This window comes from Serratia sp. 2C06 (assembly GCF_050037615.1).
Taxonomy (GTDB): Bacteria; Pseudomonadota; Gammaproteobacteria; order Enterobacterales; family Enterobacteriaceae; genus Serratia; species Serratia ureilytica.
This window is the reverse complement of record NZ_CP188299.1, coordinates 4,593,909-4,708,596: the sequence shown is the minus strand read 5'-3', so window position 1 is coordinate 4,708,596 and position 114,688 is coordinate 4,593,909. Positions and strand designations below refer to the sequence as shown.

Genomic DNA, 114,688 nt, shown 5'->3' with positions numbered 1-114,688 from the left:
TCGATCCACTCGGTGTTGATGTGGCTGGCCACGTAGTTCTGCACTTTCTCGATGCGCTGGTGGTCGTCCGCCGGCACTTCGAGGTTGAAGCTCTGCAGGCTCAGCGAGGTCTGCCAGGTGTTGGTGTCGACCATGAACACCGGCAGGCCGGTCTGGAAGGCGCGTTCGCACAGCTTCTTGATCGGCTCGTCGATGGCGTAGCCGCCGGTCAGCAGGATGGCACCGATTTCCACGCCGTTCATCGCCGCCAGGCAGGCGGAGACCAGCACGTCAGGGCGGTCTGCGGAGGTCACCAGCAGGGAGCCAGGGCGGAAGTGTTCCAGCATGTGCGGGATGCTGCGCGCACAGAAAGTCACGGACTTCACGCGGCGGGTCATGATGTCGCCTTCGTTGACCACGCGGGCCTTCAGGTGGCGAGCCATGTCGATGGCGCGGGTGGCGATCAGATCGAAACTCCACGGCACGCAGCCCAGAACCGGCAGCGGGCTGTTGGCGAACAGCTGTGCAGGATCGACGTGGGCGATGCTGGCCTTGGTGGAGTCGTCGAAGATTTCGGACAGGTCAGGACGGGTGCGGCCCTGATCGTCGACCGGCGCGTTCAGCTTGTTGATGATAACGCCGGTGATGTTTTTGTTCTTGCTGCCGCCGAAGCTGGTGCGCGCCAGTTCGATGCGCTCTTTCAGCTGCGCCGGGGAGTCGTTGCCCAGCGCCAGCACGAAGACGATCTCGGCGTTCAGGGTTTTGGCGATCTCGTAGTTCAGCGCGTTGGCGAACTGATGCTTGCGGGTCGGCACCAGGCCTTCGATCAGCACCACTTCCGCGTCTTTGGTGTTCTCGTGGTAACGCGCCACGATCTCTTCCATCAGCACGTCTTGCTGGTTGGAGCTCAGCAGGCCCTCAACGTAGTCCATGCGCAGCGGTTCGGCCGCCGGAATGGTGGAGTTGCTGCGGATGATGGTGGTGGTCTGGTCGAGTGCGTTGTCGCCGGTGCGCGGTTGAGCGATAGGTTTGAACACGCTCAGACGAACGCCTTTTTGCTCCATGGAGCGGATGACACCCAGGCTGACGCTGGTCAGGCCGACGCTGGTGCCGGTGGGGATCAACATAATAGTACGTGACACAGAATAGTCCTCTTCACGATTAACATGAGGCTAAAACAACACCGTCAGCCTGGGCTGACGGTGTTTTGAGAGCATTACGCGGTCAGGCGGGATGCGTCCTGCGCGATGACCAACTCTTCGTTGGTCGGGATCACCAGCGCCAGGCGGCTGCCGTCTTTGGTGATGGCGCCGGATTTGCCGAAGCGAGCGGCCATGTTGCGGTCGTGGTCGATTTCGAAGCCCAGCAGGCCCAGTTTGTTCAGGGTCAGCTCACGCACCATGCCGGCGTTCTCGCCGATGCCGCCGGTGAAGATCACCGCGTCCAGACGGCCTTCCATCAGCGCGCTGTAGGCACCGACGTATTTGGCCAGACGGTGGCAGAACACGTCCATGGCACGTTTGGCGTCGGCTTTGCTGTCGTAGTTGTCTTCAACGTAACGGCAGTCGCTGGTGACTTCGGTCAGGCCCAGCAGGCCGGATTCTTTGGTCAGCATCTTGTTGATCTGATCAACGCTCATGCCCAGAGAATCGTGCAGGTGGAAGATGATAGCCGGATCGATGTCACCGCTGCGGGTGCCCATTACCAGGCCTTCCAGCGGGGTCAGACCCATGGAGGTGTCAACGCACTGGCCGTTGCGCACTGCGGTGACGGAGCCGCCGTTGCCCAGGTGGCAAGTGATCACGTTCACTTCTTCTACCGGCTTGTTCAGCATCTTCGCGGCTTCTTGAGTCACGTAGAAGTGGCTGGTGCCGTGTGCGCCGTAGCGGCGAACGCCGTGGTCGCGGTACAGGCTGTACGGCAGGGCGTACAGGTAAGATTCTTCCGGCATGGTCTGGTGGAACGCGGTGTCGAACACGGCAACGTTCTTGTCAGCCAAGTGAGGGAAGGATTTCAGCGCTTCCGCGATGCCGATCAGGTGAGCCGGGTTGTGCAGTGGTGCAAACGGCACGGAATCTTTGATACCCTGCAGAACTTCGTCGTTGATCACGGCGGAAGCGGTAAACTTCTCGCCGCCGTGCACGATGCGGTGGCCGATAGCGGTCAGCTGCGCAGAAAGCTCTGGTTTTTGTGCCAGAATAGTATTAACAATGAAGTTCAGCGCTTCGCTGTGTGCAGCGCCGGCCCCCAGGGCAGCTTCGTGTTTGGCGCCGTCCATTTTCCACTTGATGCGAGCTTCAGGCAGGTGGAAACACTCGGCCAAACCGGAGAGGAATTCGTCGCCGTTAACGGCATCGATGATGGCGAATTTCAGAGAAGAACTGCCGCAGTTAAGAACCAGTACTAGCTTACTCGACATGGAAGTACCTACTTAAATAGTCGTGTTGTTAAAAGAAAATCGAACACACGTGGTGAATTAATCGTCAATCAGACAACAAGCGTAGCGCATAGTGCCGATGACATTTATGATTAACATCATGTGAAGTGCACAAATCACAGGATGATGGAAAAACCGATGATTTCTCTGCGGTTTAAATAATCTTGATTTTTATAGGGCTAAAAGTTGACAAAATTTACGTCATCTTCTACCGGCCACAAGGCCGGCTTAGGATACCGATAGCCCGGTGCAAACACAAAATAAATTTAAAGCTTCAAATTTTTTAGTATGGGCTCTGGCAGCACGCTTTTAGTTTCTTTACGTGACGTTGAGGTACGCAATGACGAGCAAACCGTCCGGTTCCGTAAGCTGGTTTCAGGTCTTCCAGCGCGGGCAGCATTATATGAAAACCTGGCCGTCAGACAAACGTCTGGCACCGGTCTTTCCGGAGAACCGCGTTGCGCGTGCCACCCGTTTCGCTATCCGTTTCATGCCGCCGTTGGCGATTTTCACGCTGACCTGGCAGATCGCGCTGGGCGGCCAGCTCGGCCCGGCGATCGCCACCGCGCTGTTCGCCTGCAGCCTGCCGATGCAGGGCTTGTGGTGGCTGGGGCGCCGTTCTGTTACGCCGCTGCCGCCGACGCTGCTGCAATGGTTCCATGAGGTGCGCAACAAGCTGACGGAAGCCGGGCAGGCGGTGGCGCCGCTCGAGGGCACGCCCACCTATCAGACGTTGGCCGATCTGCTTAAGCGCGCCTTCAAGCAGTTGGATAAAACCTTCCTTGACGATCTGTAAATGAAAAAGGCCGCGCTGATGCGGCCTTTCTCGTCAAAGCGCCAATAACCCCGGTTTAAATCAAAGAACGGTCGAGTTGTGATTTCCTGCGTTCTTGCGCTGTGCGATGCTCCCGCCATCATACAGAAATGAGGAAATCCTGATGGAAATGACCCATGCCCAGCGCCTGATCCTGTCGAATCAGTACAAGATGATGACGCTACTCGATCCGGACAACAGCGATCGTTATCGCCGGTTGCAAACCATCGTCGAACGCGGCTTCGGCTTGCAAATGCGCGAGCTGGATCGTGACTTTGGTGAACTGAGCGAAGAGGTATGCCGCACCATCATCAACGTGATGGAGATGCACCATGCGCTGCAGGTTTCCTGGGGCAATCTGAAAGAGAAACAGGGGCTGGACGAGCGCCGCCTGGCGTTTCTCGGCTTCGACGCCGCCACCGAGGCGCGCTACCTGAGCTATGTGCGTTTCCTGGTCAACACCGAGGGGCGCTATACTCACTTCGATTCCGGCAGCCACGGTTTCAACGCCCAGACCAAAATGTGGGAAAAATACCAGCGTATGCTGGCGATCTGGCTGGCCTGCCCGCGCCAGTATCACTTGAGCGCCGTTGAGATAGCGCAAATCATCAATGCTTGATTAAAAAGAGGTTTTCTGTGGAGTGTAAGGGTTTTCTGTTCGATCTTGATGGCACCCTGGTGGATTCGCTGCCGGCGGTAGAGCGCGCCTGGACGCACTGGGCCGAGCGCCGCGGCGTCGATCCGCAAGCGGTGCTGGACTTCATTCACGGTAAACAGGCCATTACTTCTCTGCGCCACTTTATGCCGGGTGAAAGCGAAGCGGAAATTCAGCGCGAGTTCCAACTGCTGGAGCAGGTGGAAGCGCAGGATACCGAAGGCGTTCGCGCGCTGCCGGGCGCCATCGCGTTGTTGGAGCGCCTGAACGCGCTCGGCATCCCTTGGGCGATCGTCACCTCCGGTTCGGTGCCGGTGGCCGGCGCTCGCCGCCAGGCCGGCGGTTTGCCGCAGCCGGCGGTGTTCATCACCGCCGAGCAGGTTAAACACGGCAAGCCTCAGCCCGATGCCTACCTGCTGGGCGCCGAACGTCTGGGGCTGGCGCCGCACGAGTGCGTGGTGGTTGAAGACGCGCCGGCCGGCATTCTTTCGGGGCTGGCGGCGGGCTGCCAGGTGATTGCGGTCAACGCCCCGGCCGACGCGCCGAAGCTGGAGCAGGTTGACCTGCGGCTGGATTCGCTGGCGCAGATCGCCGTTGATAAAACGGCGCAGGGCGCGATCGTTCGCCTACTGGCCTGAGTGGCATTATCTTCACCCTAATTGATTAGACCCCGCCTTTGCGGGGTTTTTTTATGCTATTTTTTAAGCCCTTGGACATTTGCCGGATGAGGCCGTTTTGAACAGCGAATTACTGTGGGTGCTGAGTTTACTGCTGATTGCCATCGTGCTGTTTACCACCAACAAGCTGCGCATGGACGTGGTGGCGCTGTTGGTGATCATCGCCTTCGTGCTGAGCGGTACGCTCAGCCTGCAGGAGGCGACGGTCGGGTTCAGCGATCCCAACGTGATTCTGATCGCCGCGCTGTTCGTGATCGGCGAAGGGTTGGTGCGCACCGGGGTGGCCTATCAGGTGGGCGACTGGCTGGTCAAAGTGGCCGGCAGCAGCGAAACCAAAATGTTGATGCTGCTGATGGTGACGGTCGCCGGGCTGGGGGCATTTATGAGCTCGACCGGCGTGGTGGCGATCTTTATCCCGGTGGTGCTCAGCGTGACGGCCAGAATGAAGATCGCGCCGGGGCGGCTGATGATGCCGCTCAGCTTCGCCGGGCTGATCAGCGGCATGATGACGCTGGTGGCCACGCCGCCCAACATGGTGGTCAACAGCGAACTGGTGCGTGAAGGCATCCATGGTTTCGGTTTCTTCAGCGTGACGCCCATTGGCCTGGCGGTGCTGGCGCTGGGCGTCGGTTACATGCTGATCGCCCGGCGTTGGCTGGGCAGCGGTGACACGGGCAAAGTCGGCGACGGCTGGCAGCGCCGCACCTTCCGCGATTTGATCCGCGACTACAAGCTGACCGGCCGCGCGCGGCGGCTGGCTGTCCGCAGCGCTTCGCCGCTGATCGGACGTTCGCTGGATGAACTGCATCTGCGTGCGCGCTACGGCGCCAACGTGGTGGGCATCGAACGCTGGAAACGCTTTCGGCGGGTGATGGTCAGCGCCTCCGGCAGCACCGAGCTGCGCGAGGGCGACGTCCTCTTGATCGACATGTCGGACAGCCAGATCGATCTGCGCGAATTCTGCGGCGAACAGCGGCTGGAGCCGATGGTGCTGCGCGGCGATTACTTCTCGGAACAGTCGCGCAACGTCGGCATGGCGGAGGTCTCGCTGATCCCTGACTCGGCGCTGCTGGGCAAAAGCCTGCGCGAAGCGGCGTTCCGCAGCCGCTACGATCTGAACGTGGTGGGCATCCGCCGCCACGGCGAGACGCTCGGCGGCAAACTGGTGGACGAGCCGCTGGAGCTGGGCGACATTTTGCTGGTGATCGGCGACTGGAAGGCGATCCGTCAACTGCAGGCCAAAACCCATGACTTTATCGTGCTCAACTTGCCGGCCGAAGTGGACGAAGTGGCGCCGGCCATCACACAGGCGCCGCACGCGCTGTTTTGCCTGGCGTTGATGGTGGCGATGATGCTGACCGACGAAATCCCCAACCCGATCGCGGCGCTGATCGCCTGTTTGCTGATGGGCAAATTCCGCTGTATCGACATGGAGAGCGCTTATAAATCGATCCATTGGCCGAGCATCATTTTGATCGTCGGCATGATGCCGTTCGCGCAGGCGCTGCAAAAGACCGGCGGGGTCAGTCTGATCGTCAGCGGGCTGATGGATGTCGCCGGCGGCGCGGGGCCGCGCGTGATGCTGCTGTGCCTGTTCGTCTTGTGCGCGACTATCGGGCTGTTTATTTCCAACACCGCGACGGCGGTGCTGATGGCGCCGATCGCCATCGCCGCCGCGCGCGAAATGGGGGTATCACCATACCCGTTCGCGATGATTATCGCCATCGCCGCGTCCGCCGCCTTTATGACGCCGGTCTCTTCACCGGTCAACACGCTGGTGCTGGGGCCGGGCAATTACAAGTTCGGCGATTTCGTGCGTCTCGGCGTGCCGTTCACCCTGCTGGTGATGGCGGTCAGCGTGATTGTGGTGCCGTGGCTCTATGGTTTTTAACGGCGCAGCGAGGCTGCGCCGGCGGGGTTACAGCGAACTGTCGAGGCTGATTTCGTCCAGCGACAGGCTGAAGCTGGGAATGAACACTTCCATGAAGTAGTCCATCTCCGGGCTGCGGCGCTGTTCCAGGGTTTTATCCAGCCTCGCCTTGGCCAGGGTGAATTCGTTGTTGCCGGCAGACAGCTCTTCCAGGCATTTCAGGTAGGCGCACAGCGCGTCAGCCTGCTTCACCACCTGCTTTTCATCTTCGCTGTAATAATGCTCATCGAGAATGGTGCGAAAATCGTTGCGCAGCTCCGCCGGGATCATGTCCAGCAGCTTTTGCTGGGCGATCTTTTCGATCTTCTTGTACTCATGGGCGATCTGCGGATTGTAGTATTTGATCGGCGTCGGCATGTCGCCGGTGATCACTTCGCTGGCGTCATGGTACATCGCCAACAGCGCAACGCGGTCGGCGTTGAGGTTGCCGTTGAATTTGCGGTTCTTGATCACCGCCAACGCGTGGGCGACAAAGGCCACCTGCAGACTGTGTTCGGAGACGTTCTCGGTGCGCACGTTGCGCATCAGCGGCCAGCGGTTGATCAGTTTCAGGCGGGACAGATGGGCGAAGAAATGGCTCTGACTCATGGTGCTCTCTTTAACGGCAAGTGAGGGCCCCATTGTGAAGCAGTGTCGGCGAATTTTGCAACCGGGCTGTGAGGGAAGGGCGCAGCGAGGCGCTGCGCCCCTGATGATTATTGGTGATAGCCTTCCAGGAAGCGGCCCAGCTTGCCGACCGCCATTTCCAGTTCGTCTACGCGCGGCAGGGTGACGATGCGCACGTGATCGGGGTAAGGCCAGTTGAACGCGGAGCCCTGCACCAGCAGCACTTTTTCCTGCAGCAACAGATCCAGCACCAGCTTCTGGTCGTCATGGATGTTGAAGCGTTTGGCATCGATGCGCGGGAACATGTACAACGCGCCCTGCGGCTTCACGCAAGAGACGCCCGGGATGTCGTTGAGTAATTCCCAGGTGCGGTTGCGCTGTTCGTACAGGCGGCCGCCGGGCTGAATGAATTCGCTGATGCTCTGATAACCGCCCAGCGCGGTCTGAATCGCGTGCTGCATCGGCACGTTGGCGCACAGGCGCATCGAAGCCAGCATCTCCAGCCCTTCGATATAACCTTTGGCGTGCTTTTTCGGCCCGTTCAGTACCATCCAGCCCTGGCGGAAGCCCGCCACGCGGTAGGTCTTCGACAGGCCGTTGAAGGTCACGGTCAGCAGATCCGGCGCCAGCGCGGCGATAGAGTGGTGCTCTGCTTCGTCGTACAGGATCTTGTCGTAGATCTCGTCGGCGAAGATGATCAGGTTGTGTTGACGGGCGATCTCGACGATCTGCTCAAGCAGCGCTTTGCTGTAGACCGCACCGGTCGGGTTGTTCGGGTTGATGATCACGATGCCGCGGGTGCGCGGGGTGATCTTGCTGATGATGTCGTCCAGATCCGGGAACCAGCCGGCCTGCTCATCGCACAGGTAATGTACGGCCTTGCCGCCGGACAGCGACACTGCGGCGGTCCACAGCGGATAGTCCGGCGCCGGCACCAGCATTTCGTCGCCGCTGTTGAGCAGCGCCTGCATGGACTGAACGATCAGCTCGGAGACGCCGTTGCCAATGTAGATATCCTCAACGGTCACGTCACGCATGTTGCGCGCCTGATAGTGCTGCATGATCGCTTTACGCGCCGAGAAGAGGCCTTTGGAATCGGAGTAGCCTTGCGCCGTGGGCAGATTGCGGATCACGTCGACCAGGATTTCGTCCGGGGCGTCGAAGCCGAACGGGGCAGGGTTGCCGATGTTCAGTTTCAGGACTTTATTGCCTTCTTCTTCAAGACGTTTAGCTTCTTTAAGCACCGGGCCGCGAATGTCATAGCAGACGTTGTCCAGTTTGCTGGATTTCTCAATGGGGGACATAAAAAGTTGAGCCTTTTGCTGGGATAGGGGCGCTCCTACCGTGGGACGCCGCAACCCGCCCAATGTACTCCTGGCGTAGTTGCTTTTGAAGGGTTTTGCACGCCTTTGGTGCAAATGCATGTCGTAACGGGGGATTTTAGTTATGATAAGCAAAGGTAAAGTTATTTTGTGGTTCATAATTTCATGAACTATAATTTTACTAGGGTTTTGTTCTGTGAAATCGAGCGTCGTTCAACGCGACGCGCTGGCGTCAGCGCTTGGGTGTGGAGAACTGATAAGCCGTAAGGGAGAATGGTTTTCAGTAACTGTAAAGGAACGATAATACCGGAGTTGTCTGATAGCGGGTTGTCAGATGACACACCACACTAAGAAAAATGGCATATTTACATAAGCTTTACTTTATATTTTATCTTAAGCATTGTTTATGTGGTTATGAGAATATTATTTAAAGTAAAAATCTTACTGATTGAATTTATTAAATTCATTGCGTGGTGACACGAAGTCGGTGCCGTTAATTATTTATATTTCTTGCTCGTAAATGCAGTCTGAACGCCAGTTGATAAGGGTTATCAGTAGCACGAATGGAGTGGAAATTAGGCAGTATGAATGAGTAAAATCTCAGGCCCGGTGGGGGTTTTCCCCGTATGCCGGCATTTAGTCCCCCGCGTTCTATAAGCAGCATCGATAGATCGCATTTCAAAAAGCGATAGAGGTAACGAATCATAAGTAATTTTTTTGCCCTCCACTTATGAGTGGGGTACTGTCATAACAGGCTCCGTCCTTTTTCAACGGCGTCTGAGAAACACACCAGGGTAGTAGTTCGTAAATTAGAATTTAAAAAAGTGAAGAATACACTATGACAACTGCAAATCGTCCGATACTTAATCTCGACCTCGATCTGCTAAGAACCTTTGTTGCGGTTGCTGATTTGAATACTTTCGCAGCGGCGGCTGTCGCCGTTTGCCGTACTCAATCAGCCGTCAGCCAACAAATGCAGCGATTAGAGCAACTGGTCGGCAAAGAACTGTTTGCCCGCCATGGGCGCAACAAACTTCTGACTGAGCATGGTATTCAGCTTCTCGGTTATGCCAGAAAAATCCTGCGCTTTAACGATGAAGCCTGTACCTCTCTGATGTACAACAATATTAAAGGTGTTCTGACCATCGGCGCTTCCGACGACACCGCCGATACCATTCTGCCTTTCCTGCTGAACCGCGTAACCGCCATCTATCCGAAGCTGGCTATTGACGTGCGCGTGAAGCGCAGCACGACGATGGTCGATCTGCTGGAGGAGGGCGAGATCGATCTGGCGGTGACCACGGCCGATCCCGAAGGGCATCCGCACATCGTGCTGCGCACGTCGCCGACGTTGTGGTACTGCGCCGCCGATTACCATTACCAGGCCGGCGAGCCGATCCCGCTGGTGGTGATGGACGAGCCAAGCCCGTTCCGTTCGCTGGCGATCAAGCAGTTGGACGAAGCCGGCATCCCGTGGCGCATCGCCTACGTCGCTTCCACGCTGTCCGCGGTGCGGGCGGCTTGCAAGGCCGGCCTGGGCGTGACCGCGCGGCCGATCGAGATGATGAGCCCTGACCTGCGGGTGCTGGGCGCGGCGGAAGGTTTGCCGCCGTTGCCGGATACCCAGTATGCGCTGTGCAAAAACGCGCAGTGCAGCAACGAGCTGGCGATGGCCATCTTTAGCGCGATGCAGGGCGGCAATGACGGCTATGGCTTCAACGGCGCGGAAGGCGGTCTCCAGAGCGATCAGGATGACGCCAGCCTGGTGGACGAAGAAGAATAACGCTGCGGCGCGATATCTGATGAAAACCTCTGCTTCGGCGGAGGTTTTTTTTGTCCTTTTTTTACCTAAAATTGTATTTATATGTGTTTGGTTTGTTTTTTTAATTGAGTTGGATGTTTTGTTAACTTTTAAGCGTTACTGAAAAGAGAGTTTGGCCGGGTTTAATACGCTAAGTTCGTTTTTTGAGCAATAAGATTGAATGGGTTAAAGGCATGGTAATAGCAGGGTTATTTTGTTAGCTTATAGCGGCCGTTTTTGCGGCTCAATTTGAGGAAAATTGTTAAAGGGCCACACTTTTTTTGAGGATTTATGCTGAAAACGTGTCCTGGATCAAAAAAATACCCCTAGGTAGTGAGTGGAAGAACAGGGAATTCCTGAGACAATGGTATAGTAAAACTGAAATGTGCATGTTGGTTTATATCTATCTGTTTCTACACAAAAATTAACTGACACGATTTAGCCTGTCCCTGGCGCATCAAATGTTAATCAAATGATACGTATGTAAACTAGTGTGTAGATACTTTTGTCAAAGTTGACAAAAGGTTATAGAAAGGAGTAAAAAGCCCACAGAAAAACGCTGCCTAACTCGCTGTAAAGGCAGTTTGTTTGTGTGGTTATTTATCCTTCCCTTAAATCGATGTGGCGCACTAACTGCCGGTGACAAGAGCAGTGCGATCGACGCCACTTTTGATGAGTAAGCATAGAGTATGTCAACAACCACTGAAGTTATCGCTCATCACTGGGCGCTCGCCGTATTTCTCGTTGTGGCTATCGGGCTCTGCGGCTTAATGCTGCTGGGCGCGTTCTTCTTGGGCGGGAGAGCCCGGGCGCGCGCCAAACACACCCCGTTTGAATCAGGCATCGACTCGGTCGGCACGGCGCGCATGCGTTTGTCCGCCAAGTTCTACCTGGTGGCCATGTTCTTCGTTATTTTCGACGTTGAAGCCTTATACCTGTATGCCTGGTCGGTCTCGATTCGCGAGAGCGGCTGGGTAGGCTTTATCGAAGCCGCCATTTTCATTTTGGTGCTATTGGCCGGTCTGGTTTATCTGGTGCGCATCGGCGCGTTGGATTGGACTCCGGCGCGTTCCCAACGCCGCAGCAAACCGAGCACGATCACTAACACCAACAGTCATCCGCAGTAACAGCGAGGCATTAAGATGGACTATACGCTCACCCGCATAGACCCGAACGGTGAGAACGACCGTTATCCCCTGCAAAAACAGGAGATCGTCGCCGATCCCCTGGAACAACAGGTCCACCGCACGGTTTACATGGGTAAACTCGAGCATGCGCTGCATGACATGGTGAACTGGGGGCGTAAAAACTCTATTTGGCCGTATAACTTCGGCCTTTCGTGCTGTTACGTGGAGATGGTGACGTCGTTTACCGCCGTTCACGACGTGGCGCGTTTCGGTGCGGAAGTGTTGCGCGCCTCCCCGCGTCAGGCTGACCTGATGGTGGTGGCCGGCACCTGCTTCACCAAGATGGCCCCGGTTATCCAACGCCTGTACGAGCAGATGCTGGAGCCCAAGTGGGTGATCTCGATGGGCGCTTGCGCCAACTCCGGCGGCATGTACGACATCTATTCCGTGGTGCAGGGCGTGGACAAGTTCCTGCCGGTCGACGTGTACATTCCCGGCTGCCCACCGCGTCCGGAAGCCTACATGCAAGCGCTGATGCTGCTGCAGGAATCCATCGGCAAAGAACGTCGCCCACTGTCGTGGGTTGTCGGCGATCAGGGCGTTTACCGCGCCAATATGCAGTCTGAAAGAGAGCGTAAACACGGCGAGCGCATCGCGGTGACCAACCTCCGGACGCCTGACGAGATTTAAGACGTTCATTTAACGTCCATCTTAGTGCGCTATTGGTTAACACAGCGAAAAGTGAAACTTGCGACGAATAACCCTTTAGTGTGGTGAAAAAAAATTATGACAGATTTGACGACGCACGACGCCTTGCCTGCCTGGCAGACCCGAGATCACCTTGACGACCCGGTGATCGGCGAACTGCGCAACCGTTTTGGGCCGGAAGCCTTTACTGTTCAGGCCACCCGCACCGGCATGCCCGTGGTATGGGTTAAACCTGACCAGTTACTGGAAGTAATGACGTTCCTGAGAAAACAGCCGAAGCCGTATGTCATGCTGTTCGATCTGCATGGCGTGGACGAACGTCTTCGCACCCACCGCGACGGCCTGCCCGCTGCGGATTTCTCCGTTTTCTACCATCTGATTTCCATCGAGCGCAACCGCGACATCATGCTGAAGGTGGCGCTGTCTGAAAAAGACCTGCACGTGCCGACGGCCACCAAGGTGTTCCCAAACGCCAACTGGTATGAGCGCGAGACCTGGGAAATGTTCGGCATCACCTTCGACGGCCACCCGCACCTGTCGCGCATCATGATGCCGCAGACCTGGGAAGGGCACCCGCTGCGCAAGGACTACCCGGCGCGCGCCACCGAATTCGATCCTTTCGTGTTGACCAAGCAGAAAGAAGATCTGGAGATGGAAGCGCTGACCTTCAAGCCGGAAGACTGGGGCATGAAGCGCGGCACCGAGAACGAAGACTTCATGTTCCTCAACCTCGGCCCGAACCACCCGTCTGCGCACGGTGCGTTCCGCATCATTCTGCAGCTGGACGGCGAAGAGATCGTCGACTGCGTGCCGGATATCGGTTATCACCACCGCGGCGCCGAGAAGATGGGCGAGCGTCAATCCTGGCACAGCTACATTCCGTACACCGACCGCATCGAATACCTCGGCGGCTGCGTGAACGAAATGCCTTACGTGCTGGCGGTTGAAAAGCTGGCCGGCATCAAGGTGCCGGAGCGCGTTGACACCATTCGCGTGATGCTGTCCGAACTGTTCCGCATCAACAGCCACCTGCTGTACATCTCCACCTTCATTCAGGACGTCGGCGCGATGACCCCGGTGTTCTTCGCCTTTACCGACCGCCAGAAGATCTACGATCTGGTGGAAGCGATCACCGGCTTCCGTATGCACCCGGCCTGGTTCCGTATCGGCGGCGTCGCGCACGATCTGCCGCGCGGCTGGGATCGCCTGCTGCGTGAATTCCTCGAATGGATGCCGAAGCGTCTGGATTCCTACGTGAAAGCGGCGCTGAAGAACAGCATTCTGAAAGGCCGTTCCATCGGCGTCGCGTCTTACAACGCCAAAGAAGCGCTGGAATGGGGCGTGACCGGTGCCGGTCTGCGCGCCACCGGCGTCGAGTTCGACGTGCGTAAATGGCGCCCGTACTCCGGCTACGAGAACTTCGACTTCGAAGTGCCGGTCGGCGACGGCAACAGCGACTGCTACACCCGCGTGATGCTGAAGGTGGAAGAGCTGCGCCAGAGCCTGCGCATCCTCGAACAGTGCCTGAACAATATGCCGGAAGGCCCGTTCAAGGCCGATCACCCGCTGACCACGCCGCCGCCGAAAGAGCGCACGCTGCAGCACATTGAAACGCTGATCACCCACTTCCTGCAGGTTTCCTGGGGCCCGGTGATGCCAGCCAACGAATCATTCCAGATGATTGAAGCCACCAAAGGGATCAACAGCTACTACCTGACCAGCGACGGCAGCACCATGAGCTACCGCACCCGGGTACGTACGCCGAGCTTTGCGCACCTGCAGCAGATCCCATCGGTCATCCGAGGCAGCCTGGTTTCCGACCTGATCGTCTATCTGGGTAGTATCGATTTTGTAATGTCAGATGTGGACCGCTAACTATGCATGATCAAAAAGACAATCACGCAGTCAACGATGCGCTCGAGCCCATCAATGCAGCCGCTCCTCAGAGCGGCGTTGATGCATTTGTACTGAGCGCGGAAGAACGTGATGCGATCGAGCACGAAAAGCACCATTACGAGGATCCGCGCGCCGCTTCCATCGAAGCACTGAAAATTGTGCAGAAGCAGCGCGGCTGGGTTCCGGACGGTGCGATTTACGCCATCGCGGAAGTGCTGGGCATCCCCGCCAGCGACGTAGAAGGCGTGGCCACGTTCTACAGCCAGATTTTCCGTCAGCCAGTAGGACGTCACGTGATCCGTTATTGTGACAGCGTTGTTTGTCACATCACCGGTTACCAGGGCATTCAGGCCGCTATCGAGAAGAAGCTGAACATCAAACCGGGTCAAACCACCTTTGATGGCCGCTTCACGCTGCTGCCGACCTGCTGTCTGGGCAACTGCGATAAAGGGCCGACCATGATGATTGATGACGACACGCACAGTCAGCTGAAGCCTGAAGATATCGAGACGCTACTGGAGCAGTATCAATGACCAAGCACATTGTACGCACTCCCGAAACGCATCCGCTGACCTGGCGTCTGCGCGATGACAAGCAGCCGCTGTGGCTGGACGAATACCGCAGCAAAAACGGCTATGCCGGCGCAGAGAAGGCCCTCAAAGGCCTGGCCCCGGACGAGATCGTCGGCCTGGTGAAAGATTCCGGGCTGAAGGGCCGCGGTGGCGCGGGCTTCTCCACCGGTTTGAAGTGGAGCCTGATGCCGAAGGACGAATCCATGAACATCCGTTACCTGCTGTGTAACGCCGATGAGATGGAGCCGGGCACCTATAAAGACCGCCTGCTGATGGAGCAGCTGCCGCACCTGCTGGTGGAAGGCATGCTGATCTCCGCGTTCGCGCTGAAAGCCTATCGCGGGTACATCTTCCTGCGCGGCGAGTACATCGAAGCGGCGGCGCACCTGCGTCGCGCCATCGCGGAAGCCACCGAAGCCGGCTATCTGGGTAAGAACATTCTCGGCACCGGGTTTGATTTCGAGCTGATCGTGCACACCGGCGCTGGCCGTTACATCTGCGGCGAAGAAACCGCGCTGATCAACTCGCTGGAAGGCCGCCGCGCCAACCCGCGTTCCAAGCCGCCATTCCCGGCCAGCGCCGGCGTCTGGGGCAAGCCGACCTGCGTCAACAACGTCGAAACGCTGTGCAACGTGCCGGCCATTTTGGCGAACGGCGTGGAGTGGTACACCGGCATCTCCGGCAGTGAAGACAAAGGCACCAAGCTGATGGGCTTCTCCGGCCGGGTGAAAAATCCGGGCGTCTGGGAGCTGCCGTTCGGCACCACCGCGCGCGAGATCCTGGAAGACTACGCCGGCGGCATGCGCGACGGTCTGCGTTTCAAAGCCTGGCAGCCGGGCGGCGCGGGCACCGACTTCCTGACCGCCGATCATCTCGATCTGCCGATGGAATACGGCGCGATCGGCAAAGCCGGCAGCCGTCTCGGCACCGCGTTGGCGATGGCGGTAGACCACGAGATCGGCATGGTGCCGCTGGTGCGTAACCTGGAAGAGTTCTTCGCCCGCGAGTCCTGCGGCTGGTGTACGCCTTGCCGAGATGGCCTGCCGTGGAGCGTGAAGATCCTGCGTGCGTTGGAAAACGGCGAAGGGCAGCCGGGGGATATCGAAACCCTCGAACAGCTGTGCCGTTCCCTCGGCCCGGGCAAAACCTTCTGCGCCCACGCGCCAGGTGCCGTAGAGCCACTGCAAAGCGCGATTAAATATTTCCGTGAAGAGTTCGAGGCGGGTATCGCCGTGCAGCACTTCGGCAACGCGCATGCGATTGGCGGCATTCAGCCGAACAATCTGCTGAAGCAACGCTGGTAAGCCGACTCGCCCGAACACGGCCAGAATTTTTGATTAACGCCTGCCGCAAGGCAGGCCACTTGGAAGCATGCTGACTATGGCTACGATTCATGTAGACGGCAAAGAGTATGAGGTAGACGGAGCGGACAACCTGCTGCAGGCTTGTCTCTCCCTCGGCCTTGATATTCCTTACTTTTGCTGGCATCCGGCGCTGGGAAGCGTCGGCGCTTGCCGCCAATGTGCGGTAAAGCAATACCAAAACGCGGAAGATACGCGCGGCCGTTTGGTGATGTCCTGTATGACCCCGGCATCCGATGGCACCTTCATCTCCATCGATGACGGCGAAGCGAAGCAGTTCCGTGAAAGCGTGGTCGAGTGGTTGATGACCAACCACCCGCACGATTGCCCGGTCTGTGAGGAAGGCGGTAACTGTCACCTGCAGGATATGACGGTAATGACCGGCCACAGCTTCCGTCGCTACCGCTTCACCAAGCGCACCCACAACAACCAGGAGCTGGGGCCGTTTATCTCGCACGAGATGAACCGCTGCATCGCCTGCTATCGCTGCGTGCGTTACTACAAAGACTATGCGGACGGCACCGACTTCGGCGTGTACGGCGCGCACGACAACGTCTACTTCGGTCGCCCGGAAAGCGGCACGCTGGAAAGCGAGTTCTCCGGCAACCTGGTGGAAGTGTGTCCGACCGGCGTCTTCACCGACAAAACGCATTCCGAACGCTACAACCGTAAATGGGACATGCAGTTCGCGCCGAGCATTTGCCAGCAGTGCAGCATCGGCTGTAACACCAGCCCGGGCGAGCGCTATGGCGAGCTGCGCCGTATCGAAAACCGTTACAACGGCAGCGTGAACCACTACTTCCTGTGCGACCGCGGCCGTTTCGGTTACGGCTACGTCAACCAGAAAGATCGTCCGCGTCAACCGCAGCAGCTGCGCGGCGACGACTGGATCACCCTGAACGCCGAGCAGGCGATGCAGGGCGCGGCGGACATCCTGCGTCAGGCGAAGAAAACCATCGGCATCGGCTCCCCGCGCGCCAGCCTGGAAAGCAACTTCGCACTGCGCGAGCTGGTCGGCGCCGAGAACTACTACACCGGTATCGCTCAGGCGGAGCAATCACGCCTGGCGCTGATGCTGAACGTGCTGAAGAACGGCGGCGTTCATACGCCGGCGCTGCGTGAGATCGAAGATTACGACGCGGTGCTGGTGCTGGGCGAAGACCTGACGCAAACCGGCGCGCGCATCGCGCTGTCCGTGCGTCAGGCCGTCAAGGGTAAAGCCCGCGCGATGGCGGCGGCGCAGCGCGTTGCCGACTGGCAGATCGCGGCGGTGCAGAACATCGGCCAGCACGCCAAGTACCCGCTGTTCACCACCAACGTCGACAATACCCGCCTGGACGACATCGCCGCCTGGAACTACCGCGCGCCGGTTGACGAGCAGGCGCGCTTCGGCTTCGCCATCGCGCACGCGCTGGATAGCGCGGCGCCGGCGGTGAACGATCTGGCCGAAGGCCTGAACAAGAAAGTCGACATCATCGTGCAGGCGCTGACCGGCGCACGCAAACCGCTGATCATTACCGGCAGCAACGCCGGCAGCGAAGCCATCATCGAAGCGGCGGCCAACATCGCCAAAGCGTTGAAGGGCCGCGGTTCCGACGTCGGCATCACCTTCGTGGCGGGCGCCGCCAACAGCATGGGCCTGGCGATGATCGGCGGTGGTTCGCTCGATCAGGCGCTGGAACAGCTGGCGAGCGGCGCAGCCGATACCGCCATCGTGATGGAAAACGATCTCTATCGCCATGCGCCGGCGGCGCAGGTGGACGCAGCGTTGGCCAAGGTCAGCAACCTGATCGTCGCCGATCACCAGCGCACCGCGATCATGGACAAAGCCAACCTGATCCTCTCCTCGGCCAGCTTTGCCGAGAGCGACGGTACGCTGATCAACCAGGAAGGCCGCGCGCAGCGCTTCTTCCAGGTATACGATCCGGCTTACTACGACGACGCTAAGAAGAATCAGTTCACCGTGATGCTGGAAAGCTGGCGCTGGATGCACTCGCTGCACTCCACCTACACCAGCCGCCATGTGGACTGGACTCAGCTCGATGACGTGATCGCCGCTTGCGTCGCCGCGTTGCCGCAGCTGCAGGGCATCGTCGATGCCGCGCCGGACGCGACTTTCCGCATTCGCGGTCAGAAGCTGGCGCGTTCGCCGCACCGTTCCAGCGGCCGTACCGCCATGCGCGCCAACATCAGCGTGCACGAGCCGCGTCAGCCGCAGGATAAAGACACCATGTTCGCCTTCTCGATGGAAGGGAACAACAGCCCGCTGGCCGATCGTCAGCAGATCCCGTTCGCCTGGGCGCCAGGCTGGAACTCACCGCAGGCATGGAACAAGTTCCAGGCCGAAGTGGGCGGCAAACTGCGCCACGGCGATCCGGGCGTGCGCCTGATCGAAGCGGGGGAGGGCAGCCTCGGTTACTTCGACCGCGTGCCAGCCGCCTTCAATCCGAACGACGGCTGGCGTGTCGCGCCTTACTACCACCTGTTCGGCAGCGATGAAATGTCGCAGCGCTCTCACGTGATCCAGCAGCGCATGCCGGAAGCCTACGTGATGGTCAACCCGGCCGACGCGGCGACGCTTGGCGTCAACGCGGGCAGCCTGGTGGAGTTCAGCTGTGCGGGCCAGACCTTGCGTCTGCCGGTGCGTCTGAGTGAAACCCTGACCCAGGGCCAGGTTGGTTTGCCGCTCGGCTTGCCAGGGATCCCGCCGATCTTGGTGGGTGCTAAGGTAGACAATCTGCGGGAGGCGGCACGATGAGCTGGTTTACCCCTGAGGTGATCGACATTCTGATCGCCGTTCTTAAAGCGGTCGTGATCCTGTTGGTGGTCGTGGCGTGCGGGGCGTTCATGAGCTTCGGCGAACGCCGCCTGCTCGGCCTGTTCCAGAACCGTTACGGACCGAACCGCGTAGGCTGGGGCGGCTCGCTGCAGCTGGTCGCCGACATGATCAAAATGTTCTTCAAGGAAGACTGGGTGCCGAGATTCTCCGACCGGGTGATCTTCACCCTGGCGCCGATGATCGCCTTTACTTCCCTGTTGCTGGCATTTGCCATCGTACCGGTCAGCCCGACCTGGGCGGTGTCCGATCTCAACATCGGTATTCTGTTCTTCCTGATGATGGCCGGCCTGGCGGTGTACGCCGTGCTGTTCGCCGGCTGGTCGAGCAACAACAAATACTCGCTGTTGGGCGCGATGCGCGCCTCCGCGCAAACCCTGAGCTACGAAGTGTTCATTGGCCTGTCGCTGATGGGCGTGGTGATGCAGGCGGGTTCGTTCAACATGCAGGCTATCGTTGAATCGCAGGCGCACGTCTGGAACGTCATTCCGCAGTTCTTCGGCTTCGTGACCTTCGCGATCGCCGGCGTGGCGGTGTGTCACCGTCACCCGTTTGACCAGCCGGAAGCCGAACAGGAACTGGCTGACGGTTACCACATCGAATATTCCGGCATGAAGTTCGGTCTGTTCTTCGTGGGGGAATACATCGGTATCGTCACCGTGTCCGCCCTGATTGTGACGTTGTTCTTCGGCGGCTGGCAGGGTCCGTTCCTGCCGCCATTCATCTGGTTCGCGTTGAAAACGGCCTTCTTCATGATGATGTTCATCCTGATCCGCGCCGCGCTGCCGCGTCCGCGTTATGACCAGGTGATGTCTTTCGGCTGGAAAGTGTGCCTGCCGCTGACGCTGCTGAACCTGCTGGCAACCGCCGCGGTCATTTTGTACAACGCTCAATAAGGGGTGAATAAACCATGACATTGAAAGAGTTAGTGGTTGGTTTCGGCACCCAGGTGCGCAGCATTTGGATGATTGGCATGCATGCCTTCGCCAAGCGTGAAACCCAGATGTACCCGGAAGAACCGGTTTACCTGCCGCCGCGCTACCGCGGCCGCATCGTGCTGACGCGCGATCCGGACGGCGAAGAGCGCTGCGTCGCCTGTAACCTGTGTGCGGTTGCCTGCCCGGTCGGCTGTATCTCGCTGCAAAAAGCGGAACAGAAAGACGGCCGTTGGTATCCGGAGTTCTTCCGCATCAACTTCTCGCGCTGCATCTTCTGTGGCCTGTGCGAAGAGGCTTGCCCGACTACCGCTATCCAGCTGACGCCGGATTTCGAACTGGGTGAGTACAAGCGTCAGGATCTGGTGTACGAAAAAGAAGATCTGTTGATCTCAGGGCCGGGTAAATATCCGGAATATAACTTCTACCGGATGGCCGGTATGGCGATTGACGGCAAAGCCAAAGGCGAAGCCGAAAACGAAGCCAAACCGATCGACGTCAAAGGTCTGTTGCCCTAAGGAGCCAGCAAGCATGGAAATTGCATTTTATCTGGCAGGTTTGATTGCGGTGGCCGCGACGATTCGCGTGATCACCCATACCAACCCTGTGCATGCGCTGCTGTATCTGATCGTCTCGTTATTGGCGATCTCGGCAGTCTTCTTCTCTCTCGGCGCCTACTTTGCCGCCGCGTTGGAAATCATCGTTTATGCGGGCGCCATCATGGTGCTGTTCGTGTTCGTGGTGATGATGCTGAACCTCGGCAACGTGCAGCAGCAAGAGCGCGACTGGATGAAGCCGACGGTGTGGATCGGGCCTGGCCTGCTGTCGCTGGCGCTGCTGGTGGTATTGATCGTCGCGATCCGCAGCGTATCCGATCAGGGTATCAGCGGTGAGATGGTCGACGCGAAGGCGGTGGGCATCAGCCTGTTCGGGCCTTACGTATTGGCGGTTGAGCTGGCCTCAATGCTGCTGTTGGCGGGTTTGGTTGTCGCCTTCCATATCGGCCGCGAGCACAAGCCTGGCGAGGTGCTGAGCAACGCGCCGGCGAGTGGCGAAATGGCGAGAAGAAAATCGGAGGAGCAAGCATGATCCCTCTTCAACACGGCCTGATCCTGGCGGCTATCCTGTTTGTGCTCGGGCTGACCGGGCTGCTGGTGCGCCGCAACCTGCTGTTTATGCTGATCAGCCTGGAAGTGATGATCAATGCTGCGGCGTTGGCGTTTATCGTGGCGGGAAGCTACTGGGGCCAGGCGGACGGGCAGGTGATGTACATCCTGGCGATCAGCCTGGCGGCAGCCGAGGCCAGTATCGGCCTGGCGCTGCTGCTGCAGCTCTACCGTCGTCGTCATACCCTGAATATTGATACTGTCAGTGAGATGCGCGGATGAACCTATTATATTTAACAATTCTGCTACCGCTGATCGGGTTCCTGCTGTTGGCATTTTCCCGCGGTCGTTGGTCTGAGAACACGGCGGCCACCGTCGGCGTGGGCTCTATCGGCCTGGCTGCGCTGGTCACGGTGTATGTGGCGATGGATTTCCTCGCCCAGAAAGCCGCCGGCGTGCAGCTGTTCGAGCAAAGCCTGTGGACCTGGATGGCCGTCGGCAACTTCAATATCGGCGTGACCCTGGTGCTGGACGGCCTGTCGCTGACCATGCTGTCGGTGGTCACCGGCGTCGGCTTCTTCATCCACATGTTCGCTTCCTGGTACATGCGCGGTGAAGAGGGCTATTCGCGCTTCTTCGCTTACACCAACCTGTTTATCGCCAGCATGGTGGTATTGGTGCTGGCGGACAACCTGCTGTTGATGTACCTGGGTTGGGAAGGCGTGGGCCTGTGCAGCTACCTGTTGATCGGTTTCTACTACAAAGATCCGGCCAACGGCGCGGCGGCGATGAAAGCCTTTATCGTGACCCGCGTGGGCGACGTGTTCCTGGCGTTCGCGCTGTTCATCCTCTACAACGAGCTGGGCACGCTGAACATCCGCGAGCTGATGATCCTGGCGCCGCAGAAACTGGCGGTGGGCGACACGGCCATCACCTGGGCGACCCTGATGCTGCTGGGCGGCGCGGTCGGCAAATCGGCGCAGCTGCCGTTGCAAACCTGGTTGGCGGACGCGATGGCGGGCCCAACCCCGGTTTCCGCACTGATCCACGCGGCGACCATGGTGACCGCGGGCGTCTATCTGATCGCCCGCACGCACGGCCTGTTCCTGATGGCGCCGGAAGTGCTGCACCTGGTGGGCATCGTCGGTGCGGTCACTCTGCTGCTGGCCGGCTTCGCCGCGCTGGTGCAGACCGATATCAAGCGCGTGCTCGCTTACTCCACCATGAGCCAGATCGGTTACATGTTCCTGGCGCTGGGCGTGCAGGCATGGGACGCGGCGATCTTCCACCTGATGACCCACGCGTTCTTCAAGGCGCTGCTGTTCCTGTCGTCTGGTTCGGTGATCCTGGCTTGCCACCACGAGCAAAACATCTTCAAGATGGGCGGCCTGCGCAAGAGCATCCCGCTGGTGTACGTCTGTTTCCTGGTGGGTGGCGCTGCGCTGTCTGCGTTGCCGCTGGTCACGGCCGGCTTCTTCAGTAAGGACGAGATCCTGGCGGGCGCGATGGCCAACGGCCACATCAACCTGATGGTTGCGGGCCTGGTCGGTGCGTTCATGACCTCGCTGTACACCTTCCGTATGATTTTCATCGTGTTCCATGGCGAAGAGAAAATCAAAGCGCATGCCGGTAAAGGCATCACTCACCACCTGCCACTGCTGGTTCTGCTGGTGCTGTCCACCTTCGTCGGGGCGATGATCGTGCCGCCGTTGCAGGGCGTGCTGCCGGATACGACCGAATTGGCGCACGGCAGCGTGCTGACGCTTGAAATCACCTCCGGCGTGGTGGCTATCGTCGGCATTCTGCTGGCGGCCGCGCTGTGGCTGGGCAAACGCAGCCTGGTCAACAGCATCGCCAACAGCGCGCCGGGTCGTTTCTTCTCGACCTGGTGGTTCCATGCCTGGGGCTTCGACTGGCTGTATGACAAAGTGTTCGTCAAGCCGTACCTGGGCATTGCGAAGCTGCTGCAGCGCGATCCGCTGAACTCGCTGATGAACCTGCCGGCCGTCTTCTCCCGCTGGGGGAACCGCGGTCTGACGGTGAGCGAGAGCGGTCAGGTGCGTTGGTATATAGCGTCTATGGGTGTGGGTGCAGTGGTCGTATTGGCTCTGTTGATTTTGGTTTAATTGAATAATTTAAACAGACGCATTTTTCGGGCGTAGCGCCGGGCAGGCGCTACGTACAAAGTTTGAAATTATTCGTATAAGGGACACAAAACGCCATGCTATTACCTTGGCTAATTCTTATCCCCTTTATCGGCGGTCTGCTGTGCTGGCAGCTTGAGCGCTTCGGTACTAAGGTGCCGCGCTGGATAGCGCTGATCGCAATGGGGCTGACGTTGGCGCTCTCTCTGCAGCTGTGGATGCAGGGCGGCTATACATTGACCACGCCGAAAGGCATTCCGCAGTGGCAGAGCGAATTCCTGCTGCCGTGGATCCCGCGCTTCGGCATCTCCATCCACCTGGCGCTGGACGGTCTGTCGCTGCTGATGGTGGTGTTGACCGGTCTGCTGGGCGTGCTGGCGATCCTCTGTTCCTGGCGTGAAATCCAGAAGTATCAGGGCTTCTTCCACCTCAACCTGCTGTGGATCCTGGGCGGCGTTATCGGCGTGTTCCTCGCCATCGACATGTTCCTGTTCTTCTTCTTCTGGGAAATGATGTTGGTGCCGATGTACTTTCTGATCGCGCTGTGGGGCCACAAGGCATCGGACGGTAAAACCCGCATCACCGCGGCGACCAAGTTCTTCATCTACACCCAGGCCAGCGGTCTGGTGATGCTGATTGCGATCCTGGGCCTGGTGTTCGTGCACTACAACGCCACCGGCGTGTGGACCTTCGATTACGAAGACCTGCTGCAAACGCCGATGTCCCACAACGTGCAATATATGCTGATGCTGGGCTTCTTCATCGCCTTCGCGGTGAAAATGCCGGTGGTGCCGCTGCACGGCTGGTTGCCGGATGCGCACAGCCAGGCGCCAACCGCAGGTTCCGTCGACCTGGCGGGCATCTTGCTGAAAACCGCGGCCTACGGCCTGCTGCGTTTCAGCCTGCCGCTGTTCCCTGAGGCTTCGCACGAGTTCGCGCCAATCGCCATGTGGCTGGGCGTGATCGGCATCTTCTACGGCGCCTGGATGGCGTTCGCGCAGACCGACATCAAGCGCCTTATCGCTTACACCTCGGTATCGCACATGGGCTTCGTGCTGATCGCCATCTACACCGGCAGCCAACTGGCTTACCAGGGCGCGGTTATCCAGATGATCGCGCACGGCCTGTCCGCCGCCGGCATGTTTATCATCTGCGGCCAGCTGTATGAACGTCTGCATACGCGCGACATGCGTCAGATGGGCGGCCTGTGGGGGCGCATCAAGTTCATCCCTGCGCTGTCGCTGTTCTTCGCCGTGGCTACGCTGGGGATGCCGGGTACCGGTAACTTCGTCGGCGAATTCATGATTCTGTTCGGCAGCTACCAGGTGGTGCCGGTGATCACCGTGATCTCCACCTTCGGTCTGGTGTTCGCTTCGGTTTACTCGCTGATCATGATGCAGCGCGCTTACTACGGTGCGCCTAAATCCGACCAGCCGCTGCAGGGCATGACCGCGCGCGAACTGTTCATCATTCTGCTGCTGGTGGTGTTGCTGGTTCTGCTGGGGGTTTACCCGCAGCCGATTCTGGATACTTCCAACGCGGCGATGAGCAACGTGCAACACTGGTTTGGTTCGTCAGTTTCAGCAATTTCAACAACAAGGCCGTAATTCGCCATGACAATAACTCCTCAACAACTGATCGCACTGCTGCCGCTGTTGATCGTCGGATTGACGGTGGTGGTTGTGATGCTAGGCATTGCGTGGCGACGCGACCACTTTATCAACGCCACCCTGACCGTGATCGGTCTCAACCTGGCGCTGCTTTCGCTGTACTTTGTCGGCCAGGCAGGCCCAATGGACGTCACCCCGCTGCTGCGGGTTGACGGCTACTCGATGTTCTACACCGGGCTGGTGCTGCTGGCGAGTCTGGCGACCTGCACCTTCGCGTATCCGTGGCTGGTCGGCTATCCGGATAACCGCGAAGAGTTCTACCTGCTGGTGCTGATCGCCGCCATGGGCGGCATCCTGCTGGCGAGCGCCAACCATCTGGCTTCGCTGTTCATCGGTATCGAGCTGATCTCGCTGCCGCTGTTCGGCCTGGTGGGCTACGCCTACCGCCAGAAGCGCCCGCTGGAAGCCGCCATCAAGTACATGCTGCTGTCCGCCGCCGCGTCGTCGTTCCTGCTGTTCGGCATGGCGCTGCTGTACGCCGAATCCGGCGATCTGTCGCTGGCCGGCCTCGGCAAGAGCCTGCAGGAAAACATGATGCACCAGCCGCTGATCCTGGCCGGCATGGGCATGATGATCGTCGGTCTGGGCTTCAAGCTGTCGCTGGTGCCGTTCCAACTGTGGACGCCGGACGTTTATCAGGGCGCGCCTGCGCCGGTCTCGACCTTCCTGGCGACCGCCAGCAAGATCGCGATCTTTGCGGTCGTGATGCGTCTGTTCCTGTATGCCCCGGCCGCCGACAACGAAGCGCTGCGCATGGTGTTGTCGATCATCGCGTTCTGCTCCATCTTGTTCGGTAACCTGATGGCCATCAGCCAGACCAACATCAAGCGTCTGCTGGGCTACTCGTCGATCGCTCATCTGGGCTACCTGCTGGTGGCGCTGATTGCGGTGCAAACCCATCAACTGTCGCTGGAAACCGCCGGCGTTTATCTGGCCGGTTACCTGTTCAGCAGCCTGGGCGCCTTCGGCGTGGTCAGCCTGATGTCCAGCCCATACCGCGGCCCGGATGCGGATTCGCTGTTCTCTTACCGTGGTCTGTTCTGGCACAAGCCAATCTTGTCCGCGGTAATGACGGTGATGATGCTGTCGCTGGCCGGTATCCCGATGACGCTGGGCTTTATCGGTAAGTTCTTCGTGATCGCGATGGGCGTCAGCGCGCACCTGTGGTGGCTGACCGGCGCAGTCGTGGTAGGCAGCGCCATCGGCCTGTATTACTACCTGCGCGTGACCGTCAGTCTGTTCCTCAGCGCGCCGGAATCGCTGCAGCGCGACACCCCGAACAACTGGGCGTTGACTGCCGGTGGCGTCGTGGTGCTGATCTCAGCCGCGCTGGTGCTGCTGTTGGGGGTTTATCCTCAGCCGCTGATTTCGCTGGTGCAGATGGCTCAGCCGACGTTCTGATAACGCTTCAGACGGTAAAAAGGTCGCTTCGGCGGCCTTTTTTTATGGAGAAACGGCACTCAGCCGTAATGGGCGCTAAACGACGTTTCCAGCGCCTGCACCACCGCGCGCACGCGAGCGGCGCGTTGCAAATCGGGGTGCAGCACCAGCCAGATATCCACCCAGTCTTTGCTCTCGGGAAAGAGGCGCACCAGTTCCGGGTCGTGGTCGGCCAGGCACGACAAGAGCAGCCCGATGCCCAGCCCGCTGCGGGTGGCCGAACGTAACAACAGCTGCGAATTGCATTGCAGCACGGCGTTGGGCTCGAACAGGGTCTCGCCGCCGAAATTGCTCCAGTGGCGCGGCACCAGTTCGCGCGGGAACATCAGCAGATCGTGGCCGCGCAGCTGCTCGCCTTTGACCGGCATGCCGCGTTGCGCCAGATAGTGCGGGCTGGCGTACAGGCCCATTTCGATAGTGGCTAAGCGTTTGATGATCAGCTCATCGTCATCGGGGCGCGCGCCGCGGATCGCCAGATCCGCGCTGTGGTAAGCGATATCGGTGATGTTCAGCGCCGTCAACAGCGTGACGGTGATGGCCGGATAGCGTTGCCGCAGATCTTGCAGCGCCGGTATCACGAAGGCTTCGGCCAGGGTATCGGTGGTGGCGATGCGCACGTTGCCGCACAGACTTTCGTCGCCGCCGGCGGCTTTGCGAGCGATCGCCTGCACGGCATTTTCCATCTTCATCATGTCCGCCAGCATGGATTCGCCCAGCGGGCTGAGGGAGAAGGATTTTGGCGTGCGGATAAATAATTTCGAACCCAGCGAGTTTTCCAGGGCGGTGAGACGTCGGCCGACGGTCGCTTGATCAACCTGCAGCTGGTTGGCGGCTTTACGTAACGTGCCGCAGCGTGCGACGGCCAGAAAGAAGCGCGCGTCATCCCAATTCATCATGCCATTTCCTCTCTGCAGATTTGTCGGCGCCAGGGGAGCAGTGCGGGCCGGGCGAACGATACCGGTATCTATCATAAAGCGTTGTTCCGTCTGGAGGGAGAGAAAGACGGTCAACGGCACGCACATCGGCGGTTATTTCTCCGGTGATGCAAGAATGCATCAGGGTGATTCATTCTTGACGATACTTCGCCCGTCGCCGTAACGCTATGATAAGCGCCGTTCCCGGCAGACCGGGTGAGGAAAGACGACGATGGCAGGCCGCCGCCTGCCGACTTTGGGAGTGGAAGCATGTCAGAAAATACCGCCATCCAGGACGCGGCGCCAGCAAACGCACAGGCGTCGCGCACGGCCATTTTACTGTTCCTGGCGCTGGCTTTGATGTCGGCATTGCTGAACAGCAGCGCGCCGACGCCGCTTTATCCGCTGTATCAGCAGCAGCTTGCGCTAAGCTCGGTCAGTCTGACCGTCATCTACGGCGCCTATGCCGCCGGCGTGCTGATCTCTTTGTTCGGCGTCGGCAATCTGGCCGGCAAAGTAAAGGATTTACGCAGCATGATCGTGCCGGCGTTGCTGGTGGTGTTGAGCGGCGCGCTGCTGTTCGCGCTGGCTGATACCTTTGCCATGATGCTGATGGCGCGGCTGCTGGCCGGGGTAGGCACCGGGGCGCTGACCGGCGCGGCGAACATCGCGTTGGTGCGGTTTGGGCCGCGCGACGGCGGTAAAAGCGCGGCGTTAATCGCAACGCTGTCATTCACCACCGGATTAGCGCTGGGGCCGATCTTCAGCGGCATCGCTTTGCAGACCGGTTTTCATCCCACGACGCTGCCGTTCGTTTTCATCATGGCCATTGCCGCCATGGCGGCGTTGGGCGTCATGCTGCTGTGGCCGCGTGGCCAGGTTGCGTCGCCGGCCCGCGCTGCGCCGGCCGAACAGGAAAAAAGCACGCTGCTCGATGGCCTGCGCGCTACCGGCGGTAAATTCTTTGTGTGCGCCGGCGCGCTGTTTGTCTGTTGGGCGCTGGCCGCCAGTATTTTGGCAATCGGCCCCGGCGTGGCGGAAACGCTGTTAGGCATGCACCAGCGTGGCGTCTTTGGCTATGCGATTGCGGTGTATCTGCTGATCGCCGGCATCAGCCAGATCCTGAGCCGCCGCGTTAACGCCCGTCATTCGCTGTTGTTCGGTTGCCTGGCGCAGGTGCTGGCGGCAGTGGTGTTCGCCATGGCGATCCAGTGGCATTCTCTGGGGCTGGCAGCGATGGGGCTGGTGGTGGCCGGCTATGCATACGGCGCCATTTTCGTCGGCAGCGCGACCCTGGTGAACTTGATTTCGCCTCCGACCAGCCATGCGCGTTTGCTTTCTCTGTTTTACGTTATCGCTTATATCGCCAACTGGGTGCCTATCTTGCTGGGCGTGGTGGTCGATCGCGTCGATCTGCAGCAGGCGACCCATTTGCTGTTCTTGAGCAGCAGCGCAGTGTGCCTGTTGCTGGCATGGAAAACGTCCCGGGTGGGGTTCCCTTGCTAATTATTTTGTGATGAATATCTATTTTTTATAATTAATGATTCTTTAATTACATTTATGATGTGATTTGTATCGCATAAATTGGCCTGATTTCGGGTAAACTGCGCGCTTTCTTTTTGCTGCAGGTCACTTTATGAACGTTCTTTTCGCCATTGCCGTCACCACCGGGATCCTGTCCGGCGTTTGGGGATGGGTTGCCGTCAGTCTGGGCCTGATCGGTTGGGCCGGTTTTCTCGGCTGCACGGCCTATTTCGCCTGCCCGCAGGGCGGCCTGAAAGGGCTGTTGATCGGCGCGTTGACCTGCTGCAGCGGCGTTTTCTGGGCAATGGTCATCATCCACGGCAGCGAACTGGCGCCGCAATGGAATTTGCTGGGGTATCTGCTGACAGGCGCCGTGGCGTTCTTGATGTGCATACAGGCCAAACAGCAATGGCTGGGGTTCGTGCCCGGCACCTTTATCGGCGCCTGTGCGACCTTCGCCGGCGGCGGCGACTGGCCGCTGGTGACGCTCTCTTTGCTGGTGGGCCTGCTATTCGGCTATGCGATGAAAAACAGCGGGCTGTGGTGGGCGGCGCGCAGCGAAAAAGCCCGCGCCGCACAGCCGGTCAGCCGGCATGCCGGCTCAAACGGTGCCGCCGAGTGAGAGGCGGTAGTGCAGATCGAGACGCTCGGCGCAGGGCTCGCCCGCGATCCGCTGCAGCAACAGTTCACTGGCGGCCTTACCCATCTCAAAGCGCGGCGTGATCACGCTGGCGATGCCCGGCGTGGTCGCTTGGCCGATATCCAGACCGTGAAAACCCGATAGCGCAACCTCCTGCGGCACGCGCACGCCGAGACGCAGGCAGGCCTGCAACACGCCTACCGCCAAATCGTCGTTGGTGCACAGGATACCGTCCAACTGCGGGTAGCGTTCGCGCGCCATTGCCAGCATGTCGGCGCCGATCGAAACCGATGAGACCCGATGCGGCGTGATCTGGCGCGGCGTTTGCCCCTGAGCCGCCATGGCGCGGCAGTAACCCTGGTAACGTTTAATGTCGCGGGCGTCGGACATGGCGCCAAAGTAAACGATATGGCGTTTGCCGCTGTCCAGCAGCGCGGCGGTCATGTCATACCCCGCCTGTTCATTGTCAAATCCCACCGCGATCCGCCCCGGCGGCGCGTCGAGATCCATCACCTGCGCGATGGGAATTTTCGCGGCGGCGAGATAGGTCTCAGCGCGCAAGGTGTGCGCCGAATCGGTGAGGATTAGCCCGGCGATTGGATAAGCCAGCAGCTGTGCAATCTGCTCTTCTTCCCGCTGCGGGCTGTAATCGTAGTTCACCACCAGCGTTTGATAACCCCGCGCCTGGGTGACGGATTCGATGCCGGCCAGCAGATCGGCGAAAATCTGGTTATTGAAAGAGGGGATCAACACGCCGATGCGCGGTTTTCTGCCGGCCTGTGCGGTATCGGCGTCAGTGATGTTCAGCTCCCGCATGACCTGCGCAATGCGTTCAGCGGTGTCGGCCGCCACTTTGTCCGGCGTGCGCAGAAAACGGCTGACGGTCATTTTGGTCACGCCGGCCAATTGCGCGATGTCCTGTAGCGTTACGCGGGGGTGTTTCATTCGGTAGCCTTAACGGGCGGCGCGGCAAGGGTGGATAGCGGTATGTTAACAAATCGATTTGGTGATAACAACGCATGCGATTTTATTGAAAGTGGCTATTTTTCAATTGGATAGATTGGCTTTGTTCTCTTGCTGTCTGCGTGAGTTCACGTTAAGGGTAACAGGGTTTCGTAACATTATTTTCAGTGATTTCCATCACGTTTTTACCGGTAACAATCGGCTGAGATAGAGGCCTGTCCGATTGGAGGCCTGAAGGCCGGGAATTACCATGAACAACCTGTTTTCTCTGGATAACAAAACCGTCTTGATCACCGGCGCCTCGCGCGGCATCGGTTTTCTGCTGGCGCGTGGCCTGGCGCAGCAAGGCGCGCATATTCTGGTCAATGCCACCACCGAAGAACATGCCCGGCACGCCGCCGATCGCCTGCGCGAAGAGGGGCTGCGCGCCGACGCGGCGGCGTTCGACGTCACCGACTCTCAGGCGGTGCATGCCGCCATCGGCCGTATCGAAACGGACATCGGCGCGATAGACGTGTTGATCAACAACGCCGGCATCCAGCGCCGTCATCCCTTCACCGAGTTCCCGGAGCAAGACTGGGACGACATCATCGCCGTCAACCAGAAGGCGGTCTTCATCGTGTCGCAGACCGTGGCCCGTTACATGGTGCCGCGCCGGCGCGGCAAGATAGTCAATATCGGCTCGATGCAAAGCGAGCTGGGGCGGGACACCATCACCCCTTACGCGGCGTCCAAAGGGGCGGTGAAAATGCTGACGCGCGGCATGTGCGTGGAGTTGGCGCGTTACAACATTCAGGTCAACGGCATTGCCCCCGGCTATTTCAAAACCGAGATGACGCAGGCGTTGGCCGACGACCCGGCCTTTACCGCCTGGCTGACCCAGCGCACGCCCGCCGCGCGTTGGGGGGATCCGCAGGAGCTGATCGGCGCGGCGGTGTTCCTGGCCGCTGACGCTTCCAGCTTCGTCAACGGGCAGCTGCTGTTTGTCGATGGCGGCATGTCCGCCGCGGTGTAATCCCTCTTTCGTGGAGTGTTGAGATGAAAATTCAAACCCAGTCCTGCATGGTCAACGGCAAACGAGACGTGGCGGTGATCGCGCAAGAAGTGAATTATCAGGGGCAGGGCACGCTGGTGAAAATCCGCCGCGGCGGCATCTGCGGCTCGGATCTGCATTACTTCCAGGAAGGGAAGGTCGGCAATTTTCAGGTACGCCAGCCGATGGTGCTGGGCCACGAGGCGATCGGCGAGGTGGTCGCCAGCGATTCACCGCAGCTGGCGATCGGGCAGAAGGTGGCGCTCAATCCCAGCAAACCCTGCGGGCGGTGCAAATATTGTCTGGCGCAGCAAAGCAATCAGTGCGTTGACATGCGCTTTTTCGGCAGCGCGATGTATTTCCCGCACGTCGACGGCGCTTTCACCCAATACAAGGTGGTGGATAGCGTGCAGTGCATTCCTTACGCCGCCGATCGCGACGACAGGGTGATGGTATTCGCCGAACCGCTGGCGGTGGCGATCCACGCGGCGAAACAGCCCGGCGCGGTGAAGGGTAAAACGGTTTTCGTGTCCGGCGTCGGCCCGATCGGCTGTTTGCTGGTGGCGGCGCTGAAAGCGCTGGGCGCCGCCGAGATCGTCTGCGCCGATCTCAGCCCGCGCTGTCTGGCGCTCGCCGGCCAGATGGGGGCGGATCGCTGTCTGCATGCCGCAGACGACGATTTCAGCGTATATCAGCAACACAAAGGCTATTTCGACATTGCTTTCGAGGCAGCAGGGCATCCGACGTCGCTGCAGCGCTGCCTGGAAGTCACGCGCGCCAAGGGCACCGTCGTGCAGGTCGGGATGGGCGGCAGCTTCCCTGATTTCCCGCTGATGCTGTTGATCGCCAAGGAGTTGAATCTGCTCGGCTCCTTCCGCTTCGTGGAGGAATTCGCGCTGGCGGTGGCCTGGCTGGCCGGTGATGTGGTCGATCCGCTGCCGCTGCTGTCGGCGGAGTTCGCCGGGGACCAACTGGCGCAGGCGCTGGAGTTTGCCGGCGACAAGCGCCAGGCCGCCAAGGTGCAATTAGTGTTTTAGGGTAAAAGTCCGATGGCCGCAGGTGACGATCGTTGTCTATAGTGTAGGAACGCTTAATTTTTCAACCACGGAGATCTCACGATGGCAAGACATACGGATGCTGAGCAAACTACGCTGGATGACGATCTGAGAATGCTGACCGAAACGCTGGAAGAAGTGTTGCAATACAGCGGCGATCGCGCGGATCAGGCCTACATCGACATCAAGTCGCACGCCGAGCAGGCGCTGAGTGAGGTCAAGGCGCGCTGGGTGAACACCGGCGAATCCTACTATGCCCGCGCCAAAGAAGCGGTGCACCGCACCGACGACTATGTGCGGGATAAACCCTGGCACAGCGTGGGCATCGGCGCCACCGTCGGGCTGGTGCTGGGGCTGCTGCTGGCCCGCAAATAAATCACGCCCCAGGGGCGGCGCAAGCCGCCTCGTTCTTTTCTGCAGACTGTGTGCTTCATCCCGCTGTTTCTCCGATAGTTCTTCCATATCCCGCCTATACTTTCCGCTAGCCGCCGCAGGCGGGGCGCTATTCCCCTGTTTTTTGTGCGGACGAATTGAGGCCATGTCGCCGCAGGTGTAAAGTGTTTGTGTATTTATTGTTTGTTTTTTGTTCTAAATCAAATAATTATCTGGTGTAAACACCCAGGGATATACGGCGTTTTTGCGCTGGCGCAAAAGCCGTGAAAATAACACCTCATATAATACAGAGCGTAACTACAGGCGCGGCGTCCGTCGGCTGCGCCGGGGACGATCTCTGCTAACTGACTTGTGAGCGAACTATGTCGACAAGTGTTTTTAATCGCCGGTGGGCGGCTGTGCTGCTCGAGGCGCTGGCCCGCCATGGGGTGCGGCATGTTTGTATCGCTCCGGGATCGCGCTCCACGCCGTTGACGCTGGCCGCTGCGGCCAACCGATCTTTTATCTGTCATACCCACTTTGATGAACGCGGGCTTGGCCATTTGGCGCTTGGGCTGGCGAAGGCGGCGCGTGAGCCGGTAGCGGTGATTGTCACGTCCGGTACCGCGGCGGCGAACCTTTACCCGGCTTTAATCGAGGCCGGCCTGACCGGTGAGCGGCTGGTGTTTCTCACCGCCGATCGGCCGCCGGAACTGATCGACTGCGGCGCCAATCAGGCGATCCGTCAAAACGGCCTCTACAGCAGCCACCCGACGTTGGCGATCGATCTGCCGCGTCCTACGCCGGATATTCCGGCCGCGTGGCTGGCCTCCAGCGTCGACAGCGCGATGGCGCGCCTGCAGCACGGCGCGTTGCATATTAACTGCCCGTTCGCCGAACCGCTGTACGGCGGCGATGAACGTCAGTATGCCGATTGGTCCGCCGCGCTGGGCGACTGGTGGCAGAGCGATCGGCCTTGGCTGCAGGAAAGCGAGACGCGTGCGGCGCCGTCGCCGCAGCCGGACTGGTTCTTCTGGCGGCAAAAACGCGGCGTGGTGCTGGCTGGCCGCATGAGCGCGGAAGAGGGCGCACAGGTGGCCGACTGGGCCGAGACGCTGGGCTGGCCGCTGATCGGCGATGTGCTGTCGCAGACCGGGCAACCGCTGCCCTGCGCCGATTTATGGCTCGCTCATCCGCAGGCGCAGCGCGTGTTGCAAGACGCGCAGCTGGTGGTGCAGTTCGGCGGCAGTCTGACCGGTAAACGCTTGCTGCAGTGGCAGGCGCAGTGTCGGCCGGAAGAGTATTGGGTCATCGACGAGCTGCCGGGGCGGCTCGATCCAGCCCAGCACCGGGGGCGGCGTCTGCGTGCCGGGGTGGCGCAGTGGTTGGCGCAGCATCCGGCGCAACCGCGCGCGCCGTGGGCCGCCGGGCTGGCGGCCTTGGCGGATAAGGCGCTGACGGCGGCGTCCACGCATCTGCACGATAACTTTGGCGAAGCGCAGCTGGCGCACCGCCTGCCGGAACTGCTGCCGGAGAACGGCCAGCTGTTTCTCGGCAACAGCCTGGTGGTGCGACTGATCGACGCGTTAACGACGCTGCCTGTCGCTTACCCGGTATTCAGCAACCGCGGCGCCAGCGGCATCGACGGTCTGATTTCCACCGCCGCCGGCGTACAGCGCGCCACCGCCAGGCCGATGTTGGCGGTGGTGGGCGACCTTTCCGCGTTGTATGACCTCAATGCGCTGGCGTTGTTGCGCCACTGTTCGGCGCCGACGGTGCTGATCGTCGTCAATAACAACGGCGGCCAAATTTTCTCGCTGTTGCCGACGCCGGACGAGGAGCGCCAACGCTTTTACTGCATGCCGCAGAACGTCGAGTTCAGCCACGCGGCGGCGATGTTCCAGCTTGGCTACGCGCGGCCGGAAAACTGGCGCCAACTGCAACAGGCGGTTGAGCAAGGCTGGCGGCGCGGCGGCGCCACGCTGATAGAACTGCAGGTGTCGCCGAGCGCAGGGGCCGAAAGCCTGCAATACCTGGTGCAACAGATGGCGGTGCAATGATGCTGGCGACGCGAATTTTGCAACAGGGCGAAGCGGGGCGTCCGTGGCTGGTATGGCTGCACGGCCTGCTCGGCAACAACAATGAATGGCGGGTGATCGCCGCGCGTTGCCCGGAATGGCCGTCGCTGGCCATCGATCTGCCCGGCCACGGCGATTCCGTGGCGGTGAGCTGCCGCGGCTTCGACGACATCAGCGCGCAAATCGCCGCGACCCTGCAACTGCGCAATATTGAACGTTATTGGTTGGTGGGCTACTCGCTCGGCGGGCGCATCGCCATGTATCACGCTTGCCACGGCCGCCATGACGGCCTGCAAGGCGTGATCGTCGAGGGCGGCAACCCGGGGCTTGAGGACGAACAACAGCGCCGCGATCGTTGCGAGCAGGATGCGCGATGGGCGGCGCGTTTTCGCAGTGAGCCGATTGCCGAAGTCCTGGCGGACTGGTATCAGCAGCCGGTGTTCAAAGAGCTTAGCCATGTGCACCGCCAGGCGCTGATCGCCGCGCGTTCGGTCAACAGCGGCCCGGCGATTGCCGACATGCTCGAAGCCACCTCGCTCGGGAGACAGCCTTATCTGGCGCCGCAGCTGCGCCAACTGACCGTGCCGCTGCGGGTGCTGTGCGGTGAGAACGACCCCAAATTTCAACGGCTGGCGCGCGACGCCGGGTTGCCGTTGCGCATCGTGCCGCAGGCCGGCCACAACGCGCATCTGGCCAATCCGCAGGATTTCGTCGCCGAGCTGCAGACCTTTCTCGTTAACCCTGGTTAAAGGAACCGAACATGCTTTATCCGAATGAAGAATACCTGTATGCCGCTATCGCCTGGCAGGATTGCACCGGCGATTTCGAAGACATTCTGTATCACAAGTCCGCCGACGGCATCGCCAAAATCACCATCAACCGGCCGCAGGTGCGCAACGCGTTTCGTCCGCAAACGGTCAAAGAGATGATCGACGCGCTGGCCAACGCCCGTTACGACGACGGCATCGGCGTCATTATTCTGACCGGCGCCGGCGATAAGGCCTTCTGCTCCGGCGGCGATCAGAAAGTGCGCGGCGACTACGGCGGCTATCGCGACGACAGCGGCGTACATCACCTCAACGTGCTGGACTTCCAGCGCCAGATCCGCACCTGCCCGAAGCCGGTGGTGGCGATGGTGGCCGGCTATTCGATCGGCGGCGGCCACGTGCTGCACATGATGTGCGATCTGACCATCGCGGCGGATAACGCCATCTTCGGCCAGACCGGCCCGAAAGTGGGCTCGTTCGACGGCGGCTGGGGCGCGTCTTACATGGCGCGCATCGTCGGCCAGAAGAAGGCGCGCGAAATCTGGTTCCTGTGCCGCCAGTACGACGCCGCCGCCGCGCTGGACATGGGCCTGGTCAATACCGTCGTGCCGCTGGCCGATCTGGAAAAAGAGACGGTGCGCTGGTGCCGCGAAATGCTGCAGAACAGCCCGATGGCGCTGCGCTGCCTGAAGGCGGCGCTGAATGCCGACTGCGACGGCCAGGCCGGTTTGCAGGAGCTGGCGGGCAACGCCACCATGCTGTTCTACATGACCGACGAAGGGCAGGAAGGGCGCAACGCGTTCAACGAGAAGCGCCAACCGGACTTCAGCAAATTCAAGCGTAACCCGTAATGAGCGGGGCAAACCGCAGCGCGGCGCTATACCGTTACAGCCTGCCGATGGAGGCGGGCGTGGTGCTGCGCAATCAACGGTTGAAAACGCGTGACGGATGGGTGGTGCAGCTGTGTCAGGGCGAGCGTGAAGGTTGGGGCGAGATCGCGCCGCTGCCGGAATTCAGCCGGGAAACGCCGGCGCAGGCCGAACAGGCCGCGTTGGGCTGGCTGCAGGCGTGGTTGGCGGGCAACGAACCGGAGCACAGCGCGCTGCCCTCGGTGGCCTTTGGGCTCAGCTGTGCGCAGGCCGAGCTGGAGCAGCGTTTGCCGATGCAGGCGGATTTTCGCAAGGCGCCACTGTGCACCGGCGATCCGGATGAGCTGTTCGAGACATTGAGCGCTTTGCCGGGCGAGAAAGTCGCCAAGGTGAAGGTGGGGCTGTATGAGGCGGTGCGGGACGGCATGATCGTCAACGTGTTGCTGGAGGCGCTGCCGGATCTGCGGCTGCGGCTGGACGCCAACCGCAGCTGGACCCGCGCCAAGGCCGACGGCTTCGCCAGGTACGTCAACCCGGCGTGGCGCGATCGCATCGCCTTCCTGGAAGAGCCCTGCAAGACCCGTGATGAATCGCGCGACTTCGCCCGGGCGACCGGTATCGCCATCGCCTGGGATGAGAGCGTGCGGGAGGCGGACTTTGTGGTGCAGGCCGAGCCGGGCGTGGCGGCCATCGTGATCAAGCCGACGCTGGTCGGCAGCCTGGCGCGTTGCCAGACGCTGGTGGCGCAGGCGCACGCGGCGGGCCTGACGGCGGTGATCAGCTCCAGCCTCGAATCCAGCCTGGGGTTGACTCAACTGGCGCGCATCGCCCATTGGCTGACGCCGGATACCGTGCCGGGCCTGGACACGCTGGGGTTGATGCAGGCGCAGGTGCTGCGCCCGTGGCCGGGCAGCGCGTTGCCGCTGCTGGATGTCTCGGCGCTGGAGTGCCTATGGCGCCGTTGAACGATTGGCCGTGGCGACACTGGGCGCGCACTCAGCCGCAGGCGACGGCGCTGATGCTCGGCGAACAACCGCTGAGCTGGCTGGCGTTGCAGAGCCAGGTGGATGAGCTGGCGGCGGATTTCCAGCATCAGGGCGTTGAATCGGGCTGCGGTGTGGCGCTGTGCGGTAAAAACAGCTATCCACTGCTGCTGGCCTATCTGGCGCTGTTGCAGTGCGGCGCACGCCTGTTGCCGCTCAATCCCGCCTTGCCGACGCCGCTGCTGGCGCAGCTGTTGCCGGAATTGGATATGACCTTTGTCTTCGGCCCGGACTCGTTGCCGGCGCTGCCGGAAGACGTGATTCGATTGACCCCGCCGTCGACCGAGCCGCGTTGGCCAGACCTGCCGACGTGGGATGCGCAGCGTCTGGCGACGCTGACGTTGACCTCCGGTTCCAGCGGCATGCCGAAAGCGGCCGCACACAGCTATGCCAACCATCTGGCCAGCGCCGCCGGGGTGTTGGGGCTGATGGCGTTTCAGCGCGAGGATTGCTGGCTGCTGTCATTGCCGCTGTTTCACGTTTCCGGACAGGGCATTGTCTGGCGCTGGCTGGCGGCGGGCGCCCGGTTGGCGGTGCGCGAGATGCACCCGCTGAACGAGGCGTTGGCGGGATGCACGCATGCCTCGTTGGTGCCGACCCAGCTGTGGCGGCTGCTGGCGCAACCGCTGGCGGGCATGGCGCTGAAGGCGGTGCTGCTCGGCGGCGCGATGATCCCGGTGGAACTGACCGAACGGGCGGAGGCGGCGGGGATCCGTTGCTGGTGCGGCTACGGGCTGACCGAACTGGCCTCCACGGTGTGCGCCAAGCGCGCCGATGCGCGGGCGGGTGTCGGCCTGCCGCTCGGCGGCCGCGAGGTAAAACTGGTGGATGAAGAGGTCTGGATCCGCGCCGACAGCCTGGCGCTTGGCTACTGGCGCCATGGGCATCTGCAGCCGTTGGCCGATGAGCAGGGCTGGTTCCCGACCCGCGATCGCGGCGCGATGATCGAGGGGGAACTGCGAATTCTCGGCCGGCTGGACAACCTGTTTTTCAGCGGCGGCGAAGGGGTGCAGCCGGAAGATATCGAACGCGTGCTGGCGGCGCATCCGCAGATCACGCAGGCGTTTGTGGTGCCGGTGGCGGACGCCGAATTCGGTCAGCGGCCGGTGGCGGTGATCGACGGCGATCCGTCGCTGTCGCTGGCAACGCTGCTCGCCTGGTCGCAGGATAAGCTCGCCAATTTCCAACGCCCGACGGCATTGCTTCCGCTGCCTGACGAGCTGAAAAACGGCGGCATCAAGATTTCGCGCCGCCGGTTGCAGGCGTGGGTGGCGGAGCGCCTGCGTCAGGCATAAAAAAAGCCGCCCGAAAGGGCGGCTGAGCGAATGATGACGGCGGGTTATTTCAGTCCCAACGCCTTGGCGACGCCGGCGCCGTAGTCCGGGTGCACCTTGGTGAACAGCTCGACCTGACGGCGCTGGATGTGTTCCGGCACCTGCGACAGTTCGCCGGCGATGCGGGTGAACATGCGCTGGTGCTCTTCGGCGCTCAGCAGGTTGAACAGCGCGCGCGGCTGGCTGTAGTAATCGTCGTCTTCACGATGATTCCAGTGGTCGGCCGCGCCTTCAATGCTCAGCGGCGGTTCGCTGAAGTCCGGCTGTTCCTGGAACAGGCCAAAGCTGTTCGGTTCGTAGGTTGCGCCGTTGCCGCTGTTGCCGTCCACGCGCATCGCGCCGTCGCGATGATAGTTGTGGAACGGGCATTTGGCGCCGTTCACCGGGATCTGGTGGTGGTTGACGCCCAGGCGGTAGCGGTGCGCATCGCCATAGGAGAACAGGCGGCCCTGCAGCATTTTATCCGGCGAGAAACTGATGCCCGGTACCACGTTAGCGGGGTTCATCGCCACCTGCTCAACCTCGGAGAAGTAGTTGTCGGGGTTGCGGTTCAGCTCGAAAAAGCCGACGTCGATCAGCGGGTAGTCGCCGTGCGGCCAGACCTTGGTCAGATCGAACGGGTTATACGGCGTCTGCGAGGCTTCGTGTTCCGGCATGATCTGGATCTGCAGTTTCCAGCGCGGGAAGTCGCCGCGTTTGATCGCATCGAACAGATCGCGCTGTGAGCTTTCGCGATCCTTGGCGATGATCGCTTCCGCTTCTTCATCCATCAGGTTTTCAATGCCTTGTTCGCAGCGGAAGTGGAATTTCACCCAGAAGCGCTCGTTGGCGGCATTGATAAAGCTGAAGGTGTGGCTGCCGAAACCGTGCATGTGGCGGTAGGACTTGGGAATGCCGCGATCGCTGAAGTCGATGGTCAGCTGGTGCAGCGATTCCGGCAGGTGAGAGAAGAAATCCCACTTGTACACCGGATTACGCAGGTTGGTATGCGGATCGCGTTTCACCACGTGATTAAGATCGGGGAATTTCAGCGGATCGCGCAGATAGAACACCGGCGTATCGTTACCCACCAAATCCCAGTTGCCTTCTTCGGTATAGAACTTCATGGCGAAACCGCGAATGTCGCGTTCGGCGTCGGCCGCGCCGCGCTCACCGGCGACGGTGGAGAAGCGGATAAACATGTCGGTCTGCTTACCGATTTCGGAGAAGATCTTGGCGCGCGTGTAGCGGGTGATGTCATGGGTGACGGTAAAGGTGCCGTAGGCGCCGGATCCTTTGGCGTGCATGCGGCGCTCGGGGATGACCTCGCGGTCGAAGTGGGCCAGTTTTTCCAGGAACCACACGTCCTGCAACAGCATCGGGCCGCGTTTGCCCGCGGTGATCACGTTATTGTTATCGACAACCGGGGCGCCGGCTGCGGTGGTCAGTCCTTTCTTGCTCATCACTTGCTCCTTATCGTAGTGCAGTTAAGTAAAGACTCGGGCGGTTTAAGCGTTCATCAGCATAGTCCTTTGGCGGGGCTTCTTCCCCTGACCTTGGTCAAAGCCACTACTAGTTGTAGCCCTATTGGCGAGCGACGGCAAATAGGTCTCGGTTATCGTTGGCATCGCCTTGACGAATATGGATTTTTGTTTGCAAATTTTTACATTTATTTGATTATTGAAGAATTTTTTCGCTTTTATCCCTTAAATACTCATTGCGCTTTGGTATAGACTCATGACGTTATTATTTTGCGTTGATTCGATCATTCGGTACGGATGACAAACCAGAGGGAAAGATGATGAAAAAGACTTGGGTCGCGTGCGCGGCAGGATTGCTGTTTGTGACCGGCGCGGCGAACGCCATCAGCGTGTCAGGCGAAGCCGGGCAACACTACACCAACCTGGGCGTTGGTATGAGCACCGGCTCTTCAGGTCTGGGCCTGACCGGCAACTGGGCGCGCAGCGACCATGACGGCAACGTCGGCAGCGTGGGGTTGAACTTCGGCGTGCCGCTGGGGCCGTTGACGGCGACCGTGGGCGCCAAAGCGCTGTACCTCAGCCCGAAAGACGGGAAAAGCGGCGGGGCGGTGGCGCTGGGCGGCGGCCTGGAGTGGGAAATTAACCGTTACTTCAGCCTGCACGGCGAAGGTTATTTTGCCCCTGAGTCTTTCACCAGCGGCGTGAAGGCCTATAACGAAGCCAGCGGCGGCCTGCGCTGGAAGTTCCGTCCGCTGAGCGTGGACGTGGGCTACCGTTACATGCAGATGGAAGGCAAAGACGGGCGTCGCGACAACACCCTGGCCGATGGCCCTTATGTCGGTGTCGGTCTGAGCTTCTGACGCTCAGCAAAAAGGGGCCATTGCGGCCCCTTTCTCTTTATCATTCTTTGTCTTTCGTCGCTTACCCGACCGCCGGCAGCATGCCGCTGGCGATGCCCAGTTGGATGGCGATCACCGTTACCCCACAGACAAACACCAGCGCCAGCGCAGGGGTGCCGCCCCAGACGCGGTACTGCGCCTGATGCTTTTGGCGAGTTTTCCACACCAGCAGCGAAGGCAGCAGCAGCGCCAGCACCGACAGGGCGATGGCGGCGAAACCCAACGCCAGCACGAAACCGCGCGGATAGAACAGCGCGAAGGCCAGCGGCGGCAGGAAGGTGATGGCGCCGGTTTGCAGGCGGCCACGCACGTTATCTTGCCGCTTGAACAGGTCAGCCAGGAAATCGAACAGCCCAAGCGCAACGCCGAGGAACGAGGTCGCCAGCGCCAGATCGGCGAACAGGTGCACCGCCAGTTCAACGTGCGGCGAAGCTACTGCATCACGCACCGCCTGCAACAGGCCATTCAGCCCGGCCTGCTGCGCCAGAATGCCGACGAAGGTGTCAGAGCTGATGCTGCCCAACGTCGCTAGCTGCCAGAAGATATAGGCGATCAGCGGGATGGCGCTGCCGATGATAAACACCCAACGCAGTTTGCGAATGTTGCCGCCCATGTAGTTGACGATGCTCGGCACGCTACCGTGGAAGCCGAATGAGGTGAAGATCACCGGAATGGCCGATAACGCCAGGCCTTGCTCCAGCGGCAACGTCATCAGATTGGTCTGGTGGATATTCGGCAACATCAGGCCGAGCATCACCACCAGAAACACCACTTTCGCGCTGAACAGGATGCGGTTGAACAAGTCGACCGAGTGGGTGCCGATGCACACCACGCCGCCGGCCACCAGGGTGAACAGCAGGACGCCGAGCGACACCGGGAAGTCCTGCGATGTCCATTGGCTGATGCTGGTGGCGAGCAGTTCGCCGGCGCCGCTAATGTAGGCGGCGGTGAGGGCGTACATCAGGAACATCATGCTAAAGCTGGTCAGCCACTGGCCGCCGCCGCCGAGATAACGTTTGGCGAGCGTGCCCAGACCGGTATCCGCCTGCTCATGCTGGTAAACCTCCACCAGTAACAGCGCGGTGTAACACATCAACAGCCACAGCCCGACCAGTAAGGCCAGCGTGACGCCGAAACCGACGCCGGCCGCCGCCAGCGGCATCGCCAGCATCCCGGCGCCAATGGTGGTGCCCGCCACGATAAAAACACTGCCAAGAGTGCGATTCTTCACGTTTTTTCTCTACCAGCCGAAAGATTTTGAAAATTATAGGTAACGATTTATGAGGATGGCAGGATAGTGGAAGCCCTAATTTGTGTCAAACCGGCGTTACGCGCATTGTAAATTAAAGTTTACAATCTTGCGGGCGGCATGGCGCATGATGAACGACGCGATGGCGGAAATAATCCGACGGCGGCTAGTGAAAAGTTATTTACGGGCTTCTATAGTGGAATGACCAAAAAATGTGGGAGAGATCAATGTTAAGGGTGGAGATGCTCAGCACCGGCGATGAGGTGCTGCACGGGCAAATTATTGATACCAACGCCGCCTGGCTGGCGGACTACCTGTTCCAGCAGGGCGTGCCGATGAGCGGGCGGGAAACGGTAGGGGACAGCCTCTCTGCTTTGATCGAGATCCTGCAGGAACGCAGCCATATCGCCGATGTGCTGATCGTCAACGGCGGCCTGGGGCCGACCAGCGACGATTTGAGCGCGCTGGCCGCCGCGAAAGCCTGCGGCGTAGAGCTGATTGAACGGTCTGACTGGCTGGCGCGTATGGAAGCCTATTTCGCCGAGCGCGGGCGGCCGATGGCACCTTCGAATCGAAAGCAGGCGCAGATCCCGGCCAATGCGGAAATGCTGGATAACCCGGTGGGCACCGCCTGCGGTTTCGCGTTGCAGCTGAACCAATGCCTGATGTTCTTCACCCCCGGCGTGCCTTCGGAATTCAAAGTGATGGTCGAACAGCAGATCGTGCCGCGTCTGCGCCAGCGCTTCACTTTGCCGGCGCCGCCGCTGTGCCTGCGTCTGACGACGTTCGGTACCTCCGAGAGCGATCTGGCCGCCGAACTGGACAGCCTGCCGCTGCCGCCGGACGTGGTGCTGGGTTACCGCTCGTCCAGCCCGATCATTGAGCTGAAGCTGACCGGGCCGGAAAACCGGCGCGCGGAGATGGAGCTGGCCTGGCGACGCGTGCGCGAGGTAGCAGGGGACAACTGCATCTTCGAAGGCACCGTCGGGTTGCCGGCGACGCTGACGCAGCGCTTGAATCAGCAAGGGCTGAAGCTGGCGTTGAGCGAGCAATTCAGCGGCGGCTTGATCAACCTGCAGCTGCAGAGCGAAGGCGCGCCGCTGGCGGGGGGAGAGCTGCTGCCGGCCCACTGCATCGAAACGCTGGAAACGACGCTGGCGCGCGCCCGCTCGCTGGCGGAATTGACCGGCGCGCCGTTGGCGTTGGCGGTCAGCGCCATGCGCGATGAGCAGGTGAGCATTGCGCTGCACACGCCGCGCGGCGGGATTGGCCAGACCGTGCGTTATCGCGCGTCGCGCCACGGGCTGCGGCTGCGGCAGGAGTCGGTGGCGATGCTGGCGCTGGATATGCTGCGCCGTTGGCTGAATGGGGGCCAGGCGTGCGGTAAAAACGCCTGGCTGGAGGTGGTGGAAATTATCGAGTGACGCTCATGGCGCTGAGTTGTCTGCCTCACTGTTTTGTTGTAGCCGTTCGGACGCCAGGCGTGAAAGACGTATTGCCGCCGCGCCTCGCGTTTGCAGCTCTGTACCGTAGTTCCTGAGCGCCTGCGCGGCGCTGTCTGAGTGCGCCAGATGCGCCGCCAGGCTGGCGGCGTCTACCAGCGCGGTGTTGGCGCCGAGCCCACCTGCCGGGCTCATGGCGTGCACGGCGTCGCCGAGAAAGGCGATGCGTTCGCTGTGCCATTCCGGCATCGCCGCCGTAACCTGCACCGTCCGCACGCTGAGCGATAGGGGATCCGCCAGCGCTAACGCCGTTTGCAAGGCGGGCGCCCATCCTTGCGAGATATGCCGTACGCGCGCCTGCAACGCGGTGTTCTCCTCCAGTCCCGGGGCTCCGCCGAGACGTTCAGCCGAACCGATACAGGCCCAATAGAGATAGTCGTCGACCGGCGAGAGGCGGCAATCGGGCGCGTAGTCGGCCGCCAGTTGCGCCATGGGGGCCTGAAAGCGCATCGGTTCAACCACCAGCGACACGCCGTCGGCGAAGATCACCGATACGCCGTTCAGCAGCTCAGGGGCCAATTGGGCCCGGGTCGCCGCATCGAGCGGCGTTTTGCCGTAGAGGGTGACCGCACCGCTGTCTTCTGGCCCCGCCTCGGGCAGGCAGCGCCGCCGCACCAGCGAGTTGACACCGTCGGCGGCGATCAGCACATCGACCCGCACGTGTTCGCCGTTGGCGAACTGAAGTTCCACACCCTGCGGCGTTTGTGCAAATTCACGCAAGGTATGGCCGAAACGCACCCGGTCTTGCAGGCCGGCAAGCAGGATCTCGCGCAGCGTTTGGCGATGAATGCCGAGATCGCCGCCCGGTTCTTGTGTTTGGCGCTGGCTGGAGGGCAACCAGTGCTCGGGGCGCCGGCCGGTGAGCGGGGCAAGCTGCGGATCCCATAGATTGCTCTCGCCGCTGTTTTGCGCGCTGCCGGCGCAGAGCAAGCGGTAGTGCGCCGGCGGCAGGCAGGCGGCCAGCGCCTGCTGCCCCGACGGATCGATGCGCAGCCGGTAGCCCTGATCGCGTGCTTGCGGTGTGGTGTCGCGTTCAAACACCGTGGCGTGGATGCCAAAGCGGCGCAGTCCCTGAGCCAGACACAGGCCGCCGGGCCCGGCGCCGATAATGCCAATGCTGAGTGTTGTCATCATGTTCCCTCGTGAGTCAGTGGCCGCAGACGGTCGCGGCCGGAAGCATTTCATTATGTCGGTGCAGGAAAAGGTTGGTATAACGGTATCTGGACTAAAAATAGTGATTAGTGGCCAATATGAATGCGAACCTTCACGCCCTCGACGCTGACTGCAGCGAATGGTCGACGGGCCCCTGGCTGATCGCCCTCGGCGGCCGCGACGCGGCAGGCCGGGAGTATCGGTTGGGCACGCGCGAATACGACTGGCATCAGCATGTGCGCGGGCAGTTGCTGTGCGTTGAAAGCGGTTTGCTGCATGTAAGCACGGCGCAGGGCGATTGGGTGCTGCCGCCTCAGCGGGCGGGTTGGATCCCGCCGGCGACGGAGCACCGGGTGCAGGTTTGCGGCGCGCTGAGCGGCTGGAGTTTACTGCTGGCGCCGGAGGCCTGCCACGATCTGTCGAATACACCTTGCGTTATCGGCATCAGCGCAGTGCTACAGGCGCTGGCTCAGCGTGCGGAAGGTTGGGACAAACGCAGCGCGCTTACCCTGGAGCAGGAGCGTATGGCGCAGGTGATGCGTGACGAGATACGGCTGGCGCCGACGGAGCCGCTGTATTTACCGATGTCGTCCCATCCGCGCCTGGCCGGCGTTCTGCAGGCCTTGCTGGCGCAACCGGGGAGCGAACGTTCACTGGAGGCGTGGGCTGAATGGGGGGCGATGTCGCCGCGTACCCTGCGGCGGCTGATGATCGGCGAGACGGGGTTGAGTTTTGCCCAGTGGCGTCAGCAGGCTCGGTTGTCATATGCGTTGGCGAAGCTGGCCGAAGGCGAAACGGTGCTGCAGATTGCGGAGGCGCTGGGGTATGCCTCGCCGAGCAATTTTATCGCCATGTTTCGTAAAGCCTTCGGCGATTCCCCGGCGCGTTATTTTTCCACATCGGCGGGAAAGGGGCGCTAAGCGAAATACTTTGAGGATAGTTATATATCCCTGATTAATCATAATCTTATAGGGGATATTCGCGGTGAGGGAATGCTGTTACTCTCTTGACGGGTGCTTGAGACTGTTCGTCTTGGGCATTGTGTGACAAGGCGGATAGATGAAAGCCCCAGACTGACTCTCAATCAGAATGGGGCTGCACATACCGCCTAGACACCGGTATGGTAGCCCCTTCACAGCAAGGAGGCAAGCATGCGCTTAAGGCATGTGTTTCACTCGCTAACCGTTGTAAGTATTACGGTTTTGTTATTTATCTGGATGATAAGAGACTCGCTGTGCGAGCTGAAAATCTACCAGGAAAATATCACTATCCTGATCAGGTTGGCGTGTGAGGTGAAGCGGTAATCCTAGGGCGGGGGCAACCCCGCCTTCTGGTCTCCAGGCGCGGTTTCCGGCACCCGACTTTACATTTCCAGCTCGATATCCGTCAGCGGCATGCAGCAGCAGGGCAGGATTTCACCGGCGTTGATAAACGCCAGCGGCTGTTGGCGGTAGGCCACTTCGCCTTTCACCAGCTTCAGACGGCAGGCGCCGCAATAGCCGGAGCGGCATTGGTACTCTACCTGCACATCGTGCAGTTCCAGCACGTCGAGCAGGCAGTTTTCACTGTTAGGGCAAGAGAGCTGCGTGCCGGCGGCGCGCAGCGTTACGGTTGGCGTCGCCATCGCTTACAGTTCGAAGTCGCTCAGGTCGTCGGCGTTGATCTCCGAGTCGATCTGGCCAACCAGGTAAGAGCTCACTTCCACTTCCTGCGGCGCTACCTGCACGTTGTCGGACACCAACCAGGCATTGATCCACGGGATCGGGTTGGAGCGGGTTTCGAACGGCAGACCGAGGCCGACCGCCTGCATGCGGATATTGGTGATGTACTCCACATACTGGCACAGGATGTCTTTGTTCAGGCCAATCATCGAGCCGTCGCGGAACAGGTATTCCGCCCACTCTTTCTCCTGCTGTGCTGCCAGCACGAACAGATCGTAGCACTGCTGCTGACATTCCTCGGCGATCTCCGCCATTTCAGGATCGTCGGCGCCGGAACGCATCAGGTTCAGCATGTGCTGGGTGCCGGTCAGGTGCAGCGCTTCGTCGCGGGCGATCAGTTTGATGATTTTGGCGTTGCCTTCCATCAATTCGCGCTCGGCGAAAGCGAAGGAGCAGGCAAAGCTGACGTAGAAGCGGATCGCTTCCAGCGCGTTCACGCTCATCAGGCACAGGTACAGCTGCTTCTTCAGCGCACGCAGATTGACGGTGACGGTTTTACCGTTCACCTGGTGGGTGCCTTCACCCAGCAGGTGATAGTAGCTGGTCATCTCGATCAGATCGTCGTAGTAGCCGGAAATGTCTTTCGCGCGCTTCTTGATCTCTTCGTTGGTGACGATGTCGTCGAACACCAGCGCCGGATCGTTGACGATGTTGCGGATGATGTGGGTGTAGGAACGGGAGTGGATAGTCTCGGAGAACGACCAGGTTTCCACCCAGGTTTCCAGCTCAGGGATCGAGATCAGCGGCAGCAGGGCGACGTTCGGGCTGCGGCCCTGGATGGAGTCCAGCAGGGTCTGATACTTCAGGTTGCTGATGAAGATGTGCTTCTCGTGCTCCGGCAGCGCCTGGTAATCGATGCGATCGCGGGAAACGTCAACCTCTTCCGGGCGCCAGAAGAAGGAGAGCTGTTTTTCGATCAGTTTTTCGAAGATTTCATGCTTTTGCTGGTCGAAACGCGCAACGTTTACCGACTGGCCGAAGAACATCGGCTCTTGCAGCTGGTCGTTTTTGGTCTGAGAAAAAGTGGTGTAAGCCATAAGCCTGAATCCATCGTAACGTGGCTAAATGAAGGGGCCGGAAAATTCCGGCCCGCTAGGTCAAACTTTAGATCTTGCAGGCGCCGCTTTCGCAGTCGTCATCGCCGGCCTTGGCAGGCTGCAAATCTTCCTGGGCGTCTTCCGCACCGTCGCGGGTGTTTTGGTAGTACAGCGTTTTCACGCCGAACTTGTAGGTGGTGAGCAGGTCTTTCAACAGCTGCTTCATCGGCACCTTGCCGCCCGGGAAGCGGGTCGGATCGTAGTTGGTGTTGGCCGAAATCGACTGGTCGATGAATTTCTGCATCAGCCCCACCAGCTGCAGATAGCCGTCGTTGCTCGGCATTTCCCACAGCAGCTCGTAGTTGTCTTTCAGACGCTCATACTCCGGCACCACCTGGCGCAGGATGCCGTCTTTCGACGCCTTGATGCTGATGTGGCCGCGCGGCGGCTCGATGCCGTTGGTGGCGTTGGAAATCTGCGAAGAGGTTTCCGACGGCATCAGGGCGGACAGCGTCGAGTTGCGCAGACCGGTTTCCTGGATCTCTTTACGCAGGGTTTCCCAGTCGTAGTGCAGCGGCTCGCTGCAGATCGCATCCAGGTCTTTCTTGTAGGTGTCGATCGGCAGGATGCCCTGCGAATAGGTGGTTTCGTTGAACCACGGGCAAGCGCCTTGTTCCTGCGCCAGACGGTTGGAGGCTTTCAGCAGGTAGTACTGAATGGCTTCGAACGTCTTGTGGGTCAGGTTGTTGGCGCTGCCGTCGGAGTAGCGCACGCCGTTCTTCGCCAGATAATAGGCGAAGTTGATGACGCCGATGCCCAGGGTGCGGCGACCCATTGCGCCACGGTGCGCGGCCTTGATCGGATAATCCTGATAATCCAGCAGGGCGTCCAGCGAACGTACCGCCAGGGTCGCCAGCTCTTCCAGATCGTCCAGGCTGTCGATCGCGCCCAGGTTGAAGGCGGACAGGGTGCACAGCGCGATCTCGCCGTTTTCGTCGTTGACGTCTTCCAGCGGCTTGGTCGGCAGTGCGATTTCCAGACACAGGTTGGACTGGCGCACCGGCGCGATCTGCGGATCGAACGGGCTGTGGGTGTTGCAGTGGTCGACGTTCTGGATATAGATACGGCCGGTAGAGGCGCGTTCTTGCATCATCAGCGAGAACAGCTCAACCGCTTTCACGCGCTTCTGGCGAATGCTGTCGTCTTTCTCGTACTGGGTGTACAGGCGCTCGAATTCGTCCTGATCGGCGAAGAACGCGTCATACAGCCCCGGCACGTCGGACGGGCTGAACAGGGTGATGTCTTCGCCTTTGATCAGGCGCTGGTACATCAGACGGTTCAACTGCACGCCGTAGTCCATGTGGCGCACGCGGTTGCCTTCAACGCCGCGGTTGTTTTTCAGCACCAGCAGGCTTTCCACTTCCAGGTGCCACATCGGGTAGAACAGCGTTGCCGCGCCACCGCGCACGCCGCCCTGCGAGCAGGATTTGACGGCGGTCTGGAAGTGTTTGTAGAACGGGATGCAGCCGGTATGGAAGGCTTCACCGCCACGGATCGGGCTGCCCAGCGCGCGGATGCGGCCGGCGTTGATGCCGATGCCGGCGCGTTGCGAAACGTATTTCACAATGGCGCTGGAGGTAGCGTTGATGGAGTCCAGACTGTCGCCGCACTCGATCAGCACGCAGGAGCTGAACTGGCGGGTTGGGGTGCGCACGCCGGACATGATCGGCGTAGGCAGCGAAATCTTGAAGGTGGAAATCGCGTCGTAGAAACGTTTGACGTAGTCCAGACGAGTTTCACGCGGGTAGTTGGAGAACAGGCAAGCGGACACCAGCATGTACAGGAACTGGGCGCTTTCGTAGATCTCGCCGCTGACGCGGTTCTGCACCAGATACTTGCCTTCCAGCTGCTTGACGGCGGCATAAGAGAAGTTCATGTCGCGCCAGTGATCGATAAAGGAGTCCATCTGCTCGAACTCTTCAGCGCTGTAGTCTTCCAGCAGATGTTTATCGTATTTGCCCATCTCGACCATGCGGGTCACGTGAGCGTGCAGCTTCGGCGGTTCGAACTGGCCGTAAGCCTTTTTACGCAGGTGGAAGATCGCCAGGCGAGCGGCCAGGTACTGATAGTCCGGCGCATCGCGGGAGATCAGATCGGCAGCGGCTTTGATGATGGTTTCGTGAATGTCGGCGGTTTTGATGCCGTCATAAAACTGAATGTGGGAACGCAACTCTACTTGAGAAACCGAGACGTTGTGCAATCCTTCTGCGGCCCAATCGATGACCCGGTGGATTTTGTCGAGGTTGATGCGCTCTTTACGGCCATCGCGTTTAGTTACAAGCAGACTTTGGTTCATGTGGTGTTTTACCTGTCCGTATGGTGCCCCTAAGCAGAAGTGTAGTCGCTCTGCTCAGTATGTAAACACTATATATAGGGGTTGTATGTCGGTGAGGTAACAAGATAGTGAGAAAAAACGGCGTTTGCAAGTGAACAAAACCGGCCTAATTTGTGGATAACTTGGGGGTGAAATGTAACTTGCCGTTCGCAGTGCGCGCCGTGACTGGCGCGACAAGCTTGTCAATAAGCGAGATCAGATTTTACTGAAAAACTGAAAAAACCGATCGTTTGGCGTTTTATTAAACGTTAGAAAAAAACGGCATATTGATCTGATTTAATATTCTAAAAAACTGTCTACAACCACGATTTTGATCGAAGTCGCGGAAATTAGGTATTTTTCCTAACAGCGCGTTGGCGCCGAACCCCGATAACGCAGGGCCGGCGCGGTTTACAGCGCTCAGCCTTCGTGCTGGGTGTGCACCATGTAGTTCACGTCAACGTTGCGCCCAAGCTTGAAATGATCGGTGATCGGGTTGTAATGCAGGCCGATCATGTGCTTTTCGCGCAGCGGCGTGCCGTCGACCCAGCCGATCAGTTCGGAAGGGCGAATAAACTTCTTATGATCGTGGGTGCCCTGCGGCACCATCTTCAGCACGTACTCCGCGCCGATCACCGCCATCAGCCAGGCTTTGGTGTTGCGGTTGATGGTGGAAAAGAACACGTGGCCGCCCGGTTTCACCAGTTGGGCGCAGGCGCGCACCACCGAGGCCGGATCGGGCACGTGCTCCAGCATTTCCATGCAGGTGACCACGTCGTAGCGCTGCGGGTTGGCCTGAGCGTGGCTTTCCACCGTCTCCTGCACGTAAGTCACGTTCACGCCGCTTTCCAGCGCGTGCAGCCGGGCGACCTGCAGCGGCTCCCCGCCCATGTCCAGGCCGGTCACTTCGGCGCCTTCGCGCGCCATGCTTTCCGCCAGAATGCCGCCGCCGCAGCCCACGTCGAGCACCTGCTTGTCAAAAATGCCGCCGGCGCGCTGCATGATGTAGTTCAGGCGCAGCGGGTTGATGCGGTGCAGCGGTTTGAACTCGCCTTCCAGATCCCACCAGCGGGAGGCGACGGCCTCGAACTTGGCGATTTCCTGGTGGTCAACGTTTTGCACTCGGCTGGATGATTCTGCGTTCATGGGCTTGTCTGGCTCCTTGTTCTCGTTGCGCGGATTATACATGTTCCGGCGCGGCATCGTCTGCGTCGATGCGTTTTTAGCGCACTAATCTGTACAATTTCCGTGAAACAGCGGCGGTTATTTTCCCGTAAAGCGTGCTTTGTGATATAGTTTTACACCTTTGCCACTATGGCAGCGGGCAGATGAATCATTAGTAGAGGGATAGCAGCTCCATGAGCGACCTTGCCAGAGAAATCACACCGGTAAACATCGAAGACGAGTTGAAAAACTCGTATCTGGACTACGCGATGTCCGTTATTGTCGGACGTGCGCTGCCAGATGTTCGTGATGGACTGAAGCCGGTTCACCGCCGCGTTCTTTACGCGATGAGTGTATTGGGTAACGACTGGAATAAACCATACAAGAAATCGGCCCGTGTCGTCGGGGACGTGATCGGTAAATATCACCCGCACGGTGACAGCGCGGTTTACGACACTATCGTGCGTATGGCTCAGCCGTTTTCACTGCGCTACATGCTGGTGGACGGTCAGGGTAACTTCGGTTCCGTCGACGGCGACTCCGCCGCGGCGATGCGTTATACCGAAGTGCGCATGTCCAAGATTGCTCACGAACTGTTGGCGGATCTGGAAAAAGAAACCGTCGACTTCGTGCCTAACTATGATGGCACCGAGCAGATCCCGGCCGTTATGCCGACCAAGATCCCGAACCTGCTGGTCAACGGCTCGTCGGGCATCGCCGTGGGCATGGCCACCAATATTCCGCCGCACAACCTGGCTGAAGTCGTCAACGGCTGCCTGGCCTATATCGATGATGAAAACATCAGCATCGAAGGGCTGATGGAACACATCCCGGGGCCGGACTTCCCGACGGCGGCGATCATCAACGGCCGTCGCGGCATTGAAGAGGCCTACCGCACCGGGCGCGGCAAAGTCTACCTGCGCGCGCGCGCGGAAGTGGAAGCCGACGCCAAAACCGGCCGCGAAACCATCATCGTTCACGAGATCCCGTATCAGGTGAACAAGGCGCGTCTGATCGAAAAGATCGCCGAGCTGGTGAAAGAAAAACGCGTAGAAGGCATCAGCGCGCTGCGTGACGAGTCCGATAAAGACGGCATGCGCATCGTGATCGAAGTCAAACGCGACGCGGTCGGCGAAGTGGTGCTGAACAACCTGTATGCGCTGACGCAGCTGCAGGTCACCTTCGGCATCAACATGGTCGCGCTGCATCAGGGGCAGCCTAAGCTGCTGAACCTGAAAGATATCCTCGAAGCCTTCGTGCGCCACCGCCGCGAAGTGGTCACCCGCCGCACCATCTTCGAACTGCGCAAGGCCCGTGACCGCGCCCATATCCTGGAAGCGCTGGCTATCGCGCTCGCCAACATCGATCCGATCATCGAGCTGATTCGCCGTGCGCCGACGCCGGCGGAAGCGAAAGTCGCGCTGGTGGCTCAGCCGTGGGATCTGGGCAACGTCAGCGCCATGCTGGAACGCGCCGGTGACGACGCCGCTCGCCCTGAGTGGCTGGAGCCGGAGTTCGGCATCCGCGAGGGCAAGTACTACCTGACCGAGCAGCAGGCTCAGGCGATTCTGGATCTGCGTCTGCAGAAACTGACCGGCCTGGAGCACGAAAAGCTGCTGGACGAATATAAAGAGCTGCTCAACTTCATCGCCGAACTGATCTTTATTCTGGAAAGCCCAGAGCGCCTGATGGAAGTGATCCGCGAAGAGCTGGTGGCGGTCAAAGAGCTGTACAACGACGGTCGTCGCACCGAGATCACCGCCAATACTTCCGACATCAACATCGAAGACCTGATCAACCAGGAAGATGTTGTGGTGACTCTGTCTCACCAGGGCTACGTGAAGTATCAGCCGCTGTCCGACTATGAAGCTCAGCGCCGCGGCGGCAAAGGCAAGTCCGCCGCGCGCATTAAAGAAGAAGACTTTATCGATCGCCTGCTGGTGGCCAACACCCACGATACGATCCTGTGCTTCTCCAGCCGTGGCCGCCTGTACTGGATGAAGGTGTATCAACTGCCTGAAGCCAGCCGTGGCGCGCGCGGCCGCCCAATCGTCAACCTGTTGCCGCTGGAAGCCGATGAGCGTATCACCGCCATTCTGCCGGTGCGCGAGTATGAAGAAGGGCGTCACGTGTTCATGGCCACCGCCAGCGGTACCGTGAAGAAAACCGCGCTGACCGAGTTCAGCCGTCCGCGCAGCGCCGGCATTATCGCCGTCAACCTCAACGAGGGCGACGAGCTGATCGGCGTCGATCTGACCGATGGCACCAACGAAGTGATGCTGTTCTCCGCCAACGGTAAAGTGGTGCGCTTCCCGGAAACGCAGGTGCGTTCGATGGGCCGCACCGCGACCGGCGTGCGCGGCATCAACCTCGGCGAAGGCGACAGCGTGATTTCGCTGATCGTGCCGCGCGGCGAGGGCGACATTCTGACCGTCACGCAAAACGGCTTCGGTAAACGTACTGCAGTCACCGAGTACCCGACCAAGTCACGCGCCACCCAGGGGGTTATCTCCATCAAGGTGAGCGAGCGTAATGGCCAGGTGGTCGGCGCCGTGCAGGTGGAAACCAGCGACCAGATCATGATGATCACCGATGCCGGCACGCTGGTGCGTACCCGCGTTTCGGAAGTCAGCGTGGTCGGTCGTAACACCCAGGGCGTGACGCTGATCCGTACGGCGGAAGACGAAAACGTCGTCGGTCTGCAGCGCGTGGCCGAGCCGGTGGAAGACGAAGAGCTGGACAGCCTGGAACCGGGCGCGGAAGCGGTGGAAGAAGACACTACGCCGCTGGACGATGGCGACGACGCGGCTGAGCCGATGGACGACGACAACGTTTAAGCAAGGTGAGGGCGTCGGCATGCCGACACCGTAATGCACTGAGACAAAAGGGCCTGGCAGCGATGCTAGGCCCTTTTTCAGTTATATGGTTTAATTGGCGCACCGAGCCGCCGGCCGCTGCGCCGGCGACAACGCGCGCCGCCACTGACTTTCGTATGGTATCCGATTGAAATATTTAGCCTCTTTTCGAACTACGCTGAAGATATCCCGCTATCTGTTCCGGGTGCTGGCGATTTTGCTGTGGTCGTTGGGAGCGCTGCTCACCACCTTTTATATTCTGAATATCCTGCATCAGAAAGAATCGGACATCCGCCAGGAGTACAACCTCAATTTCGATCAGGCGCAGGGCTATATTCGCCATTCCGCCGACATCATACGCGACATCAAGTACATGGCGGAAAACCGCCTCAACGGTTCGGTCAGCGGCCTGGACATGTTCAGCGGCGTGATCCCCGGCAAGGGCAGCCCACCGCAATTCTATCCGCTGTATCCAGAGTCTAACTGCGCCCTGAGCGCCACTTACCGCAGTTCACTCGATTCGCTGAGCGGCCTGATCCAGTATTGGAAAGAGAACTTCGTGGCGGCCTACGATCTTAACCGGGTGTTCTTTATCGGCGGCGACAGCCTGTGTCTGGCGGAATTCGGCGGCGGCAACGCGGTCGCCAACCGGGAAAACATGCTGAAGCTGCTGCACGAGCGCATTCTGAAATACCGCAACGCCAAGAATCTGGACAAAGACAACAACCTGTATTGGATTAGCCCCAGCGCGCAGCGGCCTGACATCGGTTATCTGTATGTGCTGACGCCTCTCTATATCGGCAACAAACTGGAGGCGCTGCTGGGCATCGAGCAAACCGTCCGGCTGGAAGATTTCGTCACCGCCGGCAACCTGCCGATCGGCGTCACGCTGCTGGATGAAAACAACGATCCGATACTGCGCCTGGCGGATGGCGATCGCTATGCCGCTGCGCTCAACAGCTACCCCGAAGAGCATGCTTACTTCGGTTATGTCGATAACTACCGCGATCTGATCCTGAAAAAAGCGCTGCCGCCTTCATCGCTGAGCATCGTTTATGCGCTGCCGGTGAAAAGCGTGGTGGAACGCTTCAAAATGCTGATCCTCAATGCGCTATTGCTGAACCTGTTGTCGGCTATCGTGCTGTTCACGCTGGCGTGGCTGTTTGAGCGCAAGATGTTCCTGCCGGCGGAGGACAATGCCTTCCGGCTGGAAGAACACGAACAGTTCAACCGCAAGATCGTCGCCTCGGCGCCGGTGGGCATCTGTATCCTGCGCATCAGCGATGGCACCAATATTCTGAGTAACGAACTGGCGCACAACTACATCAACCTGTTGACCCACGAAGATCGCGATCGCATTACGCGCATCATCTGCGAACAGCAGGCGAACTTCGTCGATGTGATGACCAGCAACAACAATAACCTGCAGATCAGCTTTGTCCATTCGCGTTACCGCAACGAAGAGGTGGCGATCTGCGTGCTGGTGGACGTCAGCGCGCGCGTGAAAATGGAAGAGTCGCTGCAGGAGATGGCGGCGGCGGCGGAGCAGGCCAGCCAGTCTAAATCGATGTTCCTGGCCACCGTCAGCCATGAGCTGCGCACGCCGCTGTACGGCATTATCGGCAACCTCGATCTGCTGCAGACCAAGGCGTTACCGCCAGGGGTCGATCGGCTGGTGAATGCGATGAACAACTCTTCCGGGCTGCTGCTTAAAATCATCAGCGATATTCTCGACTTCTCCAAAATCGAGTCCGAGCAGCTGAAGATTGAACCGCGTGAGTTCTCCTGCCTGGAGGTGATCACCCATATCGCCGGCAACTATTTGCCGTTGGTGGTGAAGAAACGTTTGGGGCTGTACTGCTTTATCGAGCAAAACGTGCCGGAGCGTATCTTCGGCGATCCGGTGCGGCTGCAGCAGGTGCTGTCCAACCTGGTGAACAATGCCATCAAGTTCACCGATACCGGCTGCATCGTGCTGCAGGTCTGCACCCGCGGCAGCTACCTGGAATTCAGCGTGCGCGATACCGGCGTCGGTATTCCGGAGAAGGAGATCTCACGCCTGTTCGATCCGTTCTTCCAGGTGGGCACCGGCGTGCAGCGCCACTTCCAGGGCACCGGTTTGGGGCTGGCGATCTGCGAGAAATTGGTCAACCTGATGGACGGCGACGTCTCCGTCGAGTCCGAACCGGGGCTGGGCAGCTTGTTCAGCATTCGCATTCCATTGTTTAACGCCCAGTTCCCGATCCCGCAGGCCAGCGATACCTGGCAGGGCCGGCGGCTGTGGCTGGATATCCGCAATCAGCGGCTGGAAAGCTACCTGATGGCGATTCTGGGCGGCTACGGCGCCGATATCCAGCGCTATGACGGGCAGGAGACCGCCGCCGACGAGGTGATGCTCAGCGATTATCCGCTGATGCTGAACACGCCGCTGTTGGCTCAGATCCAGTTCTCGACCGAACATATCGGCCCGTCGCTGGAAACCCGGCCAGGCTATTGGATGCACAGCACCTCTACGCCGCGTGAAACGCTGACCTTGATCAACCGATTGTTCGGCGTCGGCAACGGCGCGGCAGAGGCGCTGGTGCAGCTGCCGGTGCCCGCCAAGGCCAGCGCGGCGGACAACGGCGATATTCATCTGCTGGTGGTCGACGATCATCCGATCAACCGTCGTCTGCTTTCCGATCAGCTGGGGTCGCTGGGGTATCAGGTGGTGACCGCCAACGACGGCGTAGACGCGCTCGCCGTACTGAAACAGCACCACGTCGATATTGTGTTGACCGACGTCAATATGCCGAACATGGACGGCTATCGCCTGACGCAGGCGCTGCGGGAGATGCAGTTCAGCGCGCCGGTGATCGGCGTGACGGCGAACGCGTTGGCGGAGGAGAAGCAGCGCTGTCTTGAGGCGGGCATGGATAATTGCCTGTCGAAACCGGTTACGCTGGAGACGCTGGAGCAGACATTGGCTTATTACAGCCAGCAGGTACGCTACAACCGCAGCGAGGCCTGAAAAGCAAACAGGCACGGCGGATGCCGTGCCTGTTTGGCGTTAACCTGCCGTGAGGCGGGCTTTAGTCTTTGTCCAACGGCGTCATGCTGACGGACGAGAGGTAGTTGAGCAGGGCGATGTCGTTTTCTACGCCCAGCTTCATCATCGCCGATTTCTTCTGGCTGCTGATGGTTTTGATGCTGCGGTTGAGTTTCTTGGCGATTTCGGTCACCAGGAAACCTTCGGCGAACAGACGCAGCACTTCGCTCTCTTTCGGCGACAGGCGTTTGTCGCCATAGCCGCTGGCGCTGATTTTCTCCAGCAGTTTGGAGACGCTTTCCGGCGTGAACTTCTTGCCTTTCTGCAGGGCGGCCAGCGCCTTCGGCAGATCGGTCGGCGCGCCTTGTTTCAGCACGATGCCTTCGATATCCAGATCCAATACCGCGCTCAGGATTGCCGGGTTGTTGTTCATGGTCAGCACGATGATCGACAACTGCGGATAATGACGCTTGATGTACTTAATCAGCGTGATGCCGTCGCCATACTTGTCACCCGGCATCGACAGATCGGTGATCAGCACGTTGGCATCCAGCTTGGACAGATTGTTGATCAGTGCGGTTGAGTCTTCGAACTCCCCAACGACATTCACCCATTCAATTTGCTCAAGTGACTTCCGGATGCCAAACAGTACGATAGGATGGTCATCAGCAATAATTACGTTCAGGTTATTCATGTTGTTGGCTACCTTGCTTCAGCAGTCTGCTGACGAAAAAATCAATCTGACTGATGTTATTCTCGATCTCGGGCGCATCACCTTCTGCGATGCGCTGTTCTAACGATTCGCACAGCTGCTTGCCGGGAAGCAGATTTAACATGGCAAACACGCCTTTCAGGCGGTGTGCGGTTTGTGACAGCGCATTGAAATCACTGCTGCCCGCCTCAGTATACAGTTTTTTGACATCATCGGGTACTGTATCGACAAACAGCCCATAGTAATCACTTGATTTCAATTGTTTTTCATAGAGTTGGATATCTTCTGAGCTCAATGAAAGCGGACTTTCTTCCTGCTCCAGCGCGGCCATTTGCTGTTCGATCAGCATCAGCACGGCGTCGATTAATGCGCCGTTCAGGTTATAGTTCACCCGAATGTAGCGTTTATCCAGCGCTTGCCAACCCGGTTCATCGGTCGCCAGCAACAGCGTGTAATCATCGGCTCGCTGCGGGTTATCGGTCAGCAGCACGTCATAATCGCGGTTGACCGCGCGATCTTCGGCGACGAGGCAGTCGGCGCCGTAAGCCTGCAACAGGCGGGTCACGATGCCGCGCACTTCATCTGACGTGATGTCCAGCAGGGCGGTGACGCCGTCGAGCAGCTTTTCCTGTTCCTGCGGCTCTTTTCTCTCCATCTCCATGGCGACGCGAATGGTATAGCGAGTGCCGATATCCACTTTGCTGCGAATGTCCAACTGGCCGTTAAGCTTTTTGCACAGCTGATTGCACAGGAAGAAAGTGAGGCCGGAACCGTGGTTGAAGCGGTCCACCAGCGTCTGGCTGAGGAACGGGTAATTGAGATTGCTGATCTCTTCGTTGGAGATGCCGGAGCCGGTGTCGTTGATTTGGAAAATCAGGCGATCCGGGTGTTCGGGCTCATGGTCGATGACCAGAGAAATCTTGCCGCAGGCGGTGGTGATAATGGCGTAATGCACCAGTAGCGAGATCACTTTGCGCAGCGCGTTGGCGTCGCCGATATAGTTCTGTTCGACGTCCAGCTGGAAATGCTTGAACAGCGCCAGCCCCTTTTGATTGAGAGCGGGCAGGGCTTCCAGCAGCAACTCGTCGATCATCGCCGCCGGGTTGAACGGCTCGCGCGTCGGTTGCCAGTCCTGGGTTTCCAGCCGCGTCAGCAGAGTGATGTTATCGATCAATCCCAGCACCGATGACGACGCCGCCGTCAGTTGGCCCAGCAGCGCCTGCTGTTGTTCCTCATCCGGCTGGTTGCGCAGGCTGTCGACCAGATCGTGCATCTGGCGCACCGGCTGATTCAGTTCGATGCCCAGGTTGTGCAACATCAGTTTGCGCGCCTGCACGTTCTTGTCGTATTCACGCCGTGCCTGCTGCAGCCGCTTGTTCACCATGACCTCTTTATCTTGATCGTGCATCAGGAACAGGTAGGTATCCGGCGATAGCTGGCTGCGGAAAATGCGGATTTCATACACCTCGTTGTTGACCGTTGCCTGAATGACGCCGTGATGCTGTTCGGCCATATGGGCGATTTTTTGCAGGCTGAGGTGCGGCAGCAGGTGCTCGGCGATTTTGTTGCTGGCGATCACCGCATTGTTGGCGAAGCTGTAAACCAGCAGGCCGGAGGGCAGGCTGGAGACGATTTCCTGATTCAGCGCGCGCTCGGCCTCCAGCTCAACCGCCATGTTTTCGCTCGGGCGGATGTACTGGCGGCGGATAAAGTAGATGCTCAGCATCGAGAGCGCCAACAGCAGCAGATTGACCGCGATCAGCCAGATGTTGTTGCGCAGCAGATCGATGGCCAGATTAATGGCCGAAACGCGATACACCACCTTCAACGGCGCATTGGGCAGGGCGGCGCTGAACTCCACCCAGCCGCCGCTCATCGCCGCCTGGGCGCCGAGGGCGGTTTCCGCCGGGATGGCGCTGTCGTCGAGCTCGACATCGTCCGGCTGCAGCAGGAAATTGGCGCGGGCCAGGTTGGCCGGAATGATGTCGTTGATCGGCAAGTCGAAGGCGATCACCGTCGCCAGATGCCCCGGCTGATTAAAGGTGGTGCGAATCGAGAATGAATAGGCGTTCTGGAAGCGCTGTTTGCGCAGATCGGAAAAGCTCTCGCGTTCGTCGAGCATATTGGCCTGTTGCAGCATCTCGGCGCGGCGTTCGTCCGCCGAAGTGGTCAGGTAGCTTTCCCTAAAGCGCGAAGCCAGCTCTTTGAGCGGCTGAGTGGTGATCAGACTGAGGCTGTTGTCCTGACCATTGAGGTAATACATGGCGTAGCTCTCGGTCTTGGCGCCCCAACGGTTGTCCAGGTAGTCCGAGATGTTGGCGATCATCGCCAGCGTGTTCTCGTCATGGCTGCCGAAGATCACCGCGTCGGTTTTCTTGTGCGGCTTCTCGACATAGTAGACGTCGGGGCGCAGGCGAGTTTCCTGCAAACCGGGATCGACATTCTGCGCCGGCGCGTTGCCGAATTTGTCATAGACCTGATAGGTCATGTAGCGATAGGTATCGATGCGCTTTTGCAGCGAACCGGCGATGCTGTTCAGCGTGTACTTCTTTTCCGCCAGCCAGGCGTTGGTGTAGTTGTAGCCATACAGGCCGATGCCGATCGTCAGCAGCACGATAAACAGCAGGAAGCAGCGAGTGATATTGCTGGAGCTAATGGTCAGTTGTTTATTTTGCATAGTGGCTGCGCATTCCTGAATCAGCGAGTGACGGCCCTGGCGCTGGCGGTCACCGCCAACAGCAGAGCGGCTACGCAGGCGAAGGCCACCGTCAGGCTGGAAAACTGAGCGACAAAGCCGATCAGCGCCGGGCCGGCCAGAATACCGGCATAGCCGACGGTGGTAACGGATGCGATCGCCAAATTGGCCGGCATATCGCGTTGGTTGCCCGCGGCGCTGAACAGAATCGGCACGACGTTGGAAGCGCCCAGGCCAACCAGCATAAAGCCGACCAGCGAAACGGTGGCGTGATTGAAGGCGATAGCCAGGCTGAGACCGACAGCGGCGCACAGGCTGCCCAACAGCAGCACCCGGTAGCGGCCCAGCGAGTTCACCACCCGATCGCCATTGAGGCGGCCGAGCGTCATGGTGATGGAAAACAGCGCATAGCCCAGCCCGGCCTGGCTGTGTTCGACGCCGCGCAGCGTGGTGAGGAACAGCGCGCTCCAGTCGAGCATCGAGCCTTCCGCCAGGAACATGATAAAGCACAGAATGCCGATAAACATCACCCAACCGCGCGGCAAGACGAACATCGGTCCGTCGTCGGCGGCGCCGCTGTCACGCAGCAGATGGCGGCTGGCGAACGCCAGCAGCACGATCACCGCCAGCACGGTGATCAGGGTGGATTGCAGCGGCGTCAGCCCCAGCCACAGCAGCGCGCTGACGCCGCCTGCGCCGGCAATGCCGCCGATGCTGAAGAAGCCGTGAAAGCCGGACATCATCGCCTTGCCGCTGTTGCGCTCGACGATCACCGCCTGCACGTTCATCGCCACGTCTATCATGCCGATCGCCGCGCCGAACAACAGCAGCGCCACGGCCATGCCGCCGAGGGAGTCCATCAGCGCCAGCAACGGCAAATCGATGCACAGCCCCAGCCCCGCCATCAGGATCACCGCGCGGCAGCCCAGTTTGCCGGTCAGGAAGCCGGTCAGCGGCATCGCCAACATGGAGCCGGCGCCGATACATAACAACAGCAGGCCGAGCGAGCCGTCATCGAGGCCGATGCGCGTTTTGGCGAAGGGCACCAGCGGCGCCCAGGCGGCCATACCGAGGCCGGCGACGAAAAAGGCCAGGCGGGTGGCGATCTGTTGAGGAACGCCGGGCGTTTGCTGTTCATTGCACAAGGTGGCTGTCATGTAAGCGTCAGGATCTTGGGTCAAAAGAGTGGCGAAAGTTACTGACAGTTTTTATCACAATCCGCGATCCGGGTCGAAAAGATTCGCGCCTGATTCCTCTCTGGCGCCGCCTCGGCGCACCAGCCACAGGGCGATCGCCTGGACAATATAGTCTTTTTGCTGTTCGTCCAGCGCGACGCCCTGCGGTATGCCGTGCCATTTTTCCAGGCAGCTTCGGCAGCAGGTGGCGGTGGCGTGTTGGGCGACGAACACCGGGTGGCCGCGCATCGGCGTCTGCTTGCCATCGTTTTTGGGGTGGGCGGCGGCCAGACGGCGATCGATAAAGTCGCGGGCATGGCTGAGGATCAGCGGCAAGCCTTTGTCGTCAAGATAGCTCTGGTCTTTGGGATTCAAACGGAAACGGGCGCGGAAGGGGGAGCCTTGCAGCCGCCGCCATAGCGCCTCTGGGTGAAATGGCATCATGACTTTACTCGCTGAGGGTGAGCTTTTTTTCAGGCTACCAGAAGTGAAACTCTGCGGCCAATTTTGCCTGTGACACACAATATTCGGCGAGATAAAGCACGAAATGAAAAACAAATTCAATTTGTAGACCAAAATAAGAGAAAAGATTAGCAATTAGTGCGGATGTAAATTGGCGAAACTATATCGCGAGGTTATTTATTTGCGTGCTATTTGTGCGGATTGAAATTGTGAGGACAGTGTGGAGGAAAATAAAAAACCGGCCAGAAGCCGGTTAAAGGTATGCAGAAATTATCTTCGGATAATGAAGGTAATAATGAAAATAATGATGATAGCGAGGTGATTATAGCGGCTGCGTGCAGGCGGCGTTTTGGCACAATGTGCTTATTGTCCAGCACAATTGTATGGTTGGCTTTTTTTTCTTAAAGATTTGTATAACTACATGATTTTTTATCAATTAATCTATTCTTTGTCTTTAAGTGCTTTATTTTGTTTGTCGGTAATGTTTTGTGAAAGTTCGCGCACATTTACATTTTGAAACCTTTATTAATCACGCTGAAACACTATCGGATACTTGGTATCATTTTCTTTCTGGATTAATATAACCCTTGTTACCAGAATGGTAATGCACAGTCGTGCTAATAATGCTCGAAAAGGGCAGTGGCCGTAGCTCGACATAATTAACGAGGATAATAACGATGAAACTTCGAGTACTCTCTCTGATGGTACCCGCACTGCTGGTTGCAGGCACAGCAGGCGCGGCGGAAATCTACAACAAAGACGGTAATAAACTGGATTTGTACGGTAAAGTCGACGGTCTTCACTATTTCTCCAGCAACAACGGCGTGGACGGTGACCAGTCTTATATGCGTTTTGGCCTGCGCGGCGAAACGCAAATCAGCGATCAGCTGACCGGCTACGGCCAGTGGGAATATCAGGCTAACCTGAACCACGCTGAAAACCAGGACAACAAGAACTTCACCCGTTACGGCTTCGCCGGTCTGAAATTCGGCGACTACGGTTCCTTCGACTACGGCCGTAATACCGGCGTGCTGTACGACGTCGCGGCGTATACCGACTTGCAGCCTGAGTTCGACGGTATGACCTACGGCGCCGACCAGTTCATGTTCCAGCGTTCCAGCGGCCTGGCGACCTACCGTAACAACGACTTCTTCGGTCTGGTTGACGGCCTGAACTTCGCCCTGCAGTACCAGGGTAAAAACGGTAATGGCGAAGAGACCAACAACGGTCGCGACGTCCTTGGCCAGAACGGCGAAGGCTACGGTATGTCCATGAGCTATGACATGGGCTACGGCATCAGTGCGGCGGGCGCCTTCTTCAACTCTCGCCGCACCAGCGAGCAGAACGGCGCTAACGGTCACCAGAACATCATGGGCCGCGGCGACAAGGCCGAAGGTTACTCCGGCGGTCTGAAATATGACGCCAACGACGTCTACCTGGCGGTGATGTTCACCCAGTCCTACAACGCGGCGCGTTTCGGCAGCTCCGACAGCAGCGTTTACGGCTACGCCAACAAGGCGCAGAGCTTCGAAGCCTACGCGCACTACCAGTTCGATTTCGGTCTGCGTCCGTTCGTCGGCTATAACCAGACCAAAGGTAAAGACCTGGGCCGCGCCGGTAACGGCAAGGACTACGGCGATCAAGACCTGGTCAAATTCGTCGATCTGGGTGCGACCTACTTCTTCAACAAAAACATGTCTACCTATGTTGATTACAAAATCAACCTGGTGGACAACAACGACTTCACCGACGCTGCCGGGATCAACACCGACAACGTGGTTGCCGTGGGCCTGGTTTACCAGTTCTAAGCACCTCAGTGTGAACGTCATCGCGCGGCCTTCGGGCCGCGTTTTTTTTGCCTGTAAACCGGTAAAAAGCACGGATTGATCCGCTATCGGCACGGGAAGCACCGTGGTTTTCCTCCTCTAAGCCTACGCTGTCAGTACAAAAAAGAGGGGGATGATATGGAACTCAAGATCGATAAGGTGATCGAAACGGTGCTGTACGTCAGCGATATTGAGCGAGCGGCCGCCTTCTACCGAGAAGTGCTGAAGCTGCCGGCGATGGTCGCCAACGAGCGGTTCCGCGCCTATAACGTTGGCGATCGGAGCGTATTGTTGCTGTTTGTCGAGGGCGATTCGCTGCGTGGGGCGCATTATCCGACCGGCTTTATTCCCGCGCACGATGGTGTGGGGCCGGCGCATATCGGGCTGGCGGTGGCGAAAGACCAATTGCCGCACTGGGAACGGCATCTGACGGCCAACGGCGTGGAGATTGAGGGGCGCATGCGTTGGGATCACGGTGGCGAGAGCATCTACTTTCGCGATCCAGACGCCCACCTGTTGGAACTGGTGACGCCGGGCATCTGGGCCAATTACTGATCGAACCCGCCTTGTGCCAACAACGCCAGCGCGGCATTCAGCACCTGCAACGCCGGCTGCGGCTGGCGCTCAATCTGCACCCTGACGATGGCGCCGTCGATCAGCATCGCCAATATCGCGGCGTGCTGTTCCCGCTGCGGGCCTGCGGGCAGGTGGCGCGCCAGTTCATCCGTCATCTGTTGCTTATGCCGGCCGGCGAGGTGCAGGCTTTCCGGCAGCAGATCGGCGATCTCCACGGCCGTATTGATAAACGCGCAGCCGCGAAAACGCGGATCGTCGAACCATTCCGCCAGGCAGGGCGCCAGCGCCGGCAGTAACCCGCCGCTCTGCGCCACATGTCGATCCAACGCTGTACTGAACCAGGTTAGCCACTGCTGGTGGCGATAGGCCAAAAACGCCGTAATCAAATCGTTCTTGCTGGGAAAGTGGCGATAAAACGTCACCTTAGTGACGCCTGATTCCTTGATGATGCGATCGATGCCGGTGGCGCGGATCCCTTCCTGATAGAACAGATCGTGGGCCGTCAGCAGGATGCGCTGACGGGCGGGTAAGGTGTTGCGATCGGTGGTCATCATTTTTCTCCCAGGCGATTTTCGAGTGATTGTAGACAACTCTGTCTACATGCGCTAGCGTAATGATGTAGACAGAGTTGTCTACTTGCCTATACGCAGGAGATGATCATGAGCATTAAACCCCCATTGCCGCCTTTTACCCGTGAATCCGCCAGCGAAAAAGTACGGTTGGCGGAAGATGCCTGGAACAGCCGCGATCCTGAGCGGGTGTCGCAGGTCTATTCCCTCGATACCCATTGGCGTAATCGCGCGGAGTTTGTCGACGGCCGCGCGGCGGTGGTCGCATTTTTGCAACGCAAGTGGGCGAAAGAGCTGGAGTATCGGCTGATTAAGGAACTGTGGGCGTTTGACGGCGCGCGCATCGCGGTGCGTTTCGCCTATGAGTGGCGCGACGATTCCGGCAACTGGTATCGCAGCTTCGGCAACGAAAACTGGGAGTTCAATCAGGAAGGGTTGATGATCAACCGCCATGCCTGCATCAACGACATGCCGATTCGCGAACAGGATCGGCGTTTTCATTGGCCGCTCGGTCGGCGCCCGGACGATGTCCCGGCGCTGAGCGATTTCGGCTTTTGAATCCGATGTCGCGCCCGTGCCGGCCGAACGCGAGAAAAAGCGCACCGATCGACAAAGGGGAGTTTGTAGAAAAGCCTTTCCACTTCTAGACTTAGGGGACAACAAACGTACTCCAAGAGGACAAGCTATGACGAAGAAGTTGGTTTTGGCCGTCGGCACTGCGGCGGTATTTTCCATTCTTGCCGGCTGCACCGCCTATGACCGTGCAACCAGTTATGTCAATGAGCCGGTGGTCAGCGATGTCAAAGTAGGGATGACCAAGCAGCAGGTGCGGGCGATTGCCGGTCCGCCGTCGACGTCCGCCACGCTGATCCATGCGCAGGGCACTTGCGACACCTATGCGGTTGCGCCGCGCGATGGCAAAGTGCAAACGTATTTTGTCAGCTACAACGACACGGGCCATGTCATGAACAAGGGCTATCAAACCTGTTCAGACTACGATTCGCAGCCGAAGTAATCGCCTTTCAGCCGAACATAAAAGCCTCGCTTTTGCGGGGCTTTTCATTTTTTAAGCGTTTAAGGCCTGAAGTTTAGGCAACTGCGCCGCCGATGTGATTTTTTTGCATCAAAACGATAGACATTTCATAACGGTATCGCTAATATCAGCGCCCATTGGAAGGATGGCCGAGTGGTTTAAGGCAACGGTCTTGAAAACCGTCGAGTGTAACAGCTCCCAGAGTTCGAATCTCTGTCCTTCCGCCAAATTCAGCCGGCTTAGCTCAGTAGGTAGAGCAACTGACTTGTAATCAGTAGGTCACCAGTTCGATTCCGGTAGCCGGCACCATGACAGAGGCCCCAGCAGCGATGCTGGGGCTTTTTGTTATGGTGCTTGTACGAGGAAAAGGTGCCCACGCAGGAATACACGCTTCGAAGTGCGCCAGGATTAACCGATAATCGGGGGCATGTGCCGCAGTCAGTCCTTTGACCCAAGGGGGTATTCGCTGCGGAACTGGAGGTTGAGCGGTGCGATATGCTGGTGGAAATAATAGCCGGTGGGTCAGCCCGGCTTTCAGATTGGGTTTATATATCCATAACCAGCCACTGATCCGCTTCTTCGAACATCTCTTCCAACATCCGGTTCAGCTTTTCGCGATCGCTTTTGCTGGCGTCGGAGTTCAGGCCGTTGGCCTGCATCGGTTTCACGCGCACTTCCGCCTCCGGGAACAGCGCATGCACGCGTTTTTCCAGCTCGCTGCGAATAATCTCGGCGGCGTTGGGCAGCCCAGCGACGTTGCGTTTGTCGTACACCAATTCTACAAACATGACTCACCTTTAAATACTGATTTAATGTACAGTATTCTGGCCTGAGGCGCTCGGGTTGGCAAGAGGCGGCGCAGAATTTTACAAGGGGCGTTTATTCTTGCGCGGCGTGCGGTAAAGCCCGCCGCTGAATCCCCGTTCTGCGAGAAAAGGGAGCCGTCGCGTTAAGGCGATTTTTATCTGGCCTGCGTCAGCAGCTGCAAAAAGCGGCTCAGTGCGGCAAAAGGCGGCTCGCTGTTGCGCCAGAAAACACCCACGCTGCCTTTCTGCTCTATCTTCGGCAGGTTCAGGATCGCCAGTTGCCCCTGGCTGGCATAACGCTGCGCCAGCCGTAGTGAAAGAATGGAGATCATGTCGCTGCTTTGCAGCAGGTTGGTGCTGACGTTCATCGATGCCGATTCAACCGTGTTTTCAGGCAGCATCACGCCGTTATCTGCCAACGCATTATCGATGCTGAGGCGGATTGGCGTGCCGGTCGGCCAGACTATCCAGCGCCAGTGGGTGAGATCGTGCCAGGTGAGGGAGGCGGATTTTGCCAGCGGATGGTGAGGGCGGGCAACGAAGCATACCGGTTCGGTGTAGAGCACTTGATAGTTGAGCGGCAGTTGCAGCGCCCGCCCCCCGACGCGGCCCACGACGACATCCACCGCGCCCGCGAGCAGATCGTGCAGCAGGGGGTCATCACCTTTTCCTCAATATTGAGATGCAGCGTCGGCATTTCTTGCAGCAGGCTCAATATGGCCTGCGAAACGCAGTCGGTCGCCACCGGCGAGCAGCCGATTTTCAGGCTTCCCACCAGCCCGCCTTGCTTAAAGCGGGCGATTTCAGACTGCGAACGCTCCAGATCATTGATCAAACGCTGCGCATGCTGAAGCAGCAACTTCCCCCCCTCGGAGGGGCGCAGCCCTTTGCTATGCCGCTCAAAGAGCGTGATCCCAATCTCATCTTCGAGCTGCGACAGCCATTTTGACAGAGCGGGTTGGGAGATGTTCATCATCCGCGCAACGTGGGTCAGATTTCCCTGTTCACCCAATGCCACCAACATTTGCAGATGGTGCAGCTTCAATTTCTGCGCCCAGTTCGCCATTTGTTATAACCCTCCGGTTATGTCTCCGCCCGAAAAGCCATTGTACATTTTATCGCTAAAGATACAAATTCGTAACATACCTAAAACAACACAGACATCTCTCTATCTGCTCCGAGGCGCTCACTATGACTCAACGGCGTGATTTACAAGCACTGATCGACGCAGCCCCTATCGGCAAGACGCAGTGGCGCGTCATTCTCTGCTGCTTTTTGGTGGTGATGCTCGATGGTTTTGACACTGCCGCCATTGGTTTCATCGCGCCCGACATCCGCGCCCAGTGGCAACTGTCCGCCGGCGAACTGGCCCCGCTGTTTGGCGCGGGGTTGCTGGGATTGACGGCGGGCGCGCTGCTTTGCGGCCCGCTTTCTGACCGCTTTGGCCGCAAGCGCGTCATCGAACTTTGCGTGGCGCTGTTTGGCACGCTGAGCCTGATTTCGGCCTTCTCCCCCGATCTGCAAACGCTGGTCGTTTTGCGTTTTCTCACCGGCCTGGGCCTGGGGGGCGCGATGCCGAACACCATCACGATGACCTCTGAATATCTGCCCGCTCGCCGCCGTGGCGCGCTGGTCACGCTGATGTTCTGCGGTTTCACGCTCGGTTCGGCCCTGGGCGGGATCGTCAGCGCCCAACTGGTGCCGAGGGTGGGGTGGTCCGGCATTTTGGTGCTCGGCGGCGTCTTGCCGTTGATGCTCTTTGCGGCGCTGCTGTTTGCCCTGCCGGAATCCCCGCGCTGGCAGGTTCGCCGCCAACTGCCGCAAAAGGTGATTGCCAAAACGGTCAGCGCCATGACTGGCGAGTGCGATGAAGAGACCCATTTTTATCTGAACGAAGCCGCCACGGCGGCCAAAGGCAGCATCAGCCCGCTGTTCGCCGGCCGCCAGTTGCGCATCACCCTCATGCTCTGGGCGGTTTTTTTCATGAGCATGCTGATCATCTACCTGCTCTCCAGCTGGATGCCGACGCTGCTTAACCACCGCGGTATTGATCTGCGGCATGCCTCCTGGGTAACCGCCGCTTTCCAGATAGGCGGCACGGTGGGCGCGCTGGGGCTGGGCGTGTTGATGGACAAATGCAATCCCTTCCGGGTGTTGGCGGTGAGCTACGCTTTGGGCGCGGTGTGTATTGTCATGATTGGCCTGAGCGAGAACGGCCTGTGGCAAATGGCGCTGGCCATCTTCGGCACCGGCATCGGCATCAGCGGGTCGCAGGTCGGGCTGAATGCTTTGACCGCCACGCTCTATCCGACGCAAAGCCGGGCGACGGGCGTCAGCTGGTCCAATGCCATTGGCCGCTGCGGCGCGATTGTCGGCTCGCTTTCCGGCGGCGTGATGATGGCGATGAATTTCTCATTCGATACGCTATTTTTCATTATTGCCCTTCCGGCGGCGCTCAGTACGGTGATGTTAATGCTGCTGACGGCTGTCGTTCGTCTGTCTGCCCCAGCCCCTGACACGTTGCCTCGCGCAGCGTCGTGAATGAAAAAGGAGAATCCCTATGCCTGAACGCCATCAGGATGTTAACCCCAGCCGCCAGCAGTTTTACCGGCAGATTTCCGGGCAGAACCTGACCCCGTTGTGGGAGTCGCTGCACCATCTGGTACCGTCAACGCCGAATGCAAACTGCGCCCCGGCTTACTGGAACTATCAGGAGATTCGCCCGCACCTGCTGGCCAGCGGCGAGTTGATTGGCGCCAAAGAAGCAGTGCGCCGCGTGCTGGTGCTGGAAAACCCGATGTTGCGCGGACAAGCCGCCATCACCCCGACGCTGTACGCCGGATTGCAGTTGATCATGCCGGGCGAAATCGCGCCGAGCCATCGCCATAATCAGTCCGCGTTGCGTTTTATCGTCGAAGGGAAAGGGGCATTTACCGCCGTTGACGGCGAGCGAACGCAAATGCATGAAGGCGACTTCATTTTGACGCCGCAGTGGCGCTGGCACGATCACGGCAATCCCGGCGCTGAGCCGGTGGTATGGCTGGACGGGCTGGATTTGCCGCTGGTGAACCTGCTGGGCTGCGGTTTCGCGGAAGACTATCCGCAAGAACAGCAGCCCGTGACGCGCCGGGAGGGGGACTATTTACCGCGTTATGCGGCCAATATGCTGCCGCTGCGCCATCAGAAAGGCAACTCATCGCCCATTTTCAACTACCGCTACGATCGCAGCCGCGAAACGCTGTACGACCTCACCCGCATGGGGGATGCCGACGAGTGGGACGGCTACAAGATGCGCTACGTCAATCCGGTGACCGGCGGCTATCCCATGCCCTCGATGGGCGCCTTCCTGCAATTGTTGCCGAAAGGCTTTTCCTCACGAAAGGCGCGCACCACGGACAGCACCCTCTACCACGTGGTGGAAGGGCGCGGCCAGGTCAGCATCGGCAACGAAACCCTTCACTTTTCGGCAAAAGATATCTTTGTGGCGCCGACCTGGTTCGACGTGTCGTTTCAGGTGGATGAAGACACCGTGTTATTCAGTTTTTCGGACCGGCCGGTTCAGGAAGCCCTGGGGCTGTTCCGTGAAGCACGTTATTAATTTGGGAGAGACAAAATGACGCAATACGTATTTGCACCGCCAGCCCCCGTGACTGTTCCAGTCGTGGGGAGTGATAAACAGTTCCCCGTGCACCGTGTCTACTGCGTCGGGCGCAACTATGCCGCCCATGCTCGCGAAATGGGCTTTGATCCGGATCGTGAGCCGCCGTTCTTCTTCTGCAAGCCTGCCGATGCGGTGGTGCCGGTGGCGGCCGGCGAAACGCTGGCGCTGCCGTATCCGGCGCAAACGGACAACTATCACTACGAAATCGAACTGGTGGTGGCGATTGGTAAACGGGGGAGCGATATTCCGTTGGAAAACGCGCATGAATATATCTGGGGATATGCCACGGGCCTGGACATGACCCGCCGCGATCGGCAGATGGACATGCGTCAAATGGGGCGCCCATGGGAAATCGGTAAGTCGTTCGATCTCTCTGCGCCCATCGCGCCACTGCATAAAGCCGGCGACAGCGCAGACGTCAACCATGCGCCTATCTGGCTGCAGGTCAATGGCAGCGATCGTCAGCGCAGCGACATCCGTCATCTGATCTGGTCGGTGAATGAAACCATCAGCTATCTGTCCGGCTTTTTTGAGCTGCAGCCCGGCGATCTGATTTTTACCGGCACGCCGGAAGGGGTGGGGGCGGTGGTGAAAGGCGATGTGATTACCGGGAATGTAGAGGGGCTTACCCCTATCGCCGTGAAGATTGTCTGAGGCTGATTCTGAGGTGAATGATGAAGCTGTACAGTTTTTTTAATAGCTCTGCGTCCTACCGCGTGCGCATTGCGCTGGCGCTGAAAGGTATCCATTACCAGACGGTGGGCGTCAATATTCGCATCGGGCAGCAGAATGAGCTGGCTTATCGGCGTATGAACCCGGTCGGGCTGGTGCCGACGCTGCTCACGGACGACGGCGAGTCTCTCAGCCAGTCGCTGGCGATTACCGACTGGCTGGATCGCCATTTCCCCCAGTCGCCGCTGTTGCCGACGGCCGATCCGGCGCGCAGCCGGGTACTGGAAATCGTTTATGTCATCGCTTGCGATACTCACCCGGTCAATAACCTACGGGTGTTACGCTACCTGAGTGAAGAGCTGAAGGTGAGTGAGGAAGAGAAAAAACGCTGGTATGCGCACTGGATCCGGCAAGGGCTGAGCGCCGTGGAACAGCTGTTGCTCCAGAGGCCGCCAGGGCCCTTCTGCGTTGGCGGCAGCCCGACGTTGGCAGATTGCTGCCTGATCCCTCAGTGGGCGAATGCCCTGCGGATGGGGTGCGATCTGAGCGGGTACCCGCGCTGTAAAGCGATTTACGACGCCTGTACTCAGCTCCCGGCGTTCATCGCCGCAGCGCCCGAAAACCAACAAGACAAAATCTCAGCCTGAGCTTGATAAGGAGAAAGGCCGTCGCGAAAGCGAGGCGCGCAATGATCGTTGGGGGAGGCAGTGGCGCAGCGGCTGCGTTCTCATCCTCTCGACGTGCAGACGAAAAAAAACCTGCTGTAACAGCAGGTTTTCTTGAATTTGGTCGGCATGAGAGGATTATGCGCATCTTCGATGCTTGCCCTGCGGGCCGTTGCTAAAGCAACGTGGTCTCACTACGTTCGGCTCAAACCTCCTTCGGAGATTCTCATCCTCTCACGTACAGACGAAAAAAAACCTGCTGTTACAGCAGGTTTTCTTGAATTTGGTCGGCATGAGAGGATTCGAACCTCCGACCCCCGACACCCCATGACGGTGCGCTACCAGGCTGCGCTACATGCCGACGCTATGAAAAATCATACTACCGATTCTCGATGTTTATGCAAGCGCCTTACCACTTGATTGCTTTAGTTTTAAGCAGTTAGTTGGCGATAAAGCGTTTTACATCGGTCAGCACCTGCAACAGCAGAGCAAGCTGCGGTTTCTCGTCTTTTATTTCATCGCCGTTCTGATCGTAGACGCGATAGTTGCCGCTGTTGTCCAGCATCAGCGTCTGCGTCGGCGTGGTGATCACCAGCTGGTTGCCATCGCCGGTTGCGATCCAGTTGTTGCGGCGCTGGGCGGTAAACAGATCTTCGCCCTGCGAATAGTCTTTCGGCGCGGTTTTCACGTGCAGCAACCGTTGCATCAAGGTACGCATCACGTCGTTATGGCCGGTCAGCTTGTTGATGGTCTGCGCCGGCGTGCCCGGCCAGTGGATCACCAGCGGCACCTGCAGCTGCGCCTGGTTGAAGGCGGTGCCGGCGCCCCATTGGCCTTTGCCGCTGTCGTTGAACTCGACGCCGTGCTCGGCGGTGATCACCACCACGGTTTTATCCAGCAGGCCGCGCTGTTTCAGGGTATCCAGCACCTGGGCTATCTGGGCGTCCACGTCCTGAGCGCCGGTGCGATAGCGTTGGATAAAATCGGCCGGCGCCGGAGTTTTAGCGCCTTCGGCCGGCTCGGCGCCGCTGAAGTTGATATAGGAGAACCACGGCTCTTTGTCGCCCTGATCCGTCAGCCAGCGTTGCCATTGCTGCGTGGTTTGCGCGTCGCTTTGCGGCGCCGGCGTCGGCAGCGAGAAGTCGGTCAACAGGGCCTGACGGTACAGGCTGGCGTTGAAGCCGTCGGACGAGAACAGCCCCAGTTGGTAACCCTGCTCGCCGAGCGCGTTGATCAGCGCCGACGGCTTGCGGCCGGCGAGCACGCTGTCCAGATAGGTCGGGGAAATGCCGTAGAACAGGCCAAACAGCCCGGTGTCGGCGTGGTTGCCCGAGCTGTAGTGATCGCTGAAGCGCACGTTTTCCTGGGCGAAACGCGTCAGCGTCGGCATATCCTGCGCCACGTCTTTGGCGCGAATGCCGTCCACCACGATCATCAGCAGGTTATAGCCGCTGCCTTTATCGCCGTAGCTGAGATCGCTGAGCGGGTACTCCACCGCCACCGCTTCCGGATTGCCCTGTTGCACCAGGCGGCGTTCATATTCCTGCTGATCGAGCAGGCCGTGTTTTTCGAGGAACTTGCGCGCGGTCATCGGGTACGAGAGCGGCAGGTTGGCCCGCTGCATGGTGATCGGGCGATAGAAGTTGGCGTCGGCCCAGATGTAAATCAGGTGCGAGGCGAAAAAGGCGCTGATGAACAGCGCCGCCAGCGGCTTGCCGAAACGGCGGCGGTTCAGGCTGCGCAGCTTCTGCCAGCTCCAGGTGCCGAACAGCATCTCCACCAGGAAGATCACCGGCACGCAGATAAACATCAGCTGCCAGTCGCGCGACAGCTCGCTTTGATCCGGGTTGACCACCAGATCCCACACCACCGGATTGAGGTGCAGGTGGAAATGGGAGAACACCTCGCTGTCGACCAGCAACAGCGTGAGCCCGGCGGTGGCCAGCGCGGCGGAAATAAATCGCAGCAGCCGCTGCGACATCACCACGAAGGTGAGCGGGAAGATCACCAGCAAGTAGCCGGCGAACACGATAAAGCTGAAATGCCCCAGCAGGCTGACCAGGGCATAGACCCGGCCCAGCAGGGAAGCGGGCCAGTCGGTGACAAACAGGTAGCGGCTGCCCAGCCCAAGGGCGAGCAGGATGTTGAATAAGGCGAACCAGTGCCCCCAGCTGATCATCTGGGAGACTTTTTCACGATAACGCTGACGGTTTGTCACCATAAATAAATATTAATGCGCTTTATCTTCACGGACAGAAGCCTGCAGGGCTTCCGCGAACGATCTCGCCAGGGTTTTCCGCTGCGCGGGGGCAACGCTGGTGTTGATCAAATTAGTGACCATATTGCCCAGCACCATCAGGGAAAGATCGGTGGGGGTATGGTGTTTTTCCAGAACATTGACCAGCTCTGAGAGCAGTTGTTCAACGTGTTCGTCACTGTAACGGGATGATTGTGGCATAAAATTGCGCTTAGTAATCTGCAAAGTGCCCTATCTTACCGTATAGGACAGTGATTTTCCGCTCTTTTATCACTTCCTGTCATTCGGGAAAGGGTTCGCCCGCGACGGGGCGGCTCACCGCTGCGCCTTTCCGGTTTGCCGCGGTTTTTTAGTATTGCAGGGCGGGGCCTTCAGTGTTTGAATACGCGCCTAAAGAACAGGAGGATTTACCATGAGTCTGGATATCGACCAGATCGCTCTGCACCAGTTGGTGAAACGCGACGAGCAAACGCTGGACGTGGTGCTGCGCGATTCCTTGCTTCCCACCAACGCGGCGGTGGAAGAAATGATGGCGGAACTGCATCGCGTCTACAGCGCCAAGAGCAAGGCCCTGGGCTTGTTCAACGAGGGCAGCGAGCTGGCGGAAGCGCTGCGCACCTGCCGCAAGGACGATAAGGACTTTCTGGCCTTCAGCCGCGCGGCGACCGGCCGTCTGCGCGACGAACTGGCGAAGTATCCATTCGCCGAAGGCGGCGTGGTGCTGTTCGGCCAATACCGTTATCTGGCGGTCGAGTACCTGCTGATCGCGGTGCTGAACAGTCGTAACAGCATGCGCGTCAACGAAGAGCTGGATATCAACACTACGCACTATCTGGACATCAACAACGCCGATATCGTTGCGCGCATCGATCTGACCGAGTGGGAAACCAACCCGGAATCGACCCGCTATCTGACCTTCCTGCGCGGGCGCGTGGGCCGTAAGGTCGCCGACTTCTTCATGGATTTCCTGGCGGCGTCCGAAGGGTTGGACACCAAGGCGCAAAACCGCGGGCTGCTGCAGGCGGTGGACGACTACTGCGCCGACGCGCAGCTGGACAAGAATGAGCGCCAGTCGGTGCGCCAGCAGGTGTACAGCTACTGCAACGAACAGCTGCAGGCGGGCGAAGAGATCGAACTGCAGGCGCTGTCGCAGGAGTTGTCGCCGGTCGGCGAGAAAGACTTCATGCAGTTCTCCAGCGAGCAAGGGTATGAGCTGGAAGAGAGCTTCCCGGCGGATCGCGGCACGCTGCGTCAGCTGACCAAATTCGCCGGCAGCGGCGGCGGTATCAGTCTGAACTTCGACGCCATGCTGCTCGGCGAGCGCATTTTCTGGGATGCGGCCACCGACACGCTGACCATCAGAGGCACGCCGCCGAACCTGCGCGATCAGCTGCAACGCCGGACCGGCAGCGGCAAGTAAGCTTGCCGAATCGCAGACAATAAAAAACGCCGCAATTGCGGCGTTCTTTATTTCGGCGTCCCGAAAGGTTCGAAAACGTAGCGATTAAACGCGAACGAAGTCGATGTGAGCCAGTTTTGGCTTGAACGGGTGACGCTGTACAGCCTGAACCTTAACTTTGGTTTCTTTACCGTCGATAACCAGAGTTACTGCTTCGCTGTAGAATTCTGGTTTAGCTTCCATGTTCTTGACAGAATCATGATCCAATTCGATGGAAACTGCAGCTTCTTTGCCACCGTAAACGATAGCTGGGAATTTGTTTGCTGCACGCAGGCGGCGGCTCGCACCTTTACCCTGGTCTTTACGTACTTCTGCATTGATAGTGAACATTGTTTTTTCTCTTAAAAGAAAATTTACCCTGCTACAGGCGACCCAAGTAGCAAGTTCGGAATTCCGCTTTAACGCTGGGCAGGCCCAGGTAAAGCGCGCGGCATTTTAACGGAAAGCCGCCCGCAGGGCAACGAAAACCTGCCCAGATTGGGGGCCGTTCGCTCAGGCCAACTGATTGGCACGGCGGAAACGGCCTTGATAATCGAACACTTTCTCACGCACCTGCCAAAACTGCCCGCGCTTGCGTGCCACCACGAAATCCGGATGGCGCAGCGCTTGCCGTTGCGCCAGCACGTCGGCGGCGGTGTGCCAGGCGAACGGCACGCCCGGCGCGCGCTGGTGCGGGCGCAGGAACAGCATCTCGAACGCTTTGCGCTGCGCCGGCGTCTGCAGGCGGAAGCGCTCGCTGGTGCTGGTGCCGTCCTCGTCGTAATAGGTGGCCTTCAGCCATTCGCCCTTGTCGTCGCGGCCGCTCTGCAATTCCATGCCGCCGCAGCGCAGCACCAGCGCGTCTTTCAGCTTCAGCGCCGCCTTCAGCATGTCGTCGGGATCGACCAACACCTCCTGACACTGATGGCAGCGGCGTGCGGCGATGTCGTTCTCCGCGCCGCAGTGCGGGCAGCTCTTGAACCGGAAGCGGTAATCGCACTGTTCGCGGTGGCCGTCGTCGTCCTCCAGCCAGCCCTGGCAGCGGCGGCCGAAGTGTTCGATGATGTCGCCGTTTTCGGTGCACTTGCCCCAGAACAGGTTGGCGAAACCGCAGGCCGGGCAGAACACCTGCACCGGCTGGCTGTCGCCGTGCGGCTTGCTGACGCCGACCTCCGGCGTAAACAGATCGTGCGGGTTGCCGGCGTAGTCGAGGATCAGGCAATCCTTTTTGTCGGGCGCCAAACGCAGCCCGCGCCCGACGATCTGCTGATACAGGCTGACGGACTCGGTGGGGCGCAGGATAGCGATCAGATCGACGTGCGGCGCGTCGAAACCGGTGGTCAATACCGCTACGTTGACCAGATAGCGCAGCCGCTGCTGTTTGAACGCCTCGATGAGCGCATCGCGCTCGGCGGGCGGCGTTTCGGCGCTGACCAGCGCGGCTTCGCCGTTCGGCAGCAGGCCGTGGATCTCACGGGCGTGCTCGACGGTGGCGGCGAAGATCATCACGCCTTTGCGATCGTCGGCGTACTCCACAATCTGGCTGATGATGTGCGGCGTGACGCGGTTTTGCCGCTTCAGCTCACGGTTCAGATCCGCTTCGCTGAACAGGCCGTTGCTTCTGGCTTCCAGCCTGCTGAAGTCATATTGCACGATCGGCATATCCAGCCGCTCCGGCGGCACCAGGAAGCCATTCTTGATCATGTAGCGCAGCGGCAGCTCGTAGATGCAGTCGCGAAACAGACTGGCGCCGTCGCCGCGGGTGAAACCGTGGTAGTGGTACTGATAAATCCAGCCTTTGCCCAGCCTGTACGGCGTGGCGGTCAGCCCCAGCAGCCGCAATTGCGGGTTGGTTTTCTGCAGGTGCTGGATGATTTGCTGGTACTGGCTGTCGTCGTCGTCGCTGATGCGATGGCATTCATCGACGATCAGCAGCGAAAAGGCGCCGTCGAACAGCGGCAGGTTGCGCGCCACCGACTGCACGCTGCCGAACACCACCTTGCCTGCGCTCTCTTTTTGTTGCAGCCCGGCGGCGAAGATGTCCGCCTCCAGGCCGTAGGCGCAGTATTTGGCGTGGTTTTGCGCCACCAGTTCCTTGACGTGCGCCAACACCAGCACTCGCCCACGGGCGCGCTTCGCCAGCTCGGCGATCACCAGGCTTTTGCCGGCGCCGGTCGGCAGCACGATCAGCGCCGGCTCGGGATGCCGCCGGAAATGGTTGATGGTGGCTTCGACCGCTTCCAGTTGGTAGGGGCGTAGGGTAAAGGCCATAAATGAACGCCGTAGGTTGGAATGGGCCGCGGGGGTTAGGTTTGTCAGCGCTGTTGCCACAGAAACGCTGACATTTTACGCCCCGGGCGACCGAGAAATGTCTATATTATGCCTTCTGAGCGCGCGCGGTGCGAGAAGCGTGAAAATTACCCCTGTCGGGCAGCGCGTTGTGCCGCTATACTCGTGTGACAGCAATCGCTGTGCCCCCACGCGATTTCCCCCCTGAGCCTGCCATTTGCACCCGGTGCAACGGCGGGCGTCATATTTTGGCAATACGATCAATGCGATCATAACAACGACAGGCAAAGCAGATCCCATGCGATTGGACAAGTTTTTATCTCAGCAGTTAGGCATCAGCCGTGCGCTGGTCGCGCGCGAACTTCGGGCTAAACGCGTCACCGTAGACGGTGAGGTGGTGAAGAGCGGGGCTGTCAAACTGACCCCGGAACAAGAGGTGGCGTTCGACGGCAATCCGCTGCAGCAGCAGAACGGCCCGCGCTATTTCATGCTCAACAAACCGCAGGGTTACGTCTGCTCCACCGACGATCCCGATCATCCGACGGTGCTGTACTTCCTCGATGAGCCGGTCGCGTACAAACTGCACGCCGCCGGGCGGCTGGATATCGACACCACCGGGCTGGTGCTGATGACCGACGACGGCCAGTGGTCGCACCGCGTCACCTCGCCGCGCCACCACTGCGAGAAAACCTATCTGGTGACGCTGGAGCACCCGCTGGCGGAAGACACCGCGCAGCGTTTCGCCGCAGGGGTGCAACTGCACAACGAGAAAGATCTGACGCGGCCGGCGACGCTGGAGCAGGTTGACGAGCATGTGGTGCGCCTGACCATCAGCGAAGGGCGCTACCACCAGGTGAAGCGGATGTTCGCTGCGGTCGGCAATCGGGTGATCGAATTGCACCGTGAGCGCATCGGCGCCATCGTGCTGGATGACGATCTTGCGCCGGGCGAATATCGCCCACTGACCGAAGAAGAGATCGCCAGCGTGGGCGCGCCGCACCTGCAGGACTGATAACCGATCATTGATTGCGGCCGATTAAGGAGTCGTGGAACGTGCAACAGAACCGAACCTCTCATCTCGGTTTGATTTTCATTCTGGGCCTGCTGTCCATGCTGATGCCGCTGGCCATCGACATGTACCTGCCCAGCATGCCGGTGATCGCCGCCCAGTTTGGCGTCGAGTCCGGCAGCGTGCAGATGACGCTCAGCGCCTATATGCTCGGCTTCGCCTTCGGGCAGCTGTTCTATGGGCCGATGTCGGACAGCATCGGCCGCAAACCGGTGATCCTGTGGGGAACGCTGATCTTCGCCATCGCCGGTTGCGCCTGCGCCATGGCGCAGTCGATCGATCAGCTGATCGGATTGCGTTTCTTGCACGGCCTGGCCGCCGCCGCCGCCAGCGTGGTGATCAACGCCTTGATGCGCGATATGTTCACCAAGGACGAGTTCTCGCGCATGATGTCGTTCGTCATTCTGGTGATGACCATCGCGCCGCTGCTGGCGCCGATGATCGGCGGGGCGCTGCTGCTGTGGTTCAACTGGCATGCCATCTTCTGGACCATGGGCGCCGCAGCGCTGATCGGTTCACTGCTGGTGGCCTTGTTCATCAAGGAGACGTTGCCGAAAGAGCGGCGACAGCGGTTCCACCTGCGCACTACGCTGGGCAACTTCGGTTCGCTGTTCCGCCACAAGCGGGTGCTGAGCTACATGCTGGCCAGCGCCTTCTCGTTCGCCGGCATGTTCTCGTTCCTCAGCGCCGGGCCGTTCGTCTACATCGAACTGAACCAGGTTTCGCCGCAGCACTTCGGTTACTACTTTGCGCTGAATATCGTCTTCCTGTTCCTGACGACGCTGATCAACAGCCGCAACGTGCGGCGATTCGGCGCGGTCAAGATGTTCAAACTGGGGCTGCTGGTGCAGCTGGCGATGGGGCTGTGGCTGCTGGCGGTGAGCGCCGTTGGGCTGGGCTTCTGGGCGCTGGTGATCGGCGTAGCGGTCTATCTGGGGTGCATCGCGATGATCTCCTCCAACGCCATGGCGGTGATCCTGGATGATTTTCCGCATATGGCGGGCACCGCGTCTTCCCTGGCCGGCACGTTGCGGTTCAGCATCGGCGCGCTGGTAGGTGCGGTGCTGTCGATGGCGCCGGGCAAGAGCGCCTGGCCGATGGTCACCTCGATGGCGCTGTGCAGCATTGTGGCGGTGTTGTTCTATCTGTACGCCAGCCGGCCGCGCGATCGCGCAGCCTGACGTTCTCCTGGTTCGGGGCGAAGTTGCCCCGAGCCGTCACAGGGTTGCGCCTTGCCAGTTTGCGGTGCAACCGGCAATGAAAATTTTGTTGCTAAACATATGCCTGCTAATCAATGAGTCATTTACCCTTCTGTGTGCTTTTTGTTAAAAAATACCGTCGCTGAGCTGCCCGATATCCTCCGGTATGCGCGGCGTTTTGCCGGCGGGTCGGTGCGGGCGGTTTGCATTAGGGGTGATGTAAATCAAGGTATTAGCGGAGGACGGTGCGCTAACGCGACGGGTGAAATGTTTCTTCAATGTAAAAATATGGCGACGAAAAAGTAGTCGCATTGCAAGAAAAAAGAGTTGAGATCGCTGCGGGAAAGGGTTACATATAACGCAAAAATGCGAGCTGAGTCGCAAAATGCCGTGAAATAACACCGCACGGCGCGCCAAAAAATGGCACGGCATCGGCAAGCACGGGGTCAGGTTAATGGCTTGCGGCAAAATTTACATTTAAATAACATTTGTGCGCGGCAGAGTCGGGAGTCAACGGCTATAACTTAGTAACCCTGTCAGGTAAAAGTGTTTCACCTTTTCAAACTAGGGATTTCATGTGGAGAGTATCCAACTTTCGGTAGTGCATCGCTTGCCGCAAAGTTATCGTTGGCTATCCGGTTTCACCGGCGTAAAGGTCGAACCGATTCCGTTTAACGGAATAGACGAGGATAACAACCTGATTGGGCTGAAGCTGCTCAGCCATGAAGGGGCCGAGGCCTGGCAGGTGATGCAACAGCTTAATCTGTCGTTGCAGGAGATTCAGGTCGACTGCGCGATCGTCGAGTGGGAAGGGGAACCTTGCCTGTTCGTGCAGCGCAGCGATGAGAGCGCGACGATGTGCCGCCTGAAAAACGTCGGCGCCGCGATCGCCGAACCGCTCAGCGCGCAATACCCCTTCTGAATTCGCCGCTAATCCGCCAACTGCAACAGTTGTCGGGTATAGTCGGCTGCGGGCGCCGCGAAAATCGCCCGGCAGTCTCCCTGCTCAACCACTTCTCCCTGTCGCAGCACAATCACCTGGTGGCACAGCGAACGCACCACCTGCAGGTCATGGCTGATGAACAGATAAGCCAGCCGGTGGCGTTGCTGCAGCGATTTCAGCAGCGTCAGGATCTGCGCCTGCACCGATTTATCCAGCGAAGAGGTCGGCTCGTCGAGGATCAGCAGCTGCGGCTGCAGGATCAGCGCGCGCGCGATGGCGATGCGCTGGCGCTGGCCGCCGGAAAACTCGGTGGGGTAGCGGTGGCGCAGCTGCGGATCCAGGCCGACCTCCTGCAACACCTCGATCACGCGCTGTTCCCGCTGCTCGGCGTTCAGCCGCTGGTGCACTTCCAGCCCTTCGGCGATGATCTGCTGTACGTTCAGGCGCGGGTTGAGGGCGGAATACGGATCCTGGAAGACGATTTGCATCCGGCTGCGGTAGGGCAGCATTTGTTTCATCGTCAGCGGGTGCAGCGGTTCGCCGTCGAACCAGATGGCCCCCTGCGAGGCCAGCAGACGCAATAGCGCCAGCCCGGTGGTGCTTTTACCCGATCCGGATTCCCCCACCAGCCCCACGCTCTCTCCGGCGCGCAGTTCGAAACTCAATGACTTCAACGCATAGTGATAATCCACCGTGCGGCGCAGCAGGCCGCGCCGAATGGGGAATCGCACCTGCAGATCTTCCACCTTGAGCAGCGGCCGCTCATCGCCGGGGCGCGCGCTGGCTGCGGCCGGCAGCGGCAGCGGTTCGCCGACGTCCTCGGCGGCCAGCAGTTGCCGTGTGTAGGGATGCTGCGGCCGGCTGAACAGCTGTGCGCGGCCGTTTTGCTCCACGCAACGGCCCTGACGCATCACCGCCACGTTGTCCGCCAGACGGCGCACAATATTCAGGTTATGGGTGATGAACAGCAACCCCATGCCCATTTCTTGTTTCAATTCTTGCAACAGCGTCAGGATTTGCGCCTGGATAGTTACGTCGAGCGCGGTGGTGGGTTCGTCGGCAATCAACAATTTCGGGCGGGTTAACACCGCCATGGCGATCATCACGCGTTGGCGTTCACCGCCGGAGAGCTGATGCGGATAGTCCTGCAACCGGGTTTTGGCCTGGCGGATGCCGACGCGCTCCAGACAGTCGACGATCTCTGCGCGTGCGGCTTCGCGCCGCAGGCCGCGGTGCAGCATCAGCACTTCCGCCAGTTGCTTCTCAATGGTGTGCAGCGGATTGAGCGACACCATCGGTTCCTGAAAGATCATCGCGATCTGATTGCCGCGCACCTTGCGCAGTTCAGCCTCCGGCGCATGCAGCAACGAGTTGCCGTTGAACAGAATATCGCCGCCAGGGTAAACCACCGGCGGCGCGGGCAGCAGTCGCAGTATCGACAGGGCGGTGACGCTTTTGCCGGAGCCGGATTCTCCCACCAGCGCCAGCGTTTCCGCCGGGGCTATCTGCAAAGAGAGTTCGTTGACCACCGGCGTGACGGCGTCGCCCTGGCGGAAGGCGATGCTGAGATCCTGGATGGCGAGCAGAGGTGTAGCCATATCAATGCGCCTTGCTGGGGTCAAAGGCGTCGCGTACCGCTTCGCCGATAAAGATTAATAACGACAGCAGCACTGCCAGCACCAGGAAGGCGGTGATGCCGAGCCACGGCGCCTGCAGATTGTTTTTGCCTTGCAGCAGCAGTTCGCCGAGCGACGGCGAACCGATCGGCAGACCGAAGCCGAGAAAATCGAGCGACGTCAGGGTGGTGATCGAGCCGCAGAGGATAAACGGCAGGAAGGTCAGCGTCGCCACCATGGCGTTGGGCAGCATGTGGCGGGACATGATCACGCGATCCGGCACGCCCATGGCGCGCGCGGCGCGGATATAGTCATAGTTGCGGGTGCGCAGGAACTCGGCGCGCACTACGCCCACCAGGCTCATCCAGCCGAAAAGAATAGTGATGCCGAGCAGCCACCAGAAATTGGGCTGGACGATGCTCGACAGCAGAATGATCAGAAACAGCGTCGGCATGCCCGACCACACTTCGATAAAGCGTTGCCCCCACAGATCGAAACGCCCGCCGTAATACCCCTGTGTCGCGCCGACGCACACGCCGATCAGGCTGGAAAACAGCGTCAGCGCCAGGCCGAACAGCATCGAAATGCGAAAACCATACAGCACGCGGGCCAGCACGTCGCCGCCGTTGCTGTCGGTGCCCAGCAGGTTATGGCGCGAAGGCGGGGAGGGGAAGGGCACCTCGGTGGCGAAGTTGATCGTGTCGTAGCTGAAACGGATCGGCGCCCAGATCGCCCAGCCATGGCGGTCGATTTGGCGCTGGACGAACGGATCCTGATAGTCGGCTTCGGTGTTCAGTTCGCCGCCGAACGCGGTTTCGCTGTAGTTGATCATAAACGGCAGGTATAGCCGGCCTTCATAACGCACCAACAGCGGTTTGTCGTTGGCGATAAGATCGGCGGCCAGGCTGAGCGTGAACAGCGCCAGAAAGATCCACAGTGACCAGTAACCGCGGCGGTTGCGGCGAAAACGCGCCCAGCGCGCCTGATTGATCGGGCTAAGGCGGCTCATTGGCGGGCCTCGAAGTCAATGCGCGGATCGACCAGGGTATAGGTGATATCGCTGAGGATGTTCAACAGCAGGCCGATCAGGGTGAAGATATACAGCGTGCCGAACATCACCGGGTAGTCGCGCTGCAGCGTGGCGTCGTAACCCAGCAGCCCCAGTCCGTTGAGCGAGAACATCACCTCAATCAGCAGCGAGCCGGTGAAAAACATGCTGATAAAGGTGGCCGGAAAACCGGCGATCACCAGCAGCATGGCGTTGCGGAACACGTGGCGGTACAGGATCTTTTTCTCGTCCAGGCCCTTGGCGCGGGCGGTGGTGACGTACTGTTTGCGGATCTCGTCGAGGAACGAGTTTTTGGTCAGCATGGTCAGGGTGGCGAAACCGCCGATCACCGTCGCCAGCACCGGCAGCGTGATGTGCCACAGATAGTCGGCGATCTTCGCCGGCCACGAGAGGGTATCGAAGTTGCTGGAGACCAGGCCGCGCAGCGGGAACCAGTCGAGATAGCTGCCGCCGGCGAACAGCACGATCAGCAGGATGGCGAACAGGAACGCCGGAATGGCGTAGCCGATAATGATCAGCGTGCTGCTCCAGGTATCGAACGCGCTGCCGTTGTGGACGGCCTTGCGGATGCCGAGCGGGATCGACACCAGATAGATGATCAGCGTGCTCCAAAGGCCCAGCGTGATGGAGACCGGCAGGCTTTGGCCGATCAGTTGCATCACCGAAGCGCCGCGAAACAGGCTGTCGCCGAAGTCAAAACGCATGTAGTTCCACAGCATGGTGAAGTAGCGTTCGTGCAGCGGTTTATCGAAGCCATAACGCTGGGTGATCTCGGCGATCACCTCCGGATCCAGGCCGCGCGAGCCGCGGTATTGCCCTTCGGTCGCGGCCGGGACGCCGGCTCTGGCGTGCCCCAGGCCTTCATTGACCCCGCCGCTGCCGAAACCGCTGCCCTGACCCAGTTCGATGGCGGCGATGGCCTGATCGACCGGGCCGCCGGGGGCGATTTGCACGATAAAAAAGTTGATGGTGATGATCGCCCACAGCGTAGGGATCACCAGCAACAGTCTGCGTATCAGATAGGCTGCCATGCCGACTCCTTATTGCCGTTGAGCCGGCAAGCGCGCCGCCTTGTTGACGTCGTACCACCAGTTGTCGAAGCCGATGGCGTAGGCCGGGCGGATCGGCGGCGTGGAGAACTTGTCCCAATAGGCGTAGCGGTCGTGGTTGGAGTACCACATCGGCAGCATGTAGCGGTTCCAGGTCAACACCCGATCCAACGCGCGGCCGAGCGGCAGCAGCGCTTTTTCGTCGCCCTGATGCTCAGCGATTTGCCTGACCAGGCTGTCGACCGCCGGGTCCTTGACGCCGGGGGTGTTATAGCTGGAGTTGATGTACTCCGAATCCCAAATGATGCGTAAATTGGCGGTGGGGAACGGCATCGCCATGTACACCGTCGGCATCATATCGAAGTCGCGTTCGCGCATGCGGCGCGTATATTGCGAGGCGTCGATCTCGCGGATTGCCATATCGATGCCCAACCGCTGCAGGTTGTGGCGGAACGGCAACACGTACTGGAAGTTGCTGCCGCTCAGCAGCATCAGCTCAAAGGCGAACGGCTGGCCGGTTTTGGCGTTGACCAACTTTTGATTTTTGACCACCCAACCGGCCTCTTGCAACAGTTGGGTCGCCTTCAGCAGATTTTGCCGATCGTTGCCGCTGCCGTCGGAGGCGGGCGGTTGATAGATGCTGGTGAACACCTCAGGCGGCACCTGGCCTTTGAGCGGCGCCAGCAGCGCCAGTTCGGCGGCGTCCGGATAGCCGCGGGCGGCGTAGGCGGTGTTTTGGAAATAGCTGTCGGCGCGTTGATAGGCGTTGTAATACAGCGCCTTGTTCATCCAGTTAAAGTCGAAAGCCAGGGTGATCGCCTCGCGCACGCGCGGGTCGGCAAACAGCGGTTTTTGGATGTTGAACGCCAGCCAGCGGGTGTTTTGCGCCGCCTGGTTGGTCTCGTCCTGTTTGATGATGTAGTTGCGCGCGAAGTTGCCGCCCTGATACTGGGTGGCCCAGCTCTTGGGCGACGGCTCGATGCGGAAATCGTAAGCGCCGGCCTTGAACGCTTCCAGCGCCACTTTATCGTCCAGATAATAATCGTAGCGAATGCTGTCGAAGTTATAGCGGCCGCGGTTCACCGGCAGGTTGGCGGCCCAGTAGTCGCGCACCCGTTGATAGGTGATGTACTGGCCGAGGCGATAATCGCCGATTTTATACGGGCCGCTGGCCAGCGGCGGCGTGTTGAGCGGCTCGTTGAGCTTATGGTTTTGCCAAAAGGCGGCCGGGAGAATAGGCAGGCTGCCGAATAACGACAGCATCGCTTCTTTGTTCGGCTGCGGGAATTCAATGCGCACCGTCAACCGAGAGATGGCTTTGACCGTGACGCCTTTGTAGTAGGAGCGAAACTGCGGAACGCCCTCGGCCATGAATTTGCTGAAGGTGAAGGCCACGTCGGCGGCGGTGATCGGGCTGCCGTCGTGGAAACGCGCGCGGGCGTTGATATCCACTTCCACCCAACGCATGTCGGCCGGGAAGCGCGCCGATTCGGCAATCAACGGATAAAAGCTGCCGGGTTCGTCGTCGGACGTTGCGAACAGAGTATCGTAGAGTTCGTCGGTACGCGCGCCGGGCACGCCCCGGGTAGCGAAGCGGTTGAAGTTATCGTAGGTGCCGATGGTCGCCAGGCGCACGTCGCCGCCCTTGGGGGCCGCCGGATTGACGTAGTCGAAATGGCTGAAGTCGGCGGCGTATTTCGGTTCACCGAGAAGGGCGAAAGCGTAGCTTTCGTTGAGGGCTTCGGCCTGCGAGGCGAAGCTCAGTGCCGAAAGCACCAGAGCAGCGAAAATGCGCACGGACATCAGACGGTAAGCTCCTGCTGTGGAATAAAGTACAACCGGCGCCCAGCATAACATTCTTCGGGCGGACGCAGGGTAAAGATGCTTAAAGATTAACTATTTTTTTCCTGATAATCAAAGACCTGATGAGCATTGCAGTAAGCGAGGAAATTAGCGATGCTAAGCGGCTTGCTGAAGTAATAGCCCTGCATGAAGTTAACGCCGCGTTCTTGCAGGAACTGCATCTGCTCGGCGGTTTCCACGCCTTCGGCCACCGTCAGCATTTTCAGCTTTTTCGCCAGCGAAATCACCGCATCCAGCACCGGTGCGGTGACGGTGTCCTGGCCGATGGTGTTGACGAAGCCGCGATCAATCTTCAGGTAATCCATGGTGAAACGCTCAAGATAGATCAACGCGCTGTGGCCGGTGCCAAAATCGTCCACCGCGATCTCGATGCCCTGTTTATGCAGCCAGTCGAACTCCGCCAGCGCGCTCTCTTCTTCCACCATGCCGCGTTCGGTGATTTCAAACACCAGCGTAAAGTAATCGCCCGGCAGCTGCGCCAACAGTTCATACACGTCCTGATGGAATGACGGCGCGCTAAGGTGGGCGGGGGAAATATTGAGGCCGACCTTGCCTCCCCGCGGCAGCGCCTTGGCGAGCTGCGGCGCATCTTCGGCAATCAGCCTGAACAGATGGCGGGTGAGCGGCACGATCAGCCCGTTGCTTTCGGCGTACGGGATAAAGACATCCGGGGGAATGCGGCCCTCGATAGGATGCTGCCAGCGGATCAACGCTTCCAGCCCGCCGATGCTGTTGCTGCCGGTATGGAACACCGGCTGATATTCGATGAAGAACTCGTTGCGCTTGATGCCGCGCAGCAGCGCGCGCTCCGGGCTTTGCCGCAACAGCAGCATGTAGTAGCAGAGCACGCCGATCATCAGCGACAGCACCAGGCTGCCCAGCAGCGTCAGGCGAATATCGTTGGGCGTCAGTTTCTCGTTGTAGAACAGGATGCTCAGCGGCAGATTGGGCAGCGTCAGGGTGTCCGCCTTGTCTTGCGGCAACTGCGCGATCGGCATCAGGTTCGGGCTGAAGGTGGTCAGCGCGCGGTTGCCCATCACGATGGCGATGCCCGGCGCCTGCTCGTCATGCGAAGTGAACAGCAGGTAGGGCATCAAATTGATGTCCAGCGTGGCGAGGATGCCGGTCGCCGATGCGCCAGGATGCCGCAGCCAAACCGCGACCGCCGGCTTGTCCGGCACGATCGGCGTGCCCTGCTGCAGCTTCAGATCCAAAGGCAGGTGGATATCGATGTCCTGATACAGGTTTTTCATCGGCAGCATCATGTCGCCGGTGGCGGAGGAGCAGTAGGCGTAACCGTCTTTCACCAGCAGGAAGGTGCGTACGCCGCTGGTAAAGGCCGCCTGATAGGTGATGTCTGACTGGCTTGAGAGGCAGGGTTTGTCCAGCAGCGGCATCATTTTTTGCATGACATCCGTCAGGTGCGAGATATAACCCAGCGCGAATTTTTGCGTACGCGCTTCAACCTTGTGTTGATATTGCGTGCGCTGGTGGTTGATCAAAGAAAGTGTGACCGCGGTGAATAGCGTAAAAAATAGCAGGGCGGCGACAACGCTTTTGGCCAGACTGCGCTGTCGGTGCGACACGCTGCGAGAGAACGCCCTTTTCAAGCCCATAACCGAGACCTCTGCAACGGGGCGTCAGGCGTGTCGCGCAGCCATTTAATGGATTGTGCCAACGGCTTTTTTTTCATTTTTTGCCTTTTATCCCGTACCCAACCGGCGACGCGTTTAAATACAAGGCGTCGCCGACAGAAATATAATGCACCTATTAAGCGGAAACGTTTTAAATAACGCCGGGCGCGCCGTTGCCGTCATCTGACGATAATAGGCGAGTTTTTCCTCGTCGGCGCGATTTCCGGCCGGCAGTTTATCAAAATAATGGTGTGAGGTGACGATAAGGCCTGGCTCAGCCCCGGTGGCTCTCGTTCGACAGCCAAAAAAAACGCCGCCCGTAGGCGGCGTTTATCGCTCGTTTGGTATTCAGGATCTTCAGGGCGTTGCGCCGTCAGCCGTTGGTCAACACTCGGCGCGCTTCTCGATAACGTTTATTCCAATAGTTATCGGTCAGCTTGGAAATCATGACGCCACTGCTGGTAGAAGCGTGAACGAACTGATCGTTGCCTAAATAGATGCCGACATGGCGCCCGGTAGAACCGGCGCGGAACAGCACCAAATCGCCGGCGCGCAGTTTGGTGCGCTGGATTTTCTTACCGAGGTCTTCCTGTTCGTAGGTAGAACGCGGTAAATCCATGCCGAACTGTTCGCGGAAGGTGCGCTGTACAAACGCCGAGCAATCGATGCCGCGCTTGGTGTCACCGCCTAAACGGTAGCGAACGCCTTTCCAGTCCGCGTACTGATCCATAATCTTTGACTTGACGTCAACGTTGCGGACCATCGCTTCGAATTCATCCTGAGAGGCTTGCAGTAAAAGACCGTCTTTGTCATTAACTGCACGCATCTCAGTTTGTGCGTTACTCAAGTTCGAAGTGTGAGTCGAGCTGCACGCTGACAGCATAACCGCAGCGGCAATTGCAGGGACTACCCGCAAAAAATATCTCAGAAACGGTTGAGATTTGACCATTGTTGTTGTTTTCCCTTGAAGTCCTTAACGACGAAAGTCGCTACCTGAAAAATGCCAAACGAAACGAGCCTAGTCCGCACCTGTTGCATCGACAATCAGTTACCGTTGAAAACGTGCGGGAACGCACATTTTTATCGGATTCCGTACTGATTCGACTTAAACCAGGCACAAACGCATCTGAGATTACCGGAACAAATAGGGGATTGCGAGTCTTTTTCCGGTCTTTTTTATATGAATTTGTGATGTAACATAATGTAAATCTTCATATAAAAAACGCCAATTGTCCGATGTATGAATCTGGCGTGAAATCAGGTTGCAAAAGCGTTAACGGGGGGCGGAGAAATTTTGCGCATCGCGAGGGGATAAAACGCGGGAGGCGGGCGCCTCCCGGAATGACTCATAGACGTAAGTTATGGTTGGCCGGGGCGGTGCTTGCCGGGCAACAGGCGATTCAACCGTTCGATAATCCAGTCGCTGCAAGGCGTCATCAGCACCCAACTGGCGCCAACCAAGACCACGGACAGCGAGCCTACGGCGATATCGGTAAACCAGTGGGCGCCAATCATCACGCGTGGCAATGAAAAGATCAGCGTAATCAGCAGGGCGACGGCGAAGGCGCCGCGGCCGAAATAGCGCAGCATAAAGCAGGAAAAAATAATCAGCATCATGCCGTGGTCGCCGGGGAAGCTGTCGCCGGAGGCGTCCTTGGTGGGGATGCCGGTCAATGCGCTGACGCGATTGATATTGTCGAAGGTCAGGGTGGGGCTCGGATGCTTCACCGGCAGCAGGTGGCCAAGCTGATTCAGCACCACGGCGGTCAGCAGCATTACCACGCCGGTGATCACCAGACGGCGGCGGCCGGCGGCGTCCTGCTTCAGGTAGAAGTACAAATACAGCAGGCCCATGGCGAGCAGTGAAATCACATCGAACGCGCGGTTGTTGGTGATGGCGACCAGGTGCAAAAATGCCGGGTCGGTGGCCAGATGGCGGTTAAAGAAGAAGAAGATCGCCGAATCCAGGGTAAACCAGCCACCGTGATTGGCCGGCAGGAACCAGGACAGAAACAGCGCAACGCCCAGTAAGTTGAAGAAGAGAATGAAGGGTAAATTGCGGCGTGTCATGACATAAACCTGTTGGAAAAATGAAAACGAAACAAAACCGGCCGCCCTGCGGCAACCGGGGGGCAACGGTACGGGGTTTAACTTAAACGAATCTTAAACAAGGCGGATTGCAGGGTGTTCCAGTCGGCATTTTCGCTGTGGATCAGTTCAACCCGGCTGTCGAGCGGCGCGTTCGGGCGGGTTTCGATGTTGAGATCCTGGCCCTGGCGATTGATCAGCAACGTGCCTTCGGGGATGCGCACCACGCCTTTGGCACGTTCGACCGGCGCCAGCCGCACCCATTCCATAAAGCCGACGGTATCGAACCGGGTGTCGCCGTCAAAAATCCAGCCGCAGCTGGTGAAGCCTTGCCCTTCGTTCAGCGCTCGCCGCCAACGCGCGTTCTCCGGCAGCCGCAACGCCGCCAGTCCCTGCGTTTTCGCCTGACCATGATGATGTCGTGCGTCCGGTAATTCTGTACGATTTGTGCGAGGAAGCGACAACAACGCGACATCCGCCTCACCTTGCGCGATGGCGTAGCAGGGCCGCTGCAGCGGATCTTGCGCCGTCCAGGCTTCCAGCGCCCGTCTGTCTTCCGGCCGATAGGTATCGCTTTTGCTGGCCAGGATAACGTCGGCCGCGGCCAGCTGATCGCGGAAGTTTTCGTTGTCGCGGTAGCGGGGCTGACTGAGTTGACGGGCATCCAGCAGGCACAGCGTGGCCTGCAGATCGATCCAGCCGGCATAGCTCTCCTGGGTCAGCAGCGACAGGATTTGCTTCGGATGCCCGAGCCCGGTCGGCTCGATCAGCAGCCGGTCCGGTTTGGTCTGCTGCAACAGCATATTCAGACCCACCTGCATCGGCAGGCCGTTGACGCAGCACATGCAGCCGCCGGGGATCTCTTTGAGCACCGCGCCGCTGTCCGCCAGCAGCGCGCCGTCGATGCCTATTTCGCCGAATTCGTTGACCAGTACCGCCCAGCGTTCATGCTCGGGCTTATGGGCCAGCAAATGGCGGATGGCGGTGGTTTTACCGCTGCCGAGGAAGCCGGTAATCAGATTGGTTTTAGTCATTAATCATTCCTGGGTGCAAAAATCAACCTGCCTAATAAATGAGCGATTCTGCGCGGTCGCGGCGGCGAGCGCGATTTAATTTGTGCTCTACCTCGCAAATTTTGCACGCCACCCTGCGCTTTTCAACCGGCAAAATCCACTTTTCTTTGCAAGAAAATTCTTAGATAAAACCCTGTATTAGATACGGTTAACTTTTGTTAGTAGCTTGTTTTTACATTGTTAATGACGCGATTAACGATCAAATCTCGTCCCTTTCCTTGCGATTATTCCGAACAAGATCCTCTATGGTTAAATTGGCTTAACTAAAAATGAGGTTGCCATGAATACCTTTCGGTTATTTTTGATCGTAGGAATGTTGTTTTCATGGACGGCAGTGAGTCAGGCAGGAGTGGCCGGCGGGGTAATTCGCTTCGTCGGCTCTATCGTTGAAAGTCCTTGCACGGTCAAGATTGCAGATTCTAAGGCGAATACGCAATGTTACCGCAACGGCCAGCATTATCAGGCCCAGCAAGCGTTGTCAGGTTTTGATACTACACGCAAAGAACTTCCGCTGAATCTTGGCACAACCGAAATGAAGTGGGTAGACCAACAGAAGAAACTTGCTGTTATGACGGTCGTTTATCGTTAAGTCGTTCCGCCATGCCGGCGTAACGTTACGTCGGCATGGTTATTCTCAGCCTGCAGGCACTTCACCGCTTCACCCACTCCTTCACCGTTTCACGCGCACCGCGATCGCGCAGTGACAAATAGGCTTGCGTCACCGCCTCGGTAAACGCGGCATGCGTCGCCAACTGTTCGCCAAACACCGATTTCAGCGCCAAGAGCGCCGTTACGCGCCGCCGATCGTCCGGAGTGGCGGCGATCGTCTGTTGCAGGACATCTGCCAGCGGATCGCGAATGTCGATGGGCTGGCCGGCGTCATCGACACCGCCGACGTACCGCATCCAGCCCGCCACGCCCAGCGCCAGCCCGCTATAGTCGCCGCCGTGCCGCAGATGCCAGCGCACGGCGTCCAGCAGGCGCTGCGGCAGCTTTTGCGTGCCGTCCATGGCGATCTGCCAGGTGAGGTGTTGCAGCGCCGGATTGCTGAAGCGCGCGATAAGCTGCGCGGCGTAGTCGGGCAGACTGATGCCGGTGACGCTCAGGGTTGGGGCCTGCTCGCACAGCATCAGCCGCTGTGCGGCGCGGCGGTAGTGCTCGTCCGCCATGCACTCGTTGATATAGCGGTAGCCGCCCAGGTAACCGAGATATGCCAGGAACGAGTGGCTGCCGTTCAGCATGCGCAGCTTCATATGCTCAAACGGCAGCACATCGCGGACCAACTGGGCGCCGGCCAGCTCCCATGCCGGGCGTCCGGCGGCGAAATTGTCTTCCACGACCCATTGAATGAAGGGCTCGCAGGCGATGGCGCATTCGTCACGCACGCCGCCCAGCGCGGCGGCGATCTCATCCAGCGTGGCCGGCGTGGCGGCCGGAACGATGCGATCGACCATGGTGCAGGGGAAGGTGGCGGCGGAGGCTATCCAGTCGGCGAGCGACGGATCCCGCGCCTGCGCCAAATCGAGCACCGCCCGGCGCAGGACGTGGCCGTTCTCCGGAATATTGTCGCAGGAGAGCAGGGTGAAGGCGGGCAGCTCGCGTTCACGCCGCAGCCGCAGCGCCTCCACCAAAATACCGGGCGCGGTCTGCGGCTGATGCGGCGCCGCCAGATCGGCGACGATCCCCGGATGCCGCCGATCCAGCCGCCCGCTGCCGGGTTCGATGCAGTAGCCCTTTTCGGTAATGGTCATCGAGACGATCGCCACCTGCGGCTCGGCCAGCTTCTCCAACACCGCGGCGATGCCCTCCAGCTTGCGGTGCACGCTCTCATGCACTGCGCCGATCACCAGGGCCTGATGGCCGTCCGCGCCTTTCTCCAGCACGCTGTATAAATGATCCTGTTGCCGCAGCGCCTGAAACAGCGGCACGCCGCCGGACAGGCTGATCTCGCAAATGCCCCAGTCGCCGCCCTGGGCGTTCAACACCCGATCGGTCAGCAGCGCCTGATGCGCACGGTGGAACGCGCCGAAACCCAGGTGCACGATGCGGCTGCGCAGGGCCCGGCGATCATAATTCGGTTGCCGGACGGCGCCCGGCAGCGGGGTGTTGGCGATCGTATTCATCTCATCTCCAAAGCGAGTAGACAGCTGGCGGGCCACTTGCGTCAAGTTAGCGGACCAGTTTGCCGACGCATGGACAGCGGGGCGCCAGCGATAAAAAACTGCCCCCAGTCTAAAGTTGTCGGCAGGTTAAGGGAATTGGCCAGGCCAAAATAAGCCAGAATCGTGAAGCGGATCAACCAATGAACGGTTCAATTTTGACAGCGCGCGGCGAAAGAGTAAGTTAAAGCTAGCTGACATCTAAGTTAAACTGGTATAACAACATCGCAATGCGAGACAGGCATAAGGACACAACATGGAACAAACATGGCGTTGGTATGGCCCGAACGATCCGGTCTCTTTGGATGACGTGCGTCAGGCTGGGGCGACCGGGGTGGTCACGGCGCTGCACCATATTGCGAACGGCGAGGTCTGGCCGATCGACGAGATCCGCGCGCGGCAGGCGCTGCTGGCGGAAAAAGGGCTGGTGTGGTCGGTGGTGGAGAGCGTGCCGGTACATGAAGAGATCAAAACCCACAGCGGCGATTGGCGGCGGCATATCGCCAACTATCAACAGACGCTACGCAACCTCGCGGCCTGCGGCATCGACACCGTCTGCTACAACTTCATGCCGATCCTCGACTGGACGCGCACCGATCTGGCCTATTCGCTGCCGGACGGCGCCAAAGCGCTGCGTTTCGATCAAATCGCCTTCGCCGCGTTCGAGCTGTATATCCTGCAACGCGCCGGCGCCGAGGCGGACTATACGGCGCAAGAGCGCAGTCAGGCGGCGGCCTATTTCGCCGCCATGGGCGAGGAGGAGAAAGCCACGCTGACGGGCAATATCATCGCCGGGCTGCCGGGGGCGGAAGAAGGCTATACGTTGGAGCAGTTCCGCCGCCGCCTGGCGGAATACGACGGCATCGACAAGGCGCAGCTGCGCGAAAACATGGCGGTCTTTCTGCGCGCCATCGTGCCGGTGGCGGAAGAGGCCGGCATCCGGCTGGCGGTGCATCCCGACGATCCGCCGCGGCCGATCCTCGGCCTGCCGCGCATCGTCTCCACGATCGAAGACATGCAGTGGCTGAAGCAGACCGTCGACAGCATTCATAACGGTTTCACCCTATGCACCGGTTCCTACGGCGTGCGCGCCGACAACGATCTGGTGCGGATGATTGAAACCTTCGGCGATCGCATTCACTTTACCCACTTACGCGCCACCTGCCGCGAGGAAAACCCGAAAAGCTTCCACGAGGGGGCGCATCTGCAGGGCGATGTGGACATGGTGGCGGTGATCGAAGCGATCCTGACCGAAGAACTGCGTCGGCAGCGGGCGGGCGATCGGCGGCCGATCCCGATGCGCCCCGATCATGGGCATCAGATGCTGGACGATTTGAAAAAGAAAACCAATCCGGGCTATTCGGCCATCGGGCGGTTGAAAGGGCTGGCGGAGCTGCGCGGCGTCGAGCTGGCGCTCAAGCGGCGATTTTTCCCGGAATTGCCGTAGCGGAAAATGAAACGGGGCCGAGTATCGGCCCCGCTGGCGCGACTAGTCGGCGCGGCTCATGTAGCGGCGTTCGGCGATATGAATGCGGATCTTGTCGCCGGCGCTGAGGTATTCCGGCACATGGATCACCAGACCGGTGGCCATGGTGGCCGGCTTGTTGCGGGCGCTGGCGGAAGCGCCTTTGATGCCCGGCGCGGTCTCGACGATTTCCATATCCACGGTCTGCGGCAGCTCCAGCGCCAGCACCTGGCCGTCCAACGTCAGCACCTGCATGCCCGGCAGGCCGCCTTCCGGAATGAACAGCAGTTCGTCTTCGATCTGGTCTTTCTTGAAGATGTACGGCGTGTAATCTTCGTCATCCATAAACACGTATTCTTCGCCGTCGATATAGGAGAAGTTCACCTTGCGGCGCGACAGGGAAATGGTGTCCAGGATATCGTCGCCCTTGAAGCGTTCTTCTACTTTCAGGCCGGTGCGCACGTCGGAGAAGCGCATTTTGTACAGGGTGCTGGCGCCGCGGGCGCTCGGGCTCTGCACGTCGATATCTTTTACCAGCAGCAGCTTGCCGTTGTAGCTGATCGCCATGCCGCGTTTAATTTCGTTAGCTCTTGCCATTTCAATTCATCCGCAATGAAGAGTATTAGAGAAGTTGCGACAAGGTACTCGCGCCGCCGATTTCAGGCAATAGCCCGGCGCAAAAACAGTGCGGGAAAGGGAGGGCGGCAGCCCTCCCGTCGGGGATTACCGGAAGACCGGCAGCAGGCCGAACAGCGACAGAATATGCGCGGCGGCGTTGATCAGTCCAAACAGGATGACGAACAGGATCACGCCGTTGCCGCCCGGTGCGCGATAACCGGCCTGCGGATAACGGCGGCGGCTGGCGCGCGCCATCAGCGCCGGCACGATCACCGCCCAGATGGTGGCCGCCAGCCCGGCGAAGCCGATGGCGTACAGGAAACCGTTCGGGAACAGCAGCGCGGCCAGGGTCGGCGGCACAAAGGTCACCAGCGCGGTCTTGCTGCGCCCGACGGCGTCGTCCTTGAACTTGCAGAAGTCCGCCAGGTAGTCGAACAGGCCCAGCGACACGCCGAGGAACGAGCTGGCCAGCGCCATATAGGAGAAGGCGTTCAGCAGTTGGCTGACGGTCTGGCTGCTGGAGACGTTGCCCATTTGCTTGAGCAGGCTGCCGATATTGCCGCCCTCGGCGATCACCTGCTTAAAGGCGTCGCGCGCGATATTACCCTGAATCACATACTGCCACAGGATGTAGATAGCCAATGCCAACAGGGTGCCGTACACCAGGCTGCGCACCACGGAGCCGCTGTCCTTGTGGTAGTACTTCACCAGCCCGGGAATGTTGCCGTGGTAGCCGAACGAGGTCAGCAGGTAAGGCAATGCCGCCAGGGCGTAAGGCAGATAGCTGGCCTGGTCATCGCCGGTATTGAACAGCACCGCAGGCTGCACGTGGGTGAACATGTCGCCCACCGACATCACGAAGGTGATCACCATGCCGCCGATCAGAATGGTGCTCAGGCGGTCGACCGCGCGGGTGGAGAGCCAGACGATAAACGCCACGACCAGCGCGAACACCAGGCCGGCGGTGGTCTGGCCGACGCCGACGATGCCCTCCAGCGTGTGCGCGATGATCGAACCGCCCGCGGAGATATAGGCGTAGGTCAGGATATACAGCACGAACGCCACCGACAGGCCGTTCACGGCGTTCCAGCCTTTGCCCAGCAGATCCTTGACCATGGTGTTGAAGCTGGCGCCGCTCGGGTAGTGCAGCGTGGCTTCGAGGATCATCAGGCCGGAAAGCAACATGCAGGCCCAGGTATACACCAGCAGCGCGACGGAGCCGCTGAACCAGACACCGGAAGTGACGATCGGAATGGAAAACATGCCGGCGCCTACGGCGGTACCGGCAATGATCATCGCGCCGCCGAGAACGGAAGGGCGGGCCAGCTTCTGGATGGTGTCCGTAGACATGTGCGCTCCTGATGGAAGAGGTTCTTTTGTACTAGCTCAATGGTACATGGGTGCATGGCGCATGTAAAGCGTGGGAATTGCACGCTTCACGCGTTTTTGTCTTTAAATTGCGGCTTTTTGGGTATTTATTCGCCAGGCGGCGAATCCGGCGGGGCAAGACGGTTGCGGGACGAGTGTAAAGATCGCCAAGGCGCAGGGATTCTGCTGGCGGCCGCCGCACGCGGCTGCTATTGTCGCGCTTCTTTTCCCCAGCCCACCAGGAGTAGCGCTGATGGACTGTCGCAGCGACTGCGGCGCTTGCTGTATCGCGCCGTCAATATCCAGCCCGATCCCCGGCATGCCGAACGGCAAGCCCGCCAATACCCGCTGCATTCATTTGGATGAACAGCTACGCTGCGGCCTGTTTCATTCGCCGCTGCGGCCGAAGGTGTGCGGCAGCCTGCAGCCGAGCCGCGACATGTGCCACGATCACCGCGATCAGGCGCTGATCTACCTCGCCAGACTGGAAGCGGACACCGCGCCTTAAGCGTCTTTCAACCGCCACAGACACAGCGTGGCCCCCACCGTCATCGCCAGCGCGGCGTAAAACACCGCATGGTAGTTCCAGATTTCCGCCACCGCGCCGGCGATCGAGCCGGCGATGATCCAGCCCACCCGGGTGGTGTTGGTGAACAGCGTGGTGGCCGCGCCGGCCTGGCCGGGCATCAAATCCTGAAAATAGAGCATGCCGATCCCCGCCAGCACGCCGATAAACGCCGCATTCAGCAGCTGCAGAGCGATGAGCTGCCAGCTGCCGGTGATAAACAGCAGGCCGCAGTAGAACAGCACGCCGGCGACCACCGCCCCGCGCATCAGGCGGCGTTTGCCGCAGCGCTTCGCCGCCAGGCCGGCGAGCAGCATGACCGGGATCTCCAGCCCGGCGGCGGCGCCCATCAATATCCCGGCCAGCCGCTCCGGCAGCCGCAGCTCGTGCACCACGTACAGCGGCATGTTGATCAGGTACATGCTGTTGGCGGTCCACATCAGGGTGCAGGCAACGAACAGCAGCAGCGAATCGCGGCGGTGCTGCTGCGGTGCGGCCAGGGGCGCGTTCGTCGCCGCGGTTTTCGGCATCGAGGGCAGCCGTTTCCACACCAGCAGGCCGCACAGCACAAAGGCCGCCGCGCCCGCCAGATACATGGCCTTAAAGCCGAAGCCCAGCGCCAGCGCGAAGGCGATCGGCGGGCCAATGACCCAGGCCAGGGAGACCTGGGCGCGCATGATGGAGGTGAACATCACCGCCTCGCGGCCGGTACGGTCGGCATGCTCACGCGCCAGCGCAAACATCTGCGGGTTGGCGGTGGAGCCGAAGCTGGTAAGCAGCACGCCGACGATCAGCAGCAGATAGTAGTTGCGGCTCCAGGCGAACAGCGTGAACCCCAGCGCACCCAGCATGCAGCAGAGGAAGATCAGCGATTTGCGGTCGCCTTGTTTATCCGAGCGGCCGGCGAGAAACTGGCTGACCAGAATGCCGATCACCGCGCTGCCGGTAAAGAACAGCCCGACCAGCGCCGGGCGTACCTTGACCTCGGTTTCCAGAAACAGGCTCAGCGTCGGGGTTTGCAACGCACCGGCGATGCCGGTAAGAAACGCCACCGCCAAAAAGGCCAGCGAAGTGAGATCGGGCGTGCGTCGCGTTACTGCGGATGAAGTCGGCATGGCGATGGAGAATTCGTCGAAAAAGTGAGGTCGCGCGCATCATACGCCTGTTGAAAAGAAACGCAAACCGCTATCCCTCGGCGCAGGGTAAGCGGCTTTGTCGCGCGGCGACGAGGAAAACAGAGGGCGCGTTGCGCCCTCTGTTTATCGCGGGATCAGGCGCCTTGCGGCACGGCGTGCGCGGTATTTTTCAGCGCCGGCCCCTGATACTTCTCGATCTGCAGCTGCGCCATCTGCCCGCAGTTGCCCTGCGCCAGGCTGGAGGAGCCGATGTCGAAGGTCAGGCAGTTGACGTTGCCGTTCTTGCACAGCGAGCCGGGCTGTGCCGGATCGGCCGGATCGAACCAGGCGCCTTCGCTGATGCGCACCACGCCAGGCCGCACGTCTTCGCTGACCACCGCCCCTACCAGGATCTGGCCGCGATCGTTAAACGCCCGCACCAGATCGCCGCCGGTAATGCCGCGCGGCTGCGCGTCCTGCGGGTGGATCAGGATCGCTTCACGATCCGCCACCGCGTATTTCTTGCGCAGCGGCGTATTGTCGAGCTGGGAGTGCAGCCGGTTGGTCGGGTGCGCGGTATTGAGCGACAGCGGATACTTGGCCGCTTCCGGCCCGCGATACCACTCGTGCGGCGGCATCCAGGTCGGGATGCCGGGGCAATCCTCATAATGCATTTTGGCGATGGCGTCGGAGTAGATTTCGATCTTGCCCGACGGCGTGCCCAGCGGGTTCAGCAGCGGGTTGTCGCGGTAATCGGCGAAGCGCACCCACTGCTTATTGGCCTCCGGCACCGGGAAACGCACGTAGTTATTGGATTGCCAGAACATGTCGAACGGCGGCAGCGCCACCCGCGCGGCGCGAGCCTGGTTCTTCATGTCGTCGTACATGCCTTTCAGCCACTGGGTTTCGTCCTTGCCCTCGGTAAAGGCTTCCTGTACGCCCAGCCTGGCCGCCATCGCCGAGAAGATGTCGAAGTCGCTGCGCGACTCGTGCTGTGGCGGCACGCATTGATGCATCGGGAACACGTAGAGCTGCGAATAGTCGCCGCCCATTTCCAGATCGTTGCGCTCGTAGCTGGTGGTGGCCGGCAGGACGATATCGGCATGCTTGGCGGTGGCGGTCCAGTAAGGCTCGTTGACCACGATGGTGTCCGGCCGCTGCCAGGCTTTGACCAGGTTATTGGTGTCCTGATGCTGGTGGAAGGTGTTGCCACCCGCCACATACACCATTTTCACCTCGGGGTAGGTGACCTTGGCGCCGTTGAAGTCGATGGTTTTGCCCGGATTGCTCAGGCATTCGGCGATGCGCGCTACCGGGATCGGCGCCGGCGAGTTCTTCGGCGCGTTGCCGGCGGAGATGCCGGCGATGATGCCGCCCTTGGCGGTCGGGCTGCCGCCCGACGAATAGTGGTAGCTGAAGCCGAAGCCGCCGCCCGGCAGGCCGATCTGGCCGAGCATCGCCGCCACCGTCACCAGCAGCCAGTGCTGCTGTTCGCCGTGATGCTGGCGCTGAATGCCCCAGCCGCCCATGATCATGGTGCGATGCTTCGCCATCTCGCGCGCCAGCGCGCGCAGCGTGTCGGCATCGACGCCGCTGATGTCGGCCGCCCATTCGGCGGTTTTCGCCACGCCGTCGCTCTCGCCCAGCAGGTAGGCCTGGAACTTGTCGAAGCCGACGGTATAGGTTTTCAGGAAGTCCGGGTTATGCAGCTTCTCGGTCAGCAGCGTATGGGCAATGCCGATCAGCATGGCGCCGTCGGTGTAAGGGCGCGGGGCGATCCACTGCGCATTGACGAACTTGGCGCTGTCGTTGTGTACCGGATCGATGCTGATCACCCGGGTGCCTTTTTTCTTCAGCGCCTCGAAGCCGGTCTGGCCGACGTGATCCGGCACGTTCCAGCTGTTTTTCAGCGTGACCATCGGGTTGCAGCCCCACAGGATCACCAGCTCGCTGTTCTCGATCACGTTCGGCCAGGCGGTCTGCTGTTCGTAGACCTCCATCGAGCCGACCACGTGCGACATGATCACCTGCGCCGCGCCGGTGGAGTAGTCGCCGGCGTAGCCGAGGAAGCCGCCGGTCAGGTTCATCAGGCGCTGCAGCAGCGTGCGGCTGTTGTGCAGCATGCCGACGCTTTTCCAGCCGTAGGAACCGGCGTAGATCGACTGCGGGCCGTGATCTTTTTGCAGGCGGGTGATCTCATTGCACACCAGCTCGGTTGCTTTGTCCCAGCTGACGCGCACCCACTCGTCGCGGCCGCGCAGCTCGGTGCGGCTGCCGGGGCCGCCTTCCAGCCAGCTTTTGCGCACCATCGGGTATTTGATGCGGTTCTCGGCGTGCACCTGATAAGGCGCCATGGTGATCAGCTCATTGGGATACGGATCGTCCTGCACCGGCTGCACGCCGACCATCTTGCCGTCCTGCACGATGGCTTCAAACGCGCCCCAGTGGGCGCCGGTCAGGATGCCTTTCTGCGCCTGACGCAAGACGATGAACTGCGGCAGCGCTTCGCTGATGGCCTGCGCCAGCGCCGCTTTGGGCCATAATCCCGCCAGCAGCGGGGCGGCGGTGAGCGCGGCGGCGCCGGTCAGGAAGCGGCGGCGGCTCATGGTTAACGGTTTTTGGTTGCTCATTGCGCTTCTCCCTTAAAGCTTGGCCGGTGCGGCAGGTGGCATGTCGCTGGCGTGTTTTTGTACGTATTGTGTCAGCACGCGCAGCTGTTCCTGTGTCAGCGAGGTACGCGGCGCCATGCCTTTGATGACGCCGATCCATTGGTTGGCGTTGAAGCGATCGAGCGCGGTCAGCCCGTGGCAGCCGGTGCAGTTGGCCGACATCATGTCCGCGGCGTAGCGCCAGATTTTTTGCTGATCGTCGATCAGCTGCTTGCGCGGCAGCCACACCTGCAGAGAGACCTGATGCCAGACCAGGCCGGTTTCCGCATCGGTCTGGGTGGACGCGGTCTTCAGCTGTTTGCGCGCGTCTTCACCCAGCAGCACGCTGAGGATGCGTTTGCCCTGCGCGGCGTAGAACACTTCGCTGACCCCGTCTTGCTGCCAGCCGCTCACGGTGGCCAGCACCTTGTCGCCATCCTGTTTCACCACCTGCACTTCGGTGGACGGCATCAGGTTACCGGCATTATGGCTGTCGTCTGCGCTGAGGAAGAACGGTTCGGTGGCGATGGTGTAGAGGGTGGTGGCGCCCGGTGCGGTCAGCGCCGCGGCCTTGGCCAGCTCGGCGGCGCCGGCCTGGGTTTCGCCGCTCATGTCCGGCAGGATGTGGGCCACGCCTTTATGGCAGTCGATGCAGGTTTCGCCCTGTTTGATCGCCACCGGGTGCTGCAGGCGCGCCTCAGGGCGCTGGGCGGTGATGTCCATGGCGTCGTAGCTGTGGCAGGAGCGGCAGGTGGCCGAGTCGTTCTCTTTCAGCGTCTTCCAGACCGACTGCGCCATCGCCAGCTTGTGCGCTTCATATTTTTCCGGCGTATCGATGGTGCCGACCATCTCGCCGTAGATGTCTTTTACCGCGCGGATTTTGGTCCACAGGTAATCGATCGGCTGGTGCGGCACGTGGCAGTCGGCGCACTCGGCGCGGATACCCTTGGTGTTTTGGAAGTGGACGCTGCCCTGATATTCGGCCAGCGGTTGTTGCATGGTGTGGCAGGAAACGCAGAAGGCGGTATCGCTGGTTTTATGGAATACGGTGGCGGTCCCGGCCAACAGCGCCGCGCCGAGGATAATCCCCAGCAGCAAAAGCCATAGCCATCCCCACCGGCGCTTTTTTTCAAAGCCAGTCAGTTTTTTGCTCATGGTAAACCCGCTTATAATTATGAATTTAAAATAAAATCTTGCCAAAAGGCCGCCGACCGGAGGTCAGAATGCCACGTCGATTGCAGGGGTAATGATAGAAGAGGGTTAACCCCATGGGGTTATCCGTAGTCAAAAAAATGGCGTATATCGCAAAAAATAGCGTTATATTCTATTTTATATAGCGATGGGCTGTGAGGCAGGCAACGCGAACGCCGCGCGCTCGCGAAGGGCTCAGGCCGTTGGCAAGTAGGTTTGGCCGCTCAGCCACAGGCGGATCGCCGTGCGGCTGGCTTCGAAATGGGGTTCCGGCAGAGAGTCTGGCGCGCACCAGCGCCATTCGGCGCATTTTTCGGGTTCTTTCAGCTCGGCTTCGCCGCCGGGATGCGCCACCTGCAGACAGATGGACACCGTGTGTTTGCCTTCGGCGCGCCAGGTTTGCAGATTGTTGCTGACGCCAACGAAGCGCGGCGGATCGATGATCAACCCGGTTTCTTCGGCAATTTCGCGCTGGGCGCACTGCTCGAAGGTTTCACCGGCATCCAGATGCCCGCCGGGGATCGACCAAAAGGGCGCGTGGGAGCCGCAGCGTTTGCCCAGCAAAATCTCGCCTTGCGGGTTCACGATGATCACCCCGACGCCCGTCACTACATTCATGCTTTTCTCCGTCAGCAAAGTTTCAGCACAGTATGTCATTTTGCCCCGGCGCTGACCAATGCGCCGATGAAAGTGTGCGTAAGCTCAAAAATCTGCAATGGCGAAAGGGAGAAAACTTGCTTTCATCTTGCGCTGCTTACACACTACTTGAAACGTTTCAGCGTTATCCGACCGCTTGTGGGCAGCGGGTAACGCTCCTTTTTCTCAATGAAGCTGAAACGATTCAATTCAGCAGGAGAGGAGAATCATGTTCCAGTTGTCACCGCAAGACATTCATCTGGGCGCCGCTGCCGCCGATAAGCAGGAGGCCATCCGTCAGGTGGCCGCCGCGCTGACCGACGCCGGCTGCGTCAGCGCCGGTTATGTGGACGGCATGCTGCAGCGCGAACTGCAGACGTCCACCTACCTGGGCAACGGCATCGCCATTCCGCACGGCACCACCGATACCCGCGATCTGGTGTTGAAAACCGGCGTGCAGGTGTTCCAGTTCCCGCAGGGCATCGCGTGGGGGGAGGGCCAGACCGCCTATGTGGCGATCGGCATCGCCGCCCGTTCCGACGAGCATTTGGCGCTGCTGCGTCAGCTCACCCACGTGCTGAGCGATGACAGCGTGGCGGAGCGGCTGGCGAAAACCACCTCCGCGGAAGAGCTGCGCAGCCTGTTGATGGGCGAACGGCAGAGCGCCGAATTCCAGTTCGACGTTTCGCTGATTGCGCTCGACGTCGCCGCCGACAGCCTGATGACGCTGCAGGCGCTGAACGCCGGCCGTCTGCAAAAAATCGGGGCGGTCAACGCGCAGTTCGTCAGCGATGCCATCACCCGCAAACCGCTGAATCTGGGGCAGGGCATTTGGCTGAGCGACAGCGTTGAAGGCAACCTGGCCAGCGCGGCCACCGTCAGCCGCCCGGCGCAGGCTTTCGTGGAAGACGGCGAGCCGGTGGCGCTGCTGCTGACGGTGTCGGTCGCCGACGCGCAGCCGCTGGCGGTGCTCAACTACCTCAGCGATCTGCTGCTGGCCAACAAAGCTGAACGCTTGCTGAAGGCGGATGCCGCCGGCGTGCTGGCGCTGCTGACCAGCGACGTGGCGGAAGAGAGCAGCGTGCTGAGCGCCGAATTCGTGATCCGCAACGAGCACGGTCTGCACGCGCGGCCGGGCACGGCGCTGGTCAACGTGATCAAAAGTTTCAACAGTGACATCACCGTCACCAACCTGGACGGCAGCGGCAAGCCGGCCAACGGGCGCAGCCTGATGAAGGTGGTGGCGTTGGGCGTGAAGAAAGGGCATCACCTGCGCTTTACCGCCAATGGAGAAGATGCTGAAGCCGCGCTGAAGGCGATTGGCGAAGCGATTAATGAAGGACTGGGCGAGGGCGCAGCATGAGCAGAAGAGTAGCAACAATCACCCTGAACCCGGCGTACGATCTGGTGGGTTTCTGCCCGCAGATTGAACGCGGGGAAGTCAACCGGGTAAAAACCGCCGGCCTGCACGCCGCCGGTAAGGGCATCAACGTCGCCAAGGTGTTGAAAGATTTAGGCATCGACGTCACCGTCGGCGGCTTCCTGGGCAAAGATAATCAGGACGGTTTCCAGCTGCTGTTCAGCGATCTGGGGATCGCCAACCGCTTTCAGGTGGTGCCGGGGCGCACCCGCATCAACGTCAAGCTGACGGAAAAAGACGGCGAAGTGACCGATTTCAACTTCTCCGGCTTCGAAGTGACGCCGCAGGACTGGGATCGCTTCGTCAGCGACTCGCTGAGCTGGCTGGGCCAGTTTGACATGGTGGCGGTGAGCGGCAGCCTGCCGGCCGGCGTCGATCCCGACGCGTTTACCGACTGGATGACCCAACTGCGCGCCAAGTGCCCGTGCATCATTTTCGACAGCAGCCGCGAAGCGCTGGTCGCCGGGCTGAAGGCCTCGCCGTGGCTGGTCAAACCGAACCGCCGCGAGCTGGAAATCTGGGCCGGTCGCCCGCTGCCGACGCTGGCGGACGTGGTCGAGGCCGCGCATGCGCTGCGCGAACAGGGCATCGCCCACGTGGTCATCTCCCTCGGCGCGGAAGGCGCGCTGTGGGTTAACGCATCCGGCGCCTGGATCGCCAAACCGCCGTCCTGTGAGGTGGTCAGCACCGTGGGCGCCGGCGATTCGATGGTCGGCGGCCTGATTTATGGCCTGCTGATGCGCGAATCCAGCGAACACACCCTGCGTCTGGCCACGGCGGTAGCGGCGCTGGCGGTCAGCCAGAGCAACGTCGGCGTGACCGATCGTCCCCAGTTGGCCGCGATGATGGCGCGCGTCGATCTGAAACCTTTCAATCAATAGCAGGAGGCAGAATGAAAACGCTGCTGATGGTAGACAGTTCGCAGGGACAGGCCCGTGGCCACCTGGCGAAACGCATGCTGGAGGCCGCCGCGGCCAAAGCCGGCCTGACGCTGGTCGAGTCGCTGCAGGACGCCGAACTGGTGGCGGTGGCGGGGCAGGCTGCTCCTGCTGACGCCGCGCTGAACGGCAAATTGATCTATGTGGGCGAGGTAGAACAGGCGGTGCGTGAACCGGACGCGTTTCTGGCGCGCGCCCAGGCCGAAGCTGAAACCTATCAGGCGCCGCAGGCGGCTGCGGTGAAAGCCGATGGACAAAAACGCATCGTGGCGATCACCGCTTGCCCGACCGGCGTGGCGCACACCTTTATGGCGGCCGAAGCCATTGAAAGTGAAGCCAAGAAACGCGGCTGGTGGGTAAAGGTGGAAACGCGCGGCTCCGTCGGCGCCGGCAACGCCATCACCCCGGAAGAAGTGGCGGCGGCGGATCTGGTGATCGTCGCGGCGGACATCGAAGTGGATCTGGACAAGTTTGCCGGTAAGCCGATGTATCGTACTTCCACCGGTCTGGCGCTGAAGAAAACCGCGCAGGAACTGGACAAGGCGCTGGCCGAAGCCGAAGTGTTCCAGCCGCAGCAGCGCAGCGGCGCGGCGCCGACGGCGAAGAAGAAAGAGGGCAACGGCCCGTATCGTCACCTGCTGACCGGCGTGTCCTACATGCTGCCGATGGTGGTGGCGGGCGGTTTGTGCATCGCGCTGTCGTTCGTGTTCGGCATCAAGGCGTTTGAGGTCAAGGGCACCCTGGCGGCGGCGCTGATGCAGATCGGCGGCGGCTCAGCCTTCGCGCTGATGGTGCCGGTGTTGGCCGGTTTCATCGCCTTCTCCATCGCGGATCGTCCGGGCCTGACGCCGGGCCTGATCGGCGGCATGCTGGCGGTGAGCACCGGCGCCGGGTTCCTGGGCGGCATCATCGCCGGTTTCCTGGCGGGTTATGTCGCCAGGGCGATCAGCAGCAAGCTGCGCCTGCCGCAAAGTATGGAAGCGCTGAAGCCCATCTTGATCATTCCGCTGGTGGCCAGCCTAATCACCGGCCTCATCATGATTTACGTGGTCGGCACGCCGGTGGCGAAAATCATGGAAGGCCTGACCCATTGGCTGCAGTCTCTGGGCACCGCCAACGCCGTGCTGCTGGGGGCGATCCTGGGCGGCATGATGTGCACCGACATGGGCGGCCCGGTGAACAAAGCGGCCTACGCGTTCGGCGTGGCGCTGCTCAGCTCCTCGGTGTATGCGCCGATGGCGGCCATCATGGCGGCGGGTATGGTGCCACCGCTGGCGATGGGCCTGGCGACGCTGCTGGCGCGCCGCAAGTTCCCGAAATCCGAACAGGAAGGCGGCAAGGCGGCGTTGGTGCTGGGGCTGTGCTTCATCACCGAAGGGGCGATTCCGTTCGCCGCCCGCGATCCGATGCGCGTGTTGCCGTGCTGCATCGCCGGCGGGGCGCTGACCGGCGCGCTGTCGATGGCCTTCGGCGCTAAGCTGATGGCGCCGCACGGCGGCTTGTTCGTGCTGCTGATCCCGGGCGCGATTTCGCCGGTGTTGCTGTACCTGGTGGCGATCGCCGCCGGCACGCTGTTGGCCGGGGTGGCTTATGCCCTGCTGAAACGTGCTGAAACGCCGGTCGCCGCCGCGGCGTAAGCCTCGCCGATACCGCAAAACGCGCAGCCCAGAGCTGCGCGTTTTTATTTGTGTCTTAGGCAGTTAGCACGATTTACCCCTGGTCAGAAACCACAAGGCTTTCTAAGCTGATAGCGCGACCTTGTTCCTGCGAACAAGGAATGATTCAAGGAGATTCATCAGTGGCTAAAAAAGTGGCGATCGTACTGACATCCGGTTTCGCCGATTGGGAATACGCGCTGATTGCCGGCGTTGGCGGCCCGTTTTATGGGCTGGATGTGGCGTTTTTTGCGCCGCAGGCCGGAACGCTTCGTTCACAGGGCGGGTTGACGGTGGACGTTGCTCACGGCGTGGCCGAATTGGCGGACTGGCGCCCCGAGGTGCTGGTGGTGGTCGGCGGCACCCTGTGGGAAACCGAACGGGCGCCGGATATCCGCGCGTTGCTCAACGAGCAGCATCAACGCGGCGCGACCCTGGCGGGCATTTGCGGCGGGACGTTGGCGTTGGCGCGGGCCGGCCTGTTGAACGGCAGGGCGCATACCTCCAACGATGCCGAGTTCTTGACGCGCAACGTTGCGGGCTACAGCGGGCAGCGCCATTACGTTGCGAGCGTCGTCGCCGTTGTGGATGACCGCGTCATTACGTCACCGGGATCGGCGCCGGTCAGTTTTACCACCGCGGTGTTCAGGGCTGCGGGCCTGGATGAAGAAACGCTGCGTCAGTTCGGCGCCATGCTGGCGGCGGAGCACGCGGTGGGGGAAACCGCTCGCGCTTAAGCGAGCGGCCAGGGGAGGGTTACTGCTGCGTCTTCAGCCAGGCGATCTCTTCGGCCCAGATATCCGGGTTTACCGTTTCCAGAATCAGCGGGATGTTGTCGAAACGCGGATCGCGCATGATGTAGCTGAACACCGTTTTGCCGATGTTGCCTTCCCCCAGGCTGTGATGGCGGTCGACGCGGCTGTTGAACTCGCTCTTGGCGTCGTTCAGGTGCATGCCGCGCAGGTAGTTGAAACCGACGATGTCGCCCAACTGCTTGAAGGTGCGCTCGCACTCTTCTTCGGTGCGCAGATCGTACCCGGCGGCGAAGGCGTGGCAGGTGTCGATGCAAACGCCGACGCGGCTTTTGTCTTCGACGCCGTCGATGATCGCCGCCAGGTGCTCGAATTTGAAGCCCAGGTTGCTGCCCTGGCCGGCGGTGTTCTCGATCACGGCCGTCACGCCGGCGGTTTTATCCAGCGCGATGTTGATCGATTCGGCGATGCGCGCCAGGCATTTATCTTCGTCGATTTGTAGCAGGTGGCTGCCGGGGTGGAAATTCAGCAGCGTCAGCCCCAGCTGTTCGCAGCGCTGCAGCTCGTCGATAAACGCCTCGCGCGATTTTTCCAACGCGTCGGCTACCGGGTGCCCCAGATTGATCAGGTAGCTGTCGTGCGGCAGGATTTGCCCCGGCCCGTAACCGTACTGGGCGCAGGCGCTCTTGAACTTATCGATCACGTCGGCGGCCAGCGGGGCGGCCTTCCATTGACGCTGATTTTTGGTGAACAGGGCGAACGCGGTCGCCTCCAATTCGTGCGCGCGGATAACCGCCTGATCCACGCCGCCTGACGCGCTGACATGTGCACCGACAAACTTCATCTTCATTCTCCTGTGTTATCGGTGACATTATGGCATTGATGGCGGGCGGATTGAATGGCGAAAAGCGGCGGCCCGCCGAAGCGGGCCGCCGAGGGAGATTACAGCAGGTGTTGCACCAGTTGGTTTATCGCGCCGCCGCCGACCAGCAGCCAGACGAACAGCAGCGTTGCCAGCAGAATCGGTTTCATCCCGGCCTGGCGCACGGCGCTGATGTGGGTAGTCAGCCCCAGCGCCGCCATCGCCATCGCCAGCATCCAGGTGTCGGCGGTGATCAGGTGCCGCACCAGCGTGGCCGGCAGCAGGTTGAAGGAGTTCAGCCCGGCGACGGCGATAAACAGCACGGCGAACCACGGAATGGTGATGGCGGATTTTTCCGCCTTGCCTGCGCTGCCTCGGCTGATGTAGCCCGACAGCAGCAGCAGGAACGGCGCCAGCATCATCACGCGGATCATCTTGGCGATCACCGCCGCATTTTCGGCGTCAGGCCCGATGGCGTGCCCGGCGGCGACCACCTGAGCCACTTCGTGGATGGTGGAGCCGGCGTAGATGCCGAAGGTTTCCTGGCTGAACGGCAGCCACTGGAAGTGTTCATTCAACTGATACAGCCACGGATAGGCGAAGATCGCCAGGGTGCCGAACACCACCACGGTCGAGACCGCGACCGCCACTTTGCTGGAGTCGGCCTTCAGCACCGGCTCGGTGGCCATCACCGCCGCCGCGCCGCAAATGCTGCTGCCGGCGCCGATCAGTATCGCGGTTTGGCTGTCGATGCCGAACACTTTCTTGCCGAGCCAGCAGGCCAGCAGGAAAGTGGTGATCAGGGTCAGCGCATCGATGATGATGCCGCTGGCGCCCACGTCGGCGATCTGCTGAAAGGTCAGCCGGAAGCCGTAAAGGATAATGCCCAGACGCAGCAGGCGCTGTTTGGCCAGCTGTACGCCGCTGTGACAAACGGTTTGCCAGCGGGGGTACAGCGTGTTGCCCACCAGAATGCCGAGCAGGATCGCCAGCGTCAGCGCCCCCAGCCCCAGCTCCGCCACCCAGGGAATGTCGCCGGCCCAGACGGCCAGCGCGGTGAGCGCGCCGGTCAGCGCCAGCCCCGGCACCAGCCGCGGCAGGCCGAACAGCGGGAAGCGTCGCTCGGGGTAAGTGTGAGTGGTATCAGTCGCCATATAAAGTCAGTCCTTCAGTCTGTTTCTTGCGGTCAAGAGTACGTTTGGGCTGAATAAAAGAGAAATTGATTATATATTTATAACCTATCTGAATAAGTGGTATGGGGTCAGCCATTGGCATAACGCCGCATTGCGGCTAGGGTGTGGAGGAGCGGCGAGCCGCCGTCAATTTTCCAACTAACAGGAGCAGGTGATGGATACCGACGATCAACGCAGAGAGCAGGTAGATCAGGAAGTGGGCCGCGCGGTGCGGCGGTTGATTGAAGAAAACAAGGCGATCGACCGCGACCATCTCGCGGCGATGCTGCAATTGATACTGCGGGACGAAACCGGCACGCCGCGAGAGCCGGTGCTGGCCGCGGCGGCGCAGCTGGTCGCGTTGGGCAAATAGCGCGCCGATCTGGCCGCAAACAGGGTAGCCTGGCAGGGCTGCCCACCACACCATGTGGGGGTTCTCTGGCAGAACCTTCTTTCAATACCGGGACAGCTATGCATATCACGTTGCGTCAACTGGAAGTCTTTACCGAAGTGCTGAAAAGCGGTTCGACCACGCAGGCCTCGGTGGTGCTGGCGCTGTCGCAGTCGGCGGTCAGCGCGGCGCTGGCGGATCTGGAAGGGCAGTTGGGCGTGCAGCTGTTCGATCGCGTCGGCAAACGGCTGGTGATCAACGAGCACGGCCGGTTGCTGTATCCCAAGGCGCTGGCGCTGTTGGAACAGGCGGGGGAGATAGAGCAGCTGTTTCGCCATGACGGCGGGGCGTTGCGCATCGCCGCCAGCAGCACCATCGGCAACTACATGCTGCCGGAGATGATCGCCCGCTACCGCCGGGATTTTCCCGCCACGCCGCTGGAGCTGAACGTCGGCAATAGCCAGGACGTAATCGTGGCGGTGGCGGATTTTCGCGTCGATCTGGGGCTGATCGAAGGGCCTTGCCATATGCCGGAGCTGGTGACGCAGCCGTGGCTGGAGGACGAGCTGGTGGTGTTCGCCGCGCCGGATAACCCGCTGACCCGTCAACCGCCGACGCTGGAGGCGCTGGCCAATGCGCCGTGGATCCTGCGCGAGCGCGGTTCCGGCACCCGTGAAGTGTTGGACCATCTGCTGTTGGCGCATCTGCCGCACTTCCAATTGGTGATGGAGCTGGGCAACTCGGAGGCGATCAAGCATGCGGTGCGGCACGGCATCGGCATTAGCTGCCTGTCGCGGCGGGTGGTGGCGGAACAGCTGGCCAGCGGCGCGCTGGTGGAACTGCCGGTGCCGTTGCCGCCGCTGCGCCGCACCCTGTACCTGATCCGCCATCGGCAAAAGCACGTCTCCAACGCGTTGCAACGTTTTCTCAGCTATTGCGTGCTGTAACCGGCGGCACGTCAAGCCCTCTGCTGCCGCGCAGGCCGGAAAAAGCATAAAAACCTGCGCGCGCTCACATTAATGAGAGTAAGTAAGGCTATAAGGGCCGCAGCTAATAATTGCCTCTGAATTATGAAGCTATCTTATATCGGTGCAATGTTGCTAGTTCACCGGCGGGTATTTGTTACAATCCGCCCTCATTTTTCGAAGAGCAGATAGATAGGGAACGAATGGCTCAGCAGGATATAAAAACATCGGGGCAGCAAGCACCCGGATTGCGCCGTGAATTGAAAGCCCGGCATTTGACCATGATCGCCATCGGCGGCTCCATCGGCACCGGCCTCTTCGTCGCCTCGGGCGCCACGGTTTCTCAGGCAGGCCCCGGCGGGGCGCTGCTGTCTTACGCTCTGATCGGTTTGATGGTGTACTTCCTGATGACCAGCCTGGGCGAACTGGCGGCCTTTATGCCGGTCTCCGGTTCATTCTCCACCTACGGCGCCAAATACGTAGAAGAAGGCTTCGGCTTCGCGCTGGGCTGGAACTACTGGTACAACTGGGCGGTGACCATCGCCGTTGACCTGGTGGCCTCGCAGTTGGTGATGAGCTACTGGTTCCCGGACACCCCGGGTTGGATCTGGAGCGCGCTGTTCCTCGGCCTGATGTTCCTGCTGAACTACATTTCGGTGAAAGGGTTCGGCGAGGCGGAATACTGGTTCGCGCTGATCAAGGTCAGCACCGTGATTATCTTCATCGCCGTCGGCGTGATGATGATCGTCGGCATTCTGAAGGGCGGCGAGCATGCCGGCTGGCAGAACTGGACAATAGGAGACGCGCCGTTTGCCGGTGGCTTCTCGGCGATGATCGGCGTGGCCATGATCGTCGGCTTCTCGTTCCAGGGCACCGAACTTATCGGCATCGCAGCCGGCGAATCGGAAAACCCGGGTAAAAACATCCCGCGCGCGGTGCGTCAGGTGTTTTGGCGTATCCTGCTGTTCTATATCTTCGCCATTCTGATCATCAGCCTGATCATTCCGTACACCGATCCGAGCCTGTTGCGCAACGACGTGAAAGACATCAGCGTCAGCCCGTTCACGCTGGTGTTCCAACATGCCGGCCTGCTGTCGGCGGCGGCGGTGATGAACGCGGTGATCCTGACGGCGGTGCTGTCGGCCGGTAACTCGGGCATGTATGCGTCGACCCGCATGCTGTACACCCTGGCTTCGGAAGGCAAGGCGCCGCGCATCTTCGCCAAGCTGTCGAAAGGCGGCGTGCCGCGCAACGCGCTGTACGCGACCTGCGTGGTAGCCGGCCTGTGCTTCCTGACGTCGATGTTCGGTAACCAGTCGGTTTACCTGTGGCTGCTGAACACTTCGGGCATGACCGGTTTCATCGCCTGGTTGGGCATCGCCATCAGCCACTACCGTTTCCGTCGCGGCTACATGCTGCAGGGGCGCGATCTGAACGATTTGCCGTACCGTTCCGGTTTCTTCCCGCTGGGGCCGATCTTCGCCTTCGTGCTGTGTCTGATCATCACCCTGGGGCAGAACTACCAGGCCTTCCTGCAAGACAAGATCGACTGGTACGGCGTGACCGCGACCTACATCGGTATTCCGCTGTTCCTGCTGATTTGGTTTGGTTACAAGCTGTCGCAAGGCACCCGTGTCGTGAAGTACAGCGAGATGGAATTCCCGAAGATGGACGTGAAGTAATTTTCGGTGAGTGACACGCGGCGGGGGGCTCCCGCCGCGTTTTGTTTTACTTTTTCCCGCCTTTGGCTTCCGCCAGCGCCTGCTGCGCCGAGCTCATCAAACTCTCTACCGTCGCGTAATCCTGCGTCAGCGCCACAATGCCGGCGTTAAGCTGCATGTTCACCTCGCCGAATGCACCAAAATCGTAGGGCGCCTCCAGCGGCGGCACAATGCGCGCCAGAAACTCGCTTTCCGCGCCGTAGGGCAGATCGTGCACCAGAATCAGAAACTGGCCGCCGGTATAGCGGCAGATATAGTCGCTGGGGCGGATCAGCGTCTTGAGACGCTCGCCGACGGTGCGCAGCACGTCGTCGCCGATCTGGACGCCGTGGCTTTGGTAGAGCGCCGCCAGCGGGCCGAATTCAAGAATGAACAGATGGGAGATCGGCTGCGCCGTTCCGGGACGGCAGATGCTGCGCATCACCGCCTCGCCGCCTGCGCGGTTGAGAAAGCCGGTCAGGCGATCGCGGTGCGACGCCTGCTGCTTCTCCCACGCCAGCGTGACGTGCTGTACCAGCTGGCGGTGGTAGCGCGCGATCATGCCGTGGGCCAGCACCAGCCACAGCGGCGCGAGGTCCGCCAGGACAAACAGGTTTTGCACGCGCGACAGCGGCGCCGCCAGCAGGTAAGGCAGCGTCAGCGCGATCACCTCAAGCAGCGCGAAGCGCGGGGCGGCGGCGTGGCGTTGCATCAGCCAGCAGGCCAGGGCGGTGATCGTCAGGCCGGCGAACAGCATTAAGACGAAGCGGCCCGAGAGCATCGCCAGAGCGGCGCTGGCGCCGACCAGCAGCGCCCACAGCAGCACCGTCACCAGCATGGCATTCGGCCAGGCCGGTTGACGCCGGCGTGCCAGCCAGGCTCGCCCGGCGGTCAACAACAACAGCAGCAGCAGCAAACCGATGCCGAGCGGCCGCTGGACCAGCCAGGCGTACCCCGCTAGCAGCGCGGCCGGCCCTGCGGCATTCAGCCAGGGCGTGAGAGGAGAGGGCGTCAGCGTGAGACGCAGCTGGCGTTGAAACGGCTCGTCATCGGCGTGCAGCGGGCTGTATAACAGCCAGTTCAGCAGCGCCGGGCGTTTGGGCGTTACCGCCGGAGATGGACTTCTCATTACAGCCTCGTCAATCAATAAGGCCGCTCTTGCGGCGGCCTGAAGTTTTTTTGCACGCGCGGTGCTGTGATTTTGGATTCTATGTGGTTTTGCCGTTATTTGTCAGAGTCTGGTCGGATCAGGAAGAATTTTCAGAATAATTAACCTACTGGCCGTTGGCGGGGGAAAGCGTGGTGGTTTGAAAAATGGCGATAAAAAACAAATTATTACATTTCGACAACGCCGTTTTCACCTATTGATATGATTGATAAGTATTATCGTTTGTTTTATTGTTAACGGCCGTGCGCAGGCTGCTGCCGCACACTTTTCGGTTCACGGCGGCCGCTTTCGCGCCGCTGTCATGATGGTTGCAACAGGTATCTTAACTAATGAGCGTATCCACCGATCCCATGACTGAAGCCAAGGGGCAACCCGACGCCGGCGTGATGGGGCGTTATCAGCATATTCTTCG

The 114,688-nt window shown here is 59.9% G+C and carries 98 protein-coding genes, 3 tRNA genes, 1 other RNA gene and 1 pseudogene (2 of these 103 only partly in view); 59 read left to right on the top strand and 44 right to left on the bottom strand.

Features of this window, described 5'->3' with window-relative positions; genetic code table 11:
• Positions 1-1,121, bottom strand: partial view of a phosphate acetyltransferase gene (gene pta, locus ACP3TA_RS22945; RefSeq protein ID WP_123895526.1) — the 5' portion only. Its footprint begins 1,039 nt before the window's first position; the window shows 1,121 of its 2,160 coding nt (coding positions 1-1,121); its start codon is at positions 1,119-1,121; its stop codon lies beyond the left edge, outside the window.
• A gap of 74 nt (positions 1,122-1,195) precedes the next feature.
• Complete coding sequence (gene ackA / locus ACP3TA_RS22940; RefSeq protein WP_004936063.1) at positions 1,196-2,398, bottom strand: acetate kinase; 1,203 nt, start codon at positions 2,396-2,398, stop codon at positions 1,196-1,198.
• 358 nt (positions 2,399-2,756) lie between these two features.
• Between ackA and yfbV the strand changes: the two genes are divergently transcribed.
• From yfbV to ACP3TA_RS22920, 4 genes are all read left to right on the top strand, one after another.
• Positions 2,757-3,212 (top strand): terminus macrodomain insulation protein YfbV, encoded by a 456-nt coding sequence (gene yfbV / locus ACP3TA_RS22935; RefSeq protein ID WP_004936061.1) that lies wholly within the window; start codon positions 2,757-2,759, stop codon positions 3,210-3,212.
• 142 nt (positions 3,213-3,354) lie between these two features.
• Positions 3,355-3,849 (top strand): YfbU family protein, encoded by a 495-nt coding sequence (locus ACP3TA_RS22930; RefSeq protein WP_033643864.1) that lies wholly within the window; start codon positions 3,355-3,357, stop codon positions 3,847-3,849.
• A 17-nt stretch (positions 3,850-3,866) separates the two neighbouring features.
• Positions 3,867-4,523, top strand: coding sequence for a sugar phosphatase (locus ACP3TA_RS22925; protein ID WP_033643863.1), 657 nt, complete (start codon positions 3,867-3,869; stop codon positions 4,521-4,523).
• Between the two features lie 97 nt (positions 4,524-4,620).
• Positions 4,621-6,453, top strand: coding sequence for an SLC13 family permease (locus ACP3TA_RS22920; RefSeq protein ID WP_232093696.1), 1,833 nt, complete (start codon positions 4,621-4,623; stop codon positions 6,451-6,453).
• A 27-nt stretch (positions 6,454-6,480) separates the two neighbouring features.
• On the opposite strand, the gene yfbR is transcribed toward ACP3TA_RS22920, so the two are convergent.
• Together yfbR and ACP3TA_RS22910 are read right to left on the bottom strand one after the other, a co-directional pair.
• Positions 6,481-7,080, bottom strand: coding sequence for a 5'-deoxynucleotidase (gene yfbR, locus ACP3TA_RS22915; RefSeq protein WP_015378582.1), 600 nt, complete (start codon positions 7,078-7,080; stop codon positions 6,481-6,483).
• Positions 7,081-7,187: 107 nt separating this feature from the next.
• Positions 7,188-8,402 (bottom strand): pyridoxal phosphate-dependent aminotransferase, encoded by a 1,215-nt coding sequence (locus tag ACP3TA_RS22910; RefSeq protein ID WP_019453720.1) that lies wholly within the window; start codon positions 8,400-8,402, stop codon positions 7,188-7,190.
• 856 nt (positions 8,403-9,258) lie between these two features.
• Between ACP3TA_RS22910 and lrhA the strand changes: the two genes are divergently transcribed.
• The 14 genes from lrhA (at position 9,259) to nuoN (ending at position 25,977) form a co-directional block, all read left to right on the top strand.
• A complete protein-coding gene (lrhA, locus tag ACP3TA_RS22905) occupies positions 9,259-10,203 on the top strand; it encodes a transcriptional regulator LrhA (protein ID WP_033643860.1) in 945 nt (314 codons plus the stop codon).
• A 707-nt stretch (positions 10,204-10,910) separates the two neighbouring features.
• Complete coding sequence (gene nuoA / locus ACP3TA_RS22900; RefSeq protein WP_004936040.1) at positions 10,911-11,348, top strand: NADH-quinone oxidoreductase subunit NuoA; 438 nt, start codon at positions 10,911-10,913, stop codon at positions 11,346-11,348.
• Between the two features lie 15 nt (positions 11,349-11,363).
• The gene (locus tag ACP3TA_RS22895; protein ID WP_004936039.1) at positions 11,364-12,038 is read left to right on the top strand and encodes a NuoB/complex I 20 kDa subunit family protein; all 675 of its coding nucleotides are present in this window, start codon (positions 11,364-11,366) and stop codon (positions 12,036-12,038) included.
• A 96-nt stretch (positions 12,039-12,134) separates the two neighbouring features.
• Positions 12,135-13,931: an NADH-quinone oxidoreductase subunit C/D gene (gene nuoC, locus ACP3TA_RS22890; RefSeq protein WP_033651942.1), complete on the top strand. Its 1,797-nt coding sequence runs from the start codon at positions 12,135-12,137 to the stop codon at positions 13,929-13,931.
• 2 nt (positions 13,932-13,933) lie between these two features.
• A complete protein-coding gene (nuoE, locus tag ACP3TA_RS22885; protein ID WP_015378580.1) occupies positions 13,934-14,485 on the top strand; it encodes an NADH-quinone oxidoreductase subunit NuoE in 552 nt (183 codons plus the stop codon).
• Positions 14,482-15,828 (top strand): NADH-quinone oxidoreductase subunit NuoF, encoded by a 1,347-nt coding sequence (nuoF, locus tag ACP3TA_RS22880; protein WP_015378579.1) that lies wholly within the window; start codon positions 14,482-14,484, stop codon positions 15,826-15,828. Before nuoE ends, nuoF begins: the two co-directional genes overlap by 4 nt.
• Before the next feature lie 76 nt (positions 15,829-15,904).
• Entirely contained in the window at positions 15,905-18,643 is a 2,739-nt protein-coding gene (gene nuoG / locus ACP3TA_RS22875) for an NADH-quinone oxidoreductase subunit NuoG (RefSeq protein ID WP_080301931.1), read from the top strand.
• The gene (gene nuoH / locus ACP3TA_RS22870; protein ID WP_033643858.1) at positions 18,640-19,617 is read left to right on the top strand and encodes an NADH-quinone oxidoreductase subunit NuoH; all 978 of its coding nucleotides are present in this window, start codon (positions 18,640-18,642) and stop codon (positions 19,615-19,617) included. The genes nuoG and nuoH overlap by 4 nt, the downstream gene beginning before the upstream one ends.
• Positions 19,618-19,631: 14 nt before the next feature.
• Positions 19,632-20,174, top strand: coding sequence for an NADH-quinone oxidoreductase subunit NuoI (gene nuoI, locus ACP3TA_RS22865; protein ID WP_025160170.1), 543 nt, complete (start codon positions 19,632-19,634; stop codon positions 20,172-20,174).
• A 13-nt stretch (positions 20,175-20,187) separates the two neighbouring features.
• Complete coding sequence (nuoJ, locus tag ACP3TA_RS22860) at positions 20,188-20,745, top strand: NADH-quinone oxidoreductase subunit J (protein ID WP_019453717.1); 558 nt, start codon at positions 20,188-20,190, stop codon at positions 20,743-20,745.
• Positions 20,742-21,044 (top strand): NADH-quinone oxidoreductase subunit NuoK, encoded by a 303-nt coding sequence (gene nuoK, locus ACP3TA_RS22855; RefSeq protein ID WP_004936014.1) that lies wholly within the window; start codon positions 20,742-20,744, stop codon positions 21,042-21,044. Before nuoJ ends, nuoK begins: the two co-directional genes overlap by 4 nt.
• The gene (nuoL, locus tag ACP3TA_RS22850; RefSeq protein WP_206196220.1) at positions 21,041-22,888 is read left to right on the top strand and encodes an NADH-quinone oxidoreductase subunit L; all 1,848 of its coding nucleotides are present in this window, start codon (positions 21,041-21,043) and stop codon (positions 22,886-22,888) included. The genes nuoK and nuoL overlap by 4 nt, the downstream gene beginning before the upstream one ends.
• A 95-nt stretch (positions 22,889-22,983) precedes the next feature.
• The gene (nuoM, locus tag ACP3TA_RS22845; RefSeq protein WP_033643857.1) at positions 22,984-24,513 is read left to right on the top strand and encodes an NADH-quinone oxidoreductase subunit M; all 1,530 of its coding nucleotides are present in this window, start codon (positions 22,984-22,986) and stop codon (positions 24,511-24,513) included.
• 6 nt (positions 24,514-24,519) lie between these two features.
• Positions 24,520-25,977, top strand: a complete 1,458-nt coding sequence (gene nuoN, locus ACP3TA_RS22840) for an NADH-quinone oxidoreductase subunit NuoN (RefSeq protein WP_033635324.1) — start codon at positions 24,520-24,522, stop codon at positions 25,975-25,977.
• A gap of 59 nt (positions 25,978-26,036) precedes the next feature.
• Here the strand turns inward: nuoN and ACP3TA_RS22835 are convergent, their stop codons facing one another.
• Complete coding sequence (locus ACP3TA_RS22835; protein ID WP_046687544.1) at positions 26,037-26,912, bottom strand: LysR family transcriptional regulator; 876 nt, start codon at positions 26,910-26,912, stop codon at positions 26,037-26,039.
• A gap of 288 nt (positions 26,913-27,200) precedes the next feature.
• Here ACP3TA_RS22835 and ACP3TA_RS22830 point away from each other — a divergent pair, with 288 nt between their 5' ends.
• Both ACP3TA_RS22830 and ACP3TA_RS22825 read left to right on the top strand, forming a co-directional pair.
• Positions 27,201-28,436: an MFS transporter gene (locus tag ACP3TA_RS22830; RefSeq protein ID WP_047574275.1), complete on the top strand. Its 1,236-nt coding sequence runs from the start codon at positions 27,201-27,203 to the stop codon at positions 28,434-28,436.
• Between the two features lie 130 nt (positions 28,437-28,566).
• Complete coding sequence (locus ACP3TA_RS22825) at positions 28,567-29,076, top strand: DUF1097 domain-containing protein (RefSeq protein ID WP_033643854.1); 510 nt, start codon at positions 28,567-28,569, stop codon at positions 29,074-29,076.
• Here ACP3TA_RS22825 and ACP3TA_RS22820 read toward each other — a convergent pair.
• Positions 29,056-30,039, bottom strand: a complete 984-nt coding sequence (locus ACP3TA_RS22820) for a LacI family DNA-binding transcriptional regulator (protein ID WP_206196219.1) — start codon at positions 30,037-30,039, stop codon at positions 29,056-29,058. The genes ACP3TA_RS22825 and ACP3TA_RS22820 overlap by 21 nt on opposite strands.
• Positions 30,040-30,307: 268 nt before the next feature.
• On the opposite strand from ACP3TA_RS22820, the gene idnO reads away from it, so the two are divergent.
• The 8 genes from idnO (at position 30,308) to menE (ending at position 38,569) form a co-directional block, all read left to right on the top strand.
• Entirely contained in the window at positions 30,308-31,072 is a 765-nt protein-coding gene (gene idnO / locus ACP3TA_RS22815) for a gluconate 5-dehydrogenase (RefSeq protein WP_033643852.1), read from the top strand.
• Between the two features lie 23 nt (positions 31,073-31,095).
• Positions 31,096-32,127 (top strand): L-idonate 5-dehydrogenase, encoded by a 1,032-nt coding sequence (gene idnD, locus ACP3TA_RS22810; protein ID WP_187307479.1) that lies wholly within the window; start codon positions 31,096-31,098, stop codon positions 32,125-32,127.
• Between the two features lie 81 nt (positions 32,128-32,208).
• Positions 32,209-32,520 (top strand): stress response protein ElaB, encoded by a 312-nt coding sequence (elaB, locus tag ACP3TA_RS22805; protein WP_033643850.1) that lies wholly within the window; start codon positions 32,209-32,211, stop codon positions 32,518-32,520.
• A gap of 380 nt (positions 32,521-32,900) precedes the next feature.
• The gene (menD, locus tag ACP3TA_RS22800; protein ID WP_198811072.1) at positions 32,901-34,577 is read left to right on the top strand and encodes a 2-succinyl-5-enolpyruvyl-6-hydroxy-3-cyclohexene-1-carboxylic-acid synthase; all 1,677 of its coding nucleotides are present in this window, start codon (positions 32,901-32,903) and stop codon (positions 34,575-34,577) included.
• The gene (gene menH / locus ACP3TA_RS22795) at positions 34,574-35,344 is read left to right on the top strand and encodes a 2-succinyl-6-hydroxy-2,4-cyclohexadiene-1-carboxylate synthase (protein ID WP_033643848.1); all 771 of its coding nucleotides are present in this window, start codon (positions 34,574-34,576) and stop codon (positions 35,342-35,344) included. The genes menD and menH overlap by 4 nt, the downstream gene beginning before the upstream one ends.
• Before the next feature lie 11 nt (positions 35,345-35,355).
• Positions 35,356-36,213 (top strand): 1,4-dihydroxy-2-naphthoyl-CoA synthase, encoded by an 858-nt coding sequence (menB, locus tag ACP3TA_RS22790; protein WP_089197260.1) that lies wholly within the window; start codon positions 35,356-35,358, stop codon positions 36,211-36,213.
• A complete protein-coding gene (menC, locus tag ACP3TA_RS22785) occupies positions 36,213-37,196 on the top strand; it encodes an o-succinylbenzoate synthase (RefSeq protein WP_033643847.1) in 984 nt (327 codons plus the stop codon). The genes menB and menC overlap by 1 nt, the downstream gene beginning before the upstream one ends.
• Positions 37,184-38,569 (top strand): o-succinylbenzoate--CoA ligase, encoded by a 1,386-nt coding sequence (menE, locus tag ACP3TA_RS22780; protein ID WP_206196218.1) that lies wholly within the window; start codon positions 37,184-37,186, stop codon positions 38,567-38,569. The genes menC and menE overlap by 13 nt, the downstream gene beginning before the upstream one ends.
• Before the next feature lie 44 nt (positions 38,570-38,613).
• Here menE and katA read toward each other — a convergent pair whose 3' ends face one another.
• Positions 38,614-40,050, bottom strand: coding sequence for a catalase KatA (gene katA, locus ACP3TA_RS22775; protein ID WP_033651930.1), 1,437 nt, complete (start codon positions 40,048-40,050; stop codon positions 38,614-38,616).
• Between the two features lie 338 nt (positions 40,051-40,388).
• Here katA and ACP3TA_RS22770 point away from each other — a divergent pair, with 338 nt between their 5' ends.
• Complete coding sequence (locus ACP3TA_RS22770) at positions 40,389-40,928, top strand: YfaZ family outer membrane protein (RefSeq protein WP_033643844.1); 540 nt, start codon at positions 40,389-40,391, stop codon at positions 40,926-40,928.
• A gap of 61 nt (positions 40,929-40,989) precedes the next feature.
• On the opposite strand, the gene tyrP is transcribed toward ACP3TA_RS22770, so the two are convergent.
• A complete protein-coding gene (gene tyrP / locus ACP3TA_RS22765; protein WP_004935940.1) occupies positions 40,990-42,198 on the bottom strand; it encodes a tyrosine transporter TyrP in 1,209 nt (402 codons plus the stop codon).
• Positions 42,199-42,443: 245 nt separating this feature from the next.
• Here tyrP and ACP3TA_RS22760 point away from each other — a divergent pair, with 245 nt between their 5' ends.
• Complete coding sequence (locus ACP3TA_RS22760) at positions 42,444-43,640, top strand: nicotinamide mononucleotide deamidase-related protein YfaY (RefSeq protein WP_147838321.1); 1,197 nt, start codon at positions 42,444-42,446, stop codon at positions 43,638-43,640.
• Between the two features lie 3 nt (positions 43,641-43,643).
• On the opposite strand, the gene ACP3TA_RS22755 is transcribed toward ACP3TA_RS22760, so the two are convergent.
• Positions 43,644-44,852 (bottom strand): FAD-dependent oxidoreductase, encoded by a 1,209-nt coding sequence (locus ACP3TA_RS22755; RefSeq protein ID WP_230328401.1) that lies wholly within the window; start codon positions 44,850-44,852, stop codon positions 43,644-43,646.
• 116 nt (positions 44,853-44,968) lie between these two features.
• Between ACP3TA_RS22755 and ACP3TA_RS22750 the strand changes: the two genes are divergently transcribed.
• Together ACP3TA_RS22750 and ACP3TA_RS22745 are read left to right on the top strand one after the other, a co-directional pair.
• A complete protein-coding gene (locus ACP3TA_RS22750; RefSeq protein WP_033651927.1) occupies positions 44,969-45,790 on the top strand; it encodes an AraC family transcriptional regulator in 822 nt (273 codons plus the stop codon).
• A gap of 231 nt (positions 45,791-46,021) precedes the next feature.
• Positions 46,022-46,174, top strand: coding sequence for a Hok/Gef family protein (locus ACP3TA_RS22745; protein WP_122004452.1), 153 nt, complete (start codon positions 46,022-46,024; stop codon positions 46,172-46,174).
• A gap of 59 nt (positions 46,175-46,233) precedes the next feature.
• Here the strand turns inward: ACP3TA_RS22745 and yfaE are convergent, their stop codons facing one another.
• From yfaE to ubiG, 4 genes are all read right to left on the bottom strand, one after another.
• Positions 46,234-46,494 carry a class I ribonucleotide reductase maintenance protein YfaE gene (gene yfaE / locus ACP3TA_RS22740; protein ID WP_015378558.1) on the bottom strand — a complete coding sequence of 87 codons (261 nt, stop codon included), beginning with the start codon at positions 46,492-46,494 and terminating at the stop codon, positions 46,234-46,236.
• Between the two features lie 3 nt (positions 46,495-46,497).
• Positions 46,498-47,628: a class Ia ribonucleoside-diphosphate reductase subunit beta gene (nrdB, locus tag ACP3TA_RS22735; protein WP_019453694.1), complete on the bottom strand. Its 1,131-nt coding sequence runs from the start codon at positions 47,626-47,628 to the stop codon at positions 46,498-46,500.
• A gap of 67 nt (positions 47,629-47,695) precedes the next feature.
• Positions 47,696-49,984 (bottom strand): class 1a ribonucleoside-diphosphate reductase subunit alpha, encoded by a 2,289-nt coding sequence (gene nrdA, locus ACP3TA_RS22730; RefSeq protein ID WP_033632525.1) that lies wholly within the window; start codon positions 49,982-49,984, stop codon positions 47,696-47,698.
• A 438-nt stretch (positions 49,985-50,422) separates the two neighbouring features.
• The gene (gene ubiG / locus ACP3TA_RS22725; protein ID WP_033644327.1) at positions 50,423-51,148 is read right to left on the bottom strand and encodes a bifunctional 2-polyprenyl-6-hydroxyphenol methylase/3-demethylubiquinol 3-O-methyltransferase UbiG; all 726 of its coding nucleotides are present in this window, start codon (positions 51,146-51,148) and stop codon (positions 50,423-50,425) included.
• Between the two features lie 212 nt (positions 51,149-51,360).
• Here ubiG and gyrA point away from each other — a divergent pair, with 212 nt between their 5' ends.
• Both gyrA and rcsC read left to right on the top strand, forming a co-directional pair.
• Complete coding sequence (gene gyrA, locus ACP3TA_RS22720; protein WP_123061847.1) at positions 51,361-54,003, top strand: DNA topoisomerase (ATP-hydrolyzing) subunit A; 2,643 nt, start codon at positions 51,361-51,363, stop codon at positions 54,001-54,003.
• A 166-nt stretch (positions 54,004-54,169) separates the two neighbouring features.
• On the top strand, positions 54,170-57,031 hold the full coding sequence (gene rcsC, locus ACP3TA_RS22715) for a two-component system sensor histidine kinase RcsC (protein WP_033643839.1): 2,862 nt from the start codon (positions 54,170-54,172) through the stop codon (positions 57,029-57,031).
• A 61-nt stretch (positions 57,032-57,092) separates the two neighbouring features.
• Here the strand turns inward: rcsC and rcsB are convergent, their stop codons facing one another.
• Genes rcsB through ACP3TA_RS22695 form a run of 4 tightly spaced genes read right to left on the bottom strand, consistent with a single transcriptional unit; the run spans position 57,093 to position 62,075 of the window.
• Positions 57,093-57,743 (bottom strand): response regulator transcription factor RcsB, encoded by a 651-nt coding sequence (gene rcsB / locus ACP3TA_RS22710; protein ID WP_004935900.1) that lies wholly within the window; start codon positions 57,741-57,743, stop codon positions 57,093-57,095.
• Positions 57,736-60,438 (bottom strand): phosphotransferase RcsD, encoded by a 2,703-nt coding sequence (gene rcsD, locus ACP3TA_RS22705; protein ID WP_033643838.1) that lies wholly within the window; start codon positions 60,436-60,438, stop codon positions 57,736-57,738. The genes rcsB and rcsD overlap by 8 nt, the downstream gene beginning before the upstream one ends.
• A 20-nt stretch (positions 60,439-60,458) precedes the next feature.
• Positions 60,459-61,613 (bottom strand): MFS transporter, encoded by a 1,155-nt coding sequence (locus tag ACP3TA_RS22700; RefSeq protein ID WP_069100283.1) that lies wholly within the window; start codon positions 61,611-61,613, stop codon positions 60,459-60,461.
• Positions 61,614-61,667: 54 nt separating this feature from the next.
• Complete coding sequence (locus ACP3TA_RS22695; protein ID WP_071991658.1) at positions 61,668-62,075, bottom strand: DUF4186 domain-containing protein; 408 nt, start codon at positions 62,073-62,075, stop codon at positions 61,668-61,670.
• Between the two features lie 695 nt (positions 62,076-62,770).
• On the opposite strand from ACP3TA_RS22695, the gene ompC reads away from it, so the two are divergent.
• Positions 62,771-63,901 carry a porin OmpC gene (gene ompC / locus ACP3TA_RS22690; protein WP_033643836.1) on the top strand — a complete coding sequence of 377 codons (1,131 nt, stop codon included), beginning with the start codon at positions 62,771-62,773 and terminating at the stop codon, positions 63,899-63,901.
• 156 nt (positions 63,902-64,057) lie between these two features.
• Entirely contained in the window at positions 64,058-64,474 is a 417-nt protein-coding gene (locus ACP3TA_RS22685; protein ID WP_046687537.1) for a VOC family protein, read from the top strand.
• Here ACP3TA_RS22685 and ACP3TA_RS22680 read toward each other — a convergent pair.
• Positions 64,468-65,046 carry a TetR/AcrR family transcriptional regulator gene (locus ACP3TA_RS22680; RefSeq protein WP_072627291.1) on the bottom strand — a complete coding sequence of 193 codons (579 nt, stop codon included), beginning with the start codon at positions 65,044-65,046 and terminating at the stop codon, positions 64,468-64,470. The two genes, ACP3TA_RS22685 and ACP3TA_RS22680, sit on opposite strands and share 7 nt — an antisense overlap.
• Positions 65,047-65,154: 108 nt before the next feature.
• Here ACP3TA_RS22680 and ACP3TA_RS22675 point away from each other — a divergent pair, with 108 nt between their 5' ends.
• From ACP3TA_RS22675 to ACP3TA_RS22660, 4 genes are all read left to right on the top strand, one after another.
• Positions 65,155-65,622 carry a DUF1348 family protein gene (locus tag ACP3TA_RS22675; RefSeq protein WP_033633619.1) on the top strand — a complete coding sequence of 156 codons (468 nt, stop codon included), beginning with the start codon at positions 65,155-65,157 and terminating at the stop codon, positions 65,620-65,622.
• A gap of 127 nt (positions 65,623-65,749) precedes the next feature.
• Positions 65,750-66,079 (top strand): osmotically-inducible lipoprotein OsmE, encoded by a 330-nt coding sequence (gene osmE / locus ACP3TA_RS22670; protein ID WP_004935874.1) that lies wholly within the window; start codon positions 65,750-65,752, stop codon positions 66,077-66,079.
• 157 nt (positions 66,080-66,236) lie between these two features.
• Positions 66,237-66,324 (top strand) — tRNA-Ser (locus tag ACP3TA_RS22665).
• A gap of 6 nt (positions 66,325-66,330) precedes the next feature.
• Positions 66,331-66,406, top strand: a tRNA-Thr gene (locus tag ACP3TA_RS22660).
• 236 nt (positions 66,407-66,642) lie between these two features.
• Here ACP3TA_RS22660 and ACP3TA_RS22655 read toward each other — a convergent pair.
• Positions 66,643-66,885, bottom strand: coding sequence for a DinI family protein (locus ACP3TA_RS22655; protein ID WP_047574299.1), 243 nt, complete (start codon positions 66,883-66,885; stop codon positions 66,643-66,645).
• 173 nt (positions 66,886-67,058) lie between these two features.
• Positions 67,059-67,969 (bottom strand): annotated as a pseudogene (locus tag ACP3TA_RS22650) (LysR family transcriptional regulator).
• 125 nt (positions 67,970-68,094) lie between these two features.
• Between ACP3TA_RS22650 and mhbT the strand changes: the two are divergent.
• The 4 genes from mhbT to maiA are packed head-to-tail and all read left to right on the top strand — an operon-like array spanning position 68,095 to position 71,883.
• Positions 68,095-69,444, top strand: coding sequence for a 3-hydroxybenzoate transporter MhbT (gene mhbT, locus ACP3TA_RS22645; RefSeq protein WP_122004454.1), 1,350 nt, complete (start codon positions 68,095-68,097; stop codon positions 69,442-69,444).
• Positions 69,445-69,463: 19 nt separating this feature from the next.
• Positions 69,464-70,501: a gentisate 1,2-dioxygenase gene (gene gtdA, locus ACP3TA_RS22640; RefSeq protein WP_069100284.1), complete on the top strand. Its 1,038-nt coding sequence runs from the start codon at positions 69,464-69,466 to the stop codon at positions 70,499-70,501.
• A 15-nt stretch (positions 70,502-70,516) separates the two neighbouring features.
• On the top strand, positions 70,517-71,218 hold the full coding sequence (locus tag ACP3TA_RS22635) for a fumarylacetoacetate hydrolase family protein (RefSeq protein WP_033652522.1): 702 nt from the start codon (positions 70,517-70,519) through the stop codon (positions 71,216-71,218).
• A 20-nt stretch (positions 71,219-71,238) separates the two neighbouring features.
• Positions 71,239-71,883, top strand: a complete 645-nt coding sequence (maiA, locus tag ACP3TA_RS22630) for a maleylacetoacetate isomerase (protein ID WP_426784443.1) — start codon at positions 71,239-71,241, stop codon at positions 71,881-71,883.
• Positions 71,884-72,022: 139 nt separating this feature from the next.
• On the opposite strand, the gene ACP3TA_RS22625 is transcribed toward maiA, so the two are convergent.
• The 4 genes from ACP3TA_RS22625 to ACP3TA_RS22610 form a co-directional block, all read right to left on the bottom strand.
• A non-coding RNA gene (locus tag ACP3TA_RS22625) (RtT sRNA) lies at positions 72,023-72,152 on the bottom strand.
• 33 nt (positions 72,153-72,185) lie between these two features.
• Positions 72,186-72,262, bottom strand: a tRNA-Pro gene (locus ACP3TA_RS22620).
• Between the two features lie 78 nt (positions 72,263-72,340).
• Positions 72,341-74,122: an LPS biosynthesis-modulating metalloenzyme YejM gene (gene yejM / locus ACP3TA_RS22615; protein WP_033652524.1), complete on the bottom strand. Its 1,782-nt coding sequence runs from the start codon at positions 74,120-74,122 to the stop codon at positions 72,341-72,343.
• Between the two features lie 9 nt (positions 74,123-74,131).
• Entirely contained in the window at positions 74,132-74,359 is a 228-nt protein-coding gene (locus ACP3TA_RS22610) for a YejL family protein (protein WP_004935782.1), read from the bottom strand.
• Between the two features lie 211 nt (positions 74,360-74,570).
• On the opposite strand from ACP3TA_RS22610, the gene yejK reads away from it, so the two are divergent.
• Positions 74,571-75,578, top strand: coding sequence for a nucleoid-associated protein YejK (gene yejK / locus ACP3TA_RS22605; RefSeq protein ID WP_033652525.1), 1,008 nt, complete (start codon positions 74,571-74,573; stop codon positions 75,576-75,578).
• An 84-nt stretch (positions 75,579-75,662) separates the two neighbouring features.
• Here the strand turns inward: yejK and rplY are convergent, their stop codons facing one another.
• Positions 75,663-75,947: a 50S ribosomal protein L25 gene (rplY, locus tag ACP3TA_RS22600; RefSeq protein ID WP_004935776.1), complete on the bottom strand. Its 285-nt coding sequence runs from the start codon at positions 75,945-75,947 to the stop codon at positions 75,663-75,665.
• Between the two features lie 162 nt (positions 75,948-76,109).
• Positions 76,110-77,867, bottom strand: a complete 1,758-nt coding sequence (locus ACP3TA_RS22595) for a DEAD/DEAH box helicase (protein ID WP_206196216.1) — start codon at positions 77,865-77,867, stop codon at positions 76,110-76,112.
• Between the two features lie 316 nt (positions 77,868-78,183).
• On the opposite strand from ACP3TA_RS22595, the gene rsuA reads away from it, so the two are divergent.
• The 3 genes from rsuA (at position 78,184) to ACP3TA_RS22580 (ending at position 81,075) form a co-directional block, all read left to right on the top strand.
• Entirely contained in the window at positions 78,184-78,897 is a 714-nt protein-coding gene (rsuA, locus tag ACP3TA_RS22590) for a 16S rRNA pseudouridine(516) synthase RsuA (RefSeq protein ID WP_033652527.1), read from the top strand.
• 41 nt (positions 78,898-78,938) lie between these two features.
• On the top strand, positions 78,939-80,135 hold the full coding sequence (locus ACP3TA_RS22585; RefSeq protein WP_033652528.1) for a Bcr/CflA family multidrug efflux MFS transporter: 1,197 nt from the start codon (positions 78,939-78,941) through the stop codon (positions 80,133-80,135).
• Positions 80,136-80,730: 595 nt separating this feature from the next.
• The gene (locus ACP3TA_RS22580; RefSeq protein WP_004935763.1) at positions 80,731-81,075 is read left to right on the top strand and encodes a YejG family protein; all 345 of its coding nucleotides are present in this window, start codon (positions 80,731-80,733) and stop codon (positions 81,073-81,075) included.
• An 8-nt stretch (positions 81,076-81,083) separates the two neighbouring features.
• Here ACP3TA_RS22580 and yejF read toward each other — a convergent pair whose 3' ends face one another.
• The 8 genes from yejF to ACP3TA_RS22540 all read right to left on the bottom strand — a co-directional run bounded on the left by yejF (position 81,084) and on the right by ACP3TA_RS22540 (position 91,449).
• The gene (yejF, locus tag ACP3TA_RS22575; RefSeq protein ID WP_033643820.1) at positions 81,084-82,694 is read right to left on the bottom strand and encodes a microcin C ABC transporter ATP-binding protein YejF; all 1,611 of its coding nucleotides are present in this window, start codon (positions 82,692-82,694) and stop codon (positions 81,084-81,086) included.
• A gap of 1 nt (position 82,695) precedes the next feature.
• Positions 82,696-83,721, bottom strand: a complete 1,026-nt coding sequence (locus ACP3TA_RS22570; protein ID WP_042785062.1) for an ABC transporter permease — start codon at positions 83,719-83,721, stop codon at positions 82,696-82,698.
• Complete coding sequence (locus ACP3TA_RS22565) at positions 83,718-84,812, bottom strand: microcin C ABC transporter permease YejB (protein WP_033643818.1); 1,095 nt, start codon at positions 84,810-84,812, stop codon at positions 83,718-83,720. The genes ACP3TA_RS22570 and ACP3TA_RS22565 overlap by 4 nt, the downstream gene beginning before the upstream one ends.
• Before the next feature lie 9 nt (positions 84,813-84,821).
• Positions 84,822-86,633, bottom strand: a complete 1,812-nt coding sequence (locus tag ACP3TA_RS22560; protein WP_206196214.1) for an extracellular solute-binding protein — start codon at positions 86,631-86,633, stop codon at positions 84,822-84,824.
• Between the two features lie 89 nt (positions 86,634-86,722).
• On the bottom strand, positions 86,723-88,309 hold the full coding sequence (locus ACP3TA_RS22555; protein ID WP_103100941.1) for a cyclic di-GMP phosphodiesterase: 1,587 nt from the start codon (positions 88,307-88,309) through the stop codon (positions 86,723-86,725).
• A gap of 391 nt (positions 88,310-88,700) precedes the next feature.
• Positions 88,701-89,276 (bottom strand): bifunctional murein DD-endopeptidase/murein LD-carboxypeptidase, encoded by a 576-nt coding sequence (mepS, locus tag ACP3TA_RS22550; protein WP_033643815.1) that lies wholly within the window; start codon positions 89,274-89,276, stop codon positions 88,701-88,703.
• A 410-nt stretch (positions 89,277-89,686) separates the two neighbouring features.
• Positions 89,687-90,397, bottom strand: coding sequence for a phosphatase PAP2 family protein (locus ACP3TA_RS22545; protein WP_033643814.1), 711 nt, complete (start codon positions 90,395-90,397; stop codon positions 89,687-89,689).
• Positions 90,398-90,474: 77 nt separating this feature from the next.
• A complete protein-coding gene (locus ACP3TA_RS22540; RefSeq protein ID WP_206196213.1) occupies positions 90,475-91,449 on the bottom strand; it encodes a CobW family GTP-binding protein in 975 nt (324 codons plus the stop codon).
• A 319-nt stretch (positions 91,450-91,768) separates the two neighbouring features.
• Between ACP3TA_RS22540 and ACP3TA_RS22535 the strand changes: the two genes are divergently transcribed.
• A complete protein-coding gene (locus ACP3TA_RS22535; RefSeq protein ID WP_004935734.1) occupies positions 91,769-92,077 on the top strand; it encodes a type 1 fimbrial protein in 309 nt (102 codons plus the stop codon).
• Between the two features lie 61 nt (positions 92,078-92,138).
• Here the strand turns inward: ACP3TA_RS22535 and ACP3TA_RS22530 are convergent, their stop codons facing one another.
• The gene (locus ACP3TA_RS22530) at positions 92,139-93,611 is read right to left on the bottom strand and encodes a mannitol dehydrogenase family protein (RefSeq protein ID WP_033652533.1); all 1,473 of its coding nucleotides are present in this window, start codon (positions 93,609-93,611) and stop codon (positions 92,139-92,141) included.
• Positions 93,612-93,903: 292 nt separating this feature from the next.
• On the opposite strand from ACP3TA_RS22530, the gene uxuA reads away from it, so the two are divergent.
• Positions 93,904-95,094: a mannonate dehydratase gene (gene uxuA, locus ACP3TA_RS22525; RefSeq protein ID WP_033643811.1), complete on the top strand. Its 1,191-nt coding sequence runs from the start codon at positions 93,904-93,906 to the stop codon at positions 95,092-95,094.
• 42 nt (positions 95,095-95,136) lie between these two features.
• Here the strand turns inward: uxuA and yeiP are convergent, their stop codons facing one another.
• The gene (gene yeiP, locus ACP3TA_RS22520; RefSeq protein ID WP_004935725.1) at positions 95,137-95,709 is read right to left on the bottom strand and encodes an elongation factor P-like protein YeiP; all 573 of its coding nucleotides are present in this window, start codon (positions 95,707-95,709) and stop codon (positions 95,137-95,139) included.
• Between the two features lie 126 nt (positions 95,710-95,835).
• Complete coding sequence (mtr, locus tag ACP3TA_RS22515) at positions 95,836-97,080, bottom strand: tryptophan permease (RefSeq protein WP_047025330.1); 1,245 nt, start codon at positions 97,078-97,080, stop codon at positions 95,836-95,838.
• A 271-nt stretch (positions 97,081-97,351) separates the two neighbouring features.
• Here mtr and ACP3TA_RS22510 point away from each other — a divergent pair, with 271 nt between their 5' ends.
• Positions 97,352-97,606, top strand: a complete 255-nt coding sequence (locus tag ACP3TA_RS22510) for a YkgJ family cysteine cluster protein (RefSeq protein ID WP_019453627.1) — start codon at positions 97,352-97,354, stop codon at positions 97,604-97,606.
• Here the strand turns inward: ACP3TA_RS22510 and ACP3TA_RS22505 are convergent.
• From ACP3TA_RS22505 to ACP3TA_RS22490, 4 genes are all read right to left on the bottom strand, one after another.
• Positions 97,603-98,778 carry a sugar efflux transporter gene (locus ACP3TA_RS22505; protein WP_426784442.1) on the bottom strand — a complete coding sequence of 392 codons (1,176 nt, stop codon included), beginning with the start codon at positions 98,776-98,778 and terminating at the stop codon, positions 97,603-97,605. The genes ACP3TA_RS22510 and ACP3TA_RS22505 overlap by 4 nt on opposite strands.
• 155 nt (positions 98,779-98,933) lie before the next feature.
• Positions 98,934-101,408 carry a trimethylamine-N-oxide reductase TorA gene (gene torA, locus ACP3TA_RS22500; RefSeq protein WP_101453943.1) on the bottom strand — a complete coding sequence of 825 codons (2,475 nt, stop codon included), beginning with the start codon at positions 101,406-101,408 and terminating at the stop codon, positions 98,934-98,936.
• Positions 101,409-101,420: 12 nt separating this feature from the next.
• Complete coding sequence (locus ACP3TA_RS22495) at positions 101,421-102,581, bottom strand: NapC/NirT family cytochrome c (protein WP_033652538.1); 1,161 nt, start codon at positions 102,579-102,581, stop codon at positions 101,421-101,423.
• 231 nt (positions 102,582-102,812) lie between these two features.
• Positions 102,813-103,235 carry a nucleotide triphosphate diphosphatase NUDT15 gene (locus ACP3TA_RS22490; RefSeq protein ID WP_033652539.1) on the bottom strand — a complete coding sequence of 141 codons (423 nt, stop codon included), beginning with the start codon at positions 103,233-103,235 and terminating at the stop codon, positions 102,813-102,815.
• A gap of 247 nt (positions 103,236-103,482) precedes the next feature.
• Between ACP3TA_RS22490 and fruB the strand changes: the two genes are divergently transcribed.
• The 4 genes from fruB (at position 103,483) to ACP3TA_RS22470 (ending at position 108,003) form a co-directional block, all read left to right on the top strand.
• Positions 103,483-104,616, top strand: a complete 1,134-nt coding sequence (gene fruB, locus ACP3TA_RS22485; RefSeq protein ID WP_033643805.1) for a fused PTS fructose transporter subunit IIA/HPr protein — start codon at positions 103,483-103,485, stop codon at positions 104,614-104,616.
• Positions 104,613-105,554, top strand: coding sequence for a 1-phosphofructokinase (gene fruK / locus ACP3TA_RS22480; protein WP_015378523.1), 942 nt, complete (start codon positions 104,613-104,615; stop codon positions 105,552-105,554). Before fruB ends, fruK begins: the two co-directional genes overlap by 4 nt.
• An 11-nt stretch (positions 105,555-105,565) precedes the next feature.
• Positions 105,566-107,248 carry a PTS fructose transporter subunit IIBC gene (gene fruA, locus ACP3TA_RS22475; protein ID WP_047025332.1) on the top strand — a complete coding sequence of 561 codons (1,683 nt, stop codon included), beginning with the start codon at positions 105,566-105,568 and terminating at the stop codon, positions 107,246-107,248.
• A gap of 161 nt (positions 107,249-107,409) precedes the next feature.
• Positions 107,410-108,003, top strand: a complete 594-nt coding sequence (locus ACP3TA_RS22470; protein ID WP_089197249.1) for a DJ-1/PfpI family protein — start codon at positions 107,410-107,412, stop codon at positions 108,001-108,003.
• A 19-nt stretch (positions 108,004-108,022) separates the two neighbouring features.
• Here ACP3TA_RS22470 and nfo read toward each other — a convergent pair whose 3' ends face one another.
• A complete protein-coding gene (gene nfo, locus ACP3TA_RS22465; RefSeq protein WP_089197248.1) occupies positions 108,023-108,862 on the bottom strand; it encodes a deoxyribonuclease IV in 840 nt (279 codons plus the stop codon).
• A gap of 98 nt (positions 108,863-108,960) precedes the next feature.
• Positions 108,961-110,034, bottom strand: a complete 1,074-nt coding sequence (locus tag ACP3TA_RS22460) for a YeiH family putative sulfate export transporter (protein ID WP_033652542.1) — start codon at positions 110,032-110,034, stop codon at positions 108,961-108,963.
• A 193-nt stretch (positions 110,035-110,227) separates the two neighbouring features.
• Between ACP3TA_RS22460 and ACP3TA_RS22455 the strand changes: the two genes are divergently transcribed.
• The 3 genes from ACP3TA_RS22455 to ACP3TA_RS22445 all read left to right on the top strand — a co-directional run bounded on the left by ACP3TA_RS22455 (position 110,228) and on the right by ACP3TA_RS22445 (position 113,090).
• Positions 110,228-110,425 carry a hypothetical protein gene (locus ACP3TA_RS22455; protein WP_033643799.1) on the top strand — a complete coding sequence of 66 codons (198 nt, stop codon included), beginning with the start codon at positions 110,228-110,230 and terminating at the stop codon, positions 110,423-110,425.
• Between the two features lie 98 nt (positions 110,426-110,523).
• Positions 110,524-111,390, top strand: a complete 867-nt coding sequence (gene yieE, locus ACP3TA_RS22450; protein WP_021505917.1) for a DNA-binding transcriptional regulator YeiE — start codon at positions 110,524-110,526, stop codon at positions 111,388-111,390.
• Between the two features lie 221 nt (positions 111,391-111,611).
• The gene (locus tag ACP3TA_RS22445; RefSeq protein WP_033643798.1) at positions 111,612-113,090 is read left to right on the top strand and encodes an amino acid permease; all 1,479 of its coding nucleotides are present in this window, start codon (positions 111,612-111,614) and stop codon (positions 113,088-113,090) included.
• A 46-nt stretch (positions 113,091-113,136) separates the two neighbouring features.
• Here ACP3TA_RS22445 and ACP3TA_RS22440 read toward each other — a convergent pair whose 3' ends face one another.
• Positions 113,137-114,237 (bottom strand): GGDEF domain-containing protein, encoded by a 1,101-nt coding sequence (locus ACP3TA_RS22440; RefSeq protein WP_033652543.1) that lies wholly within the window; start codon positions 114,235-114,237, stop codon positions 113,137-113,139.
• 368 nt (positions 114,238-114,605) lie between these two features.
• Here ACP3TA_RS22440 and ACP3TA_RS22435 point away from each other — a divergent pair, with 368 nt between their 5' ends.
• Positions 114,606-114,688, top strand: partial view of a FecCD family ABC transporter permease gene (locus ACP3TA_RS22435; protein ID WP_033643796.1) — the beginning only. Its footprint extends 1,000 nt past the window's final position; 83 of the gene's 1,083 nt are visible here — the first part of the coding sequence; the start codon lies at positions 114,606-114,608; its stop codon lies beyond the right edge, outside the window.

Bases quoted from the DNA above. Each gene is read 5' to 3' on its own strand.
- ackA (WP_004936063.1), bottom strand. From the start codon at position 2,398: ATGTCGAGTAAGCTAGTACTGGTTCTTAACTGCGGCAGTTCTTCTCTG.
- yfbV (WP_004936061.1), top strand. From the start codon at position 2,757: ATGACGAGCAAACCGTCCGGTTCCGTAAGCTGGTTTCAGGTCTTCCAG.
- ACP3TA_RS22930 (WP_033643864.1), top strand. From the start codon at position 3,355: ATGGAAATGACCCATGCCCAGCGCCTGATCCTGTCGAATCAGTACAAG.
- yfbR (WP_015378582.1), bottom strand. From the start codon at position 7,080: ATGAGTCAGAGCCATTTCTTCGCCCATCTGTCCCGCCTGAAACTGATC.
- ACP3TA_RS22910 (WP_019453720.1), bottom strand. From the start codon at position 8,402: ATGTCCCCCATTGAGAAATCCAGCAAACTGGACAACGTCTGCTATGAC.
- lrhA (WP_033643860.1), top strand. From the start codon at position 9,259: ATGACAACTGCAAATCGTCCGATACTTAATCTCGACCTCGATCTGCTA.
- nuoA (WP_004936040.1), top strand. From the start codon at position 10,911: ATGTCAACAACCACTGAAGTTATCGCTCATCACTGGGCGCTCGCCGTA.
- ACP3TA_RS22895 (WP_004936039.1), top strand. From the start codon at position 11,364: ATGGACTATACGCTCACCCGCATAGACCCGAACGGTGAGAACGACCGT.
- nuoC (WP_033651942.1), top strand. From the start codon at position 12,135: ATGACAGATTTGACGACGCACGACGCCTTGCCTGCCTGGCAGACCCGA.
- nuoE (WP_015378580.1), top strand. From the start codon at position 13,934: ATGCATGATCAAAAAGACAATCACGCAGTCAACGATGCGCTCGAGCCC.
- nuoF (WP_015378579.1), top strand. From the start codon at position 14,482: ATGACCAAGCACATTGTACGCACTCCCGAAACGCATCCGCTGACCTGG.
- nuoG (WP_080301931.1), top strand. From the start codon at position 15,905: ATGGCTACGATTCATGTAGACGGCAAAGAGTATGAGGTAGACGGAGCG.
- nuoH (WP_033643858.1), top strand. From the start codon at position 18,640: ATGAGCTGGTTTACCCCTGAGGTGATCGACATTCTGATCGCCGTTCTT.
- nuoI (WP_025160170.1), top strand. From the start codon at position 19,632: ATGACATTGAAAGAGTTAGTGGTTGGTTTCGGCACCCAGGTGCGCAGC.
- nuoJ (WP_019453717.1), top strand. From the start codon at position 20,188: ATGGAAATTGCATTTTATCTGGCAGGTTTGATTGCGGTGGCCGCGACG.
- nuoK (WP_004936014.1), top strand. From the start codon at position 20,742: ATGATCCCTCTTCAACACGGCCTGATCCTGGCGGCTATCCTGTTTGTG.
- nuoL (WP_206196220.1), top strand. From the start codon at position 21,041: ATGAACCTATTATATTTAACAATTCTGCTACCGCTGATCGGGTTCCTG.
- nuoM (WP_033643857.1), top strand. From the start codon at position 22,984: ATGCTATTACCTTGGCTAATTCTTATCCCCTTTATCGGCGGTCTGCTG.
- nuoN (WP_033635324.1), top strand. From the start codon at position 24,520: ATGACAATAACTCCTCAACAACTGATCGCACTGCTGCCGCTGTTGATC.
- ACP3TA_RS22835 (WP_046687544.1), bottom strand. From the start codon at position 26,912: ATGATGAATTGGGATGACGCGCGCTTCTTTCTGGCCGTCGCACGCTGC.
- ACP3TA_RS22830 (WP_047574275.1), top strand. From the start codon at position 27,201: ATGTCAGAAAATACCGCCATCCAGGACGCGGCGCCAGCAAACGCACAG.
- ACP3TA_RS22825 (WP_033643854.1), top strand. From the start codon at position 28,567: ATGAACGTTCTTTTCGCCATTGCCGTCACCACCGGGATCCTGTCCGGC.
- ACP3TA_RS22820 (WP_206196219.1), bottom strand. From the start codon at position 30,039: ATGAAACACCCCCGCGTAACGCTACAGGACATCGCGCAATTGGCCGGC.
- idnO (WP_033643852.1), top strand. From the start codon at position 30,308: ATGAACAACCTGTTTTCTCTGGATAACAAAACCGTCTTGATCACCGGC.
- idnD (WP_187307479.1), top strand. From the start codon at position 31,096: ATGAAAATTCAAACCCAGTCCTGCATGGTCAACGGCAAACGAGACGTG.
- elaB (WP_033643850.1), top strand. From the start codon at position 32,209: ATGGCAAGACATACGGATGCTGAGCAAACTACGCTGGATGACGATCTG.
- menD (WP_198811072.1), top strand. From the start codon at position 32,901: ATGTCGACAAGTGTTTTTAATCGCCGGTGGGCGGCTGTGCTGCTCGAG.
- menH (WP_033643848.1), top strand. From the start codon at position 34,574: ATGATGCTGGCGACGCGAATTTTGCAACAGGGCGAAGCGGGGCGTCCG.
- menB (WP_089197260.1), top strand. From the start codon at position 35,356: ATGCTTTATCCGAATGAAGAATACCTGTATGCCGCTATCGCCTGGCAG.
- menC (WP_033643847.1), top strand. From the start codon at position 36,213: ATGAGCGGGGCAAACCGCAGCGCGGCGCTATACCGTTACAGCCTGCCG.
- menE (WP_206196218.1), top strand. From the start codon at position 37,184: ATGGCGCCGTTGAACGATTGGCCGTGGCGACACTGGGCGCGCACTCAG.
- katA (WP_033651930.1), bottom strand. From the start codon at position 40,050: ATGAGCAAGAAAGGACTGACCACCGCAGCCGGCGCCCCGGTTGTCGAT.
- ACP3TA_RS22770 (WP_033643844.1), top strand. From the start codon at position 40,389: ATGAAAAAGACTTGGGTCGCGTGCGCGGCAGGATTGCTGTTTGTGACC.
- ACP3TA_RS22760 (WP_147838321.1), top strand. From the start codon at position 42,444: ATGTTAAGGGTGGAGATGCTCAGCACCGGCGATGAGGTGCTGCACGGG.
- ACP3TA_RS22755 (WP_230328401.1), bottom strand. From the start codon at position 44,852: ATGATGACAACACTCAGCATTGGCATTATCGGCGCCGGGCCCGGCGGC.
- ACP3TA_RS22750 (WP_033651927.1), top strand. From the start codon at position 44,969: ATGAATGCGAACCTTCACGCCCTCGACGCTGACTGCAGCGAATGGTCG.
- ACP3TA_RS22745 (WP_122004452.1), top strand. From the start codon at position 46,022: ATGCGCTTAAGGCATGTGTTTCACTCGCTAACCGTTGTAAGTATTACG.
- yfaE (WP_015378558.1), bottom strand. From the start codon at position 46,494: ATGGCGACGCCAACCGTAACGCTGCGCGCCGCCGGCACGCAGCTCTCT.
- nrdB (WP_019453694.1), bottom strand. From the start codon at position 47,628: ATGGCTTACACCACTTTTTCTCAGACCAAAAACGACCAGCTGCAAGAG.
- nrdA (WP_033632525.1), bottom strand. From the start codon at position 49,984: ATGAACCAAAGTCTGCTTGTAACTAAACGCGATGGCCGTAAAGAGCGC.
- ubiG (WP_033644327.1), bottom strand. From the start codon at position 51,148: ATGAACGCAGAATCATCCAGCCGAGTGCAAAACGTTGACCACCAGGAA.
- gyrA (WP_123061847.1), top strand. From the start codon at position 51,361: ATGAGCGACCTTGCCAGAGAAATCACACCGGTAAACATCGAAGACGAG.
- rcsB (WP_004935900.1), bottom strand. From the start codon at position 57,743: ATGAATAACCTGAACGTAATTATTGCTGATGACCATCCTATCGTACTG.
- rcsD (WP_033643838.1), bottom strand. From the start codon at position 60,438: ATGCAAAATAAACAACTGACCATTAGCTCCAGCAATATCACTCGCTGC.
- ACP3TA_RS22700 (WP_069100283.1), bottom strand. From the start codon at position 61,613: ATGACAGCCACCTTGTGCAATGAACAGCAAACGCCCGGCGTTCCTCAA.
- ACP3TA_RS22695 (WP_071991658.1), bottom strand. From the start codon at position 62,075: ATGATGCCATTTCACCCAGAGGCGCTATGGCGGCGGCTGCAAGGCTCC.
- ompC (WP_033643836.1), top strand. From the start codon at position 62,771: ATGAAACTTCGAGTACTCTCTCTGATGGTACCCGCACTGCTGGTTGCA.
- ACP3TA_RS22685 (WP_046687537.1), top strand. From the start codon at position 64,058: ATGGAACTCAAGATCGATAAGGTGATCGAAACGGTGCTGTACGTCAGC.
- ACP3TA_RS22680 (WP_072627291.1), bottom strand. From the start codon at position 65,046: ATGACCACCGATCGCAACACCTTACCCGCCCGTCAGCGCATCCTGCTG.
- ACP3TA_RS22675 (WP_033633619.1), top strand. From the start codon at position 65,155: ATGAGCATTAAACCCCCATTGCCGCCTTTTACCCGTGAATCCGCCAGC.
- osmE (WP_004935874.1), top strand. From the start codon at position 65,750: ATGACGAAGAAGTTGGTTTTGGCCGTCGGCACTGCGGCGGTATTTTCC.
- ACP3TA_RS22655 (WP_047574299.1), bottom strand. From the start codon at position 66,885: ATGTTTGTAGAATTGGTGTACGACAAACGCAACGTCGCTGGGCTGCCC.
- mhbT (WP_122004454.1), top strand. From the start codon at position 68,095: ATGACTCAACGGCGTGATTTACAAGCACTGATCGACGCAGCCCCTATC.
- gtdA (WP_069100284.1), top strand. From the start codon at position 69,464: ATGCCTGAACGCCATCAGGATGTTAACCCCAGCCGCCAGCAGTTTTAC.
- ACP3TA_RS22635 (WP_033652522.1), top strand. From the start codon at position 70,517: ATGACGCAATACGTATTTGCACCGCCAGCCCCCGTGACTGTTCCAGTC.
- maiA (WP_426784443.1), top strand. From the start codon at position 71,239: ATGAAGCTGTACAGTTTTTTTAATAGCTCTGCGTCCTACCGCGTGCGC.
- yejM (WP_033652524.1), bottom strand. From the start codon at position 74,122: ATGGTGACAAACCGTCAGCGTTATCGTGAAAAAGTCTCCCAGATGATC.
- ACP3TA_RS22610 (WP_004935782.1), bottom strand. From the start codon at position 74,359: ATGCCACAATCATCCCGTTACAGTGACGAACACGTTGAACAACTGCTC.
- yejK (WP_033652525.1), top strand. From the start codon at position 74,571: ATGAGTCTGGATATCGACCAGATCGCTCTGCACCAGTTGGTGAAACGC.
- rplY (WP_004935776.1), bottom strand. From the start codon at position 75,947: ATGTTCACTATCAATGCAGAAGTACGTAAAGACCAGGGTAAAGGTGCG.
- ACP3TA_RS22595 (WP_206196216.1), bottom strand. From the start codon at position 77,867: ATGGCCTTTACCCTACGCCCCTACCAACTGGAAGCGGTCGAAGCCACC.
- rsuA (WP_033652527.1), top strand. From the start codon at position 78,184: ATGCGATTGGACAAGTTTTTATCTCAGCAGTTAGGCATCAGCCGTGCG.
- yejF (WP_033643820.1), bottom strand. From the start codon at position 82,694: ATGGCTACACCTCTGCTCGCCATCCAGGATCTCAGCATCGCCTTCCGC.
- ACP3TA_RS22570 (WP_042785062.1), bottom strand. From the start codon at position 83,721: ATGAGCCGCCTTAGCCCGATCAATCAGGCGCGCTGGGCGCGTTTTCGC.
- ACP3TA_RS22565 (WP_033643818.1), bottom strand. From the start codon at position 84,812: ATGGCAGCCTATCTGATACGCAGACTGTTGCTGGTGATCCCTACGCTG.
- ACP3TA_RS22560 (WP_206196214.1), bottom strand. From the start codon at position 86,633: ATGTCCGTGCGCATTTTCGCTGCTCTGGTGCTTTCGGCACTGAGCTTC.
- ACP3TA_RS22555 (WP_103100941.1), bottom strand. From the start codon at position 88,309: ATGGGCTTGAAAAGGGCGTTCTCTCGCAGCGTGTCGCACCGACAGCGC.
- mepS (WP_033643815.1), bottom strand. From the start codon at position 89,276: ATGGTCAAATCTCAACCGTTTCTGAGATATTTTTTGCGGGTAGTCCCT.
- ACP3TA_RS22545 (WP_033643814.1), bottom strand. From the start codon at position 90,397: ATGACACGCCGCAATTTACCCTTCATTCTCTTCTTCAACTTACTGGGC.
- ACP3TA_RS22540 (WP_206196213.1), bottom strand. From the start codon at position 91,449: ATGACTAAAACCAATCTGATTACCGGCTTCCTCGGCAGCGGTAAAACC.
- ACP3TA_RS22535 (WP_004935734.1), top strand. From the start codon at position 91,769: ATGAATACCTTTCGGTTATTTTTGATCGTAGGAATGTTGTTTTCATGG.
- ACP3TA_RS22530 (WP_033652533.1), bottom strand. From the start codon at position 93,611: ATGAATACGATCGCCAACACCCCGCTGCCGGGCGCCGTCCGGCAACCG.
- uxuA (WP_033643811.1), top strand. From the start codon at position 93,904: ATGGAACAAACATGGCGTTGGTATGGCCCGAACGATCCGGTCTCTTTG.
- yeiP (WP_004935725.1), bottom strand. From the start codon at position 95,709: ATGGCAAGAGCTAACGAAATTAAACGCGGCATGGCGATCAGCTACAAC.
- mtr (WP_047025330.1), bottom strand. From the start codon at position 97,080: ATGTCTACGGACACCATCCAGAAGCTGGCCCGCCCTTCCGTTCTCGGC.
- ACP3TA_RS22510 (WP_019453627.1), top strand. From the start codon at position 97,352: ATGGACTGTCGCAGCGACTGCGGCGCTTGCTGTATCGCGCCGTCAATA.
- ACP3TA_RS22505 (WP_426784442.1), bottom strand. From the start codon at position 98,778: ATGCCGACTTCATCCGCAGTAACGCGACGCACGCCCGATCTCACTTCG.
- torA (WP_101453943.1), bottom strand. From the start codon at position 101,408: ATGAGCAACCAAAAACCGTTAACCATGAGCCGCCGCCGCTTCCTGACC.
- ACP3TA_RS22495 (WP_033652538.1), bottom strand. From the start codon at position 102,581: ATGAGCAAAAAACTGACTGGCTTTGAAAAAAAGCGCCGGTGGGGATGG.
- ACP3TA_RS22490 (WP_033652539.1), bottom strand. From the start codon at position 103,235: ATGAATGTAGTGACGGGCGTCGGGGTGATCATCGTGAACCCGCAAGGC.
- fruB (WP_033643805.1), top strand. From the start codon at position 103,483: ATGTTCCAGTTGTCACCGCAAGACATTCATCTGGGCGCCGCTGCCGCC.
- fruK (WP_015378523.1), top strand. From the start codon at position 104,613: ATGAGCAGAAGAGTAGCAACAATCACCCTGAACCCGGCGTACGATCTG.
- fruA (WP_047025332.1), top strand. From the start codon at position 105,566: ATGAAAACGCTGCTGATGGTAGACAGTTCGCAGGGACAGGCCCGTGGC.
- nfo (WP_089197248.1), bottom strand. From the start codon at position 108,862: ATGAAGTTTGTCGGTGCACATGTCAGCGCGTCAGGCGGCGTGGATCAG.
- ACP3TA_RS22460 (WP_033652542.1), bottom strand. From the start codon at position 110,034: ATGGCGACTGATACCACTCACACTTACCCCGAGCGACGCTTCCCGCTG.
- ACP3TA_RS22455 (WP_033643799.1), top strand. From the start codon at position 110,228: ATGGATACCGACGATCAACGCAGAGAGCAGGTAGATCAGGAAGTGGGC.
- yieE (WP_021505917.1), top strand. From the start codon at position 110,524: ATGCATATCACGTTGCGTCAACTGGAAGTCTTTACCGAAGTGCTGAAA.
- ACP3TA_RS22445 (WP_033643798.1), top strand. From the start codon at position 111,612: ATGGCTCAGCAGGATATAAAAACATCGGGGCAGCAAGCACCCGGATTG.
- ACP3TA_RS22440 (WP_033652543.1), bottom strand. From the start codon at position 114,237: ATGAGAAGTCCATCTCCGGCGGTAACGCCCAAACGCCCGGCGCTGCTG.